103 protein-coding genes and 3 pseudogenes (2 of these 106 only partly in view) are annotated in these 113700 nt (G+C 71.6%); 51 read left to right on the forward strand and 55 right to left on the reverse strand.

Features of this window, described 5'->3' with window-relative positions; translation table 11 throughout:
- The 3 genes from IEZ04_RS03160 to IEZ04_RS03170 all read right to left on the reverse strand — a co-directional run.
- A protein-coding gene (locus tag IEZ04_RS03160; RefSeq protein ID WP_189215024.1) for an ATP-binding SpoIIE family protein phosphatase crosses the window boundary here: on the reverse strand, positions 1-1397 show its 5' portion. It extends 781 nt beyond the left edge of the window; the window shows 1397 of its 2178 coding nt (coding positions 1-1397); the start codon lies at positions 1395-1397; the stop codon falls past the left edge of the window.
- 348 nt (positions 1398-1745) lie between these two features.
- Positions 1746-2438: a cytidylyl-2-hydroxypropylphosphonate hydrolase gene (gene fomD / locus IEZ04_RS03165; RefSeq protein ID WP_189215025.1), complete on the reverse strand. Its 693-nt coding sequence runs from the start codon at positions 2436-2438 to the stop codon at positions 1746-1748.
- A gap of 112 nt (positions 2439-2550) precedes the next feature.
- Complete coding sequence (locus tag IEZ04_RS03170) at positions 2551-3957, reverse strand: class II fumarate hydratase (RefSeq protein ID WP_189215026.1); 1407 nt, start codon at positions 3955-3957, stop codon at positions 2551-2553.
- A gap of 107 nt (positions 3958-4064) precedes the next feature.
- Here IEZ04_RS03170 and IEZ04_RS03175 point away from each other — a divergent pair, with 107 nt between their 5' ends.
- The gene (locus IEZ04_RS03175) at positions 4065-4574 is read left to right on the forward strand and encodes a DUF1648 domain-containing protein (protein ID WP_189215027.1); all 510 of its coding nucleotides are present in this window, start codon (positions 4065-4067) and stop codon (positions 4572-4574) included.
- A gap of 17 nt (positions 4575-4591) precedes the next feature.
- Here the strand turns inward: IEZ04_RS03175 and IEZ04_RS03180 are convergent, their stop codons facing one another.
- Together IEZ04_RS03180 and IEZ04_RS03185 are read right to left on the reverse strand one after the other, a co-directional pair.
- Positions 4592-5125 carry a hypothetical protein gene (locus tag IEZ04_RS03180; RefSeq protein WP_189215028.1) on the reverse strand — a complete coding sequence of 178 codons (534 nt, stop codon included), beginning with the start codon at positions 5123-5125 and terminating at the stop codon, positions 4592-4594.
- A 22-nt stretch (positions 5126-5147) separates the two neighbouring features.
- On the reverse strand, positions 5148-5324 hold the full coding sequence (locus IEZ04_RS03185) for a hypothetical protein (RefSeq protein ID WP_189215029.1): 177 nt from the start codon (positions 5322-5324) through the stop codon (positions 5148-5150).
- 224 nt (positions 5325-5548) lie between these two features.
- On the opposite strand from IEZ04_RS03185, the gene IEZ04_RS03190 reads away from it, so the two are divergent.
- On the forward strand, positions 5549-5740 hold the full coding sequence (locus IEZ04_RS03190; RefSeq protein WP_189215030.1) for a hypothetical protein: 192 nt from the start codon (positions 5549-5551) through the stop codon (positions 5738-5740).
- 30 nt (positions 5741-5770) lie between these two features.
- On the opposite strand, the gene IEZ04_RS03195 is transcribed toward IEZ04_RS03190, so the two are convergent.
- Positions 5771-5965, reverse strand: coding sequence for a DUF397 domain-containing protein (locus tag IEZ04_RS03195; protein ID WP_189215031.1), 195 nt, complete (start codon positions 5963-5965; stop codon positions 5771-5773).
- A 13-nt stretch (positions 5966-5978) separates the two neighbouring features.
- On the reverse strand, positions 5979-6830 hold the full coding sequence (locus IEZ04_RS03200; RefSeq protein WP_189215032.1) for a helix-turn-helix domain-containing protein: 852 nt from the start codon (positions 6828-6830) through the stop codon (positions 5979-5981).
- Positions 6831-7058: 228 nt separating this feature from the next.
- Here IEZ04_RS03200 and IEZ04_RS03205 point away from each other — a divergent pair, with 228 nt between their 5' ends.
- Together IEZ04_RS03205 and IEZ04_RS03210 are read left to right on the forward strand one after the other, a co-directional pair.
- On the forward strand, positions 7059-7586 hold the full coding sequence (locus IEZ04_RS03205; protein ID WP_189215033.1) for an ATP-binding protein: 528 nt from the start codon (positions 7059-7061) through the stop codon (positions 7584-7586).
- Positions 7587-7793: 207 nt separating this feature from the next.
- The gene (locus IEZ04_RS03210; RefSeq protein ID WP_308429764.1) at positions 7794-8030 is read left to right on the forward strand and encodes a helix-turn-helix domain-containing protein; all 237 of its coding nucleotides are present in this window, start codon (positions 7794-7796) and stop codon (positions 8028-8030) included.
- Positions 8031-8158: 128 nt separating this feature from the next.
- On the opposite strand, the gene IEZ04_RS03215 is transcribed toward IEZ04_RS03210, so the two are convergent.
- Positions 8159-8869, reverse strand: a complete 711-nt coding sequence (locus IEZ04_RS03215; RefSeq protein WP_189215034.1) for an L-threonylcarbamoyladenylate synthase — start codon at positions 8867-8869, stop codon at positions 8159-8161.
- A complete protein-coding gene (locus IEZ04_RS03220; protein WP_229820806.1) occupies positions 8866-10092 on the reverse strand; it encodes a hydroxymethylglutaryl-CoA lyase-like TIM-barrel protein in 1227 nt (408 codons plus the stop codon). Before IEZ04_RS03220 ends, IEZ04_RS03215 begins: the two co-directional genes overlap by 4 nt.
- Positions 10093-10650: 558 nt before the next feature.
- Here IEZ04_RS03220 and IEZ04_RS03225 point away from each other — a divergent pair.
- Complete coding sequence (locus IEZ04_RS03225; protein WP_189215035.1) at positions 10651-10959, forward strand: recombinase family protein; 309 nt, start codon at positions 10651-10653, stop codon at positions 10957-10959.
- Here the strand turns inward: IEZ04_RS03225 and IEZ04_RS35920 are convergent.
- Both IEZ04_RS35920 and IEZ04_RS03230 read right to left on the reverse strand, forming a co-directional pair.
- Positions 10942-11037, reverse strand: a pseudogene (locus IEZ04_RS35920) (IS5/IS1182 family transposase); the annotation flags it as partial. The gene IEZ04_RS03225 and the pseudogene IEZ04_RS35920 sit on opposite strands and share 18 nt — an antisense overlap.
- Positions 11038-11076: 39 nt before the next feature.
- Complete coding sequence (locus IEZ04_RS03230) at positions 11077-11541, reverse strand: MarR family transcriptional regulator (protein WP_189215036.1); 465 nt, start codon at positions 11539-11541, stop codon at positions 11077-11079.
- Positions 11542-11810: 269 nt separating this feature from the next.
- On the opposite strand from IEZ04_RS03230, the gene IEZ04_RS03235 reads away from it, so the two are divergent.
- Both IEZ04_RS03235 and IEZ04_RS03240 read left to right on the forward strand, forming a co-directional pair.
- Positions 11811-12338: a DUF6584 family protein gene (locus IEZ04_RS03235; RefSeq protein ID WP_189215037.1), complete on the forward strand. Its 528-nt coding sequence runs from the start codon at positions 11811-11813 to the stop codon at positions 12336-12338.
- Between the two features lie 83 nt (positions 12339-12421).
- Positions 12422-13166: pseudogene (locus IEZ04_RS03240) on the forward strand (transposase).
- 175 nt (positions 13167-13341) lie between these two features.
- Here the strand turns inward: IEZ04_RS03240 and IEZ04_RS03245 are convergent.
- Positions 13342-15009 (reverse strand): fumarate hydratase, encoded by a 1668-nt coding sequence (locus tag IEZ04_RS03245; RefSeq protein ID WP_189215038.1) that lies wholly within the window; start codon positions 15007-15009, stop codon positions 13342-13344.
- A gap of 166 nt (positions 15010-15175) precedes the next feature.
- Here IEZ04_RS03245 and IEZ04_RS03250 point away from each other — a divergent pair, with 166 nt between their 5' ends.
- A complete protein-coding gene (locus IEZ04_RS03250) occupies positions 15176-15883 on the forward strand; it encodes a DUF1707 SHOCT-like domain-containing protein (RefSeq protein WP_189215039.1) in 708 nt (235 codons plus the stop codon).
- Positions 15884-16058: 175 nt separating this feature from the next.
- A complete protein-coding gene (locus tag IEZ04_RS03255) occupies positions 16059-16427 on the forward strand; it encodes a WhiB family transcriptional regulator (RefSeq protein ID WP_189215040.1) in 369 nt (122 codons plus the stop codon).
- Between the two features lie 167 nt (positions 16428-16594).
- On the opposite strand, the gene glpX is transcribed toward IEZ04_RS03255, so the two are convergent.
- Complete coding sequence (glpX, locus tag IEZ04_RS03260; protein WP_189215041.1) at positions 16595-17626, reverse strand: class II fructose-bisphosphatase; 1032 nt, start codon at positions 17624-17626, stop codon at positions 16595-16597.
- A 189-nt stretch (positions 17627-17815) separates the two neighbouring features.
- Here glpX and IEZ04_RS03265 point away from each other — a divergent pair, with 189 nt between their 5' ends.
- Positions 17816-18343, forward strand: a complete 528-nt coding sequence (locus tag IEZ04_RS03265; protein WP_229820807.1) for a DUF4245 domain-containing protein — start codon at positions 17816-17818, stop codon at positions 18341-18343.
- Between the two features lie 179 nt (positions 18344-18522).
- On the opposite strand, the gene IEZ04_RS03270 is transcribed toward IEZ04_RS03265, so the two are convergent.
- Together IEZ04_RS03270 and xseA are read right to left on the reverse strand one after the other, a co-directional pair.
- On the reverse strand, positions 18523-18807 hold the full coding sequence (locus IEZ04_RS03270) for an exodeoxyribonuclease VII small subunit (RefSeq protein WP_189215042.1): 285 nt from the start codon (positions 18805-18807) through the stop codon (positions 18523-18525).
- Between the two features lie 10 nt (positions 18808-18817).
- The gene (gene xseA / locus IEZ04_RS03275; RefSeq protein ID WP_189215043.1) at positions 18818-20026 is read right to left on the reverse strand and encodes an exodeoxyribonuclease VII large subunit; all 1209 of its coding nucleotides are present in this window, start codon (positions 20024-20026) and stop codon (positions 18818-18820) included.
- A gap of 101 nt (positions 20027-20127) precedes the next feature.
- Between xseA and IEZ04_RS03280 the strand changes: the two genes are divergently transcribed.
- Entirely contained in the window at positions 20128-21156 is a 1029-nt protein-coding gene (locus IEZ04_RS03280; RefSeq protein WP_189215044.1) for a 4-hydroxy-3-methylbut-2-enyl diphosphate reductase, read from the forward strand.
- Positions 21157-21411: 255 nt separating this feature from the next.
- Positions 21412-22155 carry a polyphosphate--glucose phosphotransferase gene (gene ppgK / locus IEZ04_RS03285; RefSeq protein ID WP_189215045.1) on the forward strand — a complete coding sequence of 248 codons (744 nt, stop codon included), beginning with the start codon at positions 21412-21414 and terminating at the stop codon, positions 22153-22155.
- 10 nt (positions 22156-22165) lie between these two features.
- On the opposite strand, the gene IEZ04_RS35750 is transcribed toward ppgK, so the two are convergent.
- A complete protein-coding gene (locus tag IEZ04_RS35750) occupies positions 22166-22591 on the reverse strand; it encodes a DUF6542 domain-containing protein (protein ID WP_308429766.1) in 426 nt (141 codons plus the stop codon).
- A gap of 524 nt (positions 22592-23115) precedes the next feature.
- Here IEZ04_RS35750 and ychF point away from each other — a divergent pair.
- A complete protein-coding gene (gene ychF, locus IEZ04_RS03295; RefSeq protein WP_189215046.1) occupies positions 23116-24204 on the forward strand; it encodes a redox-regulated ATPase YchF in 1089 nt (362 codons plus the stop codon).
- Between the two features lie 333 nt (positions 24205-24537).
- Here ychF and IEZ04_RS03300 read toward each other — a convergent pair whose 3' ends face one another.
- The 12 genes and pseudogenes from IEZ04_RS03300 to IEZ04_RS03355 all read right to left on the reverse strand — a co-directional run bounded on the left by IEZ04_RS03300 (position 24538) and on the right by IEZ04_RS03355 (position 40593).
- A complete protein-coding gene (locus IEZ04_RS03300) occupies positions 24538-24930 on the reverse strand; it encodes a PIN domain-containing protein (RefSeq protein WP_189215047.1) in 393 nt (130 codons plus the stop codon).
- Positions 24927-25193, reverse strand: a complete 267-nt coding sequence (locus IEZ04_RS03305) for a hypothetical protein (protein ID WP_189215048.1) — start codon at positions 25191-25193, stop codon at positions 24927-24929. Before IEZ04_RS03305 ends, IEZ04_RS03300 begins: the two co-directional genes overlap by 4 nt.
- A gap of 78 nt (positions 25194-25271) precedes the next feature.
- A complete protein-coding gene (locus IEZ04_RS03310; RefSeq protein ID WP_189215049.1) occupies positions 25272-26546 on the reverse strand; it encodes an SWIM zinc finger family protein in 1275 nt (424 codons plus the stop codon).
- 52 nt (positions 26547-26598) lie between these two features.
- Positions 26599-29538, reverse strand: coding sequence for an SCO1167/SCO6262 family helicase (locus IEZ04_RS03315; RefSeq protein ID WP_189215050.1), 2940 nt, complete (start codon positions 29536-29538; stop codon positions 26599-26601).
- 78 nt (positions 29539-29616) lie between these two features.
- Positions 29617-31869: a plasmid pRiA4b ORF-3 family protein gene (locus IEZ04_RS03320; protein WP_189215051.1), complete on the reverse strand. Its 2253-nt coding sequence runs from the start codon at positions 31867-31869 to the stop codon at positions 29617-29619.
- A 642-nt stretch (positions 31870-32511) separates the two neighbouring features.
- A complete protein-coding gene (locus IEZ04_RS03325) occupies positions 32512-33642 on the reverse strand; it encodes a hypothetical protein (RefSeq protein WP_189215052.1) in 1131 nt (376 codons plus the stop codon).
- 67 nt (positions 33643-33709) lie between these two features.
- Positions 33710-34024, reverse strand: coding sequence for a calcium-binding protein (locus IEZ04_RS03330; RefSeq protein ID WP_229820809.1), 315 nt, complete (start codon positions 34022-34024; stop codon positions 33710-33712).
- Positions 34025-34073: 49 nt separating this feature from the next.
- A pseudogene (locus IEZ04_RS03335) lies at positions 34074-34665 on the reverse strand (Uma2 family endonuclease).
- Positions 34666-35161: 496 nt separating this feature from the next.
- Positions 35162-35386, reverse strand: a complete 225-nt coding sequence (locus tag IEZ04_RS03340) for a hypothetical protein (protein ID WP_229820810.1) — start codon at positions 35384-35386, stop codon at positions 35162-35164.
- Between the two features lie 133 nt (positions 35387-35519).
- Positions 35520-35858: a hypothetical protein gene (locus IEZ04_RS03345; RefSeq protein WP_189215053.1), complete on the reverse strand. Its 339-nt coding sequence runs from the start codon at positions 35856-35858 to the stop codon at positions 35520-35522.
- An 87-nt stretch (positions 35859-35945) separates the two neighbouring features.
- Positions 35946-39317, reverse strand: coding sequence for an FxSxx-COOH system tetratricopeptide repeat protein (gene fxsT, locus IEZ04_RS03350; RefSeq protein WP_189215054.1), 3372 nt, complete (start codon positions 39315-39317; stop codon positions 35946-35948).
- Between the two features lie 4 nt (positions 39318-39321).
- The gene (locus IEZ04_RS03355) at positions 39322-40593 is read right to left on the reverse strand and encodes a TIR-like protein FxsC (RefSeq protein WP_189215055.1); all 1272 of its coding nucleotides are present in this window, start codon (positions 40591-40593) and stop codon (positions 39322-39324) included.
- 446 nt (positions 40594-41039) lie between these two features.
- Here IEZ04_RS03355 and IEZ04_RS03360 point away from each other — a divergent pair, with 446 nt between their 5' ends.
- Together IEZ04_RS03360 and IEZ04_RS03365 are read left to right on the forward strand one after the other, a co-directional pair.
- Complete coding sequence (locus tag IEZ04_RS03360; RefSeq protein WP_189215056.1) at positions 41040-41552, forward strand: RipA family octameric membrane protein; 513 nt, start codon at positions 41040-41042, stop codon at positions 41550-41552.
- A gap of 191 nt (positions 41553-41743) precedes the next feature.
- A complete protein-coding gene (locus IEZ04_RS03365) occupies positions 41744-42232 on the forward strand; it encodes a hypothetical protein (protein WP_189215390.1) in 489 nt (162 codons plus the stop codon).
- 231 nt (positions 42233-42463) lie between these two features.
- On the opposite strand, the gene IEZ04_RS03370 is transcribed toward IEZ04_RS03365, so the two are convergent.
- Together IEZ04_RS03370 and IEZ04_RS03375 are read right to left on the reverse strand one after the other, a co-directional pair.
- Positions 42464-43141: a DUF4232 domain-containing protein gene (locus IEZ04_RS03370; protein WP_189215057.1), complete on the reverse strand. Its 678-nt coding sequence runs from the start codon at positions 43139-43141 to the stop codon at positions 42464-42466.
- 95 nt (positions 43142-43236) lie between these two features.
- A complete protein-coding gene (locus tag IEZ04_RS03375) occupies positions 43237-44355 on the reverse strand; it encodes a pyridoxal-phosphate dependent enzyme (RefSeq protein WP_189215058.1) in 1119 nt (372 codons plus the stop codon).
- A 283-nt stretch (positions 44356-44638) separates the two neighbouring features.
- Between IEZ04_RS03375 and IEZ04_RS03380 the strand changes: the two genes are divergently transcribed.
- The 6 genes from IEZ04_RS03380 to IEZ04_RS03405 all read left to right on the forward strand — a co-directional run bounded on the left by IEZ04_RS03380 (position 44639) and on the right by IEZ04_RS03405 (position 51693).
- Positions 44639-45817, forward strand: coding sequence for a DUF4190 domain-containing protein (locus tag IEZ04_RS03380; protein WP_308429769.1), 1179 nt, complete (start codon positions 44639-44641; stop codon positions 45815-45817).
- Between the two features lie 146 nt (positions 45818-45963).
- A complete protein-coding gene (locus IEZ04_RS03385) occupies positions 45964-46716 on the forward strand; it encodes a GntR family transcriptional regulator (protein WP_189215060.1) in 753 nt (250 codons plus the stop codon).
- Between the two features lie 381 nt (positions 46717-47097).
- The gene (locus IEZ04_RS03390; RefSeq protein ID WP_189215061.1) at positions 47098-47292 is read left to right on the forward strand and encodes an SPOR domain-containing protein; all 195 of its coding nucleotides are present in this window, start codon (positions 47098-47100) and stop codon (positions 47290-47292) included.
- A 122-nt stretch (positions 47293-47414) separates the two neighbouring features.
- Complete coding sequence (locus IEZ04_RS03395; RefSeq protein WP_189215062.1) at positions 47415-47831, forward strand: (deoxy)nucleoside triphosphate pyrophosphohydrolase; 417 nt, start codon at positions 47415-47417, stop codon at positions 47829-47831.
- Between the two features lie 207 nt (positions 47832-48038).
- On the forward strand, positions 48039-48446 hold the full coding sequence (locus IEZ04_RS03400; RefSeq protein ID WP_189215063.1) for an ATP-binding protein: 408 nt from the start codon (positions 48039-48041) through the stop codon (positions 48444-48446).
- A 259-nt stretch (positions 48447-48705) separates the two neighbouring features.
- Positions 48706-51693 (forward strand): SpoIIE family protein phosphatase, encoded by a 2988-nt coding sequence (locus IEZ04_RS03405; RefSeq protein WP_346158590.1) that lies wholly within the window; start codon positions 48706-48708, stop codon positions 51691-51693.
- Here IEZ04_RS03405 and IEZ04_RS03410 read toward each other — a convergent pair.
- From IEZ04_RS03410 to IEZ04_RS03430, 5 genes are all read right to left on the reverse strand, one after another.
- Positions 51690-53288: a hypothetical protein gene (locus tag IEZ04_RS03410; protein ID WP_189215064.1), complete on the reverse strand. Its 1599-nt coding sequence runs from the start codon at positions 53286-53288 to the stop codon at positions 51690-51692. The genes IEZ04_RS03405 and IEZ04_RS03410 overlap by 4 nt on opposite strands.
- Positions 53289-53363: 75 nt before the next feature.
- Positions 53364-54143, reverse strand: coding sequence for a succinate dehydrogenase/fumarate reductase iron-sulfur subunit (locus tag IEZ04_RS03415; RefSeq protein WP_189215065.1), 780 nt, complete (start codon positions 54141-54143; stop codon positions 53364-53366).
- Positions 54140-56080, reverse strand: a complete 1941-nt coding sequence (locus IEZ04_RS03420) for a fumarate reductase/succinate dehydrogenase flavoprotein subunit (protein ID WP_189215066.1) — start codon at positions 56078-56080, stop codon at positions 54140-54142. Before IEZ04_RS03420 ends, IEZ04_RS03415 begins: the two co-directional genes overlap by 4 nt.
- Before the next feature lie 95 nt (positions 56081-56175).
- The gene (gene sdhC, locus IEZ04_RS03425) at positions 56176-57033 is read right to left on the reverse strand and encodes a succinate dehydrogenase subunit SdhC (protein ID WP_373296242.1); all 858 of its coding nucleotides are present in this window, start codon (positions 57031-57033) and stop codon (positions 56176-56178) included.
- 47 nt (positions 57034-57080) lie between these two features.
- The gene (locus IEZ04_RS03430; RefSeq protein WP_189215067.1) at positions 57081-57368 is read right to left on the reverse strand and encodes an Rv0250c family protein; all 288 of its coding nucleotides are present in this window, start codon (positions 57366-57368) and stop codon (positions 57081-57083) included.
- A gap of 384 nt (positions 57369-57752) precedes the next feature.
- Here IEZ04_RS03430 and IEZ04_RS03435 point away from each other — a divergent pair, with 384 nt between their 5' ends.
- From IEZ04_RS03435 to IEZ04_RS03465, 7 genes are all read left to right on the forward strand, one after another.
- Positions 57753-60011, forward strand: coding sequence for an ABC transporter family substrate-binding protein (locus tag IEZ04_RS03435; protein WP_189215068.1), 2259 nt, complete (start codon positions 57753-57755; stop codon positions 60009-60011).
- Positions 60012-60584: 573 nt separating this feature from the next.
- A complete protein-coding gene (typA, locus tag IEZ04_RS03440) occupies positions 60585-62501 on the forward strand; it encodes a translational GTPase TypA (protein ID WP_189215069.1) in 1917 nt (638 codons plus the stop codon).
- A gap of 715 nt (positions 62502-63216) precedes the next feature.
- A complete protein-coding gene (locus IEZ04_RS03445; protein ID WP_189215070.1) occupies positions 63217-64830 on the forward strand; it encodes a peptide ABC transporter substrate-binding protein in 1614 nt (537 codons plus the stop codon).
- 136 nt (positions 64831-64966) lie between these two features.
- Positions 64967-65896 carry an ABC transporter permease gene (locus IEZ04_RS03450; protein ID WP_189215071.1) on the forward strand — a complete coding sequence of 310 codons (930 nt, stop codon included), beginning with the start codon at positions 64967-64969 and terminating at the stop codon, positions 65894-65896.
- The gene (locus IEZ04_RS03455; RefSeq protein ID WP_189215072.1) at positions 65889-66839 is read left to right on the forward strand and encodes an ABC transporter permease; all 951 of its coding nucleotides are present in this window, start codon (positions 65889-65891) and stop codon (positions 66837-66839) included. Before IEZ04_RS03450 ends, IEZ04_RS03455 begins: the two co-directional genes overlap by 8 nt.
- A gap of 11 nt (positions 66840-66850) precedes the next feature.
- Complete coding sequence (locus tag IEZ04_RS03460) at positions 66851-67909, forward strand: ABC transporter ATP-binding protein (RefSeq protein ID WP_189215073.1); 1059 nt, start codon at positions 66851-66853, stop codon at positions 67907-67909.
- A complete protein-coding gene (locus IEZ04_RS03465; protein WP_189215074.1) occupies positions 67902-69059 on the forward strand; it encodes an ABC transporter ATP-binding protein in 1158 nt (385 codons plus the stop codon). Before IEZ04_RS03460 ends, IEZ04_RS03465 begins: the two co-directional genes overlap by 8 nt.
- Before the next feature lie 99 nt (positions 69060-69158).
- Here the strand turns inward: IEZ04_RS03465 and IEZ04_RS03470 are convergent, their stop codons facing one another.
- From IEZ04_RS03470 to IEZ04_RS03495, 6 genes are read right to left on the reverse strand one after another with little or no spacing between them, the layout of a single operon-like run.
- Complete coding sequence (locus IEZ04_RS03470) at positions 69159-70148, reverse strand: ABC transporter ATP-binding protein (RefSeq protein ID WP_189215075.1); 990 nt, start codon at positions 70146-70148, stop codon at positions 69159-69161.
- Positions 70145-70342 (reverse strand): hypothetical protein, encoded by a 198-nt coding sequence (locus tag IEZ04_RS03475; RefSeq protein ID WP_189215076.1) that lies wholly within the window; start codon positions 70340-70342, stop codon positions 70145-70147. Before IEZ04_RS03475 ends, IEZ04_RS03470 begins: the two co-directional genes overlap by 4 nt.
- Positions 70339-71346: an ABC transporter ATP-binding protein gene (locus IEZ04_RS03480; protein ID WP_189215077.1), complete on the reverse strand. Its 1008-nt coding sequence runs from the start codon at positions 71344-71346 to the stop codon at positions 70339-70341. The genes IEZ04_RS03475 and IEZ04_RS03480 overlap by 4 nt, the downstream gene beginning before the upstream one ends.
- Positions 71343-72260 (reverse strand): ABC transporter permease, encoded by a 918-nt coding sequence (locus IEZ04_RS03485; RefSeq protein ID WP_189215078.1) that lies wholly within the window; start codon positions 72258-72260, stop codon positions 71343-71345. The genes IEZ04_RS03480 and IEZ04_RS03485 overlap by 4 nt, the downstream gene beginning before the upstream one ends.
- Entirely contained in the window at positions 72257-73324 is a 1068-nt protein-coding gene (locus IEZ04_RS03490) for an ABC transporter permease (protein ID WP_189215079.1), read from the reverse strand. Before IEZ04_RS03490 ends, IEZ04_RS03485 begins: the two co-directional genes overlap by 4 nt.
- A 55-nt stretch (positions 73325-73379) precedes the next feature.
- Positions 73380-75236 (reverse strand): ABC transporter substrate-binding protein, encoded by a 1857-nt coding sequence (locus tag IEZ04_RS03495; protein WP_189215080.1) that lies wholly within the window; start codon positions 75234-75236, stop codon positions 73380-73382.
- 426 nt (positions 75237-75662) lie between these two features.
- Between IEZ04_RS03495 and IEZ04_RS03500 the strand changes: the two genes are divergently transcribed.
- Genes IEZ04_RS03500 through IEZ04_RS03520 form a run of 5 tightly spaced genes read left to right on the forward strand, consistent with a single transcriptional unit; the run spans position 75663 to position 81262 of the window.
- Positions 75663-77282 (forward strand): peptide ABC transporter substrate-binding protein, encoded by a 1620-nt coding sequence (locus tag IEZ04_RS03500; protein WP_189215081.1) that lies wholly within the window; start codon positions 75663-75665, stop codon positions 77280-77282.
- 6 nt (positions 77283-77288) lie between these two features.
- Positions 77289-78212 carry an ABC transporter permease gene (locus IEZ04_RS03505; protein ID WP_189215082.1) on the forward strand — a complete coding sequence of 308 codons (924 nt, stop codon included), beginning with the start codon at positions 77289-77291 and terminating at the stop codon, positions 78210-78212.
- Positions 78205-79233 (forward strand): ABC transporter permease, encoded by a 1029-nt coding sequence (locus IEZ04_RS03510; protein ID WP_189215083.1) that lies wholly within the window; start codon positions 78205-78207, stop codon positions 79231-79233. Before IEZ04_RS03505 ends, IEZ04_RS03510 begins: the two co-directional genes overlap by 8 nt.
- 9 nt (positions 79234-79242) lie before the next feature.
- Positions 79243-80229, forward strand: a complete 987-nt coding sequence (locus tag IEZ04_RS03515; protein WP_189215084.1) for an ABC transporter ATP-binding protein — start codon at positions 79243-79245, stop codon at positions 80227-80229.
- Positions 80222-81262 (forward strand): ABC transporter ATP-binding protein, encoded by a 1041-nt coding sequence (locus IEZ04_RS03520; RefSeq protein WP_189215085.1) that lies wholly within the window; start codon positions 80222-80224, stop codon positions 81260-81262. Before IEZ04_RS03515 ends, IEZ04_RS03520 begins: the two co-directional genes overlap by 8 nt.
- 100 nt (positions 81263-81362) lie before the next feature.
- Here the strand turns inward: IEZ04_RS03520 and IEZ04_RS03525 are convergent, their stop codons facing one another.
- The gene (locus IEZ04_RS03525; protein WP_189215086.1) at positions 81363-83528 is read right to left on the reverse strand and encodes a S9 family peptidase; all 2166 of its coding nucleotides are present in this window, start codon (positions 83526-83528) and stop codon (positions 81363-81365) included.
- A 176-nt stretch (positions 83529-83704) separates the two neighbouring features.
- Between IEZ04_RS03525 and IEZ04_RS03530 the strand changes: the two genes are divergently transcribed.
- From IEZ04_RS03530 to IEZ04_RS03545, 4 genes are all read left to right on the forward strand, one after another.
- Positions 83705-83899: a hypothetical protein gene (locus IEZ04_RS03530; RefSeq protein WP_189215087.1), complete on the forward strand. Its 195-nt coding sequence runs from the start codon at positions 83705-83707 to the stop codon at positions 83897-83899.
- A 131-nt stretch (positions 83900-84030) separates the two neighbouring features.
- Entirely contained in the window at positions 84031-85032 is a 1002-nt protein-coding gene (mshB, locus tag IEZ04_RS03535) for an N-acetyl-1-D-myo-inositol-2-amino-2-deoxy-alpha-D-glucopyranoside deacetylase (RefSeq protein WP_189215088.1), read from the forward strand.
- A gap of 64 nt (positions 85033-85096) precedes the next feature.
- Complete coding sequence (locus tag IEZ04_RS03540; protein WP_373296243.1) at positions 85097-85546, forward strand: DUF6113 family protein; 450 nt, start codon at positions 85097-85099, stop codon at positions 85544-85546.
- Positions 85547-85753: 207 nt separating this feature from the next.
- Complete coding sequence (locus IEZ04_RS03545; RefSeq protein WP_189215089.1) at positions 85754-87766, forward strand: hypothetical protein; 2013 nt, start codon at positions 85754-85756, stop codon at positions 87764-87766.
- Positions 87767-87931: 165 nt separating this feature from the next.
- Here the strand turns inward: IEZ04_RS03545 and IEZ04_RS03550 are convergent, their stop codons facing one another.
- Positions 87932-88834, reverse strand: coding sequence for a transglutaminase family protein (locus IEZ04_RS03550; RefSeq protein WP_189215090.1), 903 nt, complete (start codon positions 88832-88834; stop codon positions 87932-87934).
- Between the two features lie 17 nt (positions 88835-88851).
- Positions 88852-89958 carry a GNAT family N-acetyltransferase gene (locus IEZ04_RS03555; RefSeq protein WP_189215091.1) on the reverse strand — a complete coding sequence of 369 codons (1107 nt, stop codon included), beginning with the start codon at positions 89956-89958 and terminating at the stop codon, positions 88852-88854.
- A gap of 140 nt (positions 89959-90098) precedes the next feature.
- Here IEZ04_RS03555 and fdxA point away from each other — a divergent pair, with 140 nt between their 5' ends.
- Together fdxA and IEZ04_RS03565 are read left to right on the forward strand one after the other, a co-directional pair.
- Positions 90099-90425, forward strand: coding sequence for a ferredoxin (gene fdxA, locus IEZ04_RS03560; protein ID WP_030574877.1), 327 nt, complete (start codon positions 90099-90101; stop codon positions 90423-90425).
- Between the two features lie 172 nt (positions 90426-90597).
- Positions 90598-91689, forward strand: a complete 1092-nt coding sequence (locus IEZ04_RS03565) for a bifunctional succinyldiaminopimelate transaminase/glutamate-prephenate aminotransferase (protein WP_189215092.1) — start codon at positions 90598-90600, stop codon at positions 91687-91689.
- A 99-nt stretch (positions 91690-91788) separates the two neighbouring features.
- Here the strand turns inward: IEZ04_RS03565 and IEZ04_RS03570 are convergent, their stop codons facing one another.
- Positions 91789-92259 (reverse strand): ATP-binding protein, encoded by a 471-nt coding sequence (locus tag IEZ04_RS03570; protein ID WP_189215093.1) that lies wholly within the window; start codon positions 92257-92259, stop codon positions 91789-91791.
- 314 nt (positions 92260-92573) lie between these two features.
- Positions 92574-93563, reverse strand: a complete 990-nt coding sequence (locus IEZ04_RS03575; protein ID WP_189215094.1) for a heavy metal transporter — start codon at positions 93561-93563, stop codon at positions 92574-92576.
- 99 nt (positions 93564-93662) lie between these two features.
- Here IEZ04_RS03575 and dapE point away from each other — a divergent pair, with 99 nt between their 5' ends.
- The gene (gene dapE, locus IEZ04_RS03580; protein WP_189215095.1) at positions 93663-94742 is read left to right on the forward strand and encodes a succinyl-diaminopimelate desuccinylase; all 1080 of its coding nucleotides are present in this window, start codon (positions 93663-93665) and stop codon (positions 94740-94742) included.
- Positions 94743-94859: 117 nt separating this feature from the next.
- Positions 94860-95618, forward strand: a complete 759-nt coding sequence (locus tag IEZ04_RS03585) for an LOG family protein (protein WP_189215096.1) — start codon at positions 94860-94862, stop codon at positions 95616-95618.
- A gap of 122 nt (positions 95619-95740) precedes the next feature.
- Here the strand turns inward: IEZ04_RS03585 and folP are convergent, their stop codons facing one another.
- Positions 95741-96601 (reverse strand): dihydropteroate synthase, encoded by an 861-nt coding sequence (folP, locus tag IEZ04_RS03590; RefSeq protein ID WP_189215097.1) that lies wholly within the window; start codon positions 96599-96601, stop codon positions 95741-95743.
- Positions 96602-96782: 181 nt separating this feature from the next.
- Between folP and IEZ04_RS03595 the strand changes: the two genes are divergently transcribed.
- On the forward strand, positions 96783-97145 hold the full coding sequence (locus IEZ04_RS03595; protein ID WP_189215098.1) for a DivIVA domain-containing protein: 363 nt from the start codon (positions 96783-96785) through the stop codon (positions 97143-97145).
- Positions 97142-97720: a DNA-3-methyladenine glycosylase I gene (locus tag IEZ04_RS03600; RefSeq protein ID WP_308429771.1), complete on the forward strand. Its 579-nt coding sequence runs from the start codon at positions 97142-97144 to the stop codon at positions 97718-97720. The genes IEZ04_RS03595 and IEZ04_RS03600 overlap by 4 nt, the downstream gene beginning before the upstream one ends.
- A 32-nt stretch (positions 97721-97752) precedes the next feature.
- Here the strand turns inward: IEZ04_RS03600 and chcB are convergent, their stop codons facing one another.
- Positions 97753-98556: a 2-cyclohexenylcarbonyl CoA isomerase gene (chcB, locus tag IEZ04_RS03605; protein WP_189215099.1), complete on the reverse strand. Its 804-nt coding sequence runs from the start codon at positions 98554-98556 to the stop codon at positions 97753-97755.
- A 372-nt stretch (positions 98557-98928) separates the two neighbouring features.
- Between chcB and IEZ04_RS03610 the strand changes: the two genes are divergently transcribed.
- On the forward strand, positions 98929-99096 hold the full coding sequence (locus IEZ04_RS03610) for a DUF3117 domain-containing protein (RefSeq protein WP_003966491.1): 168 nt from the start codon (positions 98929-98931) through the stop codon (positions 99094-99096).
- Positions 99097-99216: 120 nt separating this feature from the next.
- Here the strand turns inward: IEZ04_RS03610 and IEZ04_RS03615 are convergent, their stop codons facing one another.
- The gene (locus IEZ04_RS03615; protein ID WP_189215395.1) at positions 99217-99912 is read right to left on the reverse strand and encodes an O-methyltransferase; all 696 of its coding nucleotides are present in this window, start codon (positions 99910-99912) and stop codon (positions 99217-99219) included.
- Between the two features lie 178 nt (positions 99913-100090).
- On the opposite strand from IEZ04_RS03615, the gene sigE reads away from it, so the two are divergent.
- The 5 genes from sigE (at position 100091) to IEZ04_RS03640 (ending at position 105694) form a co-directional block, all read left to right on the forward strand.
- Positions 100091-100789, forward strand: coding sequence for an RNA polymerase sigma factor SigE (sigE, locus tag IEZ04_RS03620; protein ID WP_189215100.1), 699 nt, complete (start codon positions 100091-100093; stop codon positions 100787-100789).
- Positions 100786-102096 (forward strand): anti-sigma factor family protein, encoded by a 1311-nt coding sequence (locus IEZ04_RS03625; RefSeq protein ID WP_189215101.1) that lies wholly within the window; start codon positions 100786-100788, stop codon positions 102094-102096. The genes sigE and IEZ04_RS03625 overlap by 4 nt, the downstream gene beginning before the upstream one ends.
- Positions 102097-102233: 137 nt before the next feature.
- A complete protein-coding gene (locus IEZ04_RS03630; RefSeq protein WP_189215102.1) occupies positions 102234-103970 on the forward strand; it encodes a trypsin-like peptidase domain-containing protein in 1737 nt (578 codons plus the stop codon).
- A 223-nt stretch (positions 103971-104193) separates the two neighbouring features.
- Positions 104194-104655 (forward strand): sec-independent translocase, encoded by a 462-nt coding sequence (locus IEZ04_RS03635; RefSeq protein WP_189215103.1) that lies wholly within the window; start codon positions 104194-104196, stop codon positions 104653-104655.
- A gap of 382 nt (positions 104656-105037) precedes the next feature.
- Positions 105038-105694 carry a hypothetical protein gene (locus IEZ04_RS03640; RefSeq protein ID WP_189215104.1) on the forward strand — a complete coding sequence of 219 codons (657 nt, stop codon included), beginning with the start codon at positions 105038-105040 and terminating at the stop codon, positions 105692-105694.
- Positions 105695-105769: 75 nt separating this feature from the next.
- On the opposite strand, the gene IEZ04_RS03645 is transcribed toward IEZ04_RS03640, so the two are convergent.
- The 3 genes from IEZ04_RS03645 to IEZ04_RS03655 form a co-directional block, all read right to left on the reverse strand.
- On the reverse strand, positions 105770-106903 hold the full coding sequence (locus IEZ04_RS03645) for an Mrp/NBP35 family ATP-binding protein (RefSeq protein WP_189215105.1): 1134 nt from the start codon (positions 106901-106903) through the stop codon (positions 105770-105772).
- A 43-nt stretch (positions 106904-106946) separates the two neighbouring features.
- Positions 106947-107561, reverse strand: a complete 615-nt coding sequence (locus IEZ04_RS03650; RefSeq protein WP_189215396.1) for a DUF1003 domain-containing protein — start codon at positions 107559-107561, stop codon at positions 106947-106949.
- A gap of 79 nt (positions 107562-107640) precedes the next feature.
- Positions 107641-108930: a magnesium transporter MgtE N-terminal domain-containing protein gene (locus IEZ04_RS03655; protein ID WP_189215106.1), complete on the reverse strand. Its 1290-nt coding sequence runs from the start codon at positions 108928-108930 to the stop codon at positions 107641-107643.
- A 219-nt stretch (positions 108931-109149) separates the two neighbouring features.
- On the opposite strand from IEZ04_RS03655, the gene IEZ04_RS03660 reads away from it, so the two are divergent.
- A complete protein-coding gene (locus tag IEZ04_RS03660) occupies positions 109150-109869 on the forward strand; it encodes a hypothetical protein (RefSeq protein WP_189215397.1) in 720 nt (239 codons plus the stop codon).
- Positions 109870-109902: 33 nt separating this feature from the next.
- On the opposite strand, the gene IEZ04_RS03665 is transcribed toward IEZ04_RS03660, so the two are convergent.
- Together IEZ04_RS03665 and IEZ04_RS03670 are read right to left on the reverse strand one after the other, a co-directional pair.
- A complete protein-coding gene (locus tag IEZ04_RS03665; RefSeq protein ID WP_189215107.1) occupies positions 109903-110424 on the reverse strand; it encodes a hypothetical protein in 522 nt (173 codons plus the stop codon).
- Between the two features lie 32 nt (positions 110425-110456).
- Positions 110457-111581 carry a magnesium and cobalt transport protein CorA gene (locus IEZ04_RS03670; RefSeq protein WP_189215108.1) on the reverse strand — a complete coding sequence of 375 codons (1125 nt, stop codon included), beginning with the start codon at positions 111579-111581 and terminating at the stop codon, positions 110457-110459.
- A gap of 634 nt (positions 111582-112215) precedes the next feature.
- On the opposite strand from IEZ04_RS03670, the gene IEZ04_RS03675 reads away from it, so the two are divergent.
- Positions 112216-112803, forward strand: coding sequence for a suppressor of fused domain protein (locus tag IEZ04_RS03675; protein WP_189215109.1), 588 nt, complete (start codon positions 112216-112218; stop codon positions 112801-112803).
- 39 nt (positions 112804-112842) lie between these two features.
- On the opposite strand, the gene IEZ04_RS03680 is transcribed toward IEZ04_RS03675, so the two are convergent.
- Positions 112843-113700, reverse strand: partial view of an MFS transporter gene (locus IEZ04_RS03680; protein WP_189215110.1) — the 3' portion only. 513 nt of this gene lie beyond the right edge of the window; 858 of the gene's 1371 nt are visible here — the last part of the coding sequence; its start codon lies off the right edge, out of view; the stop codon is at positions 112843-112845.

A 113700-nucleotide genomic window follows, 5' to 3' on the forward strand; every position in this document is an offset into this window, starting at 1 on the left:
GCCATGCGGTCGGTGCCGAGGCGCTGGGCCTGCTCGTCGAGGTGGTGCAGCACCTCCTGCGGCGGCAGGTCGAGCCCGGCGAGGGTCTGCGCGGTGGTGCGCAGCTGCCCCATGATCGCCGCCGAGGTCATGGAGTGCCCCATGACGTCGCCCACGACCAGCGCGACCCGGCTGCCCGGCAGCGGGATCGCGTCGTACCAGTCGCCGCCGACGCGGGCGGTCTCGGCGGCCGGGAGGTAGCGCGAGGCGAGCCGCACACCCGTGGGCCGCGGCAGGGTCTCGGGGAGCATCGTGCGCTGCAGCTCGTCCGCGATGTACGCCTCGCGGCCGTACAGCACCGCCTTGTCTATGCCGAGCGCGCTGTGCGTGGCGAGCTGGGCGGCCACCAGCAGGTCGTCCGTCTCGAACGCCGCGCGCTCCGGACGGCGCAGGAACAGCGCGGCGCCGATCACCCGGCGCCGCCCGCGCAGCGGCGCGAGGATCGCGCGCTGTCCGGACGGCACCGTCACGTCGGCCTCGTCGCCGAGGAGTTCCGGCAGCGCGGCGCGGGCCGCGGGCGCGTCCGCGAACACGGGCCGCACGCCCCGCAGCACCTCGTTGAGCGCACCGCCGGGCCGTACCTCGCACAGCTCCGCCGTGACCGACGACAGCTCGCCCGGCTCGGGCGGCAGCGTGGCCAGGAAGCCGGTCTCGACGTCACGGTCCTCGGGGATCCGGTCGGTACGGCGCAGCCGCAGCACCACCGGACCGGTGGGCCGCTCGTCGCCGACTGGCAGCGGCTCGCGCAGGAAGACCAGGATCGCGTCCGAGAACGTCGGCACGGTGGCCCGGCACAGACCCATGACGATCTCGTCCAGGTCGATGCCCCGGGCGATCCGCCGGGTCGCCGCCCCCACGAAGCGCAGCCGGTCGCCGTCCCGCCGCATCGTCATGGGAGCGCCCGGCACCGCGCCCTGCCCTTGGCGCGGCTCGGTCCCGGCGGGCACGCCGGAGTCGCCGGGCGGGCCGGGGATGCGTTCCTGCCCGGGGCCCGGCTGCTCGGGGATGCTCTCCGGCGCGGGGCGCGGCCGGTGCGTCTGGTCGGAGTCGGCGGCAGCGGGCTGCGCGTGCTCCAGGCCGCCGCTCGCCGAGATGCCGGACATGCCACGGCCGTCGGCGGCCGGACCGGGACCGGGCACGGCGTCCGCGCCCTGGAGGTCCGTGCCGCCGGACGCCGCGGTGCCGTCCGGCTCGCCCGGGGCCTCACCCATGCGTGGCTGAGCGGGTAATGCGGAGGAAGAGGGCACGGGGGGCGTTTCCGGGGTACGCAGGAGTGCCCCGCAGGGATCCGCGGGGCTCGCGCCCGGCAGGGGGCGCTCATGGGAGATGGGGTGCTCCGTCACGCGTGTCGAATCCATCCGTCCGGGGCTGCGCGCCGTGCGTGCAGTCGGTCCCGCAGCGAACCCGTAGTTGCGTCCCGCCGAGAACCGGATACCCGCAAGACGGGCCCGGGGAACGGAATCCCCGCACTTCCGGAGGCGGTCACGGTGCCGCGGACGGTCGTGGCGGGTCCGGTCGCGGACGGCGCGGACCGTCGGGCCGACGGTCTGTGGCCCGTACCGATGTAGCCCTCGTACCCCTTGATCACGTCCTGCCGCCCCTCGGTGACGTACGGTCAAGCCTTACGGTTGTCGCGGGAGTTACACCCCTGTGCGCCCTCGTGGAGGAAGATCCTACGATCGTGGTCCGGGCGCGCAACAAGGGTCTCATGAGGATGCATGCGCGGGCGTACGGTCCCAGTCGTCCGGCAGAGAGGGTACGCCCCACGTCGGATCGGGACGCCAGTGCTCCCAGCCGTCCGAGAACGGCGGGCCCCAGGCGTGGATCACCTCCACCGCGGCCTCGCCCGCCGCCCGTACCCGCTCGGCGAGCCGGGCGTCCATCAGGCCGTCCCGCTGGGCCTGGGCGAACTCGTCCTCGTCGTGCCAGCGCCAACTGCGGTCCGGCCGCACGGAGATGTCCAGGAAGTGATCCTCGGAGTCGACGCCGCCCGCCCAGCGGGTCAGCGGCTCCTCCAGGTTCACGTACCAGTTCTTGAACTGCCAGCCGGGCTCCCAGAACAACCAGACCGACCACGGCTGGCCCGGCCGCGCCAGTTTCAGCACGCCCGTGCCGAACCAGCGGTCGCGCGTCACGGTCCGCGGCTTGGTGTAACGGGACTCCAGCGGCTCCCCGTTCACCGGCGTCCCGTCGGCGAGCACCGGCTTGACGCATTCGGTGCCGGGCGCCATCCACACCGCGAGCACCTCCGCGTCGTCACGCACGACGGTGACGGGGCGCACGATGTGGAAACGGTCGCCTGCGTTCTCCCGGTACCGCCACAGGATCTGGCTGCCGGGGGCCCAGCGCACCGCCGCCCCGCCCGCGACCACCCGTTCCACCGCTTCGTCATGCGCCATGAACAGATATTAGGTGCCAGAGGCATACGACGGTGTGCCGGGAGCGGAGGTTCACGCCATGGCGGGACCGGGTTCCGGCCACGTCACCCGGGAGTCGATCCTGTTCACACGGTTACGGGTGGGTCATGCGCAGCACGTCCAGTGCTTCGTCGAGCTGCTCCTCCGTCAGGTCGCCGCGCTCGACGTACCCGCCCTCCAGGACGACCTCCCGGATGGTCTTCCGCTCGGAGAGGGACTTCTTGGCGACCTTCGCGGCCTCCTCGTAGCCGATGTACTTGTTGAGCGGCGTGACGACGGAGGGGGAGGACTCGGCGTACTCGCGGGCCCGTTCCCGGTCGGCGACGATCCCGTCGACGGTCCGGTCGGCGAGCAGCCGCGAGACGTTGGCGAGCAGCCGGATCGATTCGAGCACGTTCTTGGCGATGACGGGCAGCATGACGTTGAGCTCGAAGTTGCCGGCCGCGCCCGCGGCGGCCACGGTGGCGTCGTTGCCGGTCACCTGCGCCGCGACCATGAGAACGGCCTCGGGGATGACGGGGTTGACCTTCCCCGGCATGATCGACGACCCGGGCTGGAGGTCGGGGAGCCGGATCTCGGCGAGCCCGGTGCGCGGCCCGGACGACATCCACCGCAGGTCGTTGGCGATCTTCGTCAGTCCGACGGCGATGGTCCGCAGCTGCCCGCTGGTCTCGACGATCCCGTCCCGCGCGCCCTGCGCCTCGAAGTGGTCGCGGGCCTCGGTGAGCGGCAGCCCCGTGGTCCGCGCGACCTCGGCGATCACGGCGGCGGAGAAGCCGGGCGGGGTGTTGATGCCGGTACCGACGGCGGTCCCGCCGAGCGGCAGTTCGGCGAGCCGCGGCAGGGAGGCCTCGAGCCGCTCGATCCCGTACCGCACCTGGGCGGCGTACCCGCCGAACTCCTGGCCGAGCGTCACCGGCGTGGCATCCATGAGATGCGTCCGCCCGGCCTTCACGACGTCGGTGAACTCCTCGCTCTTCCGGGAGAGCGCGTCCGCGAGGTGCTGCAGTGCGGGGATCAGATCCCGGGTGACGGCGGCGGTGGCGGCGATGTGGATGGAGGACGGGAAGACGTCGTTGGACGACTGGGAGGCGTTGACGTGGTCGTTGGGGTGCACCTCCCGCCCGAGCCGTTCGGTGGCCAGGGTGGCGACGACCTCGTTGGTGTTCATGTTGGACGAGGTGCCGGACCCGGTCTGGAAGACGTCCACGGGAAAGTGCTCGTCCCACTTGCCGTCGGCGACCTCGGCCGCCGCCTCCCGGATGGCCGCGGCGACGTCCTCGTCCACCACCCCGAGCTCGGCGTTCACCTTGGCGGCGGCGGCCTTGATGCGGGCGAGGGCCTCGATGTGCGCGCGTTCGAGGCGCTGCCCGGAGACGGGGAAGTTCTCCACGGCCCGCTGCGTCTGGGCCCGCCACTTCGCGTGGGCCGGGACGCGGACCTCGCCCATGGAGTCGTGCTCGATGCGGTAGCCGTCGTTTCCGTCGTTCACGTCGCTCATACCTCATGAAGCGTAGTGACGCCTGGGGTTGTTCCCGGTGCACGGCGTGCCGGGCCCGGCCGTCCCCCTCTTTCCCTCCCCGCGTGCCTCATCGGATGATCGGTGCCATGGTGTTCTCCGCTCCCGTCCGGCTCTGGCTGCTGCCCAGCGCGGTCCTCCTCGCCGCCCTGACGGTCTGGGGCGCGCTCCGCTATCCCCACCTGCCGGACCGGATACCGGAGCACATCGGCCCCGCCGAGGTGGACGCCTGGACGGACCGGTCGATCGGCAGCGCGTTCCTGCTGGTCCTCCTGTACGCGGGGCTGACGGTGCTGATGGCCGGCTCCGCCGAGCTGGCCCTGCGGATGACACCGCGGGACGAACTGCCGGAGACGACCGGGCTGTCCTCGTCCCTGGTGAACAGACCCGCGACCCGCGCGTCGGCCCGCCGGACGGCACGGGCCCTGCTGCTGCTCAACGCGTGCATCGGTGTCTCCTTCGCGGTGGGCTGCGGAGTGCTGTGGCGGTCCACGCCCGACCCGGACGTACCCGCGTGGCTGCCGGTGGCGGCGCTCGTCCCGATCGTCGTCGGCGCCGTGCCGACGATCGTCGTGGCGATGCGGGACAGGAAGCGCTGAGGCGTCGGACGCGGGCCCTACGGCAGCGCCTCGCTCACCACCTCGACCACCGCCGTCCACAGGGACTGGCCGCCCGTGCCGAACGCCGCGGCCAGCGCGTAACCGACCGCCGCGTCGGCCGGCACGACCTCGGCGCCCTCCTCCCACTCGGCGATCACCCGCAGGTCGCCGTCCGACGAGAACTTCCCGAGCCGCTTCCCGTCGCGGGTCAGCCGGCTGGTCCCCACGGAGACGGGCACCAGCCGGTAGGCCGCACCCGCGTACGACACGTCGACCCGGTAGGAGCGCCGCGTGAGCCTGCCCCTGGCGGGAGTGATCTCCGCGTCGTCGCCGCCCACGGTCATGCGGAGGTGCCGGGGATCGCGGGTGCCGATGACGATCTGCTCGTCGACCTCGGCCTCGGGGGCGCGGGTGAGGACGACGCGGGGGATCGCGTCGCCGCCGGTCACGACGAGCGTGTCGCCGTGCTCGCCGCTCAACTCGACGGAGACGGCGCCGTGGCGGTCGTCGTCCGTGACGGTGGGGACGGGGGTGGGCGCGGTGTCGGTCATCAGGGTCCTTGATCGGAACGGTTTACGTGGCAGACGCAGCGCCGCGCTCCTTCGTTCCCGTGCCCCCGTCCGCCAGGTCGAGGACGAACCGGTACTTGACGTCGCCCGCGGCCAGCCGGTCGAGTGCCGTGTTGACCTCGGCGACGGGCAGCACCTCGACGGTGGCGGTGACGTCGTGGGCCGCGCAGAAGTCGAGCATCTCCCGGGTGTCGGCGATGCCGCCACTGCCCGCGCCCGCCAGCCGCTTGCGCCCGAAGATGAGCGTCTGCGGGTCGAACGGTGATCCCTACGCGCTCTACGTGTCGTTGGACCTGCCCGCTTCCGTCCCGGAGGGAGTCATCGACGAACTGCGATGGCACCTCGGCCTGGCGACAGACGTCGACATGCCGGAGGACACGGACGCGTTCCCCCTGTGGGACGGCCGTGGAGCAGGGGTGCGGACACCTGGAGTACAGATCCGGGGAACTCGTCGGGGACTCACTCACCGGCTGGTCACTGACCGTGCGTCAGGAGATCCACGCGGAGTTCCTGACCGAGACGGAGGAACTTGTCGCGTGGCTGGCACAGCACTCGGGCACCGAAGGGGTGGTCGGCCTGGCCTGCGCGTACAGATGAGGTACGCACGCGTGAGCGCGGTGACGTAGTTCAGCCGGTCGTCGGCTGGTGCCGGTCTCGTACGGCGCGTATCAGCATGCCGAGTCGATGACGGCTGGTGCGGAGGACGGTATCCGGTTCGTCGCTCTCGCGGAGGAGAATGCCCCCAGTGGGAGTCGCCGCGAGGTAGACGCACGAGGACGCCGTCTCGCTGTAGCTGGACTTCTGCCAGTTGTGTTCAGTCACGGTCGGTGTGTCCTCAGATGGTTCCGGCGATGGTGCGGATGAGTTCTCTCGATGCGGCGGGTGGAAGGGCAGCCCGTTCCATGCGGTCGAGGACGAGTCGATACGTCTCCAGTTTGGCCGCCGCGTCGACGAGTTCGCTGCCGTGAGTGGTGTCCAACTGTGCGGTGTCCAGCGCGGTCAAAGGACCGTGGGCGTAATCCAGACCGTGGCCCGCCGTGGGGAATGTGGTGCCGTCGAAAGGGATGACACGAACGGTGACGTGCGGCTGTGTGCTGATGTCGGCGATGTGGTCGAGCTGGGCCCGTGTCACTTCTCGTCCGCCGAACTGCATGCGGAGCGCTGCCTCATGAATGATCGCGGTGTAGGGAACCGGTCGGTCCCGGAAGAGCACCGCCTGGCGCTTCACGCGGTGTGAGACGCGGTACTCGATCTCGTGGGGATGCAGAGCCGGCACCACCTCGTGGAACAGCGCGCGAGCGTGTCCCGGGGTTTGCAGCAGTCCGGGAATGTTGATGACCTGGGCGACACGCAGGGCTGACGCATGGTGCTCCATCTCCGCCAGGTCGAGGAGCGGGGACGGCAAGGTGCCGCGGTATTCCTCCCACCAACCACGGGTGCGATCCGCCGCCATGTCGGCGAGTGCATCGATCAGATTTTGGTCGGTGCAGTCGTAGATGCGGGCGAGTGTGCGGACGCGTTCCGCGCTGACGTTGAAGCGATTGGCCTCGATGTTGCTGATCTGAGCTTGCGTCGTCCCCAGCGACCGAGCGGCCTGAGCGGCGGTCATGCCGGCTCGTTCCCTGAGTCGGCGCAGCTCGGTGCCGATCCGAAGTCGGCGAGCCGTGGGGGCACTTCTCGCGGCCATGAGTTCGCTCCGTTTCGTACGCCTGATGGGACGGTCACCCACACGAAGCAAATACCTGAAGGCTTTGCTGTTCGGTGCAAAAGGTTCAGCTCCCGCACTCTACGGTGTGACTCGAGCCGCTGAGCCGACCTGATCGATAAGCCGGAAGTGCACCGCACTCGCGTGCGGCACCGCCACCGCTCGACCCGGTCGGCCGACCCCCCCGAGTACCTACTGGAGGAGATCGCCGTGGTCACCGTAGCCGCACCGCAGTATGAGACGCCCGAGCTCTGGTCCTACGCCCTCCACCTCCCCCACGACCCCCGCGCCGCCCGCATCGCCCGCCGCACACTCCGCGCCGTACTCGCCGAGTACAACCTCCGTGAACTCATCGACTCGGCGGAGCTACTCGCCTCCGAGCTGGTCTCCAACGCGTACCGGCACTCCGAGGGGCCCTCCGGATTGCGGCTCCGGGCGCTCGGAGGCGGCCGGCTGCGGATGAGCGTGTGGGACACCAATCCGCAGATCCCGCCCCCGTTCGACCGAGGGGTGGAGCCGGAACCCTTTCGGCGGCCCGTTGCCGTGTCGCCGGACAGGGAGGGCGGGCGCGGCCTCTTCCTCGTGAGTCACTACGCGGACCACTGGGGCGGGCGCCCTCTCGGTGACGATCTCTTCGGCCAGAGCGGCAAGTTGCTGTGGTGCGAGCTCGGCAGCAGAGCGTCGGCGTGTGTGGCCGTAATGGAAAGTCACGGCTGGAGTTCCCGTCATGGAAACTGACGCGGGCGTCCCCGGCCCCCACCGCCCCCCGACCCCCGACGAGGCACGGGCCGCGCTGGCCGACATCGGACGCGTCCGGGCCTCGACCGCCCCGCGGTCGGTCAACCCCCAGCGCACAGGCGTGGCGCTCCGGCCCGACGTACCTTACGAAGAAGGCGGCCGTGCACATCGTCAGGGTGCGGCCGCACCGCGAGGGCGGGCAGGGTCATGACCACCCGGCCGACCGCGACCGACCCGACGGACGGCTTCGACGACCTCGTCCACGCACCCAACCGGCTGCGCATCTGCGCCCTGCTCGACACCGCGGGCGAGGCCGAGTTCGGGACGGTGCAGAAACAACTCGGCCTGTCGGCCTCCGTGCCGAGCAAGCACGCGGGCGCCCTCATCGCCGCGGGGTACGCCGAGCAGGGCAAAGCCGTACGCACCACCCGTCAGCGCGTCTGACTGCGGCTGACCCCGCGCGGGCGCGAGGCGTACCACGGCCACCTCGCCGCGCTGCGGGCGATCGTCGGGCAGACGCCGCACGACCGACCGCCCTCACCCGCTCCGGGCGACGGGTGAGGGCGGTCGGTTCAGGCGGAGGCCCGCGTGTGACGCGCCCGCAGCTGCCGCAGGTACTGCTCGGGATCGGCGTGGTGCTGGTCCTGGGCGCCGTGCCGGTGGAGCTCGAAGCGGCCGTCGGGATGCAGGCGGACGGTCGTCGTGGCCCGCCGCTCCGTTCCGGCCGTCGCCGCGTGCGGCTCCTCCGGTCCCTGTTCCGGCAGGGCCAGGACGGGCACCGTGGCGGGGAACATGGCCAGCGCCTCGGCCGTGGTGGCGGCGGGTGGACGGCCCGTACGGTTGGCGCTGCTGACGTACAGCACCGGGTGCTCGTCCAGCAGGGGCCGCAAGGGCTCCCACCGGGCGCCGAACAGCAGCATCCAGCCGTCCTTGACCGCCGGGGCCGCCCAGTCCGGCAGCTCGATGCCGGTGCGCACCGGTACGAGGACGGTGAGGCGTTCCTCCACCAGCAGCCAACGGGCCGTCGCCCTCCGGTCGGGGTCCAGGTCCCAGATGTCGTCCAGGGCGCGCAGCGTGTCGGGGTGGTGGGCGAACAGGGCGACCGGCTGGCCGGCGGGGCGCCCCTTGGCCTCGTTCACGGTCCGGGAGCGGGGGGACACGACGACGTGCGTGAGCGGTGCCGGGTTGGGCACCACCACCGCCGCCCCGTCCCGCAGCACCTGCGCGGCCTGTACGAGCGACGCCGGTGCACGGTCCGCGCGGCCTTCCGGGGCCCCGGTCACGCGCTGAGCCGGGGAGCGTGGGTGAGACCTTCCAGGTAGTCGGCGAAGGCCGCGTCGTCCACGACGGCCGTACCGGTGCGGAAGGCGCGGGCCTTGACCCAGGCCATGGCCGCACGGGTCTGGTCCCGGTCCAGGTCGTGGCCGAGACGGGTGGCGGCGGCCGTGATGACGCGGGCGCTGGCCAGCTGCGTCAGCAGGACCTTCGGCTCGATGCCCAGTACCTCGGTCGGGTCGTAGGGCTGGAAGAGCTGCGGGTGGACGAACGGCGTACCGGTGGAGATCGTGCCCACTCCCGTGCCGACGATCGGAGTCGTCACGCTCAGCGGGACCCCGGTCTCCTCGGCCACCATCCGCGCGATGCCGGGCAGTCGCGTCAGGTCGGGGGCGGTCCACCAGGGCGTCGCGCCCGCGCCCAGGAACTCCTCGGCGTGGCGGGCGAGGAGGAACAGCAACTGCTCGGTGGCGACCAGGCCGGCCCGCTCGGCGATGCCCAGCCACGAACTGGACACCATCCGCACCCCGGTGCCCAGCGCCTGCAGCGTGTTGGCCAGCCCGAGCCCGAGGTCGTTGTGGAGGTGGGTGCCGAGCACCACGTCGTCGCCGGTTCCGGCCCGCACCGCGGCGAACATGTCGCGGCACGCGTCGGGCAGTTGTGCGCCGACCGTGTCGGCGAGTATCACCAGGCCCGCACCGGCGTCCGTCATGGCCTGCGCGTGGTCGCTCATGAGGGAGGCGTCGGCGCGGGAGGCGTCCGCGAAGCAGATGTCCAGCGCGACCGTGTCGTCCAGGCCGCGGGCCAGCTCGATCAGGTCGATCGCGCCCCGGAGCGCCTCCTCGGCCGTCTTGTGGACCATCACCTGCGCCATCGCCTCGGACGCCGGGACCACCACCATCACCCGCGCGTTGCGGGTGCCCCGCACCGAGGTGACGGCCTGCTCCACGTCCCTGGCCGCGCCCCGGCACACCGCGGCCACGCTGACCGCTTCCCCGGCCTCGGCCGCGACCCGGCGTACGGCCTCGAACTCCTCGTCGCACACCGCGGGGAAGCCCGCGGCGAACACCACGTGCCGGGGCCCGTCCGCACCGAAGACACGGCCCGTCTCGTGGGCCAGCCGCACCCGGAACTCCGGAGTCATGAGCGTCTTGGCCTGGGCGCCGTCCCGCGCGGACTCTTCCCAGATGACCACCCGGCCGGCCTGCGCCGACTGCCGCACTACATCCACTTCGAGCCTCCTGGGCCGATTCCGATCTCTCACAAGAGTCGATCATGAACGCCGATGCACTGAGTGATGCTCCAGTTACGGGATTGTGAAAAGTTCGCACGGTGATGCGACTGTGAATCGCCTGACATGGCGCCAGATCGTGAGAACTCTGTAAATGACCAGTGGGAACGGGGCCTCGCTGAAGATCCCGACTTGATGGAGTCTTTACCTGCGAAGGGTGTGAACGGCCGGCCGTCGGCGAACCGCGAGCCGCCGCTTCCGTCGCCGACCGACGGGGAACGGCCCGGTGAGGGGCATCGTCACGCGACCCAGCCGGGCTGTTCCGGCCAGCGAACGGGCCGGGAACGAACAGATTCAGCCGGGGTCGGCGGGCCGCTCACGCCGAGAGCCCCCGGCCGTCGGCCGGGGGCTCTCCATCGGGATCGTTCGGAATCGTTACCGGGTCAGCCGAGGCCGGGCCCCCGGACGGGGATCGACGTGAACGTCGGCGCCGAAGCCGGGTCCTTGAAGAAGTCGCTCTACTTGTTCACTCGACGTCACCACCAGTAGCCCTCGCGCATGATCTCTGACCCGAGGGTGCTGGGGAACGTTCGCCTGTCCGTCGTGAGGCCGGGCCTCGGTCCCTGGTTCAACGAGCGGGCCGACGAGTGGGACGTGTTGGCTGTCTGGAAGCTGGACCGTCCCAGTAGAAAGGCGGGTCACTTCGCCGAGGTCTTCGAGTGGCTCCAGAAGCACGGCAAGGTGATCGTGTCCGTGACTGAGGGCATCGACATGTCCACACCCATGGGAAAGATGTCCGCGCAGATGATCGCCGCATTCGCCGAAGGCGAGTCGGACCTTTCGATTGATCCTGGCCGTGCCTACTGACGTGCTTGACTGGCGCGGGCTCAGTCCGGTGAAAGGGCATATCCAGGACGGCTGCGAAGCCGTGATCACACCAGCCACCCCGAGATCGTCTCAATGGCTCCAGGCCCACCGCACTGATCAGTCAGGAAGGTCGCCGTTGCCACCCAGGTTCGCAACCATGCGGCGCAGCACATTGATCGTGGTCACGTAGTCCGCACCGTCAATGCCTTCGTGCATCTGCTCGTGGACCCGCAGATTGCGCTCCCGGGCCCGGACGCGCCCAGCCTCGCCCGCCTCGGTCAGCGTCAGACCACCTGCACTCTCCGACATCCATCCGCGGGTCAGCAGGTCGTCGAAGACGTCGTCGAAGTCGATGCCCTGATCGTCATACGGTGCCAGCCGCTCGACCAGTGCCGCACGAGTCCACCTGCCGGGCTCCCCGGCCACATGGTTGAGCGTCCACCAATGGGGCTGCGCGAGGTCCTCTACCGCCAGCTCCGCACGAAGAGCCCCAACCACTCGTCGGTATGCCTCGCCACTCCACGCACCGATGGGCTGAGCAGCCAGCTCTTCCGGCGAGTACTCCTTGATCCCCACGCTCACGCGCCCCCTCCAGCTGATGCTCACCAGGACGCGCCGACCGTATGACCTCAAGCCCACTTAAGGTCAAGACGGGTTCGTGAAGTGTGCTTGCGGGACAGCCCTTAGCTTCCATCCTGGCCGGACAGAACGGTCAGGCGCTCAGTAAGGGCTGTCCCGTAACTGGCGGTGTCCCGTCTCGGTGAGGTTCAGCCGATGCCGTTGAGAGCGAGCGAGTGCGGACTAGCGAAACCAGGTCGACGTAGGTCAGCGCGGTACTCGATCATGCGTTCATGCCTCTGAGAGAGACCCTTGCCCGAGTCGATGCAGACCTGGCCGCCGGCCGGGTTCCCGTCGCGCGTCAGCGCCTGCGTGGTCTCATCTCGTCCTTCCCGCACGACCTGACGCTCCGCCGTCGTCTGGCCGAGGTGTACCGGCTCTACGGCGACACCGCCGAGGCTGGACGCTGGATGTACCTCGAAGAGGACCGGAACGCCATCGAGACCGCTGCCTTTGAGGCGCGGTACAGGTCTCCCGGGCGGCGGATGAAGGCCCTCGCCTGGCAGGGCCCGGAGGCGAAAGCCGCCACCGCTTTCGCGGAGGGGCAGCTGGTCGCGGTGCGGACCGCCTGCGCCGAGGAGTTGGGGCATCCCGTCGACTGGGACGACCCCGCCTCCTACCGGGACGACCTGGAAGGGGAGTACGAGGCGCCCTCCGAGCCGTGGACGATCGGGGGTGTGCTGGCGGGCGTCGGCTGCCTGGTGGCGGCCCTTGTGTTCCTCGCGATCTGGGTGAATGGACTTGTTGCCCTCTTCGACTGACTGAGCGCCGCTCGAAGTTCGGTCGGTGAGACCATGCAGAACTGCCGTGAAGCGGACCCGGTGACGAGCGAAATGATTTCGTGGTGTCCGGTGTGATCACGGCTTCGGAGCCGTCCTGGATAGCCCCGTTCACCGGCCTGAGCCCTCGCCTGTTCGGCAAGCTGGTGACCGTACTGCGGCACGAGGGTGCTGATGCGGTCCGCAAGGGGCCGGCCATGGAGCCTGCCGCTGGAGGACCGGGTCCTGCTGGTCGCCGCGTACTGGCGCCCCAACCTGACCCTTCGTCAGCTCGCGCCGCCGTTCGGGGTGGACCGGCGCTCGCCCTGCAGCAGCGCGAGCGGTTCCGCAAGGGCACCGTCCTGATCGTGGACGGCACCCTGGTGCCCACCAGCGACCACCAGGTCGCCGCACAGTCGAAGAACCACCGGTACTTCACCAACCACCAGGTCGTCATCGACGCCGACCCCCGCCTGGTCGTCGCCGTCGGCCGCGCACTGCCTGGCAATCGCAACGACTGCAAGGCATGGGAACTGTCCGGCGCCAAGGACGCCGTCGGCCGCGCCACAGTGATCGCCGACGGCGGCTACCGGGGCACCGGCCTGGTCATCCCGTGCACCGTCACGTACCCGGCCAGACCGAACTCCCGGCCTGGCGGCCTGGAAGGAAAACCGCGACCGCTCCCACCGCAAGGTCCGCGCCCGCGTCGAGCATGCCTTCGCCCGGATGAAGATCTGGAAGATCCTCCGCGACTGCCGCCTCAAGGGCGACGGCGTCCATCACGCCATGCTCGGCATCGCCCGTTCATACAGCCTCACTCTCGACGGGTGATCGGGAAACGACGCTGGTCAGCCAGCATGTCGTAGATCATTTACGGGACAACGCTCAGGCAGGAAACGAGCGGAGGAGGTCAGCGCGGGCGTTGGGCGGCAAGTGCCCCCGATGATGAGCCGCGACAGTAGGGGCCCCAGCCGTCGGCTGGGGCCCCTACCGTCTAGTTGCTGGGTCAGCCGAGGCCGGGCCCCCGGACGGGGATCGACGTGAACGTCGGCGCAGGCGCCGGGTCCTTGAAGAAGTCGTTCCCCTTGTCGTCCACGACGATGAACGCCGGGAAGTCCTCCACCTCGATCTTCCAGACCGCCTCCATGCCGAGCTCCTCGTACTCGACGACCTCGACCTTCTTGATGCAGTCCTGCGCGAGGCGCGCCGCCGGGCCGCCGATCGAGCCCAGGTAGAAGCCGCCGTGCGCGGCACACGCGTCCGTGACCTGCTGGCTGCGGTTGCCCTTCGCCAGCATCACCTTGGAGCCGCCCGCCGCCTGGAACTGCTCCACGTAACTGTCCATGCGGCCGGCCGTCGTCGGGCCGAAGGAACCGGACGCGTAGCCCTCGGGAGTCTTCGCCGGGCCCGCGTAGTACACCGGGTGGTCCTTCAGGTACTGCGGCATCTCCTCGCCCGCGTCGAGGCGTTCCTTGATCTTGGCGTGGGCGATGTCGCGGGCCACGACCAGCGGGCCGGACAGCGACAGGCGGGTCTTGACCGGGTACTTCGTCAGCTCGGCCAGGATGTCGTCCATCGGCTGGTTGAGGTCGACGCGCACCACGTCGCCCTCCTGCTCCAGCTGCTCGTCCGTCGTGTCCGGCAGGAACCGCGCCGGGTCCGTCTCCAGCTGCTCCAGGAAGACGCCCTCCGCCGTGATCTTGGCGACGGCCTGGCGGTCGGCGGAGCAGGAGACGGCGAGGGCGACCGGGCAGGACGCGCCGTGGCGGGGGAGGCGGATGACGCGGACGTCGTGGCAGAAGTACTTGCCGCCGAACTGCGCGCCGATGCCGATCTTCTGCGTCAGCTCGAAGACCTTCTGCTCCAGGTCCTTGTCGCGGAAGCCGTGGCCGAGCTCGGAGCCCTCGGCCGGGATCTCGTCCAGGTAGTGCGCGGAGGCGTACTTCGCGGTCTTGAGGGCGTACTCGGCGCTCGTGCCGCCGACGACGATCGCCAGGTGGTACGGCGGGCAGGCGGCCGTGCCCAGCGAGCGGATCTTCTCCTCCAGGAACTTCATCATGGAGGCCTCGTTCAGCACGGCCTTCGTCTCCTGGTAGAGGAAGGACTTGTTGGCGGAGCCGCCGCCCTTCGCCATGAACAGGAACTTGTACGCGCCGCCGTCCGTCGCGTACAGCTCTATCTGCGCCGGGAGGTTGGAGCCGGTGTTCTTCTCTTCCCACATGGTGAGCGGAGCCATCTGCGAGTAGCGCAGGTTGAGGTTCTGGTACGCGTCGTAGATGCCGCGGGAGAGGGCCTCCTCGTCGCCGCCCTCCGTGAGGACGTTCTGGCCGCGCTTGCCCATGACGATCGCCGTGCCGGTGTCCTGGCACATGGGGAGGACGCCCGCGGCGGCGATGTTGGCGTTCTTCAGGAGGTCCAGCGCCACGAACTTGTCGTTCGACGAGGCCTCCGGGTCGTCGATGATGCGGCGCAGCTGCGCGAGGTGGGCCGGGCGCAGGTAGTGCTGGATGTCGTGGACGGCCTCCTCGGCGAGCTTGCGCAGCGCCTCCGGCTCCACCTTGAGGAACGTGCGCCCGCCGGCCTCGAAGGTGGAGACACCCTCGGAGGTCACCAGCCGGTACGGGGTGGTGTCCTCTCCCATGGGGAGCAGATCGGTGTACGCGAATTCCGGCATCTCGCCTATTCCTCACTTCACAGACGGCGGCTGACCTCCGTTGGCAGCGCCCAATCAGCGTAGAACCTGTGCCGGAGGGTGAGCTTGTGAGGTAAGGCTCAGTTGCCGGCATCCGGCCGCGGTCCGCCTCTAGTCGCGATCTATCGCGAGTGGCTATGCTGCTCGGGTGGACCTACAGAAGAGCGCCGCCGCCCGGGATCCTCTGCCGCCGGACCGGTTGCGCGCCTCCGACGCCGACCGCGACCGGATCGCCGACCTCCTGCGCGACGCCCTCGCCGAGGGCCGCCTCACCCCGGACGAACACGCCGAGCGGGTCGAGGGCGTGCTGGGCGCCAAGACCGTGGGCGAGCTGGGCGTCTTCGTGCGGGACCTGCCGGCCGCCCACGCACATGCGTCCGGGGCGGCCGGGGTTGCCCCTGCGCCGGTGCCCGGCCGCCCGGCCCCGGGGTCCATACCCGTCGACGCGGACGATCACGTGGTGGCGGTCTTCGGCGGTGCGACGCGCAAGGGTCGCCGTCGGGCGGGCCGCCGCATCCACGCCTACGCGATCTTCGGTGCTGTCGAGATAGACCTGAGCGAGGCGCTCTTCGAGCACCGGCAGGTGATGATCAGGGCGATCTCGGTCTTCGGCAGCGTCGAGATCCGCGTCCCGGAGAACGTCTCGCTGCGCGGCAGCGGTGGTGGCGTCCTCGGCACCTTCGAGGTCGACACGGTGGATTCCGGCCAGATCGACGCGCCCGTGATCTATGTGGAAGGCATGGCCGTGCTGGGCAGTATCGAGGCGAAGCCGAAGCGCGGGAAGCTGGTCGCCGATCTGCTCGCCCAGGTGTCACGCAAGGTCGAGGACCGTTTGCGCAAACACTTGGATCGTTGACTTCTGCAAATTCAGGGTGGCTTCGAAGTGTGCTCCCGTGCTCCGGGACGGGTCGGAGACGGGCCGAAGAGCCCTGAAATTCCAGCGGTTCGGAACTCAGTGCATAGGCTTGCGCACAGCGGGTAGAGCTTGCTGCATCGACTCTCGCTCGCGAAGCCGTCGTCAGGAGTAGACCGTGCTGCAACCGCCGCATTCGTCCCTGCAGGTCCGTGTTCCGTCCCAGCGGGTACCAGTGCGAGACAGGGACCAGGACGCCCCGTGGCACTCGGAGGCCGTGTGCCGGCGGGACGAGGCCGGGCTGTTCTTCGCCCCTTCCAAGGAGCCCACCGCGGCCCGCCTCTCCCGCGAGGAGGCGGCCAAGCGGGTCTGTGCCCGCTGCCCGGTCATGGTCGAGTGCCGCGAGCACGCGCTGCTGCAGCCGGAGCCGTACGGGGTGTGGGGCGGCCTCACCGCCGCCGAGCGCCGTGTGGTGCTGGCCCGGCGCCGCCGGCGCGACCTGGAGCTCAAGAAGGCGGCGCGGGGGACGATAGTCGCCGCCGGCTAGCCGGCACGCGCACCGGGCGCGGTCGGTACGGGACGTACGGCCCGTACGGTGCGTGCGATGCTCGCGGTACACCTCGCGGTACACCTCGCGGTACACACGGTGCGTACGGGCAAGGGGCGCCCCCGTCCGACCGGGACGCCCCTTCCTCGTACGGGACCGGCTCGTACTTACTTCGCGCGCTCGAAGTCGATCGAGCTGTACGCGCGCAGCTTGCTCAGCCGGTGCACGGAGTCGATCCGGCGGACCGTACCGGACTTGGACCGCATGACGATCGAGTCGGTCGTGGCCGTCTCGGCGCGGTAGCGCACGCCGCGCAGCAGCTCGCCGTCGGTGATGCCGGTGGCTACGAAGAAGACGTTCTCACCGGAGACCAGGTCGTCCGTGGTGAGCACGCGGTCCAGGTCGTGGCCCGCGTCGAGCGCCCGCTGCCGCTCCTCGTCGTCCTTGGGCCACAGCTTGCCCTGGATGACGCCGCCCAGGCACTTCACGGCGCAGGCGGAGATGATGCCCTCAGGCGTGCCGCCGACGCCGAGCAGCAGGTCGACGCCGCTGTTCTCGCGCAGCGCCAGGATCGATCCCGCGACGTCGCCGTCGGAGATCAGCTTGATGCGCGCGCCGGTGTCCCGGACCTCCTTGATCAGGCCCTCGTGGCGCGGCCGGTCCAGGATGACGACCGTCACGTCCTCCGGGGTGGAGCGCTTGGCCTTGGCGACCCGGCGGATGTTCACCGCCACGGGCGCGTTGATGTCGACGAAGTCGGCGGCCTCCGGGCCGGTGACCAGCTTGTCCATGTAGAACACGGCGGACGGGTCGAACATGGTGCCGCGGTCGGCGGCGGCCAGCACGGCGATCGCGTTCGGCATGCCCTTGGCCGTCAGCGTCGTACCGTCGATCGGGTCGACGGCGATGTCGCACTCGGCGCCGGTGCCGTCGCCGACGCGCTCGCCGTTGAACAGCATCGGGGCCTCGTCCTTCTCGCCCTCGCCGATGACGACGACGCCGTTCATCGACACGGTGGAGACGAGGGTGCGCATGGCGCGCACGGCGGCACCGTCGGCGCCGTTCTTGTCCCCGCGGCCCACCCAGCGGCCCGCGGCCATCGCGGCGGCCTCGGTGACGCGGACCAGTTCCAGGGCGAGGTTGCGGTCGGGGGCCTCGGAGGGGACCTCGAGCTCGGACGGCAGATGATGCTCGGACATCGACAAACGCACCTTTCTGATACGACACAGATCTGCGCCCGCAGAGTGTCCTTCCCGCTGTGTGTCCTTGGCGGGGTGAGAACGCGATGAGCGGGATGAACGGGGTGTAATGCTCAAGGTGACTCTATCGTCACATCGACAAAACGAGCAGGGGACCCCACGGATGAGCAGACCGGCGCACCTGCGACGATGAGGGGCGTGGCAGGCATGAAAGGCAAGCAGACGGTCCGCGACATGGTCCTCTCCCTGGGACTCATCTGTCTCGCGGCAGGGGTGATCTACTTCTTCGTCCCGCACGAGGACAAGGAGCCCGACCTCCGGCGCGTCGACTACAGCGTCGAGCTCCAGACGGCCCGCCGTGCGGCGTCGTACCCGGTGGCCGCGCCCGAGGGCCTGCCCGAGAGCTGGAAGCCGACGTCGGTGCGGTTCCTGGCCGACCAGTCCGACGCCTGGCACCTCGGCTACCACGACCCCGACGGCCGGTACGTGTCGGTGCAGCAGTCCGCCGAGAAGCCGTCCGGGTTCATCGAGGACGCCACCCAGGGGGCCGAGGACACCGGGAAGACCGAGGAGATCGACGGCCGGACCTGGCACCGCTACGAGGGCGAGCGGTACGACGCCCTCGTGCTGCCGGGCGAGGGCTCGACGACCGTGGTGGCGGGGTCGGCCCCGTACGCACAGCTCATGAAGATGGCGGAGGCTCTGAGGACGGAGTGACCGGAGGGACCCGGGACTCGCGGGGCCGGCGTGCAGGGCGGGGCCTGATCCGCTCCGCACGCTCCGGGTCCGTCCGCCCCGGGTCCGTCCGCCCCAGGGCCCGTCCGCCCCAGGGTCCGTCCGCCCTGGGGTCCGTCCGCCCTGGGGTCCGTCCGCCCTGGGCCGCCCGTCCCGTCCGCTTACTCCTTACCCGAGTCCCTCTGGCCGTCCTGGGAGTCCTGGGCGTCCTCCGCGAGCGCCGCGTCCAGCCGCTCGCGCGCGCCGTCGAGCCAGCGGCGGCACACCTTGGCCAGCTCCTCGCCCCGCTCCCACAGGGCGAGGGACTCCTCCAGGCTCGTGCCGCCCGCCTCCAGCCGCCGTACGACCTCGATCAGCTCGTCGCGCGCCTGCTCGTAGCCGAGCGTCCCGCCCGCCTCGACGGCCCCGCCGGCCCCGGCGTCCTCGCTCACCTTGCTGCTGGTCATGCTTCCCACCCTAAATGTCCACTCGTACGGTCATCTCGCCCCCGGCCACCCGTGCCCGCAGCGGCTCGTCGGCCGTGACCTCCTCGGGCGCGCGCACGACCTCGCCGTCGGCCTTCTGCAGCACCGCGTAGCCCCGCTGGAGGGTCGCCGCGGGGGAGAGGGCCACCACGCGCGCGTGGGTGTGCGTCAGCTCCGACAGGGAACGGTCCAGGTGGTGGCCGAAACAGCGGCGGCCGCGGTCGAGCAGCGCGGCCACCTGGTCCGCGCGCTCGTCGACCATCCGGTGCGGATCCTCCATGGAGGGCCGGGCCAGCGCGTTCGCGAGTCCGCGCTCCTCGCGCTCCAGGTACGCCCCTACACAACGCCGCGCACGGTCGCGCAGCCAGCGCACCCGCTCGTACTCCTCGCCCACGTCCGGCACGACCTTCTTGGCGGCGTCGGTCGGGGTGGACGCGCGCAGGTCGGCCACGTAGTCGAGGAGCGGCGTGTCCGGCTCGTGCCCGATCGCCGACACCACCGGCGTACGGCAGGCGGCGACGGCCCGGACGAGCTGCTCGTCGGAGAACGGCAGCAGGTCCTCCACGCTGCCGCCGCCCCGCGCCACGATGATCACGTCCACGTCGTCCAGCGCGTCCAGCTCCTTCACGGCCTGGACGACCTGCGGGACCGCGTGCACCCCCTGCACCGGGACGTTGCGCACCTCGAAGCGGACGGCCGGCCAGCGGTGCCGGGCGTTCTCCAGCACGTCCCGCTCGGCGGCCGAGGCACGGCCGCAGACCAGCCCGACGCGCTGCGGCAGGAACGGCAGTGGCTTCTTGCGCTCGGCCGCGAACAGCCCCTCCGCGGTCAGCGACTTCTTCAGCTGCTCCAGCCGCGCGAGCAGCTCGCCCACCCCGACCGGCCGTATCTCCGCGGCCCGCAGGGAGAGCTGGCCCCGTGGCGCGTACCACTCCGGCTTCGCGTGCACCACGACGCGAGCGCCCTCGCTGACGACGTCGGCGATCGCGTCGAACACCTGCCGGTAGCAGGTGACGCTCACGGAGATGTCGTGCGACGGGTCGCGCAGCGTCATGAAGACGACGCCCGCGCCCGGGCGCCGCGACAGCTGGGTGATCTGCCCCTCGACCCACACGGCGCCGAGCCGGTCGATCCATCCCCCGATGAGCCGCGACACCTCGCCGACGGGCAGCGGGGCGTCCGCGGACGTAGTCAGTGCCATGCGCCCGAGGGTAATGGGCACCACCGACAGAGCCGCCGGCCCCGAGTCCCGGGATGCGCGGCCGGGACGTGATCCACGACCGGCCGGACACGGCCCGTACGATGGTTCGCATGACTGCTCAGCCTGGCCGCCGTGTCCTCCTCGCCGCCCCGCGCGGTTACTGCGCGGGCGTCGACCGTGCCGTGATCGCCGTCGAGAAGGCCCTGGAGCAGTACGGGGCCCCGGTCTACGTCCGCCACGAGATCGTCCACAACAAATACGTCGTGCAGACCCTGGAGAAGAAGGGCGCGATCTTCGTCGAACGGACGGAGGAGGTGCCCCCGGGCAACATCGTCATGTTCTCCGCGCACGGTGTCGCCCCGACCGTCCACGAGGAGGCGAAGCGGGGCCGCCTCGCGACCATCGACGCCACCTGCCCGCTGGTCACCAAGGTCCACAAGGAAGCGATCCGCTACGCCAAGGACGACTTCGACATCCTCCTGATCGGGCACGAGGGCCACGAGGAGGTCATCGGCACCTCCGGCGAGGCCCCGGACCACATCCAGCTCGTCGACGGCCCCGAGGACGTCGCCAAGGTCGAGGTCCGCGACCCGTCCAAGGTCGTCTGGCTCTCCCAGACCACGCTCTCCGTCGACGAGACCATGGAGACGGTCGACGCGCTGAAGGAGAAGTTCCCGCAGCTCGTCTCCCCGCCCAGCGACGACATCTGCTACGCCACGCAGAACCGCCAGCTCGCCGTGAAGCAGATGGGCGCCGAGGCGGACCTGGTGATCGTGGTGGGGTCGCGCAACTCCTCCAACTCCAAGCGGCTCGTCGAGGTCGCCAAGCTCGCGGGCGCGCGCGACGCGCACCTGGTCGACTTCGCCGACGAGATCGACGAGGCCTGGCTGGAGAGCGTGACGACGGTCGGTGTCACCTCGGGCGCCTCCGTGCCGGAGATCCTCGTGGAGCAGGTCCTGGAGTGGCTGTCGCAGCGCGGCTTCGAGGACGTCGAGATCGTCAAGGCCGCCGAGGAGTCGATCATCTTCTCGCTGCCCAAGGAGCTCCGCCGCGACCTGCGCGAGGAGGCGGCGACGCTGGTGGCGGAGCGCACGGGCACGGGGCAGGGACAGGACACGACCGGCGCGTGACGCGCGCTCCGGCGCGTGGACCGCGGGACGGACCCCACACGGACCGGGTGCGGACCGGGTGCGGGCCGGGCATGACGGCCGCGCTCGCGTCCGCGCCGGTGCGCGTGTGCCGGAGTGAGTGCGCGGAGTGCGCGGAGTGCGCCGGCGCGGGAAGAGCGGCCGGCCGGGCGGGTGGTGTCCGGTCCGGCACCTCACGAGCAGCGGCTGTGCCCCGCGCCGGACTTCGCCGTCCGCCGTACGACGTAACGTGGGTCCATGCAGATCTTCGGCGTTGACATCGGCGGGTCCGGGATCAAGGGCGCCCCCGTGGACCTGGAACGGGGCGACCTCGCGGACGAGCGCTACAAGGCACTGACCCCGCATCCGGCCGCTCCGGAGGCGGTGGCCGACACCGTGAAGGAGGTCGTCGACCACTTCGGCTGGACGGGCCCGGTCGGCGTCACCTTCCCCGGCGTCGTCGCCGGCGGCACCACGATCCGCACGGCGGCCAACGTCGACAAGAACTGGATCGGGATCGACGCGCGCACCCTGCTCGGCGAGCGCCTGGGCGGCCTGCCGGTGACGGTGCTGAACGATGCCGACGCGGCGGGCGTGGCCGAGATGCGGTTCGGCGCCGGCCGGAACCGGCGGGGCACGGTCATCATGCTCACCTTCGGCACCGGCATCGGCAGCGCGCTGTTCATGGACGGTGCCCTCGTGCCGAACACGGAGCTGGGCCACCTGGAGCTGAACGGCCACGACGCGGAGAAGCGCGCGTCCAGCCGGGCCAGGGAGGACGAGGACCTGTCCTGGGAGCGCTGGGCGCGCCGCGTCTCGAAGTACCTGGCGCACGTGGAGATGCTCTTCTCGCCGGAGCTGTTCGTCATCGGCGGGGGCGTGAGCCGCAAGGCCCACAAGTTCCTGCCGCTGCTGGAGGGCGTCGAGGCGGAGATCGTCCCGGCGGAGCTGCAGAACAACGCGGGCATCGTGGGGGCGGCGATGCGGGCGGCGATGGGCTAGCGGCCCGCGCTCACGCGGTGCGGTGCCGTGGCCGCGGCGACCGGACCGGTTGCCGGGCGACCGGCCTGCGACGCGCCGGCCGCACCCTGCGTACGGTCGCGATCGCACCCGCGAGGAGCGTGCCGCCGTACAGCCAGCCCGCCGCCATGGCGAGCGCGGTGAGCAGACCCACCAGACGCCCCGTGAGCCCGTCGCCCCCCGCCACGGGGAGCAGTCCGACGGCGAACGCGATCGGTACGAGGACGGGCGCGGTGAGCATGTCGCCCCGCCGCACCCACAGCGCGGTCAGCACGCTGACGGGCAGGAACAGCACGCCGTACGCCACCAGCGACGCATCGAGCAACAGTTGGTCCACTCCGCCCAGCGCGAGCATCGACACACCGCAGAAGAGCGCCCCGCCGAGCCCCGTCAGCCTCGGGTTCGGCAGCCGCGGCAACCGCCGCAGCCGCCGCAGGACGCGGCCCGCGGAGGCCGGTGACTTCGGCGGCGCCGGGGCAGGGGCAGCGCGCCGGCCCGGGAGAGCGGCGACGGCTCCTCGCCCGCGTCCGCCGGCCGTCCGGCCCGGCGGACGCGCGGACCGCCCTGGCGGGGGTCTGTCCCGGCCCGCCTGCGACGGGACAGGAGCGCCATGGCGGCCATGGCGCTGTCCGTGCCCACCATGTCCGTGCCCGCCGTGCCCGCCGTGTCCGTGTCCGTGTCCGGGCTGAAGACGCGTCCTGTGCTGCTCCATCGGGCCAACATAAATCGTTTAATGTGCCGATTCGCCCCTCTGACACGCCGGACGGCAGAGCTTGACCCGGTGTTCGACAGGCCCGCCGGAGCGACAGCCCGCACGCCGTAGACTGGTGGATCGGCCCGCGCGTCATCCCTGTCGGCAGTGTGCAACGGAAGACCTGAGAGACCGGGGCCGGGGAACCGAAACCCAGTCCTCCACCATCCTCACGTACGGGAAGTCGCAACGTGTCGCTCACGATCGGAATCGTCGGTCTGCCCAACGTCGGCAAGTCGACCCTGTTCAACGCCCTGACCAAGAACGACGTGCTGGCGGCCAACTACCCGTTCGCCACGATCGAGCCGAACGTGGGCGTCGTGGGCGTCCCGGACCCCCGCCTGGAGAAGCTGGCTGAGATCTTCAGCTCGCAGCGCGTCCTCCCGGCGACCGTCGACTTCGTGGACATCGCGGGCATCGTGCGCGGCGCGTCGGAGGGCGAGGGCCTGGGCAACAAGTTCCTCGCCAACATCCGCGAGTCCGATGCGATCTGCCAGGTCATCCGCGCCTTCAAGGACGAGAACGTCGTCCACGTCGACGGCAAGGTCTCGCCGAAGGACGACATCGAGACGATCAACACCGAGCTGATCCTCGCCGACCTCCAGACCATCGAGAAGGTTCTCCCGCGCCTCCAGAAGGAGTCGCGGATCAAGAAGGACGTGGCGCCGAAGGTCAAGGCGGTCGAGGAGGCCAAGGAGATCCTGGAGAAGGGCGACACGCTCTTCGCCCACGGCATCGTCCAGGGCAGCGAGCGCAACGAGCTCCTGCACGACCTGCACCTCCTCACCACCAAGCCCTTCCTCTACGTCTTCAACGTCGACGAGGACGAACTGACCGACGAGGACTTCAAGAACGAGCAGCGCGCCCTGGTCGCCCCCGCCGAGGCGATCTTCCTCAACGCCAAGCTGGAGGCGGACCTCGCCGAACTGGAGGCGGACGAGGCCCTCGAACTCCTCCAGTCCGTCGGCCAGGACGAACCCGGCCTCGCGACCCTCGCCCGCGTCGGCTTCGACACCCTCGGCCTGCAGACCTACCTGACGGCCGGCCCCAAGGAATCCCGCGCCTGGACCATCAAGAAGGGCGCCACCGCCCCCGAGGCCGCCGGCGTCATCCACACCGACTTCCAGAAGGGCTTCATCAAGGCGGAGGTCATCTCCTTCGCCGACCTGGTGGAGACCGGCTCGGTCGCGGAGGCACGCGCCAAGGGCAAGGCGCGCATGGAGGGCAAGGACTATGTGATGCAGGACGGGGACGTGGTGGAGTTCCGGTTCAACGTGTGACCGTTCCGGCTTCCTGGCCTCGGTAACGAAGCTGCAGGTCAGGAAGCTTGTCGAGGCGTATGACTGCCGCGTTCGCGGAGTTCCCCCACACCGTTCGTGAGCCGGCGCACCGCAGCCGTTCGCATGTGTTCGCAGGACCGAGGCCTGGCATGGTCACCGGAAGCGGTGGGTGACGGCTCGGTCGCGGTGACGGCTGCTGGGTTCCAGCTGGCTCGTTCGGCGTGTGGTCATGTGCCGTGGTGGTGCGTGATTCCTGCTCCCCGGTCGGCCGGACGAGAGGGCAGTCCGACCCGGGGGTGCGTCGGCAACGTCTGCCGGAGACCCGCTCGCGGGTCAGACGGTGCGGATGACGGGAGCGGGCTTGACGTCCTGGGTGTCGACGAGTGCGCGGATGTCGTCCGGGTCGGAGGTCCAGACAATGGCGCCGAGGCCGGCCGCCATGACGGCGACGGTGGCGTCGACGATGTCGGCGGTGCCGGCCTTGCCGCAGAGGATGCCGGCGGCCTTGGCGGTTTCGAGGCCCACGGGCACGACGTGGCATCCTGCGAGGAACTTGCCGAGCCTGACCTGGCGGCGTGCGTCCCGCCAGGCCTGGCTGACGACGACGGAGGGAACGTGGATGTCCCGGCCGTCGTCGAGAGCCAGACTGTGGCGAGCCCACATGCGCCGGTCACCGTTGTCGATGGCGATCAGTGCACCGGCGTCGTACAGGTAGGGGATGTTCACGCTGCCGAGACTCCCGGGCTGCTGAGGTATTCGGCGTCGGCGGCGGCCATGTCGGCGCGCGCGGCGGCGAGCTCCTCCGGGGTGAAGGCGCCGTGTTCGGCCTGCCACTCCCGTATCACCGCCCGGCCGGCCCGCAGCCGCAGCTCCCGCTCGGCCGCTCCGGCGACGAGCCGGGAGAGCGGGATGCCCTCCTCCTCGGCGGCACCGGCCAGGGCCTCGACCAGGGATTCATCGAGGGTGATGGTCACCTTCTTGCTTGCCATGCAAACACCATAGCGCGGTATGGCGGCGGTGTGAGGGTAGGCAGTCGACATGAGGGGCAGCGGAAGGCGGCCTTCCATTCAGTGCGCCACGGCGGCGGTCCGGGCGGCGAGGAGGGCCGCGGCCGGGTCGGCGGTGGCGGGAGCGCAGGGCCACCACTCGGCGGCGGTGCCGCGGCCTTCGCGGACATAGGGGTGCCATCGGTGGTCGGGGCCGAGGCGGATCTGGATGCCTTCGACGTCGACGGTGAGGCGGTTGCGCCAGACGCGCAGGGGCGGGGTGCCGGCGGTCCCGTCCGCGGTGTCGGGAGAGGTCAGGGCGGTGCGGGCCGCGGCCATGGCCGCGGGGTCGGGGGTGAGGGAGGCGCGGGCGGTGGCGACGCCGGCCGGTCCGCTGTGGCGGTGGGCGCGGACCAGGCGGGCGAAGTCCAGCGGGGGCAGGCCGGCGGCGCGCACGAGGTGGTGGAAGCGGGCCTCGCCGATGCCGGAGGCGGCGAGACGTACGGCGTCCTCGACGGGCGTGGAGACGAGTGAGGCGGTGTGCCCGGCGGCGAGGCGGCGGGCGCGCCGGGCGGTGTCCTGGGTGAGTGTGCCGAGGTCGTCCAGGGTGAAGGAGGCGTCGGGTGGGGGCGTACTGGTGAGCGGGGGAGGGACCGCTTCGGGAGCGGCGGCGCCGGGTGGGTTCTCGGCCGGTTCGGATGCGGGCGGTGCGAAGGTGCCGTCCCAGGAGGTGAACGCCGCGCGGGCGGGCACGCCCCGGCTGCCGGGCGCGCTGCCGACCGGTGACGCGGCGCCGGTGAGGGCTCGGCGGCGGGTACGCAGCGCGGTGAGAACCGCGTCCTTGGTGCGGCCGCGCAGGGTGAGCAGCCAGAAGGGATCGGAGTCGAGATGGGCGGCGGTGGCGTAGCACAGGGCGGCGGCGTGCTTGCAGGGGTGGCCCCAGTCGGGGCAGGAGCACTCCGGGTCCAGTTCGCCCGGTTCGGGCAGCAGGGGTACGCCTGCGGCGCGGGCGTCGTCGACGAGGTCGGCGGGCATCTCGCCGTCGAGGAGGGCGGCGGTACGGCCGGCCCGGGCGGCGATGGTGTCGAGGAGGGTCTCCCACTGTGCGTCGGTGAGGACGCGGAGGCGGACCGTCGAGTCGTAGGGCCGGGGAGCGCTGCCCTCGACCTTGGCGCGCAGTGCTCCGGGGGCGGCGGTGACCGGGCCGACCATGCCCTTGCGGGCGTAGGTGCGGCCTCGGGAGAGACGTCCGGCGTCGAGGGTGGAGCCCTCCAGGGCGTCCACCCAGGCCCGGCCCCACCAGGTGGCGGCGAAGGCGCGCGTGCCACTGCGGGGGGCCTTGCGGGCGGGGGTCATGCCGTGAGCTCCTCGGTCGTGCGGGTCGTGCGGGTCGTACAGGTCGTGCGGGTCATGCGTCGAACTCCTTCGACAGCGCGACGAGTTCGGCGAGGTCGGTGTCGGACAGCTCGGTCAGGGCGGCCTCGCCGGAGGCGATGACCTGGTCCGCCAGGGCGCGCTTGGCGCCGAGCAGACGGGCGACCTTGTCCTCGACGGTGCCCTGGGTGGTGAGCCGGTGGACCTGCACGGGGCGGTCCTGGCCGATGCGGTGGGCGCGGTCGGTGGCCTGGTCCTCGACGGCGGGGTTCCACCACCGGTCGTAGTGGACCACGTGGGTGGCGCGGGTGAGGTTGAGGCCGGTACCGGCGGCCTTCAGGGAGAGCAGGAAGACGGGGAACTCGCCCCGCTGGAAGGCGGCGACCATCTCCTCGCGCCGCGGCACGGGCGTGGCGCCGTGGAGATAGCGGGCGCGGACACCGCGGTCGGCGAAGTGCTGTTCCAGCAGCCGCCCCATCTGTGTGTACTGGGTGAAGACCAGGGCGCCCTCCTCTTCGGCGACCACCGTGTCGAGGAGTTCGTCGAGGAGTTCGAGCTTGCCGGAGCGGCCGGGCAGCGGGCCGCTCTCCCGCAGGTAGTGGGCGGGGTGGTTGCAGATCTGTTTGAGCGCGGTGATGAGTCTGAGGACCTGGCCACGGCGGGCGATGCCGTCGGCCTCCTCGATGGCGGCCATGGCCTCGCGGACCTGCGCCTCGTACAGCGCGGCCTGTTCGCCGGTGAGGGTGACGGGGTGGTCGGTCTCGGTCTTGGCCGGGAGCTCCGGAGCGACGCCCGGGTCCGACTTGCGGCGGCGCAGCAGGAACGGGCGCGTGAGGCGGGTGAGCCGTGCGGCGGCCCGGTGGGCCGCCTCGGCGGCTTCCTCCTCGTCGTCCGTGCCGAGGGCGGCGCGTTCGACGGGCTTGGCGAAGCGGTCGCGGAAGGCGGACAGCGGGCCGAGCAGGCCGGGGGTCGTCCAGTCGAGCAGCGCCCACAGCTCGGAGAGGTTGTTCTCCACCGGGGTGCCGGTGAGGGCGACGCGGGCGCGGGCGGGCAGGGCCCGCAGCTCGCGGGCGGTGGTGGCGTACGGGTTCTTGACGTGCTGGGCCTCGTCGGCGGCGACGAGCGACCACTTCACGGCGGCGAGGTGAGCCCGGTCGCGGCGCAGCACCCCGTAGGTGACCAGGACGAGTTCGTCGTCGGCGAGGTGGTCGAGGGTGCGTTCGCCACCGTGGTAGCGGCGCACCGGCACGGCGGGGGTGAAACGGGCGGCCTCACGCTGCCAGTTGCCGAGCAGGGAGGCCGGGCAGACCACCAGGGTGGGGCCCGCGGTGTCCACCTGCTCCTGGCGGTGCAGGTGGAGGGCGAGCAGGGTGACCGTCTTGCCCAGGCCCATGTCGTCGGCGAGGATCCCGCCGAGGGACAGGCGGGTCATGTCCGCCAGCCAGGCCAGGCCGCGCCGCTGGTAGCCGCGCAGGGTGGCGGTCAGGCCCTCCGGAACCCGGACGGGAGCGCGGTCCTCCGGATCGCGCAGCCGGGCGACCAGCTCGCCGAAAGCGCCGGCCGCGTCCACCGGGACGCGCTCGCCGTCCTCCTCCAGCTCGCCGGTCAGAACCGCCTGCAGCGCGTCGAGCGGGGCGAGTTCGCGGGTGCGCCGCCGCTTCAGCCGGGCCACGAGCCCCGGATCGGCGACGACCCACTGATCACGCAGTTTGACCAGGGGGCGGCGGGCCTCGGCGAGCTGGTCGAGTTCCGCGTCGGTGAGCTTCTCGCCGCCCAGGGCGACCTGCCAGGAGAAGTCGAGCAGGGTGTCACGGCCCAGCAGGGTGTCCACGGTCGCGCCCGGCGCGGTGGCCGCGCCGATCTCCGCCCGCGTCTGAAGGGCCCTGACCAGCTCCCGCGGCCAGTGCACGTGCACGCCTGCCGCGCGCAGCGCGTCGGTGGCGTCGCCCAGCAGGTCCATGGTCTCCTCGTCGTCCAGCCGCAGCGCACTGGGGGCGGCCTCGGCGAGCAGGCGGGTCAGCGGCTGCCAGGCGCGGGCCGCGCGGCGCAGTGCGAGCAGGGTCTCGGCCTCCGCGTGCGGACCGAGCAGACGCTGCGCTCGACCGGGGTCGGCCCACAGCTCGGTGGCGTCCAGGACCAGGGACGGGTCGGCGGCGGTGCGCAGTTGCAGCGCCGCCCGGACGTCACGGCGCCGTCCGGCCGGGAGTTCGACCCGCAGTTCCACGCTCACCCGCGCGGCGCGCTCGGCCTCGACCTCGGCGGCCCACGCGGCCAGCCGCGGGTGCAGCGCGGTCGCCCGGTCGGCGTACGGGTTGCCGGGCATGGCCCAGCCGGTGGCCGGAGTGCGCGGCAGGGTGTCGGCGAGCGCGTCGCAGAACTCCCCGACCAGGGCGACCGGGTCGGCGATGAACGGCGTCCGGTCGCCGGTCCGTGGCGCGGGCAGGTTGTGGGCGTACGGGGGCAGGGCGGCGGCCAGCGCGTCCAGGTCCCGCTTGCCGCGTGCGCCGGGTGGCCCGAAGCGCCATGTGGTGTACGTGTCGGAGGTCAGCGCCGGGTACAGGCGCCCCTCGCCGAGCAGCTGCAGAGCGCGGCGGGCGACGGCCGCCCATCCGGCGAGCGAGGGATGGACCCCGGAGGCGGGCGGGTCGAGGAGGAGGGCGAGGATGTCGCCGCAGCCGAGTGCCCAGCCCTCCACGGTACGGGTACGCACTCCGCCGCCGTGGGGCAGGACCAGTGGCAGTCGGACCCGCTCCACTCCCTTGGGAGCGGCGGCCTGGGCGGGCACGCGGCGTGCGTCGGCGGAGGGCCGGTAGAGCACCAGGCGGCCGAACCGGGCCGGCTGCCCCGGATCGGCCGGGACGAACACGGCCGCCAGGCCGCCGGCCGCGAGTCGCTCGCGTGCCCAGGCCGTGGCAGCGGGATCGGCCAGTGGTACGGCGCCGGCGGCGGTGGTCTCCCGTACGAGTCGGCTCATGTGTCGTCCCCCGTCTCGGACTCGGTCACGAGTCGGCTCATGCGGCGTTCCCCGCGTCGACCGTTGCCGTGGACCGGCTCACCTGGTGCCTCCCGCCTTGTACGCGGCCTTCCGCAGCCGCTTGGCCAGGGACTTGTCGACCGGCCTGACGGCGTCGGCGAGCGCGCCGAGTACCTCGCCGGAGTGCGGATGACCGGCGCGCCACAGGTCGTCGGCGCGCTCGGTGATCTGGTCGAGCGGGCGTACGCCTTCTCCGGCACCGGTCAGCAGCCGCTCGCGCAGCGCCTGTTCACCGAGGCGCGCGACCGGCAGCGCGCCGTCCACCAGCATCCACTCCAGGCCCCACGCCGCGCCGTCCTCGGCGGGCTCCCCGATCCGGCGCAGCATCGAGGCCGCGGCGTGCGAGCAACCGGTGACCCGGGAGACGGCGGCCTTGCGCAGCACCGCCTTCGCCCGTCCGGGTTCGTCCGCCGCCAGCACGGCGGCCAGCACCCGCGGGGCCTGGAGGCGCCGCAGCGCGTCGGCCGGCTCCGTGCCGTCGCAGGCGTCCACCACCTGCACCGCCGCGTCCGTGGCGGAGCGCCCGGCCAGCCAGCCCGCGACCTCCGCGGCCGCGTCCGCCTCGGACGGGTAGGAGGTGAGCGCGGCCAGCAGCTCGCGGGCGTCCGCCCGGGCGAGCGAGCCGATCACCGGCGCCGGGACGCCCGCCCGGACCAGCAGCACACGCAGGCCCGAGCGACCCAGTGGGGTGAGCCGGAGACGTTCGGCCGGCAGCAGTCCGCCTGGGCCGTCGGCCGGCGGGGCGGGAACACCGTCGTCCACCGGATCCTCGTCGCCCTCGAACTCGGCGGCGCCGAACAGCTCCAGCGTTTCGGCGGTGTAGTCGTACTGCTCGGTCAGAAGCAGCGACACCAGCTCCCGGGCCGGGCCCTCCGCCAGCCCTTCCAAGCCGTCCGCGAGGTGACCGGCGACGTCCAGCCACTTACCGTCCGGCAGCCCGTACGCGTGCAGCAGCATGAGGAAGACCAGCGGCGGGGCCTCGTCGACCAGCTCCCGCAGTGCGGCCAAGGGGTCGTCCAGTACGGGGACGGAGAGGGAGAACTCGACCGCCGCGCCCGCCACCGTCTCCTGCCAGGCGGCGAGCAGGGCCGTGTCGTCCTCCTTGTCGGGCAGCGCGTCGCCGGCGTACGCGCGCTTGCCGTCCACCTCCACGAACCCGCAGTTCAGCGCCCACTCCCAGGGCAGGTCCAGCAGCTCCATGCCGCCCGCGCTGCGTATCCTCGCCAGCCGGGCCGCCCGGTCCCGCGGGTCGCCCCAGTCGTCCGGGGCGATGCGCCACAGCTCGGCCTCCTCGATCGCCTGCCGGGCCGGCTCCGGCCGCAGAACACCCGTCGAGGTCAGCTCCCTCCCGTCCGCGCACCAGTGCCCCAGCCGCACCGCGGCCATGAAGACGGGGACGCCGCGTACCGCGTGGGCCAGCTCCGCGTCGCCGGGCAGCCGAACGGCGGGCAGCCTCAGGCCCGTGGCCTCGAACAGGCCGGACAGCGATTCCTCCCCGGCCGGCCCGTCGCCGGAGTCGCCGGTCGTCGGGTGGAGCTCGCCGCACTCGCAGCGGTACGTCCCCGGCGGCACCGGCCGCCCGCGCCTTCCGTCGCGTCCACCGCGCCCCGCGCCCGTCGTCCGCCGCAGCCGGGTTCCGGCGAGTGCCCGGCCGATCCCGGCGGGGTCGAAGGCGGCCGGGTCGAAGCCCTCCTCGTACAGGCAGGCCAGTACCGCGTCGTGCGGACCGGCGTACTCCTTCTCCTCCTCACCCCCACCGCCGTGCCGGACGACGGTGGGGCGCGGTCGCTCACCGGCCTCGTACCGGCCGAGCAGCTCGGCCAGCGCCCACACGCCGCCGAGGTCCTCGGCGGGCGGCATGGCCCGCCGCCCGCCCGTGCAGAGCGCGAGCCCGCCCTCGCCCGGCCCGGCGGGACGCACCGCCTCCACCGTGATCCGGTGCAGCCAGTCGTCGCCGAAGTCGTAGGTGTAGTCCATACGGGCGCCGGCGTGCGGCAGGACGTCCGCGAGAGCGGTCTCCTCCTCGTCGAGCGCCGGGACACCGACGCTTTCGCCGGGTGGGGCGTACCGCTCGCCCCGGCGGTCCTCGAAGACGTGCAGGTGTGCGTCGTGCCAGCCGAACGCCGACTGGATCACGTCGTGCAGCGAGCCCAGCGTGAGATCCGAGGGCACCACCAGACGGCGCCAGACCGGCGGTTCCACCCCCGCCAGCTGCACCTTGAGCTGGTGGACGGAAGAGTTGCGCTCGGCGGAGCCATGCTGGACGTTCATGGGCGGAGAGCTTCCCGATCGTCGGCGGCACACGCGCCGGGGAACATCGGAGCCCGCCGCGTACGCCAAGGGCTGACCCGCCCATTCTGGCAGCCGCGGGCCACCCGTCCGGGCGCCTGGCGGAAACCACTCGGCGCGCTCGCGCGTGCGCCACACCGTGAGGGCGAGTCCGCCGCGACGTCGGCACCGGACCGCGAACGGCATGCTGCGGCTGCTTCCTGGCGCCCATGCTGGATCCCCGCTGGTTCGGTGGGCCGCGAGCCGCGTTCGGGCGGGTGACGGTTCCGTGGCCGTCATCCCGGTTCAGCGTATAGATCATTCGAACGGAAGGCCCCGGCTTGCGCTTCTGCAGGTCAGGGGGCCTTTCCCGTTCGAAGGTGGTGGCGTTCCGCAGGTACGTCGAGTGCGGAGTGTCCGGGAGAGATGGTCCTGTCGTCGCACGTCGGTGCGGTGCGTGGCAATGGTGGGATCCGGCTTGGGTTTCCGGTCGCAGGGTCGGCGCTGGTCGGACCCGACGGTGTGTCGGTCGGCCGGAGGCAGGGGGCGGCGGGCAGTGGACAACATGAGATCTACACGTCCCGGTCCGTGCTGACGGGGGACGTCGAGTGGTGGTCGAGGGAGACTGGGGACAGGCCCTGGCCCTCACCGCAGGTCGTGGCGGTCGAGGCGTTGGATGAGCCCGGGGCGGTGTCGGTTGGCCTCGCGCAGGCGGGTCAGGCGCCGGCGGAAGTCGGTGTGCCGTCCGGTGGTGGCGCAGGCGTCACGCAGGTCGGCGAGGAGAGTGACGGCCTGATCGTGGGCGCTGGGCTTCCTGGTGGCGAGGTGTGCCTCGATCTGCTGCCAGACGGAGTCGGCGTCGTCCGCGAGGGCAGCCAGGTGCCGGGCACGGGCCGCGGCCCGGTCGGCTTCGGCGCGCTGTCGGCGGTCCGTGCGCAGGGCGTGCGCGGCGTCCAGGAGGTCGGCGGCCGAGCGGCGTCCGGGGGCCGTGGCGGGTGCGGCGGTGTTGCTCAGGCGGTGCAGCAGTTCAGCGCGCAACCCGGGTTCCGGGCCGAGGGCGAGCCGCAGCAGCAAGGCGTCCTTGTCCTTCTGGGGCAGTGCTGCGATCAGCGGGACGAGTTCCTTCTTCGTGTGCTTGGTCGGCTTCTCGGGTGCGGCGGGGCTGGACTGGGCCGCGACGGCCAGCAGGTCCTCGTCCACGCGCAGGAAATCGGCGAGCGCGCGCTGTGAGGCGGTCAGTTCGCCGAGCCCGGCCGGGACGGGCGGCTCTGGGCAGGCCTGGTACTCCTGCTCTTCGTCGTCCTCGAGTTCCCAGGCCGTGAGCGCGGAGAGCCAGGCGAGGTAGAGGGGGCGCAGGTCGCCGGTGGCGAGTTCGTCGCGTACGCCGATGAGGGCGGCCAGTGAGTCGTCGGCGCCCTCGATCCAGTCGCCTTCCTGGTCCTCGCTGGTCAGGTCGAGCAGGAGGTGGGTGCGGGTGGTCCAGGCGTCGACGTGGGGGTCGAGGAAGTAGGGCTGCACGGTGGGCAGACTCAGGGTTTGCTTGGGCAGGCGGAGCATCAGCCGGTGGGTGCCCCAGTTGGTGACGTAGAGGTGGGCGTCGAAGTAGCGCTCGGTCATGCGGCGCGGATCGCCCTTCAGGTCACCCCACTCGTAGGTGTTGATGAAGCTGGTGGCGGTGATCCGGGCCCGGGTGGAGATGGCTCGCAGCTGCGCCTGTTCCTCGTGGCTGAGCGGCCGGTCGAGTGCCTGGAACTCGTAGTACTGGTACTCGCTCACAGGGCGGACCCTATCGCCGCTGCGGTCGGTCACACGCATGATGCGGCGAACGGTGCGCTTCGGCAGCCTATGGGCCCCAGTGGCGGTAGGCATGGATCCACTTGGTGCCTTGGGGTGCCGGGACCGGCAACGAAAGGTCGAGGATGCCGATGGCCTGCCGGTGCCCGCCTCGCGCACAGATCGCCACGATCCCGCTGCCGGGCAGCAGGTCGACCTTCTCCACGGTGGCCTCGACACCGAGGATCACGGTCTTGAACGGGACGGCCAGATGCTCTGAGAGCATCGTGAACAGGCCCGTGAGCTGCTCCTCGCTGCCATAGGCGTCCACAGTGGCCTGCTCGACCAGCTCGTCGAGGTCTGCGTCACTCAGCTGCCCGCGCACAGGAACACGGTACTGGCCGGGTCTGTGGCTCAGGGCCTTCCTCGGTCGACTACTCCGCTGCTCCGCTACTCAGCGACGGGACGAGGCTGTGGAAGTCCAAGGTGACCGCGAACGGTACTGGGCGTCGCATGGTGCCGCGGAAGATGCCCACGGGTGCGTAGACAGAGGTCGGCCGGTCCAGTTCGTAGACGTGGACGACGGGCGATCCCTCCTCGTCCTCGACGCGCCAGTAGTGGGGGATGCCGGTTTCGGCGTACTTGCGGAGCTTCACTGCGGTCGCGGTGGGCGGTCTCGGGAAAGACGACCTCGACGTCGAGCTGCACCTGCTCCGGCGCGTACCAGGTGCGGTCCGGGTCGTAGGAGGCGGTCGTCACCAGGAGGTCCGGTTCCGGGCGGTTGCGTGCGTCGAGGCGGATGGTCATCTCTCGCTCGACTTCGAAGCCCTCCGGGGCCTGCGCCATCAGTGTGGTGGTCAGGCCGGTCACGACGCGGCCGTGCCACGACCTCTGCGGCGACATCATGAAGACGAGCGCTCCGTCGATCAGCTCGGTGTGGCGGGGCGCCTCGGGAAGGCGGTCCAGGTCCTCCGCGAACCATCCTTCCGGGCGCGGCGGCCGCATCCAGTCGGGCAGGGCGGTCATGGCACCACCGTGGCAACCTGGGCCGGTTCGAGCCGCGAGTTCCTTGACGAGCCGTCTCTCAGCGTGAAGCGGGCCACGTCCTGGTCACTGTGACGAGCCTCGCGTGCGTCGTGTCGATGTGCGGCCGGACGGCGAATTCGCCGTAACGCTGAGGAAGAGGAGGGGGAAACGACCTCGTGGGTGTTGCCCCGGGAACCGTTGACGTTGACGAAGGGCCTTCTGATGGTGGGGTTTCCCTGCTGGATCCGCGCTGGTCCGGGAGCGATGCGCAGAACGCCACTGGGCCGGAATGACCGCGCCCGTCCGCACGTGTTCGCGCCGCAGCACGGAGCGGCGTGGCACGGCCGCCGGAAGCGGTGAGGGATGTCCCGTCGTGGTGACGGTGGCCGGATCCGTGCGGGAGAGCCGGGCCCGGCGCTCAGACGGTGCCGATGACGGGAGCGGGCTTGGCGTCCTGGGCGTCGACGAGCGCGCGGATGTCGTCCGGGTCGGAGGTTCAGATGATGGCGCCGAGGTCGGCTGCCATGACAGCGACGGTGGCGTCGACGATGTCGGCGGTGCCGGCCTTGCCGCAGAGGATGCCGGCGGCCTTGCAGGTTTCGAGACCCACGGGCACGACGCGGCCTCCGGCGAGGAACTTGCCGAGTCCGACCCGGCGGCGGGAGTTCCGCCAGGCCTGGCTGTCCGTGCCGTCGTGTTTCCTGAGTCCGGCGAGGAGCACCCCGTCGACGTAAGAGTGAGCGCGCCTTACCACGAGTCAGTGGCCGAAGGGAGTTGCTCCGCATCGAGTCGATGTACATGAACGTGCAGCCCGTCGGCACTCCGTCATCCCAACGCCGCGCTGTAACTGGTGCTCACGCCACTATGGTCCCTCCTCCATAGTTGTGCTGGAGGATCTGACTCTTCCCGGACGTGTACGTCTCCCGCTCGGAGACGGGTTGGAAGGCACTGTCGCTGCCAACGCCAGCGATAATCGAACGCAGTACCCGTGCAGCGTCGGGGTCCTCTTCTATCAGGGCTTCCAGCCGACCCTGCCAGCGAATGGCGACCACTTCGCCAGTCGAAGCGCCTTCGGTGACGATCTGGCGGGACTCCTCGAGTGAGTTGATCACCTGCTTGACGCGTGCCCGGTCCCTGCGGCCGAGTAGTTCGGCAAGGCTGTCCCGTACGGCCTGCCAGGCTGTGGACGCCATCGCGGAGACCAGTACCCGGCCGGCAGCGGATGCGAGAGCTACTTCAACCGGGCCCATGACTGCCGGTCCCTTGAACGAGGTTCGACTTCACCGATCCGACTCCTTCGACATGTTGGCGATCTTCTGTGCGAGGGGATGTCCGGCGCCCAGCACCTTCTCCAGGTCGCCGAGAATCGCCCTGGCCATCTCCCGCGCGCCGTCGTGCCGGCCGGCCGACTCCCGGGCGCTGATGAGCGCGGCCGCGCAGCGCAGAGTGTCCGGATGCGTGTCCCCCATCGACGTGCGGCGTTGTGCCCAAGCCGCTTCGAGCAAGGGCAGCGCATCCTGCGACCGGCCCAGCTCGAGGTTGACTGCGGCCAGGTTCTCCATGGAGGCCAGTGTCGCGGGATGTTGCACTCCGAGTATCTGTTTGCGCAGTTGATAGACGGCCTTTTCGAGGTGGAGGGCCTCTTCGTGACGTCCGGATCCGTAGTAACAGGACGCAAGATTCCCCTCGGACAGGAGCGTGTCCGGGTGTTGCGATCCCAATGACTGCCGTCTGGTCGTCACGATCGATTCGTGCAGACGGATGGCGTCCTGCCATCTCTTCTGTGCCGCCAGCACCGCGGCCAGGTTGTTCAGCGAGGCAAGGGTGACCGGATGGTCCTCGCCCAGCAGTTGCTGCCGGGCCATCACGAGCCACTGCAACCCGTCCGCGGCTCGTTTCTCATCTCCCAGTTCCCAGTCGCAGAGTGCCGAGATATGGCGGGCGGCCAGACTGTCCTCGTGAAGATCTCCGAGCAGAGCATCGAAGCGTTTGGCCACCCGCTCCGTTAGATCCTTGGCCGTAAGCGGATTGCCTGTGGACAACTGGAACCAGCACAAACGCAGAAGCAGTTCCCTGAAACCGACATCCGTCGGCCACTTGACGCTCGTGGCGAGTGGCATCAGCGTCCGGTATTTCGGCCAGCATTCCGGCCGACTCGGATCACCGGGGTCGTTGGCCACCAGCATCCGCACCAGTTCCCCGGAAAAAGCCTGTTGTTCCTCGACACTCATGTCCGAACGCACCACCGCGGCCAGAACGGGGTGAGTCCTCAACAGACCGTTGCTGCTTTCAGCGAGGCCCTCCCGAGTCAATGCGTCCAGGGTCGCGTCGAGCTTTCCGTCATCGTCTGCGACGGTGCGAAGTGGGCGCGCGAAGGTTTCGGGGGCCGCGCGAACGAGCTTTATCGGGACCGGGTTCGGCGACACCAGTGAGAGGAGACTGAGCAGATGTCGGGCCGCCGGGTCGCGCTGCTGCAGCCGTTTCAGCTCCTGCGTCACCCGGAGCATGAGCGACTGGCCGGAATCGCCGGTCGAGCGCAGCAGGACCTGATCCATCTGGTGGTCGAGAAGGGCCAGGTAGTCGCTCACGCTGGCCCCCTGTCGGCTCAGGTGACCGGCCGCGACGTGGAGTGCGAGGGGCAGGTTGCCGAATCTCGAGGCGATCCTCGCGGCGTCCCTCGGCGTGACGTCCGGCAGAAGTCGTTGCAGCAGGGCGATCGCGTCCTGAGCCGGCAGCACCTGCACGGACAGCGAGTGCACGTTCGGAGGTACGGAGTGGCTCCGCGAAATTGTGATCACGTGACACGGGAAGGGCGGCTTGACGGGCGGGGTGTCGGTCTCGTCGACGCCGTCCACGATGATGAGCAGTCGCGGGCTGCCGGCGGGGTGGCGGTCCCCGGCGGAAGACGTGCCCGGCTCGTTCTCCACGGGCAGGAGAGACGTGACTCCTTCCACCTGTCGGTTGACTTCGACCATGTCGGTGGGACCGGTGTACCAGGCGATGTCGTAATTCCCCCGGTACCGGTAGGCGTACTCAAGAGCCAGCGCGGTCTTGCCGACCCCCGCCATGCCGCTCAGCGCGACAGTCACGTGCAGATCTCGGAATCGCCGCCAGAGGAGGAGGAGCTCACGGTCCCTTCCCACGAAGTCCTGTGCCCGCTTGGGCATTCTCCATACAGTGGGACGGGCATGGGGATACCTGACCAGGCGACGAGTTGTCTGTGCAGCGGGCGACGAGCTGTCCGCTCGGCTGCCCATGACCGCTTCCAGCGCATCGATGAGCCGCGTTCTGGCCTCATCCTCCTCCAGGCCCGCGAGATCGATCGCCACTTTGTCCGACAGCAGTGCGGAGGTGTCGAACTCGCATAGCTTGACGGGAATGATCCGCTTCAGAGCTTCCTCGGCCTCCACTATCCCTGCGAAGGACATCTCGTACTTCAGGCTTCGGTCGGCCTCAAGATAGTGCGGTGAGACGAGCACCAGAAGCCTGGCATTGCGCTGAAGTATCGACCGCCACACAAGGGCCCAGTTCGTTCCTGTAGCCGTATTCGTCTCCAGGAACACCCTCACGCCTGCAGCGGTCAGCTCTGCCGAGATCCACTCCGCCCAGTCACGGTCCTCGGAGGCGTAGCTGAGGTAGAAGTCGTATTCCGACTGTCGGTCGGGCCGGGACCGGTACTCCTGCCTGAGACGACGCCGAGTCGGTTCCTCCATGGCCACGCATCCTGTGACAGCGCCTTGTGTGAGATGTTCGGTAAGTCGTTCGCAGGCAGCGAGAACTGTGTCTTCCTGATGCGGCCGGTCTCCGATCGGGGCGAGCATCTCCTCGTACGCGTAGAAGCTCTTGTAGGGAACTTCGACATCTCCCCAATATGAGTCCGGCTCGGTCGAGGGATTGTGCCGGAGGGGTCTCTCGAAGCACCATCGTGCGTAGTCACGGCTTTCCTCGAGCCTGTCGGTCTCCCCGCTCTCGACGCGCATGGGCACGGGCAGGATACGGAGGGACGCTCCTTCCTGGCGCTGGCGCACCACGGACTCCGTCACCGACGCGCACCCGGAGATGCTCTGGTTGTTCATGGTGAAACACGCGACCAGCGTGTCCGGCATCTGGACGGTGCAGATGCCGGAGGTGTCGCTGAGCCCGGTCCTGCTGTCGATCAGAACGTAGTCGTAGGACTGGCGCATCCGGGCCTTCATCGATTCGATGAAGGCTCCCCCACCGAGCCGGTTGTAGAAGGCGTGCCAGTCGAAGCCATTGACCCGTGCGCCGAATGACTTGTTCTGCCTTCCGGCACCGAGGAGGTCGATGTTCCCCCGGCTGGGGAAATCCCACCGCAGGGACACAGCGTGACGTAACACGTCAGCATACGGTTCGTGCCAGTCCGGGGACTTGTCGCCCCGCGGGTCCAGTGTGGCAAAGGAGAAGTCCCAGAAGATGTCAAGGATTCCGGACGTGGCCTTCAGTTCCTTGTCGATGAGAAAAGGGTGGAAGTAGTGGTGCAGTCCGGGAGATTCCAGATCCCAGTCCACCGCGAGCACTGACCGGCCGTTGCTGGCGAGTATCCATGCCACGTTGGCCAAGGCCATCGTCCGGCCGGTGCCTCCTTTGTAGGAGTAGAAGGTGACGATCTCACCAGGTCCAGTGCCGTCCATGGGCCTACTCCGCTCCAGGTCCGTCGAGGTAGGGGCGTTGGACGAAGGCGTAGCCGGTGAGCCCCCGGGCCGGAGTGAACTCGCTGAAGACCAGCCTGGAGAGTTCGACGAGGACCTGCCGGACGCCGTCCTTGAAGGACGCTACGGTCTCCAGCGAGTGGCGGAAGGTGGGCATCTGGAATTTGGTGTGCCGGTTGAGGAGGGTCACCACCTCGGCGTGCAGGAGCTCGGCGTTGACTCTCGACTCGTCGTCCGCCACGCTCCGTGGGACCACCACGCCCACATTTACGGACAGTGTCCTGTCGTAGTCCCGAAGGGCTTTGCGACGACTTTCCATCTTTGTCGTCCAGGGATCCAGGATGATGATGGCGAGCTGATTTTCCGCCTCGGCGGTGTCGAGGAGTTCGAGTACTTCGTCATCGAATGGCCGGGGGTACGGGAGCAGGTTCATCTCACGTGCGACGTCGATCGCGTAGCCAACCACGGGATCCGGGGCATCCGGTTTGTACGGGGCCCAGTCGTCGGCTTGGTCGCCGTAGCACGAAGTGTCCTTCCGTACGGTCCCTATCTCCTTGCGAGTACTCGCTGCCACAGTCAGCGTGACATGTCTGGGGCCGGACGGCTCCGGATCGGAATCGTACGGAGCGGTGGGCTCGGGGGCACGCCTGTCGGTGTTCGGGGCGAGGAAGGCGTTGACCAGCGAGTCGATGTTTTCGGACACCTCATAGCGGGGGAGACGGCTGGCCTCGATCAGCTCCGTGACGCGCCTGCCGAGAGCGATTACGAATTCCGGGTAATCCACGTGGTACTTCTTTTTCAGTTGTACCATCTGGCGGAGCCCGCGCTCGGCGTACACTCTGCCCAATGCCGGGTCATGCGCCCATATGTCTGATGCCACTTTCGGGATCGCGGCGGCACCCTCCAGTCGGCATTTCTCCCACATGACGGGGATGATGAACTGGGGTGATTCCGAGCACGGCGTACTCTCGATGTGCATCCGTTGACGCTCGGCGAAGACCCACCACTCCTTGCCGCAGAAGTCGTTCGCGAAGTATCTGGGGGAAATCATGGCGAGGAAAACCTTGCAACTTCCCAAGGCGTCGGTCAATTCTTTGCGCCATTCTGTCGCCACGCGCATGCCCATGTACTGGTACCCGATGTCGTCGGCGGCCAATGTGGTGGTGTGTCGAATCTCATTGCACAGGTCCCCGAAGAAGTCCGTCACCAGATATGCATCGTTGTCCTCCCCGCAATAGCTGAGAAATATCTCGACCACGATGTCCCCCTGTCCCCACGCGTGCTTCCACGGTGATGAACACATGTCGCGCCTTCGTGATCTCATCGTCCCAGATCGCGGTCCGAGTGTCTCCCATTAGCCGACGACGGGGCGGCGCAATACGGCATTTTTGCTTCTGGCGACGTCGCTGACCGGCGCTGTGGGCTGCCGGAACCTCGTACGCACCCCTCTTCCCAGTCGCGCAGTTGTGCGGCTGTGTCAAGCATGACTAGCAAAGGCTCTCCCGTGAGTGGACGGGTGATGAGACGCCCGAAGCGTGGATGACCTTCCTGGCCGCCGGGGATCATGTGTTGAGGCGTCCGGCAGTGATCGGACGACGTCCGTCCCGTTGTGCCGACCGATGGCGGATCCGCGTCGGTACGTAACGGCGAAAGGACCGGATCGGTTCTTTCTCTTCCTTCCGGTCCGTTCGCCATGCTGATGGCATGAGCGAGACCGGGGAATCCTTGTGGAACACAGCCGTCGGGCCCTCCGACTACTCGGAGACGAATGATCGGTATCAGCAGGCGATACTTGAGCAGTACAAGCTTTGTGTGGAGATGGCCGACAGAGTCAGTTCTCGACGCGCTTTGACCAACACGTTCTTCCTCTCGTTCAACAGCGCGGTCGTGGCCGTGATCGCGGCGGTTTCGAGTCGGTCGTTGGCGGAGATGCCGCTCGTGCTGCTCCTGGCCGGATTGCTCATCCTGCTCGCCCAGTGCGCCGCGTGGTTCGTCATCGTGCGCTCCTACCGGCAACTCAACTCCGCGAAGTACACGGTGATCGGAGGGCTCGAGGACAGGCTGCCGGCGTACGCGTACTCACGTGCGGAGTGGAGGGCACTGGGTGAGGGGCGTGACTGGCGGAGGTACCTGCCCCTGACCCATGCCGAACAGTGGGTACCGATCATTTTCGCCGTGTCGTACATCGTGGGTTGCGGTGCCGTCGCGACCGCATGAGGCTGGCGTCGATGTTCGGTCGGCGAAGCCGTTCACGTCGGCACGACCACGACAGAGGGGCAACGACTCGGCGTGGCGTGCCTCGGACGGGATGTTGCCCGTGCGGCGTGGAGCGGACGTGGCCCGGCGTTGGGAGGGAGGTGTGCGGTAGAGTCCGCGGTCCGCTGTTGATCCGGGAGGGGTGCGCGACCGTGACGATCCTCGCGGTGACCGGGCACATGAACCTGACCGAGGACAGTATCCCTCTGGTGCGCGCGGCTCTGGACGAACTGCTCGAGCGCTATACGGGCGACGGCGAACTCGTTGGTGTCTCCTGTGTCGCCAAGGGGGCGGACTCCCTTTTCGCCGAGGCCGTCCTCGCCGCCGGCGGACGCCTGGTCGCCGTCATCCCCTGCCTCGAATACCGCGGGAACCATGTCGACGCCGACCACGTGACCATGTTCGAGCACCTCGTCGACGCCGCCGACGAAGTGCTCGTGCTCCCGTACGGGACGGCCGACAGACAGGCGTTCGAGGCAGCCAACGCCGTACTGCTGGAACGTGCCGACCGGCTCGTCGCAGTGTGGAACGGCGAAGCTCCGAGCGGCAAGGGCGGAGGAACCGCCGATGTGGTCTTCGCGGCTCGGGAGGCCGGCATCCCCGTCGACTTGGTGTGGCCGGAGGGAGCCGACCGCAGCTGAGCGGCTCGGCGGAACCGGGGACTCCCAGTGGGTCATCGAGTGCCAGTGAATGCGCAGCCGGACAGCCCCCGCCGTGAAACGGGAGAAGCCCCGTGCCCTCGCCCCGGCTCCCTACCGCTCGGCCCCAGATCCCGCAGTCGGCAAGACGTTCCTTCGTGCCGCTGCCGGTGGTGGCCGGCTGTGACGTGCTCCAAGGCCGCCGACGCCGCACTCGCTGCGGGCCCGGCCGGCTCACTTGCCGGTGCCGACCGGATCGACCCTGATGCCGTCGGAGGCGGAGCCGTCGGAGACGGGCACGTTGATGTCGACGGGCAGGGAATGGGAGTGGGTCTCGTCGGGCGGGGTGACCACGAGGGTGGTGTAGGTGACCCCGGAACCGCCGGAGGTGTTCGGCGGGTAGTACAGCTGGAAGTTGGTCTCCCCGCCGGGCTCGATGGTGACCAGCGGCGCGGCGCGGTCGCTGCGGGCAGCGCTGACGGTGCCGTCCTTGCCCTTGAGGTCGACGCCGGGGAAGCCCTGGAGGGCGCAGTCGGCGGAGCCGTTGTTCTTGAGGCTGACGACGATGACGCCCTCGCCCATCCCGTGCGTCTGGCGGAAGCCGAGCCGGGAGGTCTTGCAGGTGCCGGTCGCGGCGGGGGTGGCTGCATGTGCGCCGGAGGAGCCGGAGGAGCCGGAGGAGCCGGAGGAGGCCGAGGCGGCCGGGGCCTCGGACCTGGCGGAGCCGTCCGTGCTCGCGGTGGTTCCCGCGGTGCTCGCGCCCGTGTCCGCGCTCGCGCCGCTGTCCCCGGCGCCCTGGGAAGAGGCCGAGGCGTTCGCGCTCGCCGAGGTGCCGTCGCCGCTCTGGCAGGCGGTGAGGGAGAGGCCGGCCGTGAGGGCCAGGGCCAGGGCCGGGAGGTTGCGGATGCGCATGATGTCCCCTCCTTGTCGGGGAGTGAGCCCACCGGGGACGGGGACTCACGCAGCGGTCGAGACGTCCGACTCGGCGAGTGCCTAATGTGTGGCAGTTACAAACACCCGTCCGCCATGCCTGTCTTCATCCCTGCCCCGCACAACGGCACCACAGCCGTACGCTGCCCGAGCGTTTCCTCCCGTACGGCCGCCCACGCCACCGCCCCGGTGGTCTCCACGTACAGGCCGCGGGAGGCCAGGTCGCGCTGCGCGTGCCGGATCCGGTCGTCCGTGACCGTGAGGAAGGTGCCGCCGGACTCCCGCACCGCCCGCAGGATCTGCCGGGCCCTCGGCGGGCGGGGGATCGCGATGCCCTCGGCCAGGGTGGGGGCCGTCGCCGGCGGGGCCGCTCCGGGCAGGTCGTCCGCGCCCTCGGCCCAGGCGTGGGCGAGGGGTGCGACCGGGGCCGCCTGCACCGCGTACAGGGCGGGCCGCCGGTCGATCAGGCCGGCCGTGTGCAGTTCGGCCACCGCCAGCGCGGCGCCCAGCAGCAGCGTGCCGTTGCCCACGGGAAGGACGAGGATGTCGGGGAGGCGGCCGCCGAGGTCCTCCCACAGCTCGTGGACGTAGGTCTTCGTACCGTGCAGGAAGTACGGGTTGTGCACGTGGGACGCGTAGAAGACGCCCTCCGCGACGGCCGCCTCCCGGGCCGCCCGCGCCGCCGCCTCGCGGTCGCCGTCCACCACGTGCGGCCGCGCGCCGTGCGCCGCGATCTGCTCCAGCTTCTTCGGCGAGGTGCCGGAGGGGACGTACACCGTGCAGGGCAGCGCGGCCCGTGCGCAGTACGCGGCGACGGCCGTGCCCGCGTTGCCGCTGCTGTCGGCGATCACCTGCCGGGGCCGCAGCCGCAGCGCCAGCTCGGCCAGCATCACCGCGCCCCGGTCCTTGAACGACAGTGTCGGCGTCAGGAAGTCCAGTTTGGCCGAGACGCCGTCCGCCAGTTCCACGAGCGGGGTGCGGCCCTCGCCCAGGGAGACCGTGGGGGCCGGCAGCGGCAGGCACTCCGCGTACCGCCAGAGCGAGTTGACCCGTCCGGCGAGCGACTTCAGCGGGGCGGGCGTGGGGGCGAAGTCGAGGTCCAGCGGGCCCCGGCAGGCGGGGCACCACCCGGCGAGCGAGTCCGAGGGGACGCGTGTTCCGTCGACGGGGCAGAAACAGTCCGGCAGAGGCTTCATGGGCGCAGCGTAGTTGCGGATCCGGGCGTTTCGTGGCGGTGTGTCACGTTCCCCGCGACGGGTGTCCGCGCGTCGCCGGGCGGTCGTCCCGTGTGCGCCGCCCGCCCGCGTCCCGTCCCCGTTCGTCCCGCGCTTAACATTCGCCCAAGTCGTACATCAGTTCCCGTATCCGGCATCCCGTAACGCCGACGAACGAGAGGCAACGGCACCCGTGGCCATACCCCCGCCCCCAGGGCCCCGACAGCCCCAGGGCCCGTACCCGCCGCCCTTCCCGCAGGGCCCGGTGCCGCCGCCTTCCGGTCCCCTTCCGCCGCCTCCTCCGGGGGCGGCACAGCCGTACCCTCATCCGCCGCACCCCCACCAGCCCTGGCCGCCGGGCTACGGCGGTCCGCACGGCTCGCGCCCGCCCGTCAACGGCCTCGCCATCGCCGCGCTCGTGCTCGGCCTCCTGTGCTTCCTGCCGTTCGTCGGGCTGGTCCTCGGGATCGTCGCGCTCGCGCAGATCCGGAGGAGGGGCGAGCGCGGCAGAGGCATGGCGGTCAGCGGGATCGCGCTGTCCGCCGCCGGCACCCTCCTGCTGGTGGCGGCCTTGGCGACGGGCGGGGCCCGGTCCTTCTGGGAGGGGTTCGAGGAGGCGGCGCGCGCGGACGGCGGCACCTTCTCGGTCGACGTGGGCGAGTGCTTCGACGCGCCGGGCGGCTCCCTGGAGGGGTACACGTACGACGTCGACACGGTGCCGTGCGAGGGGAAGCACGACGGCGAGGTGTTCGCCGTCTTCGACCTGCCGGGCGGCGACTGGCCCGGCGACGACGAGGTCGGAGAGGCTGCCGCCGGCCAGTGCTACGTACTGGCGGACGCGTACATCATGGACTCCTGGGCCTGGCCGTCCGACGTGGACGTGTACTACTTCCAGCCCACGCGGCAGAGTTGGGGACTCGGCGACCGCGAGATCAGCTGTGTGTTCGGCAGCACGGACGCGGGGAAGAACCTGACGGGCTCGCTGCGCGCCGACGGGACGACGCTGGACGCGGACCAGCTGGCGTACCTGGAGGCGGACGCCGTGCTGTACGAGGCCCTGTTGCGCGAGCCCGCGGACCACCCCGTCGACGAGGCGCTGGAGGACTACAAGGACTGGGCGTCGGAGGTCGACGCGGCCATCGGCGAGCAGATCGGGATGTTGCGCGGGCACGACTGGCCCACGGACCTCGCCGGTCCGGTGGCCGGTCATGTGCAGGCCCTGGAGAGCGCCCGCGCTGAGTGGGCGAGGGCGGCGCTGGCGACCGACGCCGACACCTACTACGAGCACTACGACGCGGGCTTCTCGCTCTTCGAGGGCGCCAGGACGGTCACCGCGCGCGAGGCTCTGGGCCTCGCCGCGACACCGCCTGTGTACGCGGACGAGTCCTCCGAGGGCTACGGCGCGGGGGACGACGGAGCGGGCGGCCTCGGTACGGAGGTGTGACGGGGACGGCGGCGGGGAGAAAGCGCCTGGGTATGCCTCCGCCCGGCATATGTCATCACATCGAGTGATTGTCTGGCCTCTGCTTGCACGGCACAACCCATGGTTGCCACGCTGTTGCTGTCTGTACAAGTTGATGGGAGCGGCCCGTGACATTCGGTGAGCAGCCGGCGTACCTGCGCGTTGCGGGGGACCTCCGCAAGAAGATCGTCGACGGTTCACTCCCGCCCCACACCCGTCTTCCGTCGCAGGCCCGCATCAGGGAGGAGTACGGCGTCTCCGACACGGTCGCGCTGGAGGCGCGCAAGGTGCTCATGGCCGAGGGACTCGTCGAGGGCCGCTCCGGGTCCGGTACGTACGTGCGGGAGCGGCCCGAGCCCCGCCGGGTCGCCCGCTCCGGGTACCGGCCCTCCAGCGGTGCCACGCCCTTCCGCCAGGAGCAGGCCGACTCCTCCGCGCGCGGCACCTGGGAGTCGCACAGCGAGCAGACGGTGGCGAGCGCCGCCGTCGCGGAGCGGCTGGGCATCCGGTCCGGCGACCGCGTGATGTGCACCAAGTACCTGTTCCGGGACGCCGGCGAGGCGATGATGCTGTCCACGTCGTGGGAGCCGCTCGCCGTCACCGGCCGTACGCCGGTGATGCTGCCCGAGGAGGGGCCGCTCGGCGGCATGGGCGTCGTCGAGCGCATGGCGGCGATCGACGTGATCGTGGACAACGTCACCGAGGAGGTCGGCGCCCGCCCCGGCCTCGCGGAGGAACTGCTCGCGCTGGGCGGGGTGCCCGGACATGTCGTCCTGGTCGTCCGGCGCACGTACTACGCCTCGGGCCGCCCCGTGGAGACGGCGGACGTGGTGATTCCGGCGGACCGTTACCAGGTGGCCTATCACTTGCCGGTGAAGTAACCGGGGAGCGCGGCGGGCGGGGGCGTCCGGGCGGAGTCCCGTCGTCGGGATCCGGTGGTGCCGAGGTCGTCAAGTCGCCCTCTGGGCGCCGTAGTTGGAATCTGGCCGTTCTTGCGGAAGTACTTCGGAGCGTACGGCTTCCGCTCCGTCGCTGCTCCCCGCAGTTCGCCCGCCGCTTGCCGAAGCGCCCGGGGGGCGCAAAAGAGGCGGTCGGCGGCGCGTTCGGTCGGATGAGCCCTCCCCGTTCTGGCCGGTTGCGTACCTCTTCGTGAGAAGTCGTGTGCGCTGAGTGAAGGCTAGGCGTACGCTCAGGCATATGCGGATCGCGGTTTCGGTAGGTGGGGCACGGCGAGAGCCGGGACAGGGAAGTGGAGGGACGCGATGAACGACAGCACGACCACTCTTCCCTGGCTCGTCGTCAGGCAGGACGACAACGGCAATCGCTACCGCGTGGGCCGGTACGCGACTCGGGCCGAGGCGCAGAAGATCGCGGACAGTCTCGACACCAGTGGGCAGCCCAAACGGCTCTACTGGGTGGAGAACGTCGGGCAGAGCAGGCACAACGGCGGCGCCTGAGCGACCCCCTCCGGTGTGTGCGGCAGCCCCGTGGCCGGTGTGTGCGGCATCCCGCCGGACGTGCGTCCGGCTCCGTCCGGGTTCCGTGGGGGGACCCGTCCGGCTCACGTAGGCTCCCGCGCATGACCGAACCGATCGTGGTGGTGGGAGCCGCCCTGCTGAACGGCGGGCGTCTGCTCGCCGCGCGTCGCAGTGCACCGCCCGAGCTGGCCGGCCGCTGGGAGCTTCCCGGCGGCAAGGTCGAGCCCGGTGAGACCCCCGAGCAGGCCCTCGTCCGGGAACTGCGCGAGGAACTCGGTGTCGAGGCGCAGCCGGCCGAACGCGTGCCGGGTGAATGGCCCCTGAGATCCGACCTCGTCCTGCGGGTGTGGACCGCCCGTCTCCTGTCCGGTGAACCCAGACCGCTCGAGGACCACGACGAGCTGCGCTGGCTGACCCCTGACGAGGTGTGGGACGTCGAGTGGCTGGACCAGGACGTACCGGCCGTCATGGAGACGGTGCGGCTGGCATGGGGGAGGGAGGGCTCGCAGGCACGCTGAGGGGTGCCACGGAGTGGGCCCCGTCGTGTCGCGCCGTCCGTGCTTCCGTGCTCCCCCCGCCGACGGGAAGCATGGGACTTCCCGGTCGTGCTCCCTCTACGCCGTTCGTGCCACAGTGCGCTCGCGTGCGCGGTACTGGGCAACCGATATCGGGTATGTGGCAATTAACCCCGTTAAACCGGACACCCTCCGCTGCTGGCCTGGGAAGTGATCGGCGTGATCGACACCGAAGGCGACTGCGCCACCTGGTCGTTCCCGGCCGAGCCAGGCGCCGTACGCTCCGCCCGCAACGCCGTACGCGAGCGGCTGTGCGCCTGGGGGCTCGGATCGGTCGCCGACGTCGCCGCCCTGCTCGTGAGTGAGCTCGTGACCAATTCGCTGCGGCATGCGACAGGACCCATCGGTGTGCGACTCGTGCGCCCCGCCGGCCCCCTGGGCGTCCTTCTGGTCGAGGTCTCCGATCCGCTGCGCGACCCGCCCCGCGAGCGAACGGCGAGCCCCGACGACGAGAGCGGCCGCGGTCTGCTGCTCCTGGCCCGCTCCTCGCGGGCCTGGGGCACCCGTCCGGAGGAGGCCGGCAAGACCGTGTGGTTCGAGCTGGCCGTGCCCGGCTGAAGCACGTTGCGTGACGGGGAGGCTCCCCGGGGCGCACGGCGAGCGTCGGATTCAGGCCAGCGGAGTCACCGGAGGTCTTTGGTTGGAGGGGGCACCACCTGGTTAGAAGACTGGGAGTATGGCCCGGCGGGTCCAAAAACCATCGGGACCGTGCTGTGATCGTGAACACCGTGTCGTGCGGCCCCGTAGTGCTGGATACTGCGGGCAGCCGCCCCCGGTGACCGAAGCCGGACGCGGTGAGCTGGAGGGGACGGTTCGCGTGAGCGAGATACCAGCGAAGGCCACGGAGTCGGAGGACCCGTCGGACGGCGCGAGGGACGAGGCCGCGAGCGGTGCCGTCGCGGGCGGACCACGCGGCGGCACGCGTGGCAGAGGGGATCGCACGACGGCCCGCAGGTCTGATGACACGAGCCACGACGCGGACACGGCTCACCGCACGCCCCCGCGCCGGGCGAAGGGCGCACGCCGCGACGCGGCCGGCGGCGCCGCGGGCCACGACGCACCCCGCGGGGAGAGCCGCCGCGCCGCCGCCGCGGACGGTGAGGGCTCCGGTGCCGCGGGGCACGACGCCCCTGCCCGTACGGGCCACCGCGCCGCACCCGCGCCCCCGGACACCGCACCCGGCACGGACCACGCCCCCGGCCTCCCGGCCGCCCGCCCCGCGCCCCCGGGCCCCGCCGCCCCGGACCACGGCGCGGTCCGCGTCCCGTCCGGCGAGGTCCCCGGCGAGTTCGTCTGGCAGACCAGTCCGCCCGGCTCCATGTACGACTACGTCAAGGTCGCCTCCTTCTCGATCGGCCCCGACGGGCTCGTCGACCAGTGGAGCCTGCGCGCCGAGCAGCTCTTCGGCGTCCCCGCGGAGCGCGCCGTCGGCATGGACCCGATCGTGGCCTTCGTCGCGCCCGACCTGCACGACCGCGGTCAGCGCAAAATGGCCGAAATCCTCGACGGCCGTGAGTGGACAGGAGTCATTCCCTTCCGTACGCCCGGGCCGGACGGAGAGGAGGGGCTGGCCGAGGTCTATGTGATGCCCACCACTACGGACGACGGTGAACGGGCCGCCGTCTGCATCGTGGTGGACGTGCGGGCCCTCCGCCGGATCGAGACGGACCTCGCCGCCTCACAGGCGATTTTCGGCCAGTCCCCGTTCGGCTTCCTGCTCATCGACACCGATCTGCGGGTACGCCGTGCCAACGAACGTTTCGCCTCGCTGTTCGGCGGCGCTCCCCACGAGCACCGCGGGCGCAGCGTCCGCGACTACCTGACCTCGCCGGAGGCCGAGCGCGTCACCGCGACCCTGCGCCGGGTCCTGCGGACCGGCGAGTCGATCACGGACATGCACATCACGGGCTTCACGCCCGGTTCGGACGAGCGCCGGCACTGGTCCGTCAACCTCTACCGCGTGCACAGCGGCTCCGGCCGTCCCATCGGCGTCGCCTGGCTCGGCACCGACGTCACGGACCGCCGCACCGCCGCCCGCGAGGCCGCCGCCGCCCGGCGCAACCTCGCCCTGCTGAACGAGGCCGGCGCCCGGATAGGCAACTCCCTCGACCTGGAGACCACCGCCCGCGAACTCCTCGACGTCGTCGTCCCCGGCTTCTGCGACCTCGCCAGCGTCGACCTCTACCAGGGCCTCCTGGTGGGTGACGAGACCCCGCCCGGCCTCGCCGACGGCAGCGCCGAACTGCGCCGCGTCGCCTACGCGTCCGCCGTCTCCGACGCGCCGTTCGTCGGCGGCCCGACACCCGTCTCGCTCGGCGCGGTCCACCACTACCCCTTCAACTCCCCGTGCGCGGACGCCCTGCGCACCGCCCGCCCCCAGCACGTCCCCGCCGAGGACAGCCGCCTCGTCCAGTCCACGCTGGCCGTCCCGATGGTCGCCCACGACACGGTGGTCGGACTCGTCCAGTTCTCCCGTACGAAGGGCAGCGAGCCGTTCGGACAGCGGGACCGCGAACTCGCGATGGAACTGGCCGCGCGCGCGGCGGTCTGCATCGACAACGCCCGCCTGTACCGCCGCGAGCACCAGCGCGCGCTGATCCTGCAGCGGTCCCTGCTGCCACCGGGCGACCCCGTGGCGTCCGGCCTGGACATCGCCTGCCGCTACCTGCCCGGCAACGCGGCCACCGAGGTCGGCGGCGACTGGTTCGACGTCATCGAACTCCCCGGGCACCGCACGGCGCTGGTCGTCGGCGACGTGATGGGCCGCGGACTGCGCGCCGCGGTCGCCATGGGCGAACTCCGCACCGCCGTCCGTACCCTGGCCCTGCTCGACCTCGAACCCGCCGAGGTGCTCTCGGCGCTGGACGAGATCGCGCGCGGCCTCGGCAGGCCCGGTGGTGGCGCGTCCGAGGCGTTCGGCTCGCAGGGAGGCGTCCGGCAGGCCTCCCGCACGGCCCGCCGGCCCCGGGACGCGGACCTCTCCGAGGTGTACCTCGCCACCTGCGTGTACGCGGTGTACGACTCGGTGACCCGCCGCTGCACCTTCGCCAACGCCGGCCATCTGCCGCCCGTGCTGGTCGAGCCCGGTGAGCAGGCGCTGATGCTGGACGTCCCGCCGGGCATGCCGCTCGGCGTCGGCGGGGAGCCCTTCGAGGAGGTGGAGGTCGAACTGCCCGAGGGCGCCCTGCTCGCGCTCTACACGGACGGGCTCGTCGAATCGCGGGACCACCCGCTGGACGAGGGGCTCCAGGCGTTCGTCGGGGCGCTCACCGATCCGTCCCGCCCCCTGGAGGACGTCTGCGACGGGGTCCTCAGCACCCTCGACACCCATCACGGCGAGGACGACATCGCGCTGCTGATGGCGCGCGTCCAGGGGCTGCCGACCGAGTCGGTGGGGGACTGGACGCTGCCCCGCGAGCCCCGCAGCGTGGGCCGCGCCCGTGAGTACGCCCGCGCACAGCTGCTGTCATGGGACCTGGAACCCCTGGTGGACACCACGGAGTTGCTGGTCAGCGAGCTGGTCACCAACGCCCTGCGGTACGGCGAGGGCGACATCCGGCTGCGGCTGCTGCTGGACCGGACGCTGGTGTGCGAGGTGTGGGACGCGGGGCTCGTGCAGCCGCGCCGCCGCCGTGCCCGGGACACCGACGAGGGCGGCCGCGGGCTGCAACTGGTCCAGCTGCTCTCCGCGGCCTGGGGTTCCCGGCGGACGCCGCGCGGCAAGACGGTGTGGTTCGAACTGCCGCTGCCCGACGGCGACACGAGCCTCACGGACCCGGCGGAAGCGCTGCTGAGCCTGTTCTAGAGCCGGTCCGCCACCGTTCTCCGCCTCCGGGTCGCGGGCCCGCCGTAGCAGGCGGGCCCCCGGAGACCGTCCGTGCTCCCGGGCCCGCCGGCGAGGAGGACGCCGCCCAGCAGGGCGGCGCCGAGGCCGTCCCCGAGCGGCCCGTCGTCCGGGGCCTCGTACGACCGTACGTCCTGTTCGGCCGACTCCCGGGCCTGCCCCGCGAGGAGACCGGCGCGCCGTGCCTCGGCGAGCGGGGAGCCGCCGCGCCCGGACCCGGGCGGCGGGGCGCCGTCCCGGGCCCGTACGAGATGCCGTTCCGCCTCCGCGAGCCGGGTCCGCGCCTCGCTGCCGACCGCGCCGCGCCGCGTGGTGACGAGGTCCCGCGCCGCCGCCACCGCGCTGTCCGCCACCAGCAGGGCCGCGGCCCGCAGCGCGGCACCGTCCGGCTCGTGGGGCAGCCCGTCCGCGCCGACGCCGGGTACCGCCCCGACGAGGCGGCGCAGGGCGTCCAGCGGGTCGTACGGCTCGTCGGCCGCCGTCTCCCGGCGCACGTCCGCGACGACCCCGTCGGCCGTACGGTGCGCGGCCGCGTCGTCCAGCGTTCCCGGCAACAGCGCCACCGCCGCCGCCAGTTCGTCCGCCAGCCGGTCCACCGCGGTCACGAGGGCGTCCGCCTGGTGCACGGCGCCCTCCGCGGCCCGCAGCCGCGGCGCGGCCGTCGCGAGGTCGCCCCGGCCGAGGGCCTGCCGGGTCCGGTTGAGCTGGGAGGTGGCGAACACCAACCGCTCCCTGGCCTGGCCGACGTGGTCCGCGACGGGCCGGCTCGCGCCGGGCGCGTACCGCTCGCCGAGGCCGATGAGCGCCCCTCCGGCCCGTCTGACGCGGTCGGTCAGCTCCTGGAAGCGGTCCTCCGCGTACTCCAGCGCACCGACCGGATCGCGCTCCAGCGCACGGAGCTGGTCGAACGCGGGCGCCTGCGCGTCGAGCCGGCGCCCTGCCCCCGCGCACCGTTCGACGATCTCCGTGAGGGCCCGCCGACCGTCCTCGGCGGACAGCCGGTCGGCGGCGTCGTCGAGCAGTTGCCGCAGCCGGAACGCCGCCGCCAGCTCACCCCGCGCGCTCTCCAGCGCCCGGGCGAAGGGCCGCGCCGCCCCGTCGCCGTGGCACCCCGCCACGAAGGCGAGCTCCTCGGCGCTCGTCCGCACGCTGTCGTCGGTCTCGACGAGCAGCCGCCGCCCCCGCCGCTCCAGCTCGGCCGACGGCACGTCCGGCTCGACGGCGGCCGCCGGTGTCGTACGCGACATGGTGCGCCGTCTCCGCCGTACCCGCGCGTACACGGCGGCCGCCCCCGCGGTCCCCGCCGCGGCCACCGGCAGCACCAGGTCCGCGGTCACCGGCCCGTCCCCGGCCTCCTCACCGGGACCGGCAGGGGAGGCCACGGCGGACGCCCCCGGCCCCGCGCGCACCTGCTCCGTCCCGCCCGGGTCCGCGCCGAGCGGCAGCACCATGCACAGCCACCCCAGCGCCGCGGCCCCGCCGAACACGGCGAGCGCCGCCCGCGCCCGCAGGTGCCGGGAAGCGCCGCCCACCCGTCTGCGACCCAGGGACGACATCACATTCCGGAGCATAGGAACGCGGCAGCGGGCCCGCGACCGGAGTGCGCCGTTGCGGGGGCGCCGCCGGGGCGCTCAGCCGGCCGAGGAGCGCCTTCGGATCTTCGAGCCCAGCCACACCAGCGGGTCGTACTTGCGGTCCACGGCCCGTTCCTTCAGCGGGATCAGCGCGTTGTCCGTGATCTTGATGCCCTCCGGGCAGACCTCGGTGCAGCACTTGGTGATGTTGCAGTAGCCGAGCCCGTGCTCGTCCTGCGCCGTGCGCTTGCGGTCCAGGCCCGTGTCGGCCGCCGCGTCCAGCGGGTGCATGTCCAGCTCCGCCACCCGCATCAGGAAGCGCGGGCCCGCGAACGCCGGTTTGTTCTCCTCGTGGTCGCGGACGACATGGCAGGTGTCCTGGCACAGGAAGCACTCGATGCACTTGCGGAACTCCTGCGGGCGGTCCACGTCCTCCTGCTGCATGCGGTACTCGCCGGGGAGCAGGTCCCTGGGCGGGACGAAGGAGGGGATCTGGCGCGCCTTGGCGTAGTTGAAGCTCACGTCCGTCACCAGGTCCCGGACCACGGGGAACGCCCGCAGCGGGGTGATCGTGACCGTCTCGTCGCGGCCGAACACCGACATACGGGTCATGCACATCAGGCGGGGCCGGCCGTTGATCTCCGCCGAGCAGGAGCCGCACTTGCCCGCCTTGCAGTTCCAGCGGACGGCCAGGTCGGGCGCCTGGGTGGCCTGGAGGCGGTGGACGATGTCCAGGACCACCTCGCCCTCGTTGACCTCGACCCGGAAGTCCTGGAGGTCACCGCCCCCGGTGTCGCCCCGCCACACCCTGAAGCGTGCCTGATAGCTGGTGCTCACTCGTACAGCTCCTCTTCGGCGAGGTACTTGACCAGCTCCTCCTTCTCGAAGAGGGCGAGCAGGTCGGGGCGGATGGGTTCGGTGTCCTCACGGGTGAGGGCGATCTGGCCGCGCACCGGGTCGGTGGCCGCGAGCCCGTCCGTGGGGTCGGTGAGGGAGCAGAGCAGATTGACGCGGCGCCACGCGCGCTCCATCGTCGGGTGGTCCTCCCGGGTGTGGCCGCCGCGCGACTCGGTGCGCTCCAGTGCGGCGCGCGCCACGCATTCGCTGACCAGCAGCATGTTCCGCAGGTCCAGCGCGAGGTGCCAGCCCGGGTTGAACTGGCGGTGCCCCTCCACCCCGGCCCGGCGCGCCCGCACCCTGAGGTCCGCGAGCTTCTTCAGGGCCTCGCGCATCTCGCCCTCGCGGCGGATGATGCCGACCAGGTCGTTCATGGTCTGCTGGAGCTCCTGGTGCAGGGTGTACGGGTTCTCCGGCGGGCGTCCGGGCTCCGCGCCCGCGATGTGGCCCTCCGCGGAGAACGGGCGCAGGGCCTCCGCGGCCGCCGCGTCGATCTGGCCCGAGTCCACCGTGGGACGCTCGCCGAGCTCAGCCGCGTACGCCGCCGCGTGCAGCCCGGCGCGCCGCCCGAAGACCAGCAGGTCGGAGAGCGAGTTGCCGCCCAGCCGGTTGGAGCCGTGCATGCCGCCCGCGACCTCACCGGCCGCGAACAGGCCGGGCACCCCGCGCGCCGCCGCCGTGTCGGAGTCGACGGCGACGCCGCCCATCACGTAGTGGCAGGTCGGCCCGACCTCCATCGCCTCCGCCGTGATGTCGACGTCGGCGAGCTCCTTGAACTGGTGGTACATGGACGGCAGCCGGCGCTTGATCACCTCGGCGGGCATGCGCGTCGACACGTCCAGGAAGACCCCGCCGTGCGGGGAGCCGCGGCCCGCCTTCACCTCGGCGTTGATGGCGCGGGCGACCTCGTCGCGGGGGAGCAGCTCGGGCGGGCGCCGGTTGTTGTCCGGGTCGTCGTACCAGCGGTCGCCCTCGTCCTCCGACTCGGCGTACTTCTCCTTGAAGACGTCGGGGATGTAGTCGAACATGAACCGCTTGCCCTCGGAGTTGCGCAGCACCCCGCCGTCCCCGCGCACCGACTCGGTGACGAGGATGCCCTTCACCGACGGCGGCCAGACCATGCCCGTCGGGTGGAACTGCACGAACTCCATGTTCAGCAGCGGCGCCCCGGCGAGCAGCGCCAGCGCGTGCCCGTCGCCCGTGTACTCCCACGAGTTCGACGTCACCTTGAACGACTTGCCGATCCCGCCGGTGGCGACCACCACGGCCGGGGCCTCCAGCACGAAGAAACGGCCGCTCTCGCGCTCGTAGGCGAACACGCCCGACACCCGGCCGCCGTCCTTGAGGACCCGGGTGACCGTGCACTCCTGGAACACCTTCAGCCGGGACTCGTAGTCTCCGGTCTCCCGGTGGTCCTCCTGCTGGAGGGAGACGATCTTCTGCTGGAGGGTGCGGATCAGCTCCAGGCCGGTGCGGTCGCCGACGTGCGCGAGGCGCGGGTACTCGTGCCCGCCGAAGTTGCGCTGCGAGATCCGCCCGTCCTTCGTGCGGTCGAACAGGGCGCCCCACGTCTCCAGCTCCCACACCCGGTCGGGGGCCTCCTGGGCGTGCAGCTCGGCCATGCGCCACTGGTTGAGGAACTTGCCGCCGCGCAGGGTGTCCCGGAAGTGGACCTGCCAGTCGTCGCCGCTGTTGACGTTGCCCATGGCGGCCGCGATGCCGCCCTCCGCCATCACCGTGTGAGCCTTGCCGAACAGCGACTTGCAGATCACGGCCGTACGGGCGCCGCGTTCGCGGGCCTCGACCGCGGCGCGCAGACCGGCACCGCCGGCCCCCACCACGACGACGTCCCATTCCTGACGGTCGACCACGGACATCAGAAGGCCCACTCATTTCTTTCGGTCGATTTCAGTTGAAGCGCGCTGATTCGGCTGAAGCGCTGATTCGGTCGCAGCGCGTCAGGAGAAACGCGTCAGAAGAAGCGCGGATCGGCGAAGACACCGGAGGCGACGAGATAGACGTAGAAGTCGGCGAGAGCGACGCTCACCAGCGACGTCCACGCCAGCAGCATGTGCCGGGCGTTCAGCCGCCCGACGAACTGCCACATCCGGTAGCGCACGGGGTGCTTGGAGAAGTGCTTGAGCTTTCCGCCGACGATGTGCCGGCAGGAGTGGCAGGAAAGCGTGTACGCCCAGATCAGCACGATGTTCACGAGGAAGACCAGGGTGCCGAGGCCCATGTGGCCCCAGGCGTAGGTCTCGTCGCGGAAGGCCAGCACGGTGTCGTAGGTCAGGATGCCGGCGACGAGGATCGCCGCGTAGAAGAAGTACCGGTGCAGGTTCTGCAGGATCAGCGGGAAGCGGGTCTCGCCGGTGTACTTCTTGTGCGGCTCGGCCACCGCGCAGGCCGGCGGGGACGCCCAGAAGCCCCGGTAGTAGGCCTTGCGGTAGTAGTAGCAGGTCAGGCGGAAGCCGAGCGGGAAGACCAGGATGATGAGGGCGGGGGAGAGGCCCCACCAGCCGCCCAGGACCTCCCAGTTGGGGCCCGCCCGCATGGGCGCGCAGTTCTCCGCCAGGCAGGGGGAGTAGAACGGCGAGACGTACGGGGCGGCGTAGTAGTACTCGTTCGCGAAGGCCCGCCAGGTCGAGTACACGACGAAGGCCAGCAGGCCCGCGGCGGTGGCGGCGGGCGCCAGCCACCAGCGGTCGGTGCGCAGATGGGGGGCGGCGATCGCGGCGCGCGAACCGGTGCGCACACCGCCGCGGTTCGCGGTGTGGTGGGTGTCGCCGCTCGTGTCGCTGTTCGTCTGAGGTTCCGTACCAGTGGCCAACTCATGACTCCGGTCGGGGGCGGGCGGGGGTGCGAGGGGCGTGGGGCTCAGGGTGCGCGGCGGTCGCGGCCGCCGAGGCCCTCGTCGTCGGAGTCCGTCCACAGGGAGCTGTCGTACGGCGTGTCGGGGACGGGGACGAGTTCGGGACGCAGCGGTGGGGACAGCGTGGGAGCGGCCTCGCGCAGCAGGGCGAGGCTCTCGCGCAGATGATCGGCGTCGGTGCGCACGCGGCGCATCTCCAGTCCACCGCCGAACTGCTGTTCCAGGCGGCGGACCGTCCGGAACAGATCGTCCAGGCAGCGCTGGACCGACGTCAGGTCGTCGTGAACGGACATGGCTGGTCCTCACTTCCGCGGGCGCGGGGTCCCAAGGCGGCACCGTTCATGCGCCTGCGAGTGTCGCGCGTCACACGACTCCCTGTGAAGGCGTGTGCACGGATTGGTGGCTCACGGGCCGCCGAATGCGCCGGTACGGCTGAATCCGACAGGCGGGCGGGGCGGGGCGCGGGCGCGAGGGCCGGGGGCGGGCACCGGCGCGTTGCGCCGCACGGGTGGTGTCGGGGCGGCCGCCCGCCGTGCCTCCCACGACGGAAGAATTCTTTCCCCTTCAGTGGGCCCCGTCCGTGTCGGTCCGCCGTCGGTCTGATCAGCAGATGATCGGACACTGCGCGGGACCGGTGGCGCGGCGGAGCGATGGCCCGGAGGAACGAGGAGCTGCGGATGTCCCACGACCACCGTGTCGGGTCGCGCGCGGTGACGCGCTCGGCGGCGTTCCTCGCCGCCGGGCTGCTCACCGTGCCCCTGCTGACCGCGTGCGGGGAGAAGGACGCGGCCGGCCGGCCCCTCGCCGGGCAGGACACCGCCCCCGCGTCCCGGGGCCGGATCGCCGACGGAGGCACCCTGCGGTGGGCCGTCGACGCGGTGCCGGAGACGTTCAACACCTTCCAGGCGGACACCGACGCCACCACGTCCCGGGTCGCCCAGGCCGTCCTGCCGTCCCTGTACCGGCTGGACGCGAACGGGCGGCCGGAGCGGAACGCGGACTACCTGGAGTCCGCGAAGGTCGTCGACCGCGAGCCCAAGCAGGTGGTGGTCTACAGGCTCCACCAGCAGGCGGTCTGGAGCGACGGCCGGGAGATCGGCGCCGCCGACTTCGCCGCCCAGTGGCGCGCCCTGTCCGGCAGGGACTCCGCGTACTGGACGGCCCGCAACGCCGGGTACGACCGGATCCAGAAGGTCGAACGCGGCGCCAGCGACCTGGAGGTGCGGGTCACCTTCGGCAGGCCGTACGCCGACTGGAAGTCGCTGTTCTCACCGCTGTACCCGAAGCAGGTGACCGGGACGCCGGACTCCTTCAACGACGGGGCGCGGCGGAAGCTGAAGGTCACCGCCGGGCCCTTCGCGCTCCAGGGCGTGGACCGCGAGAGCGGTGAGGTCACCCTCGTCCGCAGCCCGCGCTGGTGGGGCCGGACCGCCAAGCTGCAACGGCTCGTGCTGCGCGCCGTGCCCCGGGACGAGCGGCTGAAGGCGCTGCTCAAGCGCGAGGTCGACCTGGCGGAGGTGGACCCGGACCAGGCCCGGCGGATCTCCCTGGCCGGCCGGAGCGGCGGTCAGGCACTGACCCGGGGTCCCGGGGCGGGCCTGACCCCGGCCGCGGCGCTGCGCTCCTGGGCCGTCGCGCACGGGTCCGACGAGGCGGCCGCCGACGAGGAGACGGACGCCCGCCACCGGCTGCGGGCGGCCCGCGCCCGGTACGCCGCGCAGCAGTCCGCCCTGCGCGGCTACACGGTCCGCAAGTCACTGGAGCCCGCCTCCACCCAGCTCGCGCTCAACGGCTCAGAGGGCCCTCTCGCCGACGAGCGGGTGCGCCGCGCCGTGGCCCGCGCGCTGCACCGGGAGGAGCTGGCGGGCCTGGTGCTGACGCCGCTCGGGCTGCCCGCCGAGCCCGTCGGCAGCCACCTCGCCCTCTCCGGCCAGGCGGCGTACGCCGACGGCAGCGGCGCGCTCGGCGACGAGGACACCGAGGAGGCCGAGGCGCTGCTCGCGGACGCCGGGTGGGTGCGGGGCGGCGCGGTGAAGGCGGGGAAGACGGGGAAGACGGGGAAGACGGGGGCCGGGGGCGCCCGAAAGGCGCGCCCCGGACGGACCGCCGACGACGCGGAGGGCCCCGAGGACTCCGAGGACTCCGAGGGTTCCGAGGACGACGACGGGACGTACATCGTCGGCGAGGACGACAAGCCGGGCGTCGGGGAGGCCGGTGCACCGCGGACGGGCCGGCGGCCGGACGACGACGTGGCGCGGCGCCTCGTCCGCAACGACCGGCAGTCGGCGCGGGAGCGGGCGCAGCAGGGCGGTGCCCCGGGCGCGTACGCCCCGAAGGGCACGGCGGCGCCGGCGGGCGCCCCGGACGGTCCGGTCGTCAAGGACGGCAAGGAGCTCGTCCTGCGGTTCGTGCTGCCGTCCGGACCCGGCTCCGGGACCCTGCGGGTGGTCGGCGAGAGGATCTCGCGCATGCTGGCCCGGGTCGGCATCCGTACCCGGACCACCAAGGTGCCGGACGACAGCTACTTCACGGACCACGTCGCGAACGGCCAGTACGACCTGGCGCTGTACTCCTGGCCCGCCACCGCGTACCCGGCCACCGACGCCCGCCCCGTCTACGCCAAGCCGGTGCCGGCGGCCGACGGTTCCCTGAGCATCGAGCAGAACTTCACCCGGCTCGGCACCGACCAGGTCGACCAGCTCTTCGACCAGGCCGCCGCGACGCTCGACGAGGACGAGGCGGTCTCCCTGATCCGCAAGGCCGACGCCCGCATCTGGGCCATGGCCGGCTCGATCCCCCTGTACCAGCGCCCACAGCTCATGGCGGCCCGCACCGACCTCGCCAACGCGGGCGCCTTCGGGCTCCGCACACCGGTCTACGAGGACATGGGCTTCCTGAAGAAGCCCCCGGCCCCGGCCCCTCCACGCCGACCGTGACCGGACGGCTCCGGCCCCGCGGCCCGGCTCCGGCCCCGCGGCCCGGCTCCGGCCCCGCGGCCCGAAGTCCGCGCCCCGCAGACCCAGGCCGCGAGAACCTCCTGGTTCCGTGGCCCGGTACGTCCCCGCCCGGCGTACGGCCCCGCCGCCGGGGCGGTACGCCGGGCGCCACCCCCGCGGCCCCGGTGCCGCGCCGTCGCGCAGCGGCTCGCGGACCGTGGCCGTACGGACTCCCCGGCCCCGGCCCGACGCGCGGGCTCGCCGACGGCCGGTCCAGCTGACCTGCGGCCCTGCGACGCCATGCCGACCGCTCACCACCGCGCGGCCCGGCTCCGCCCGGTGGGACCCGCGGACCGAGCCGGGGCCGCAGGCACGGACCCGGCCCCCGGCGCCGTGCCGCAGCCCCGTGACACCCGGTGACCGTGAGGTCCGCCACCGTACGACCGCCCCGCGAGCCCCCGCCCCGGTGGCCACGTACCATGGGGTGAGGCCGTGGCGTGTCCAGCCCGGCAGGGCCCGCGGGACGCAGACGTCCGCGAGGCATACCTCACACTCCGGGAGATACGCCGCACCATGGCTGTGACCTCAACGCGTCACGACATCCGCAATGTCGCCATCGTCGCCCACGTCGACCACGGCAAGACCACGATCGTCGACGGCATGCTCAAGCAGGCCGGTGCCTTCGCCGCGCACCAGCTCGACTCGGTCGACGACCGCATGATGGACTCGAACGACCTGGAGCGTGAGAAGGGCATCACGATCCTCGCCAAGAACACCGCGGTGAAGTACCACCCGAAGGACGGCGGGGAGCCCATCACGATCAACATCATCGACACCCCCGGCCACGCCGACTTCGGTGGCGAGGTCGAGCGCGGTCTGTCGATGGTCGACGGCGTCGTGCTGCTGGTCGACGCCTCCGAGGGCCCGCTGCCGCAGACCCGCTTCGTGCTGCGCAAGGCGCTGCAGCAGCGCCTGCCCGTCATCCTGTGCATCAACAAGACGGACCGCCCGGACTCCCGGATCGACGAGGTCGTCAACGAGACGTACGACCTCTTCCTCGACCTGGACGCCGACGAGGACCAGATCGAGTTCCCGATCGTCTACGCCTGCGGCCGTGACGGCGTCGCGTCCCTCACCAAGCCGGCGGACGGCACCGTCCCCGCCGACTCCGACAGCCTGGAGCCGTTCTTCTCCACGATCCTGGAGCACATCCCGGCTCCGACGTACGAGGAGGACGCCCCGCTCCAGGCCCACGTCACCAACCTGGACGCCGACAACTTCCTCGGCCGCATCGCGCTGCTCCGCGTGCAGCAGGGCGAGCTGAAGAAGGGCCAGACGGTCGCGTGGATGAAGCGCGACGGGTCCGTCACCAACGTCCGCATCAGCGAGCTGCTGATGACCGAGGCGCTGACCCGCAAGCCCGCCGAGAAGGCCGGCCCGGGTGACATCTGCGCCGTCGCCGGCATCCCCGACATCATGATCGGTGAGACCCTGGCCGACCCGGAGAACCCGGTCGCGCTGCCGCTGATCACGGTCGACGAGCCCGCGATCTCCATGGTCATCGGCACCAACACCTCCCCGCTGGTCGGCCGCGGCGGCACCGGCAAGGGCGCCGACGCCAAGGCGGCCGTCAAGGACCGCAAGGTCACCGCCCGTCAGGTCAAGGACCGCCTCGACCGCGAGCTCATCGGCAACGTCTCGCTGCGTGTGCTGGACACCGAGCGCCCCGACGCCTGGGAGGTCCAGGGCCGCGGTGAGCTCGCGCTCGCCATCCTGGTCGAGCAGATGCGCCGCGAGGGCTTCGAGCTGACCATCGGCAAGCCGCAGGTGGTCACCCGGGAGATCGACGGCAAGCTGCACGAGCCGGTCGAGCGCATGACGATCGACGTGCCCGAGGAGCACATGGGCGCCGTCACGCAGCTCATGGGCGTCCGCAAGGGCCGGATGGACAACATGTCCAACCACGGCTCCGGCTGGGTCCGCATGGAGTTCGTGGTGCCGTCCCGCGGCCTCATCGGCTTCCGTACGGAGTTCCTGACCAGCACGCGCGGCACGGGCATCGCCCACTCCATCCACGAGGGCCACGAGCCCTGGTTCGGCACGCTCCAGACCCGTAACAACGGCTCCCTGGTGGCCGACCGCTCCGGTTCCGTCACCGCTTTCGCGATGACCAACCTCCAGGAGCGCGGCGTGCTGTTCGTCGAGCCGGGCACCGAGGTGTACGAGGGCATGATCGTCGGCGAGAACTCCCGCTCCGACGACATGGACGTCAACATCACCAAGGAGAAGAAGCTGACGAACATGCGGTCCTCCACCGCTGACGTCACCGAGTCCATCGTGCCGCCCCGCAAGCTGTCGCTGGAGCAGTCCCTGGAGTTCTGCCGCGACGACGAGTGCGTCGAGGTGACCCCGGAGGCCGTGCGCATCCGCAAGGTCAACCTGGACGCCCGCGAGCGCGCCCGCGCCGCGAGCCGCGCCAAGCACGGCTGACACAGCGCCTGCCGACGGGAACGGCACCGGGCACGCCGCCACAGCGGCGTGCCCGGTGCCGTTCCTGCCTCGGGCCGCGGAACGGGGCACAGGGCGAGAAGAAGGCCGAAAGGGTGAGGGTAGGGAAAACCCTTCACTTGGCGGGGGCGGGACGCCGGGGGTGTCCGCCCGCACTAGCCTGCTGCGGACACGGCGCGCCCTACGGGCCGTGCGGCCCGCTCCGTACGTCCCGTGCATCCGCCGTGCCGACGCGGGCGCCGGGGCGCCCTGCCGTCGCCGGGACGGCCCCGCCGTCGCGGTCATCCGCTCGGGGTCCGGCCCGGGTGAGCGGCCGAAGCCGGTCGAAACGCACTCTGCACGTCGACCATGGTTCTCACAAACCTATTTTGCTCGCCATGTGTCCGCTATTCGGACAACTACCCCCGATAGATGTGTAACAAGTCCGTTTCGCAGGGATCTTTCACCGAACTGTTTGTCCGGATTTTGAGCAATGTAGGTGGCGGCTGTGATCGAACCGAGACCTCAGAAATGTGGTTCGGCCAAGGTGCATGGCAGATAGTTAGGCGCGTAGAGCTCGGGTCAATGGGTCACGCGCAGTGGGAAGCGCCGACTCACGAGCACACTCGGGGCACGGAAAACGAACGCCGTCAGATGTGTCGGTGAACACTCCGGCTGCCCCTCTTGCAGTGATCAGTGGACTCATGAGGAGGAACCCATGCGCGGTGCCAAGAGCGCCAAGTGGGTCGCGGGCGCGATAGTCGTCGCCCTGGCCGCCACCGCCTGCGGAGGCGGCAGCGAGGACGGCGGCAACAAGACCGCCGGGCAGCCGGACGGCTACGTCTCCATCGACGTCGGCGAGCCGCAGAAGCCGCTGGTCCCGGCAGACACCAACGAGTCCCTCGGCGCCTACGTCATCAAGGCGCTCTTCACGGGCCCGGTCTCGTACGACGCCGAGGGCAACCTCGAGATGGCGAACGCGGAGTCCGTGGAGACCGAGGACTCCAAGACGTGGACCATCAAGCTCAAGCAGGGCTGGAAGTTCCACGACGGCACCCCGGTCACCGCGAAGACCTACGTCGACGCGTGGAACTGGTACGCGAACATCAAGAACAACCAGCAGAACAGCTTCTGGTTCGCGGACATCGCCGGCTACGAGGACGTGCACCCGGAGTCGGGCGACCCCAAGGGCGACACCATGTCCGGTCTGAAGGTCGTCGACGAGACCACCTTCACCGTCGAGCTCACCAACCCGGTCCCGTACTGGGAGTACAAGCTCGGCTACTCCACCTTCGCCCCGCTGCCGGAGGCGTTCTACAAGGACCCGAAGGGCTTCGGTCAGAAGCCGGTCGGCAACGGCCCGTACAAGTTCGAGAAGTGGGACCACAAGAAGCTCATCCAGGTCGCCGCCTGGGACGAGTACCAGGGTGACAACAAGGCCAAGAACAAGGGCATCCTCTTCAAGAACTACACCACCGTCGAGGCGGCCTACCAGGACCTGCTCTCCGGCAACCTGGACATGATCCGCCAGGTCGGCCCGAAGGACCTGCCCAAGTACAAGCAGGACCTCGGCGACCGCGCGGTCGACGCGCCGTACGCGGCCATCCAGGGCATCACCCCGGTCTTCTACAGCAAGCAGTGGAAGGACATCGACCCCAAGGTCCTGCAGGGCCTGTCGATGGCCATCGACCGCGAGACGATCACCAAGACGGTCCTCAACGGCACCCGTACCCCGGCGAAGAGCTTCACCCCGCCGCAGGTCAACGGCAACCAGGACCTGGACACGGACGTCTTCACGTACAACCCGGAGAAGGCCAAGCAGCTCATCAAGGAGGGCGGCGGCGTCCCGGACAACAAGATCTTCATCCAGTTCAACGCCGACGGCGGCCACAAGGAGTGGGTGACCGCGGTCTGCGAGTCGATCCGCAACGCCACCGGCGTGGACTGCGTCGGCGACGCCAAGCCGGACTTCCAGACGGACCTCGAGGCGCGCGACAACGACCAGGTGAAGTCGTTCTACCGGGGCGGCTGGGTCGCCGACTACCCGCTGAACGTGAACTTCCTGCGTGAGCTGTACTGGTCGAAGGCCGAGGCGAACAACGGCCGCTTCTCCGACGAGGAGATCGACAAGCTGTTCCAGCAGGGTGACAACGCGGCCACCCTGGAGGAGTCCATCAAGGCGTACCAGGAGGCCGAGAAGGTCGTCCTGGAGAAGATGCCCTCCATCCCGCTGTGGTACTACCGCATCAACGGCGGCCACTCGGAGAACGTCGACAACGTGAACGTCGACTTCCACGGCGACTTCGTCCTCGACGAGGTCACCGTCAAGTAACCAGGGCTTCGGGCCATTCGACCGCCTACCCGCCGGCGCGGAGACCCGCGCCGGCGGGGGCACGTCCGGGACAGCCGTTCGCCGCATCAGGGGGAGGCTGTCCCGGGGCAGTATTCCCCCACGCACGGAGGCAAACATGGGGCGTTATGTCGCACGGCGACTGCTCCAAATGATCCCGGTCTTCCTCGGGTCAACTCTCCTGATCTTCAGCATGATGTACGCCCTCCCCGGTGATCCGGTCCGGGCGCTCTACGGAGAGCAGGCCATCGACCAGGCGCAGATCGCCGAGATCAAGCGCTCGCTCGGTCTCGACAAGCCATTCCTGCTCCAGTACTGGGACTACCTCACGGGTCTGTTCCAGGGAGACTTCGGCACCCAGATCGCCAGTCAGCAGCCCGTGGCCGACGTGATCGCGGACGCCTTCCCGATCACCGCCCGGCTGACCATCTTCGCCTTCCTCTTCACCGTGGTCGTCGGCATCACCCTCGGCGTCGTCGCCGGTCTGCGCCCCGACACCCTCGTGGACAAGTCGCTGCTCGCGCTGACGCTGCTGCTGATCTCCGTGCCCTCCTTCGTGCTGGGTTACGCCTTCCAGTACTTCTTCGCCTTCCAGCTGGGCTGGGTCGACCCCAACGTGAACGACCCGGAGAACTACGGCCAGCTGCTGCTGCCCGCGATCGTCCTCGGCTCGCTCTCCCTCGCGTACGTCGCCCGCCTCACGCGCACGTCCATCGCGGAGAACCTGCGCGCCGACTACGTTCGCACGGCGGTCGCCAAGGGCCTGCCGCGCCGCCGCATCGTCGGCGTCCACCTGATGCGCAACTCCCTGATCCCCGTCGTCACCTTCCTCGGCTCCGACCTCGGCGCCCTGATGGGCGGCGCCGTCGTCACCGAGGGCATCTTCAACGTCCGCGGCGTCGGTTACACGGTGTACGAGGCACTGAGCCGCCGCGAGGGCTCGACCGTGGTGGGCGTCGTGACGCTCATCGTGATCATCTACCTCGTCTGCAGTCTGCTCGTCGACCTGCTCTACGCGGTCCTGGACCCGAGGATCCGGTATGCCTGAGGCTCTTGACACCTCCGCCAAGAAACTGCCCGCGGGGGAGCCGGCCACCGTGCCGGTGCCCGTGGACGCCAAGGCGGAGAAGACGCGCAGCCTCTGGTCGGACGCCTGGCACGACCTGCGCCGCAGCCCGATGTTCGTCATCTCGGCGGTGCTGATCGTGCTGCTGCTCGTGATGGCGGCCTTCCCCGGCCTCTTCACGGGGGCCTCGCCGCGCGACGCCGACCTGAGCAACCACTACCTCGGCGCGCCGAACTGGTCGCACTTCTTCCAGGCGGACTGGCTCGGCTACGACGGCCAGGGCCGCTCCATCTGGGCCCGCATGGTCCACGGAGCCCGCGCCTCGATCATCGTCAGCGTCGGCGTGACCGCGCTGGTCACCATCCTCGGCACCCTGGTCGGTGTGCTCGCGGGCTACTTCGGCGGCTGGCTGGACGCGATCCTGTTCCGCCTCACCGACGTGTTCTCCGGCATCCCGTTCATGCTGGGCGCCATGGTGGTCCTCACCACCTTCGCCGAGCGGACCGTCTGGGTCGTCGTCCTGGCGCTCGCCTTCCTCGGCTGGACCACGATCGCCCGTGTCGCCCGCGGCTCGGTGATCACCATCAAGCAGGCGGACTACGTCACGGCGGCCAAGGCGCTCGGCGCCTCGACCAGCCGCATCCTGTTCCGGCACATCCTGCCGAACGCCATCGCCCCGGTGATCGTCGTCGCGACCATCGCGCTCGGCGGCTACATCGCGGCCGAGGCCACGCTGTCCTACCTCGGAATCGGTCTGGCCGAGCCGACCGTATCCTGGGGAATCGACGTCTCCGCCGGAAAGGACCAGCTGCGCAACGCGCCGCACGTCCTGATGATGCCCTCGGTCATGGTCTCCATCACGGTGCTGGCGTTCCTCATGTTCGGCGAAGCGGTGCGCAACGCCCTCGACCCGAAGATGCGCTAGGAGGGCGTACCTTGACCATCATCGACAACACCTCGGCCGTCCCGGCGCCCCGGGCGGACGACGGCAACTCCGCCCCGCTGCTGGAAGTCCGCGACCTGCACGTCGAGTTCCACACCCGCGACGGCGTCGCCCGGGCCGTCAACGGCGTGAACTACACCGTCGACGCCGGTGAGACGCTGGCCGTCCTCGGCGAGTCCGGCTCGGGCAAGTCCGTGACCGCCCAGGCGATCATGGGCATCCTCGACATGCCGCCCGGCAGGATCCCGCAGGGCGAGATCCTCTTCCGCGGCCAGGACATGCTCAAGATGTCCGCCGAGGACCGGCGGAAGATCCGCGGCTCGAAGATCGCCATGATCTTCCAGGACGCGCTCTCCTCGCTCAACCCGGTGCTCACCGTCGGCTACCAGCTCGGCGAGATGTTCCGCGTGCACGAGGGCCTCTCCAAGAAGGAGGCCAAGGCCAAGGCCATCGAGCTGATGGACCAGGTCAAGATCCCGGCCGCCGCCGCGCGGGTCAACGACTACCCGCACCAGTTCTCCGGCGGTATGCGCCAGCGCATCATGATCGCCATGGCGCTCGCCCTGGAGCCGGACCTGATCATCGCCGACGAGCCGACCACGGCCCTCGACGTGACGGTGCAGGCCCAGGTGATGGACCTGCTCGCGGAGCTCCAGCGCGAGTACCACATGGGCCTGATCCTCATCACGCACGACCTCGGCGTGGTCGCCGACGTCGCGGACAAGATCGCCGTGATGTACGCGGGCCGGATCGTGGAGACCGCCCCCGTGCACGAGCTGTACAAGCGGCCCGCGCACCCCTACACGCGGGGCCTGCTGGACTCCATCCCGCGCCTGGACCAGAAGGGCCAGGAGCTCTACGCGATCCAGGGCCTGCCGCCCAACCTGCTGAAGATCCCGACGGGCTGCGCCTTCAACCCGCGCTGCCCCAAGGCGCAGGACATCTGCCGCACGGACACGCCGCCGCTGTACGACGTCACGGAGCGGGACGGCGGCGCACTGCCCGGCCGCAGGAGCGCGTGCCACTTCTGGAAGGAGCAGATCCATGGCTGAGCTCGGCAAGAAGGACGACGCCGTGGAGCGGGCCGACGCCACCCCGAACACCACCGAGGTCGACGTCGTCGACGCGGCCGGCGAGGACGCGGCCGTCGCGGCGATCGAGAAACCGGTAAGGCGCGGCGAGCCGATCCTCCAGGTGCGCAACCTGGTCAAGCACTTCCCGCTGACCCAGGGCATCCTGTTCAAGAAGCAGGTCGGCGCGGTCAAGGCCGTCGACGGCGTCTCCTTCGACCTGTACCAGGGCGAGACGCTCGGCATCGTGGGCGAGTCCGGCTGCGGCAAGTCCACCGTCGCCAAGCTGCTGATGACGCTGGAGCGGGCCACCGCGGGCGAGGTCTTCTACAAGGGCCAGGACATCACCAAGCTGTCCGGGCGCGCGCTGAAGGCGGTCCGCCGGAACATCCAGATGGTCTTCCAGGACCCGTACACCTCGCTCAACCCCCGTATGACGGTGGGCGACATCATCGGCGAGCCCTTCGACATCCACCCCGAGGTGGCGCCCAAGGGCGACCGCCGCCGCCGGGTGCAGGAGCTGCTCGACGTCGTCGGCCTCAACCCGGAGTACATCAACCGCTACCCGCACCAGTTCTCCGGCGGTCAGCGCCAGCGCATCGGCATCGCCCGCGGCCTCGCGCTCAACCCGGAGATCATCATCTGCGACGAGCCGGTGTCCGCGCTCGACGTGTCGGTGCAGGCGCAGGTCGTCAACCTGATGGAGAAGCTGCAGGACGAGTTCAACCTGTCCTACGTCTTCATCGCGCACGACCTGTCGATCGTCCGGCACATCTCCGACCGCGTCGGCGTGATGTACCTGGGCAAGATCGCCGAGATCGGCACCGACTCGGAGATCTACGACCACCCCACGCATCCGTACACGCAGGCGCTGCTCTCCGCGGTGCCGGTGCCCGACCCGGAGGCCCGCGAGGGGCGCGAGCGGATCATCCTGACCGGTGACGTGCCCTCCCCGGCCAACCCGCCGTCCGGCTGCCGCTTCCGCACCCGCTGCTGGAAGGCGCAGGACAAGTGCGCCGAGGAGGTGCCGCTGCTGGCGGTCCCCGAGCGCTTCAAGGGCCAGGACACCCAGGCGGCCCACGAGTCGGCGTGCCACTTCGCCGAGGAGAAGGACGTCGTCCACGCGGCCTGACGTCCACGCTGCCCGCTGTCCACGCGGTGGACGCCACGGTTCCCGGCACCTGTTCAGGTCAGGTGCCGGGAACCGGCGTATGCGGAGCCGTACGGGCTCTCAGGTGGCCACCCGGGCCCGCGCCCAGTGACAGGCCACCTGCGCCTCCCCGCCGCCGTCCAGCACTTCCAGGTCCTCCGTGCGGCACCGCTCGGCGACGCCCGCCCGTTCCGCCTCGCCGCCGGCCAGGACCTGGCAGCGGGCCCGGAAACGGCAGCCGGAGGGGATGCGGGACGGGTCCGGGGGCTCGCCGGCCAGCACGACGGGGTCGCCCGGCGCGTCCGGGAGGACCGACAGCAGGGCCTGGGTGTACGGGTGCCGGGGCGCCGTCAGGACCTGCTCGACGCCGCCGGTCTCCACGATCCGGCCCAGGTACATCACCGCGACCCGGTCGGCGATGTTCCACGCGAGGCCCAGGTCGTGGGTGACCACGAGGGCGGCCAGGCCGAGCTCGTCGCGCAGCCGCAGCAGCAGGGCCAGGATCTCGCCGCGCACGGAGGCGTCCAGCGAGGCCACCGGCTCGTCGGCGACGAGGAGCTCGGGCTCCAGGACGAGCGCGCCCGCGATCACCACGCGCTGGCGCTGCCCGCCGGACAGCTCGTGCGGGTAGCGCAGGAAGAACCGCTCGGGCGGCCTGAGCCCCGCCCGGGCCAGGGCGTCCGTGACCGCCGCCCGCTCGTCCCCGGCGTACCCGTGGATGCGCAGCCCCTCGGCCACCGCGTCGTACACGGTGTGCCGCGGGTTCAGCGACCCGCTCGGGTCCTGGAGGACCAGCTGGGCGCGTCTGCGGTACGCCTTCAGGGCCCGGGAGGAGTACTCCAGCGGCTTTCCGGCGAAGCGGACGGCGCCGGCGGCCGGTGGCACCAGCCCGAGCAGCGCGCGGGCCAGCGTCGTCTTGCCGCAGCCCGACTCACCGACCAGCGCCACGATCTCCCCGGGCCGGACGTCCAGCTCGACCCCGTCCACGGCCCGCACCGGCGCCCCGCCGTGCCGCCCGGGGAAGGTGACGTGCAGCCCCTGCGCGCTGAGCAGGGGCGGTGGTGTGGTCATACGGCACTCCTCGCGTCCTCGCTGTGCCCGGCGGGCACGTGCGCGCACGCGACCCGTCGTCCGGATGCCGCGTCCCGCAGCCGGACGTGTCGCGTGTCGTGGCCGTCGCCGGTCCGTGCGGCGGCGTCGTCGTTCCGTCGTTCGGGGGCGGGGTGCGACTGCCGTGCGCCGAGCAGGGGCGGTGGTGGGGTCATGGGGTGCTCCTCGCGTCCTTCGTGTCCCCGCTCGCCGGCGTGGCCGCACCGGGTTCCTCCGGCACGTGCACGCACGCCGCCCGGTGTCCCGGTGCCGCCTCCCGCAGCCCGATGGCCACCGTGTCGCAGCCGTCCACGGACACCGGGCAGCGCGGATGGAAGGCGCAGCCGGAGGGGACCGCGGCCGGGTCGGGAGGGTCGCCGGGGAGGCCGCGCGGGGCGAAGCGGGAGGCCGAGTCACCGATGCGCGGGAACGCGGCGGACAGGGCCGCCGCGTAGGGGTGCCGGGCGTTCTCGTGGACCTCTCGGGCGGGGCCCTCCTCGACCACCCGGCCCGCGTACATCACCGCGAGCCGGTCGCAGAGGTCGGCGAGGACCGACAGGTCGTGGCTGATCATCATCAGGCCGACGTCCTGCTCGGCGACCAGCTGCTCGATCAGGCGCAGGATCTGGGCCTGGATCATCACGTCCAGGGCCGTGGTCGGCTCGTCGGCGACGATCAGCCGCGGGTCGCAGGCGAGCGCCATGGCGATCATGACGCGCTGGCGCTGCCCGCCGGACAGCTCGTGCGGGTACGCCGACGCGCGCGCCGCCGGGAGGCCCACGTGCTCCAGCAGTTCGCCGGTGCGTCTGCGCGCCCCGGCGGCGGTCTCCCCGCGGTGCAGCAGGATCGGTTCGGCGATCTGGTCGCCGATCCGGTGCACGGGGTTCAGGGAGTGCATCGCGCCCTGGAAGACGATGGAGGCGCCGGCCCAGCGCACCGCCCGCAGCCGCCCCCACCGCATCGTGAGGACGTCCTCCCCGTCCAGCAGGATCCTCCCGGTGACCTTCGTGCCGGCCGGCAGCAGCCGCAGCAGCGCGAGCGCCAGCGTCGACTTGCCGCAGCCCGACTCGCCCGCGACGCCGAGCTTCTGCCCGGCGTCGAGGCGCAGGTCCACGCCCCGTACCGCGGCCGCCCCGCCCGGGTAGGTCACCGTCAGGTCCGTCACGTCCAGCAGGGTCACCGGGCCACCCCCAGCCTGGGGTTGAGGACGGACTCCACCGCGCGTCCGCACAGGGTGAACGCCAGGGCGACCCCGGCGATGGCGATGCCCGGCGGCACCAGGTACCACCAGTCCCCGGCGCTCACCGCACCCGCCTCCCGCGCGTCCTGGAGCATGCCGCCCCACGACACCACCGTCGGGTCGCCGACGCCGAGGAAGGCCAGCGTGGCCTCGGTGAGGATCGAGGCGGAGACCATCAGGGTGGTCTGCGCCAGCACGAGGGGCATCACGTTGGGCAGCACGTGCCGGGTCATGATGTGGCCGTGACCGCCGCCGAGCGCCTTGGCGCGCTCGATGTACGGCCGCGACTCCACCGCGAGTGTCTGCGCCCGCACCAGCCGGGCCGTGGTCGGCCACGAGGTGACGCCGATCGCCAGGATCACCGTGCCCAGCGAGCGGGGCATGACGGCGGCGAGCGCGACGGCGAGCACCAGCGCCGGCATCACCAGGAACCAGTCCGTGACCCGCATGATCACCGTCGCGTACGCGCCCTTGAAGTGCCCGGCGGTGATGCCGACCAGCGCGCCGATCACCACGGACAGCGCCGCCGCCAGCAGCCCCACGAGCAGCGAGACCCGCGAACCCCACACCAGCAGCCCCAGCAGGTCGCGCCCGAACCGGTCGGTGCCGAGCGGGAACTCCGCGGTCGGCCCCTCCAGCGGCCGGCCCGGCGCGTCGGTCACCCCGGCCACGTCGGAGCCGACGGTGAGGGGCGCGGTCAGGGCGACCAGCGCGAACAGGGCGAGCCCGGCCAGGCCCACCAGGCCGGCGCGGTGGGCGCGGTACTGCCGCCAGAACCGCGACGCGGCCCGGCGGCGGCGCTGCCGGACGAGCGCCCGTACGGACGGCGGAGCGGCTCCGGTCGTGTCGGTCATCGGCCCACCCGCGGGTCGAGCAGCGGATAGACCAGATCGGCCAGCGTGTTCATCACGATCACCGCCGAGGCGAAGAAGAGGAACAGCCCCTGCACCAGGGGCAGGTCGGGCACGCTCAGGGCCTGGTAGAACAGGCCGCCGAGCCCCGGCCAGGAGAAGACGGTCTCGACGAGGATCACGCCCGCCACCGTCCGGCCGAGGTTGACGAAGATCAGCGTCATGGTCGGCAGCATGGCGTTCGGGACGGCGTGCCGACGCCGCACCAGGTCGTCGCGGAGCCCCTTGGCGCGCGCGGTCGTCAGATAGTCGCTGCCCGTCTCGTCCAGCAGCGCCGAGCGGGTGACCAGCAGCGTCTGCCCGTACTCCACCGCCACCAGCGTGATCACCGGCAGCACGAGGTGGTGGGCGACGTCGAGGAGGTGCGCGAGCCCCTCCTCGCCGCCCGACTCCATGCCGCCGGTCGGGAAGAGCCCGGGGACGGGTCCCATGCCGACGGAGAACACGATGATGAGCAGCAGGCCGAGCCAGAACGACGGGACGGAGTAGAGGGTCAGCGCCAGACCGGTGTTCAGCCGGTCCCCGAGCCGGCCGGCGCGCCAGGCGGAGCGGGTGCCGAGGACGATGCCGAGCGCCGTGTAGAGCACGAACGCGGTGCCGGTGAGCAGCAGGGTGTTCGGCAGCGCCTCGCCGATCTTCTCGGTGACCGGCGCCCGGAACTGGTAGGAGGTGCCGAGGTCCCCGGTGAGCGCCTTGCCGCAGTAGTCCGTGAACTGCTGCCACAGCGGCAGGTCGAGCCCGAACTCCCGCCGGTAGGCGGCCAGCTGCTCGGCCGACACCGGGCGGCCGCCGGTCATGGTCTTCACCGGGTCGCCGGGGATCAGCCGGAACAGGAAGAAGCCGGTGACGAGGACGGCGAGCAGGGAGACGGCGGCGCCGCCCAGTTTCCCGGCGCCGTAGCGCAGGTAAGCGGCCCAGGTGCGGGCCCGGGGGCCGCGGGGCGAGGGGGCGGCGGTGGCCGCCCCGTCGGCCCCGCCGGCCGGCGCGGTCGCGGTGTCAGCGGTCATGGGCGGCCGCCCGTCGCCGCTGCGGGAGTCGGTTCACGGGGAGTCGGTTCACGGTTCACTCGCGGTCCTCCGCGGTGGCACGGCGGCGCATGGCCAGGAACCCGCCGACGCCCGCGAGGACCACGACACCCGCGACGATGCCGATGACGACGCCGGTGGAGCCGGTGCCTCCGGAGGAGCCGGCCGAGGCCGCGGGCTCGGCCGACCACCAGCTCCAGTAGCCGTCCTGGCCGTAGATGTTGCCCGCCTGCTCGGGCATGGTCGTGATCGACGCGATCTGGTCGGTGCGGTAGGCCTCCACGGCGTTCGGGTAGGCCATGACGTTCATGTACCCCAGGTCGTACAGCCGCGACACCGCCTGCTTGACAAGGTCGGCGCGCTTGGCCGGGTCGTACTCGGCGAGCTGGCGGGCGTACAGGTCGTCGTACTTCTTGTCGCAGATGAAGTTGTCGGTCGCGCCGGTGTCCCGGGGCGTGGCGGGCAGGGCCGCGCAGGTGTGGATCGACAGCACGAAGTCCGGGTCGGGGTTGACGGACCAGCCGTCGAAGGCAAGGTCGTACTCGCCCGCGAGCCAGGGGTCGCTCACGTTGTCCAGGCATTCGAGGTCCATGCCGATGCCGAGTTCGCCCCACCACTCCTTCAGGTACTGGCCGACCGCCTTGTCGTTGGGGTCGGTGGCGTGGCACAGCACGCGGTAGGTGAGCGGCTCGCCGTCCTCGCCGACCCGTCTGCCGTCGCCGTTCCTCCGGTAGCCCGCCTCGTCGAGGAGCCGGTTCGCCTCGGCCGGGTCGTGGGCGAGCTCCTGGTCCGGGGAGGGTTCCCAGTAGTACGTGGAGAAGCGCGGCGGGATGTAGCCCTCGCCCTCGACCGCGTGGCCCCGGAAGACCCGGTCGACGAGCGTCTTCCGGTCGACCGCCAGGAACAGGGCGTGCCGCACCCGCTGGTCGCGCAGGGACGCGTGCCCGTCACCGAACTCCTCGCCGTTGCGCGCGCGGGCGCCCGGGTTGACGGCGAGGGCGAGGAAGCGGCGCCCGGGGGCGTCGTTGACCTTGATGTTCTCCTGGTTGCCGAGCGCCTCGGCCTGGGCGGGCGTCAGGTTGCCGACGAAGGAGACCTCGCCCTTCTGCAGGGCGGCGACCGCCGCGTCACCGTCCTTGTAGTACTTGAAGACCAGCTCGTCGAACTCGGGGGCGCCGCGCCAGAAGTTCTTGTTCGCCTCCAGCCGTACGTAGCTGTCGGGCTTGTAGTCGGTGAGGACGAACGGGCCGCTGCCGACGACGGGGAAGTCCTTGTCGTTGTTGAACTCCGAGTAGTCGCCGACCTTCTCCCAGACGTGCCTGGGCAGGATCGGCACGTCCAGTGCGGTCATCGTGGCCTGCGGCTTCTTCAGCCGGATGACGAGCTCGGTGGGGCTCGGGGCGGTGACCTTCTCGAAGTTGGTGACGAAGCTGCCGTTCGCGGTGGCGGCGTCCGGGTCCGTCATCATCGTGTTGAACGTCCAGGCCGCGTCCTCGGCGGTGACCTTCCGCCCGTCGGACCAGGCGGCGTCGGAGCGGATCGTGTAGGTCCAGGTGAGCTTGTCGGCGGACGGCGCCCACTCGGTGGCCAGGCCCGGTATCGCGCGGGCGTCCTTGACGTCGTAGTCGGTCAGGTACTCGTACGTCAGCCGGTGGATGCTCGTGCTGACCAGGCGTGTCGCCAGGAAGGGGCTGAGCGAGTCGACGCTCTGCGCGACCGCGACGGTGAGGACTCTCTTTCCGTCGTCGTCCGCCGCCCGGGCCTCGCCGGCCGCCGGGGCGAGGGGAGCCGTGAGGCCGGCCGCCAGGGCGAGGGCGGCGGCGAGCCGAGCCGTCCGGGGTCGTGGAGCTGGGAGGCGGAGGCGTCCTCTGCCGTGCTGGTCTCGGGTGCTCATAGGTCGACACCTCACGTCATCGCTCGCGCAGTCGGGGCTGGTCGCGGTGCTGGGCCGGGTTGTACCGAAAGTGACGTCACCTGGGCTGATGAGTGTGTACCAGCGCCGCTCGGCGCACGTCAACGGCGCACCGTGTCCCATCTGGCCTGCAAAAACAACGGAGTTGAGAGCTTGATCCGGTCAATGGTCCAGACCGGTGAAGCGTTCCTGGTGGGTGACTGGCGGTCCGGCGGGGGCGCGCCGGAGGGGACATGCCTCCGTACGGGTGACACGGCCCCCGGAGAGCGGACGGAGCGCCCCGGACGGAGGACGGTAGACCCCGTACGGGTGAGGCGAATGTGTGCTTTGTCCATTAGCGATGGAGAGTGACCGGTGAGGACCAGTGCCCCGGCGCCGGCGCACTCCGCACCTACGAGGAGGCACTCCATGCGTGGACGCACGCACGCCCCATGGGCCGTCTGTGCGGCGGCGACGGTGCTCGTGACGGCGGGCTGCGGCAGCGGCGGGGGCGGTGAGAGCGGCGCGGTGCTCAGCTCCTCCTGGGGGGACCCGCAGAACCCGCTGGAGCCGGCCAACACCAACGAGGTGCAGGGCGGCAAGGTCCTCTCCATGGTCTTCCGGCAGCTCAAGCAGTACGACCCGAAGACGGGCAAGGCCGAGGACATGCTCGCCGAGCGGATCGAGACCTCGGACTCGCGGAACTTCCGCGTCACCGTCAAGAAGGGCTGGACCTTCAGCAACGGCGAGGAGGTCACCGCCCGGTCCTTCGTGGACGCCTGGAACTACGGCGCGAGCCTCAGGAACAACCAGAAGAACGCGTACTTCTTCGAGTACATCGAGGGCTACGACAAGGCCCATCCCGACGAGGGCAGGCAGAGCGCCGACACCCTCTCCGGGCTGAAGGTGGTCGACGACCACACCTTCACGGTCCGGCTGAAACAGAAGTTCTCGTCCTTCCCGGACACCCTCGGCTACGCCGCCTTCGCCCCGCTGCCCCGCGCCTTCTTCGACGACCACGACGCCTGGCTGGCCAAGCCGGTCGGCAACGGCCCGTACGTCGTCCAGTCCTACACCAGGGGCGCGCAGCTCACCCTGCGCAAGTGGGACCAGTACCCGGGACCCGACAAGGCCCGCAACGACGGCGTCGACCTGCGCGTCTACACCGACAGCAACACCGCCTACACCGACCTGCTGGCCCGCAACCTCGACCTGGTCGACGACGTCCCCGCCACCCAGCTGAAGAACGTCGACACCGACCTCGAGGGCCGGTACATCAACACCCCGGCCGGCATCATCCAGACGCTCGCCTTCCCCTACTACGACAAGGGCTGGGGCAAGGCGGGCGTGGACAAGGTCCGTACGGGGCTGTCACGGGCCATCGACCGTGAGCAGATCACCGAGACGATCTTCCGCGGCACCCGCACCCCCGCCACCGACTGGACCTCGCCCGTCCTCGGCGCGGACGGCGGCTTCCAGGACGGCCTGTGCGGCGACGCCTGCGTGTACGACCCGGCGGCCGCGAGGAAGCTGGTCGAGGAGGGCGGCGGACTGCCCGGCGGCCAGGTGAGGATCACGTACAACGCGGACACCGGCTCCCACCGGGAGTGGGTCGACGCCGTCTGCAACTCCATCAACAACGCCCTGAAGAACGACAAGGCCTGCGTCGGCAACCCCGTCGGCACCTTCGCCGACTTCCGCAACCGGATCAGCGGGCAGAAGCTGTCCGGGCCGTTCCGGGCCGGCTGGCAGATGGACTACCCGCTCATCCAGAACTTCCTGCAGCCGCTGTACTACACCGACGCCTCCTCCAACGACGGCAAGTGGTCGAACGCCGAGTTCGACCGCTTCGTCGACGAGGCCAACGCCGAGACCGACACCGCCGCGGCGATCAAAAAGTTCCAGCAGGCCGAAGGGGTCGTCCGGGACGAGATGGCCGCCATCCCGCTCTGGTACCAGAACGGCAGCGCGGGCTACTCCGAGCGGCTGTCGAACGTCGCGCTCAACCCCTTCAGCGTCCCCGTCTACGACCAGATCGAAGTGAGCTGAAGCCCCATGGGCCGTTACGTCGTCCGGCGCCTGCTCCAGATGATCCCCGTCTTCGTCGGCGCCACCCTGCTCATCTTCCTGATGGTCAACGTGATGGGCGACCCCGTCGCGGGCCTCTGCGGCGAGCGGGCGTGCGACCCCGCCACCGCGGCCCGGCTGCGGCACGACTTCGGCCTCGACCAGCCGGTGTGGCAGCAGTACCTGACCTACATGGGCAACGTCTTCACCGGTGACTTCGGGACCGCGTTCAACGGCCAGAAGGTCACCGAGCTGATGGGCAGCGCCTTCCCGGTGACCATCCGGCTGACGATCGTGGCGATCGTCTTCGAGATCGTCATCGGCATCGTCCTCGGCGTCGTCACCGGGCTGCGCCGCGGCCGGCCCGTCGACACCGGCGTCCTGCTGGTCACCCTGGTCGTCATCTCGGTCCCGACCTTCGTCACCGGTCTGCTGCTCCAGCTGCTGCTCGGCGTGGAGTGGGAGTGGATCAGGCCGTCCGTGTCCTGGTCGGCCCCCTTCGACGAGCTGATCGTGCCCGGTCTCGTGCTGGCCTCCGTCTCCCTCGCCTACGTCACCCGGCTCACCCGTACGTCGATCGCCGAGAACACCCGCGCCGACTACGTGCGCACCGCCGTCGCCAAGGGCCTGCCCCGCCGCCGGGTGATCACCCGGCACCTGCTGCGCAACTCCCTGATCCCCGTGGTCACCTTCATCGGCACGGACATCGGGGCGCTGATGGGCGGGGCCATCGTCACCGAGCGGATCTTCAACATCCACGGCGTCGGCTACCAGCTCTACCAGGGCATCCTCCGCCAGAACACCCAGACCGTCGTCGGCTTCGTGACCGTCCTCGTGCTGGTCTTCCTGGTCGCCAACCTGCTGGTCGACCTGCTGTACGCCGTACTCGACCCGAGGATCCGCTATGCCTGAGCCGCCGCAGCCGGAACAGCCCCAGCCGGACCGCCCGCACATCTCGGCCGGGGACCGTGCCGCCGAGGACGGGGCCGTCGCCGCGACCGGCATGGGCGGCGCCATGGACCTGGCCGCCACGGAGGCCGAGTCGCTGGAGCCGGCGCAGCCGGGAGGGGCTCCCGGCGCACCGGAACGGACCCGCTCCCTGTGGTCGGACGCCTGGCGCGACCTGCGCCGCAACCCGGTCTTCCTGGTCTCCGCGCTCGTCATCCTGTTCCTGGTCGTCATCGCGATCTGGCCGTCGGCGATCGCCTCCGGCAACCCCCTGCACTGCGACCTCGCCAAGGCCCAGGACGGCGCCGAGTCCGGTCATCCGTTCGGGTACAACGGGCAGGGCTGCGACGTGTACACGCGCACCGTCCACGGGGCACGGACCTCCGTGACCGTCGGCGTCCTGGCCACCGCCGGGGTCACGCTGCTGGGCAGCGTCCTGGGCGGGCTCGCCGGGTTCTTCGGCGGGACCTGGGACGGCATCCTGTCCCGGATCACCGACGTCTTCTTCGCCATCCCGGTCGTGCTCGGCGGCCTGGTGCTGCTCTCCGTCATCACCAGCAACTCCATCTGGCCCGTCATCGGGTTCATCGTGCTGCTCGGCTGGCCGCAGCTCTCCCGGATCGCCCGCGGCTCGGTCATCACCGCCAAGCAGTACGACTACGTCCAGGCCGCCCGCGCCCTCGGCGCCTCCCCTTCCCGCATCCTGCTGCGGCACATCGCGCCCAACGCCGTCGCGCCCGTCATCGTCGTGGCCACCATCGCGCTCGGCACGTACATCGCGCTGGAGGCGACCCTGTCGTACCTCGGCGTCGGTCTGAAACCGCCCAGCGTCTCCTGGGGGATCGACATCTCCGCCGCCTCCCCCTACGTCCGCAACGCCCCGCACGCGCTGCTGTGGCCCTCCGGCGCGCTCGCGGTCACCGTCCTCGCGTTCATCATGCTCGGCGACGCGGTGCGCGACGCCCTCGACCCGAAGCTGAGGTGAGCCGCCGCCATGCCGCCCGAAGTACTGCTCGAAGTGCGTGACCTGCACGTGGAGTTCCGCACCCGGGACGGCGTCGCCCACGCCGTCAACGGTGTCGACTACGCGGTCGGCCGGGGCCAGACCCTCGCGGTGCTCGGTGAGTCCGGCTCGGGGAAGTCGGTGACCGCGCAGGCGGTCATGGGCATCCTCGACATCCCGCCCGGGCGGATCACCCGGGGCCGGATCCTCTTCCGCGGCCAGGACCTGCTGAAGCTGAAGGAGAGCGAGCGGCGCAGGATCAGGGGCGCCGAGATGGCGATGATCTTCCAGGACGCGCTGTCCGCGCTCAATCCCGTGCTGACCGTCGGCGACCAGCTCGGCGAGATGTTCGTCGTCCACCGGGGGGCCTCCCGCAAGGACGCGCGGGCCAGGGCGGTCGAGCTGATGGACCGGGTCCGCATCCCGGCCGCCGCCCAGCGCGTACGGGACTACCCGCACCAGTTCTCCGGCGGCATGCGCCAGCGCATCATGATCGCGATGGCGCTGGCCCTGGAACCCGCACTGATCATCGCCGACGAGCCGACCACAGCCCTCGACGTCACCGTGCAGGCCCAGGTGATGGACCTGCTCGCGGAGCTGCAGCGCGAGCTCACCATGGGCCTCGTCCTCATCACCCATGACCTGGGGGTCGTCGCGGACGTCGCCGACCGGATCGCGGTGATGTACGCGGGCCGCATCGTCGAGACCGCGCCCGTGCACGACGTCTACAAGGCCCCCGCGCACCCGTACACGCGCGGCCTCCTGGAATCCATCCCCCGCCTCGACCGCAAGGGACGGGAGCTCTACGCCATCAAGGGCCTGCCGCCGAGCCTGACGGACATCCCGCGGGGCTGCGCCTTCCACCCGCGCTGCCCGATGGCCAGGGACGTGTGCCGGACCGACGTGCCGCCGCTGTACGAGGTCCCCGGCGACCGGAGGAGCGCGTGCCACTTCTGGAGGGAGTGCCTGGATGGCTGAGCCGGTGCTGGAGGTGAACGGTCTGGTCAAGCACTATCCGCTCACCCAGGGAGTCCTGTTCAGAAAGCAGACCGGCGCGGTCAGGGCCGTCGACGGCGTCGACCTCGTGCTCGGCCGGGGCGAGACCCTCGGCATCGTCGGCGAGTCCGGCTGCGGCAAGTCCACGGTCGCCCGGCTGCTGGTCAGCCTGGAGCGGCCGACCGCCGGGGAGATCCGGTACCGGGGCGAGGACATCACGAGACTCTCGGGCCGGGCGCTGAAAGCGGTGCGGCGCAACATCCAGATGGTGTTCCAGGACCCGTACACCTCCCTCAACCCCCGGATGACCGTGGGTGACATCGTCGGGGAGCCCTACGAGATCCACCCCGAGGCCGCGCCCAAGGGCGACCGGCGCCGGAAGGTGCGGGAGCTGCTGGAGGTGGTCGGCCTCAACCCCGAGCACGTCAACCGCTATCCGCACCAGTTCTCCGGCGGCCAGCGGCAGCGCATCGGCATCGCGCGCGGGCTCGCGCTGCGGCCCGAGATCATCGTCGCCGACGAACCGGTCTCCGCGCTCGACGTCTCCGTGCAGGCCCAGGTGGTCAACCTGATGGAGCGGCTGCAGGGCGAGTTCGGACTCGCGTACGTCTTCATCGCGCACGACCTGTCGGTGGTGCGGCACATCTCCGACCGGGTCGGCGTGATGTACCTCGGGCGGATCGTGGAGACCGGCACCGACACGGAGATCTACGACCATCCGACGCACCCCTACACCCAGGCGCTGCTGTCCGCGGTGCCCGTGCCGGACCCCGAGGCCCGCGCGCACCGCGAGCGGATCATCCTCTACGGCGACGTGCCCTCCCCGACGGACATCCCCTCCGGCTGCCGGTTCCGCACCCGCTGCTGGAAGGCGCGGGAGCGGTGCGCGCTGGAGGTGCCGGCGTTGGCCGTGCCCGAGGCGTTCCGTGCCGTCGGCGGGCCCGCCGCGCACGACTCGGCCTGCCACTTCGCGGAGGAGAAGCACGTCGTGGCGGACGGCAACAGGCCGGGGTGACATGGCGCACCCCGGCCTGTTTACGGCACCCGCACGGCCGTACGCTGTTCAGCTTGCCGCGTCCGTATATCGGTGACGCGACGGTGAAGTTGCCTCCGTGTTAACGAAGTTGGATGGCGTTTGTACCACTGTGTTCCGGCACGCCAGGGAGGTCCAGGGCGCGCCGCAGGAAGTCCAGCTGGAGCAGCAGCAGGTTCTCCGCGACGGTCTCCTGCGGGGTCATGTGGGTGACGCCGGACAGCGGGAGCACCTCGTGCGGGCGGCCCGCGGCGAGCAGGGCCGAGGACAGCCGCAGCGAGTGGGCCACCACGACGTTGTCGTCCGCCAGGCCGTGGATCACCATCATCGGGCGGGCCGGCTCGGCGGCCCCCACCAGACCCGTGTCGTCGATCAGCGAGTTCCGGGAGTACACCTCCGGCCGCTCGCCCGGGTGCCCGAGGTAGCGCTCCTGGTAGTGGGTGTCGTACAGACGCAGGTCGGTGACGGGCGCGCCGACGACTCCGGCGTGGAAGACGTCCGGGCGGCGCAGCACCGCGAGCGCCGCGAGATAGCCGCCGAAGGACCAGCCGCGGATCGCGACCCGGCCGAGGTCGAGCGGGAAGTCGGCGGCCAGCGCCTGCAGGGCGTCCACCTGGTCCTGGAGCACGACCTCCGCGAGGTCGTCCTTGACCGCCTTCTCCCAGGCGGGGGAGCGGCCCGGCGTCCCGCGTCCGTCCGCGACGACCACCGCGAAGCCCTGGTCCGCGAACCACTGCGAGGTGAGGTGCGGATTGTGCGCGGCGAGCACCCGCTGTCCGTGCGGTCCGCCGTAGGGGTCCATGAGCACGGGGAGGGGGGTGTCGCCGTCGTGGTCCGTGGGCAACAAGACGGCGCACGGTACGCGGCGTGCGCCCCCCTGGGTGAGCCTCACGCGCGGGGACAGACCGGGATCTTCGGCGTACGAGGCGACCGTCGCCACTTCCTTCTTGCCGTCCCGCAGGACCCGCACCCGGGTGCCAGGACGGTCCGGGACCGCCGAGGACAGCACCGTCACACCGCCCGCGCGTACCGCCGAGTGCACGCCGGGCTCCTGCGTCAGGCGCTCCACGCCCAGTTCGTTCACGCGGTACACGTGCACCTCGCCGATCTCCGGGTCGGCCGCAGCCTCCCCTGCCGACGCGGAGATCAGCACGTCGTCGTCCGTCACGTCCAGCACGGCACGCACGTGGAGCGCGGCGCCCGTCAGCGGCCGCTCGCCCACCGCGAGCACCCGCGCGCCGCCCTCGTCGGCGATGCGCACGAGCTGCCCGGAAGGCGTCCAGACCGGTACACCGGGGAAAAGTTCAAGCCAATATGGATCTTCATCGGCGTGCACCATCCGGGTCGCCCCCGACTGCGGGTCCACCGCCAGGTACAGCTGGCTCCGCTGGTCCCGCGCCTGCACCAGGATCAGCGGCGCACCCGCCGCTGACCAGTGCACACGTGCCAGATAGGGGTAGCGCGCCCGGTCCCACACCACCTCCGTGCGCTGCCCGTCGAGCCCCACGGCGAACAGCCGGACGTCCGCGTTCTCGGTCCCGGCGGCCGGGTACGCCACACGGCTCGGCTCCCGGTCCGGATGCGCCGGATCGGAGATCCACCAGCGCCTCACCGGCGTGTCGTCCACGCGCGCCACCAGCAGCCGGTCGGCCTCCGGGGACCACCAGAAGCCGCGCGGGCGGTCCATCTCCTCCGCCGCGACGAACTCCGCCAGCCCGTACGTCACCCCCTCCGACTCGGGCTCCAGCAGCGCCCGGTCGCCCTCGCCGTCCGTGCCGACGACGCGCAGGGCGCCCCCGGCGACGTACGCGACGAACCGTCCGTCGGGGGAGGGGCGTGGGTCGATCACCGGTCCGGGCACGGCCAGCCGACGGGTCGTCCCGGCCCGCAGCCCGGCCACGAAAAGCCGCCCTGACAACGCGAAAGAGGCCAGTTCGACGGCTGTGTCGGTGGCGTAGCCGACGATGCCGGCACCGCCCTCGCGGCTGCGCTCGCGACGTGCCCGCTCGGCGGCGGAGAGCTCCTCCGCGGCGCCGTTCAGCAGGGCCGGCGGGTCGGCCGCGACCCGCTCCCCGCCGTCCGCGGGATCGAGCACCCACAGCTTGCCCGCCCGGTCGGTGCCGGAGGCCGACCGCAGGAACACGACACGGGAACCGTCGGGGGAGACGGTGAACGAACGCGGCGCGCCGAGGGTGAATCGCTGGGTGCGCGCGTGCCGGCGGGGGAAGGAATCGGGCTCGGTCGTCATGCCCCGACCATATTGGCCATGCGCCCCCTTGTGCGGCCGTGCGCCGATCGATGCGCGCGTACGGATAGTTATGATCACTACCGCTGCGTGGGTATGAACCTGCTGGCTTCAGTACGGAATTGCGCGTTCCCTAGCTCGACTCCCCGTGTCCCCGGGAATTTTGGAGGTGAGCCGCCGTGGCACTCTCGATTTCGGCGGTGGTGCTGCTGGCGATCATCGTCTTCATCCTGATCAAGAAATCAGGGTTGAAGGCCATACACGCGGTCATCTGCGTACTGCTCGGTTTCTATCTCGCCGCCTCCTCGATCGCCCCGACGATCAGCGAACTCACGAGCAACATCGCGGGCATGATCGGCAGTATCAAGTTCTGATCCGTCCCTGACCGGTCCCCGATCCGTCCGATCCCGGTGCGCCCCCGGTCCGCACCGCTTTCCCGGTCCGTGCCCTTCGAAACGCCCGTGCCCGGCTTGGGCGCGGGCGACGGCCTCGTAGGGTTGGCCGCATGAGCGATCTGCCCTCCCCCGGCACGCCTCCGGGAGCACCCCCGTCCCGCCTCGCTCGGCGGCTGCTCCTGGTGCACGCCCACCCGGACGACGAGTCGATCAACAACGGCGCGACCATGGCCAGGTACGCGGCCGAGGGCGCCCACGTGACGCTGGTGACCTGCACCCTCGGCGAGGAGGGCGAGGTCATCCCGCCCGGCCTCGCCCACCTCGCGCCCGACCGTGACGGCACGCTGGGGCCGTACCGCGCGGGCGAGCTGACCGGGGCCATGAAGGAGCTGGGCGTCACCGACCACCGGTTCCTCGGCGGACAGGGGCGCTACCGCGACTCCGGGATGATGGGCACCGAGCAGAACGCCCGTCCGGGCGCCTTCTGGGCCGCCGACGTCGACGAGGCCGCGTCCCACCTCGTCGCGGTGATCCGCGAGGTCCGCCCCCAGGTCCTCGTCACCTACGACCCGGACGGCGGCTACGGCCACCCGGACCACATCCAGGCGCACCGCGTCGCCATGCGCGCCGTCGACCTGGCCGCCGACCCGGGCTTCGCCGCGGAGACGGGCGCGCCCTGGCGGATCGCCAAGGTGTACTGGAACCGGGTGCCGCGCTCGGTGGCCGTGGCGGGCTTCGCCCGGCTGCGCGAGGAGCTGGCCGAGCCCGGCCGGCTGCCCTTCACCCGTGCCGCCGCCGTCACCGACGTCCCCGGCGTCGTCGACGACGAGGTCGTCACCACCGCGATCGACGGCACCGCCCACGCCGCCGCCAAGGCCGCCGCCATGCGGGCGCACGCCACCCAGATCGCGGTCGCGGAACCGTACTTCGCGCTCTCCAACGACCTCGCGCAGCCCCTGTTCACCACCGAGTACTACGAACTGGTGCGCGGCAGGCGCCCGGAAGGCGGCCGGGAGACCGATCTGTTCGAGGGCGTCGACGCAGCTCAGGACGAGGGCGGCGGAGCACCGGGGAAAATGGCGGACGAGGCCCGGAACGGAGCGGCCCTCTGATGCGTACGAGACGGTATGACGGACACACGACGCGAACGGTCCGTGGAGGAAAGGCGGGCGCCCTGTGAAGCCGACGGGCGGGCAGGCGGCGGGCGGACCGGCGGCGGGCAGGCAGGACGGCGTGCTCGTGCAGCCCTGGACGCTGCCCTCGGCCGGCCGGGCCGCCGCATACGTGGGGCTCCTCGTGCTGGGCGCCGTGGCCGGCGTGACCGGCGGACTGGTGCAGGCCGCCTGGTTCCCGGGCGGGCTGCTGCTCGCGCTGCTGGGCGCGGCCGGGCTCTTCCTGGGCGGGGCACGGGCGACGGGCAGCCGCGCGGGGGCCGTCGCGCCCGCGGCCGGCTGGCTGACCGCCGTCGTCCTGCTCACCACCAGCCGCCCGGAGGGCGACTTCCTCTTCGGTGCTGGAGTGGGTTCCTACCTCTTCCTGCTGGGCGGTATGGCGGCCGCTGTGATGTGTGCCACGCTCGGCGGGGGGCGGCGACCGGAGGGCCCCGGTGCCCGACTTGGGAAGTGACGTACCACTTCGCCACGGACGGGCCACGGGCCATCGGTGCGGGTACCGTGCGGGTTTCGCCAACGGCCCCGGTACCAGCGCCAGAAGCGGCCAGTATCGTGGTGCGCGCCGCCGAGCCTCCCCCGCGCTCTCGATCGCGTTCGAGGAGGGGGGACCGCCAGCTCTTCAGGTCGCCACAGGTGGCGGAGCCAATCGGGAGAACCTGCCTTGAGTCGTGAAACTGACACTTCGTCGTCCTCCGGGTCCAACGGGCGCGGCAACGCCGCGTACCCGTCGGGGACGCCGCCGTACGGAACCTCCACGGCTCCCGGCGGCGCAGCCGACACGGGCCGTCCGGCGGCGGACACGCGGCCGGACGAGCGCAAGACCGAGACCACGCTGACGACACGCGTGCGCATCAACATCCCCGGATCGCGTCCCATACCGCCGGTCGTCGTCCGCAAGCCGGTCGCGGAGCACGAGGAGAACGCGGCCGAGACGGACGGGACGGGCACCGACCCGGAGACCACCGGGACGGCGACCATGCCCGCGGTGGCCGAGACCGCCCCGGACGCGCCGGCCGCGCCCGCGGGGGACAAGGCCAACGACTGGTTCGCGCCGCGCAGGCCCTCCGCCGCCAAGGGCGCCCAGGGCGGCTCCGGCGCGCAGGGTGCCGCGGGTGCGCCGGGCGGTGCCGCGCCGCGCCCGGGCGGTGCCGGTCAGCGCGGAGCCGACGGAACGAATCCCCTCGGTGTCTCGGGCGGCGTCCGGCCCGGTGGCCCCGCCGGCCCCGGCGGCGCGCGGCCCGGCGGCGCGAACGGCTCCGGGCTCCCCGGTGCCACCGGCGCCGGACCCGTGGCGCCCGGTCACGGCGGCGGCACCGGCTCCTTCGACGTCTCGGCCGCGCTGGCGGCCGCCGCGTCGGACGGCGGCGCGGCGGGCCACGACGACCGGCCGTACCCCGTGGAGGACGGCGCGGACGGCGCCCGTCGGGAGGGCGGCCCCTTCGGCGGTCCCGGCAACGGCTTCGCCACGCCCGGCAGCGACCACCCCGGGCCCGGCAGCGACTACCCGACCCCCGCCGGCCTCAGCGACGACACCGCCGTCCTCACGCCGCAGCGCCCGCTGTCCGAGCGCGGAGGCCCCGGCGACGCCCACGGCGGCCTCCCGGTGGTCCCCCCCGGCGCCCAGGACGACCGGCTGGGTCCGCCCGTCCCGCACGACGGGGCGGCGCCCCGCACGCCGGCGGAGCAGCCGAAGCCGGCCCCGGCCGCCTCCGCGAAGCCGGCCAAGAAGAAGGGCCGCAGCAAGCTGGTGCTGCTGGCCGGCGGCCTGGTGTTCGTCGCGGCCGGCGTGTACGGCGCGGGGCTCCTGCTGAACCACTCCGACGTGCCCAAGGGAACCACCGTGCTCGGCGTGGACATCGGCGGGGGCACCCGGGACGAGGCCGTCAAGAAGCTCGACGACGTCCTCGGCGACCGCACCGGCAAGGAGCTGAAGCTGACGGTCGACGGCAGGACGGTGGCGCTGCGGCCGGACCAGGCCGGTCTCCTGCTCGACAGCGACGCCACGGTCGAGGCGGCCGCGGGCGCGGACTACAACCCGGTGTCCGTGATCGGTTCGCTCTTCGGCCGGCAGCGCGTCGTCGACCCCGTCATTCCGGTCGACGAGGAGAAGCTGCAGGCCGCCCTGGAGAGCGCCGCGGGCAGCTCCGGAGCGGCGGGCGAGGGCACGATCAGGTTCGAGTCCGGCAAGGCCGTCGCCGTGTACGGCAAGGCGGGCCAGGGCATCGACCTCGCCGCGTCCGCCGAGGCCGTCGAGGACGCGTACCGCACCCAGGTCGAGACCGGCACGGCCGGCACCGTGCGGGTTCCCACGACCACCCGGGAGCCGTCGGTGCCCGACGCCGAGGTCGACCGCATGATGAAGGAGTTCGCGGAGCCCGCGATGTCCGGCCTGGTCACGGTCGAGGCGGGCGGGGCGTCCATCGCGTTCAGCCCCGAGAACTCCCTGTGGAAGTTCCTCGGCGTCAAGGCCCAGGACGGCAAGCTCGTCGAGTACTACGACAAGAACGCCCTGAAGGAGCTGTACGGCACCGCCTTCGACGGCGTCCTGATCACCCGCGGCACCGGCGAGCAGACCCCGGTGACCCCGGAGGACGTCATCGGCGCCCTCCGCCCCGCCCTCCTGGGCAAGACGCCGGCGGAACGCACAGCAGTGATCGAGACGAACCCGAGCTGACGGCTCCCCGCGCCCCGGCAAGGGGCGCGGGGCTGTGCCGATATGCGGCTCCGCCGCGTGGGCGCGACCAGCCCGACGAACCAGCAGCCGTGCACGCACACAATTCCCCACGGCGCTGAGGCGCACGGGGCGAAGCCCCGAAGCGGGCCATGCTCGACAGCGAAGCTAGTTGAGCATGGCCCGGGCATTGCGCGCCTGCCCCCGCACCCGCTCGGCCGCCCCCGCGTCCACCGGCGCGACCACGTCCGCGTACGCCTCGAGTTCCGCCGCGCCCCGCAGGAAGTCCCCGCACCGCACCAGCAACTGGGCGTGCTCGTAGCGCAGCCGGGCCGGGTGCGAGGGCAGCAGCAGCGACAGCTCCACCGCCCACAGCGACACGTCGGGCCGCTCGGGCCGTGCCGCCGCCCACGCCCGGACGTTGTTGAGGACGCGCTGGACGACCTCCAGCGGGGCCGCGGGGCTGAGCATCGACGCGTCGAGCGGTGCCCCCGTGGCCCCCGCGACCAGCAGCTCCGCGTCCCCACCGGTCAGCAGTCGGCCCCCGGCGAAGGGGTCGGCCAGCACCTGCTCCTCGAAGAAGGCACTGAGCGAGGCTCCTTGGGGGGCGGTGGTCGGGCGACGGGTGGGCACGCCGAACCCCACCACGAAGTGCCCCGGCAGCGCCACCCCGTACACCGGCGCACCCGCCCGGCGCGCGACCTCCATCCACACCACCGACAGCAGGATGGGCAGCCCGCGCCGTCTCCGCAGCACCTCGTGCAGCAGCGAGGACTCCAGCCGCCGGTAGTCGCCGGGCGAACCGTGGAACCCGCAGCGCCCGCCGAGGAGGTCGGCCAGCGCCTGCGCCCAGGCGCGCGGCCCGCCGGCGCCGTACGGCAGTTGTCCGGCCAGCCGGTCCAGTTCGATCTGCGCCGCGTCGATCCCGGCCTCGGCGAGCGTCCCGTCGGCCGCGGCCCCCACCAGCAGGCACAGCGTCGCGAGGTCGGGCCGCTCCGAGCGTGCCTCCTCGGCGAACCGCCGCCGCACCTCGGCGGCCCGCCCGTGCTCCGGTGGCTGGGGCGCACGCATAGCAGCCTCGTGCCCGGTCACGGCGATCGGTACGTCTCGGCGGAGGGCGCGTCCGGGCCGCGGTAGTGGTGGTACAGGTGGTGCACGCCGAAGCCCAGGCCCGCGTACAGGGCCCGCGCCCCGGCGTTGTCCGCCTCCACCTGCAGCCAGGCCGCCGAGGCCCCCTCGTCGAGGGCCTGCCGGGCGAGGGCCGCCATCACCGCGGAGGCCAGTCCCCGCCGGCGGCGCGCCGGATCGACCTCGACCGCCGCGAACCCGGCCCAGCGGCCGTCGACCACGCAGCGCCCGATCGCGGCCGGGGGCTCACCCGCCGCGCCGGGCACGGCCGCGAACCACACCGAGGGCCCGCTCGCGAGCACCTTCAGCGCGACCTCGCTCGCGCCCTTGCGCTGGTAGCGGCTCAGCCAGCTCTCGTCCACCGCCCGCGACAGCACGACCCCGCCGGGACGCTCCCGGTCGGCGACGGGCGCCAGGGCCCCGGTCCACAGCTCGGCGGTGACCTCCCGCGTCCAGCCCCGCCGCTCCAGCTCCGCGCACAGCGGCTCCTGCGTGCCCTCGCCGCCGGTGGCGAGCTGCGCGTACGCGGGCAGCCCGCGCTCCGCGTACCAGGCCTGCACGCGGGCCAGCGCCTCGTCCAGCGGCCGCCCCGGATCACCCACCGGCAGCACGGAGTTCGCGCGCCGCGTGAAGCCCTGCCGTCGCCCGACCACCGCCCCCCACGGACGCGCCACCGCGGCTCGCCCGGGGGTACCCCCGTCGCGCGGCACCACCTCGACCGCGGCCCGCAGCTCCCAGTCGCCCAGCAGCTCCCGTTCCACCGGCTGCCAGCCGCGCGCGGCCACCCGCGCCAGCTCGGTGTACGAGGCGGCGGGACCCCGTCTGCGAGCCGGTGCCGCGGGCACCACCTTGCCCGCGACCAGGGACGACTCCGCGATCCGCACGCGCTCGCCGGTGCGCCGTGTGATCACCAGCACACCACCGTCCCATGATGTGAGAAGGCCCACCGTGTCGGTGAATTTCCCGCCTTCGGCACCGGCCTCGTCGATCCGCCGGACCGAGACGCGTTTGCCCACGTCAGCGGCGTTGATACGGACCTCGAGTCGCCCGCCGACAGAGAATTCCACAGGTCGGTTCACCCCTCCTGTTCGGATCGTGCCCAGGAACGGAGATACTAGGTGCGGGCATCGACGACGCCGCGCTCCCGCGCGCCAGGCGGCGGAGCCTGAGGAGGCCCGCCAGCGCCCATCTGAGGAGGAACGACAGCGTGACCTACGTCATCGCAGAGCCTTGTGTCGACGTCAAGGACAAGGCGTGCATCGAGGAGTGCCCGGTCGACTGCATTTATGAGGGCCAGCGGTCCCTCTACATCCACCCGGACGAATGCGTCGACTGTGGTGCCTGTGAGCCGGTCTGCCCGGTCGAGGCGATCTTCTACGAGGACGACACTCCGGAGGAGTGGAAGGACTACTACAAGGCGAACGTCGAGTTCTTCGACGAGCTGGGCTCGCCCGGCGGCGCCAGCAAGCTGGGTCTGATCGAGCGCGACCACCCGTTCGTCGCGGGCCTGCCCCCGATGAACCAGGGTCACTGAGCGCCCCGCCGAAGCAGGACCGCTGAAGCGGTCCGCACCCGCGCCGCCTCGGTCCCGTACGGCCCGATCGCCCTGATCGCCGTGCGGGACCGAGGCGTTCGCCGTACCGACAGTACGTACTCCCGGTCACCGCACCCGAGGAACGCGCGTACGAGAAAGTGAGCCAGTAACCGTGTCCGCAGTCAGCGACAGGCTTCCCACCTTCCCCTGGGACAAGCTGGAGCCCTACAAGGCGACCGCCGCCGCCCACCCGGGCGGCATCGTCGACCTGTCCGTCGGCACCCCGGTCGACCCGGTCCCCGAGCTGGTCCAGAAAGCCCTGGTGGCCGCCGCCGACTCGCCGGGCTATCCGACCGTCTGGGGCACCCCGGAGCTGCGCGACGCGATCACGGGCTGGCTCACCCGGCGGCTCGGCGCCCGCGACGTGACGCACCGGCACGTGCTGCCCGTCGTCGGCTCCAAGGAACTGGTGGCCTGGCTCCCCACCCAGCTGGGCCTCGGCCCGGGCGACCGGGTCGCCTTCCCGCGCCTGGCCTACCCGACGTACGAGGTGGGCGCCCGTCTCGCGCGCGCGGAGTACGTGGCGTACGACGACCCGACGGAGCTGGACCCCGAGGGCCTGAAGCTGCTCTGGCTGAACTCGCCGTCGAACCCGACCGGCCGCGTCCTGTCCAAGGAGGAGCTCACCCGGATCGTCGCCTGGGCGCGCGAGCACGGCGTCCTCGTCGTCTCCGACGAGTGCTACCTGGAGCTGGGCTGGGAGGCCGACCCCGTCTCCGTCCTGCACCCGGACGTGTGCGGCGGCTCGTACCAGGGGATCGTCGCGCTGCACTCCCTGTCCAAGCGGTCTAACCTGGCGGGCTACCGCGCGGCCTTCGCCGCCGGTGACCCGGAGGTGCTCGGCCCGCTGCTGCAGATCCGCAAGCACGGCGGCATGATGACGTCCGCGCCGACCCAGGCGGCCGTGGTCGCGGCCCTCGGCGACGACGCGCACGTGCGCGAGCAGCGGGAGCGGTACGCGGCCCGCCGCGCCGCCCTGCGCGAGGCCCTGCTCGGCCACGGCTTCCGCATCGAGCACAGCGAGGCGAGCCTCTACCTGTGGGCGACCCGCGACGAGTCCTGCTGGGACACGGTGGCGCACCTGGCGGAGCGCGGCATCCTCGTCGCGCCCGGCGACTTCTACGGCCCGGCGGGCGAGCGGCACGTCCGCGTGGCGTTCACGGCGACGGACGAGCGGGTGGCGGCGGCGGTCGAGCGGCTCTGAGGAACCGCCCCGCGCACAGCGGAAGGGGCCCGGGGGACGAATGTTCCCCGGGCCCCTTCCGCTGTCGTCGTACCGTGCCGCGCCGTGCGGCGGCGGTCGTCAGCCGAGCGGCAGGGCGTTCAGCGGCAGCCCCTTGGTGGGCAGGCCGTTGGTGTTGACGGCGTCGGTGGGCAGACCCTTGCCGACCGTCTCGGTCGCACCGCCGAGCAGGTTGCCGGCGGGACCCGTCGCGTGGCCGGTCGGTCCCTGGGCGACCGCTCCCTGGGCGACCGGTGCGGCCGTCCTGACGGCCCTGTCGCCGGTCCGGCCGACGGTCCGGACGGCGGCCGGAGCCGCCTTCTTCACGGTCGCGCCGCCGGTCTTGCCCGCGAGGCCGAGGGTGTCCTGCGCCGTGCCGCCGACGCCGTCGGTGACGTTCGCCCCGTCCAGGGCGGTCAGGCCGCCGACGTTCGGGGCGGCGGGGAGTGCCGGCGCCGCACTCGCGGAGCCGGCCGCACCGACCACCGTGGCCGCTCCCGCTGCGGTGAACAGCGCGGCACGGGCGATCCGGCGGGTCAGGGGGAGGGACATGATGCTCCTTCGACGGGAGGAAACTGTGGAAGGTCCGGCCGGTTCCGGAGGGATCGATCGTTCCCGGCACGGACGCAGTGACTACCGCTCGAGACCCGCGAAGGTTGCGGTGATCCTATGTAAAGAGTTGGCAATGCATCACATCATCGGTCCGGGAGGAAAAGGGGCAAACGCCCCTCGTGGTGTGTGCCTGCCGAACCCTTGCGGCCCTTCCCTCCCAAGGGTTCCCGAGGCTCCCGGAGCCGCCCGGGGGCACGCGCGCACGGTGTCGACCGGACGCGACGGAGGCCCCCCGTACGGGTGAGCGCCGCCGCCTACTGTCCAGTGACGATTCGGACCGCTCCGGCGGACCGCTCGCCGCTGCCCCCGTCCGCCTCGCGCCACGCGCCGGTCCCGTCGTCGGCGGCCCACACGCGGCCCGCGTAGGAGACGCGCTCGATGTGCAGCCGCGAGGAGTTGGCCACCGCCCAGTGGGCCAGCTCCCAGCCGCGCCGGCCGACGGCGGCCTCGGAGGCGGCCCCGACCGCCCGCACCGGGATCGTGACGGTGCCGTCGTCCGACGGGGAGGCCGGGGAAGGAGGCTTCGAGGGCTTCGAGGGCTTCGAGGGCTTCGAGGGCTTCGAGGGCTTCGAGGCGACGGCGCCGGCGGGCTGGAGCACGTCGTGGCCGAAGTCCCGCGCGAGCGCGGCCCGGACCGCGTCCGGGCCGCCGTCGTGGGTCGCGTCGGGAAGCGCCCGGCAGGTCAGCGTGGCCGCCGCGCGTCCGGTGAGGGCGGCGGCGAGCAGCGCGGCGTCCGGCTCGTGCTTGGCGTACGCGTCCGGGAAGCCGCTGCGCTGCACGCGCTGCGCGGCCACGGTCAGCGGCAGCCCGGAGTAGCCGGGCACCTCGGAGAGGTGCGTGTAGAACTCGCCCGCCGCGTACGCCGGATCCATGATCTGTTCCTCGGTGCCCCAGCCCTGCGACGGGCGCTGCTGGAACAGGCCCAGCGAATCGCGGTCCCCGTGGTCGAGGTTGCGCAGGCCCGACTCCTGCAGCGCGGTCGCCAGCGCGATGGTCACCGCCCGCTCGGGCAGGCCGCGCGAGGTGCCCACGGCCGAGATCGTGGCCGCGTTGACGGCCTGCTCGGGGGTCAACTCGTAGGACGCGCCGTCGCCCCTCCCGGACACCACCACGCAGCGCGGCACGCCCGGCCCGCCGGTGACGTACTGCACCGCGAGGTACCCCGCGAGCGCGAGCAGCAGGCAGAGGGAGGCGCCGCGGCGGAGGAGGCGGCCACGGCGACGCGCGGGAGAGGGCTCTGGCACGGCGTACAAAGTACTGGAGCGGGGCGCCGGTGCCGTGCGAGCCTGTGGACAACCCGGTGGGGTGAGAGGGCCGGACGGGCGGGACGTTAGGGTCGTGGCATGGCCGACACCCCGCTTGACCTCACGCTGGACGCCGCGCGGCTGACCGCGCGGCTCGTCGACTTCCCCTCCGAGAGCGGCACCGAGGAGCCCCTCGCGGACGCGATCGAGGCGGCGCTGCGCGCACTGCCCCACCTGACGGTCGACCGGTTCGGCAACAACGTCGTCGCCCGCACGGACCTGGGCCGTGCCGAGCGCGTGATCCTCGCCGGCCACATCGACACCGTCCCCATCGCGGACAACGTGCCCTCGCGCCTCGACGACGAAGGCGTGCTGTGGGGCTGCGGCACCTGCGACATGAAGGCGGGCGTGGCGGTGCAGCTCCGCATCGCCGCCACCGTTCCCGCGCCCAACCGCGACCTCACCTTCGTCTTCTACGACAACGAGGAGGTCGCGGCCGAGCTGAACGGCCTGAAGCACGTCGCCGAGGCCCACCCGGAGTGGCTGGAGGGCGACTTCGCGGTCCTCCTCGAACCCTCCGACGGCCAGGTCGAGGGCGGCTGCCAGGGCACGCTCAGGGTCCTGCTGAAGACCGGCGGCGAACGCGCCCACTCGGCCCGGAGCTGGATGGGCTCCAACGCGATCCACGCGGCGGCCCCCATCCTGGCGCGCCTGGCGTCGTACGAGCCGCGCCGGCCGGTGATCGACGGTCTGGAGTACCGGGAGGGCCTGAACGCGGTGGGCATCTCGGGCGGTGTGGCCGGCAACGTCATCCCGGACGAGTGTGTGGTGACGGTCAACTTCCGCTACGCGCCGGACCGCAGCGAGGACGAGGCGCTGGCGCACGTGCGGGAGGTCTTCGACGGGTGCGGGGTGGAGGAGTTCGTGGTCGACGACCACAGCGGCGCCGCGATGCCCGGTCTGTCCCACCCGGCCGCCGCCGCCTTCGTCGAGGCCGTCGGCGGCACCCCGCAGCCCAAGTACGGCTGGACGGACGTCTCCCGCTTCAGTGCGCTCGGCGTTCCCGCCGTCAACTACGGACCGGGCAATCCGCACCTGGCACACAAGCGGGACGAGCGGGTAGAGGTGTCGAAGATCCTCGCGGGTGAGGAGCGGCTGCGGGCGTGGCTGACGTCCTGACGGCAGGGCGCCGGCTGTGCCGTACAGCGGTGATCTGCGGACATGCGCACGTCCCCCCTCCGTAACCCGCGCCGATCTACGCTGAGGTGGAAAGAGAGCACGGCGGAGGGAGCGGACATGGCGACCGGCAACCCGGAGGGGAAGCAGCAGCCACCGGAGGAGCAGCGGCTGGGCCCGGTACTGCGCAGGCGCGGCCAGGTCCAGTCGAGCACGGCCGACCAGCGCCTGCTGGACACGGGAGGCCCCTCGGACTGGGTGCACACGGACCCGTGGCGGGTGCTGCGCATCCAGTCGGAGTTCGTCGAGGGCTTCGGCACGCTCGCCGATCTCCCGCCCGCGATCAGCGTGTTCGGCTCCGCGCGGACCCCGCGCACCTCACCCGAGTACGAGGCGGGGGTCGCCCTCGGGCGGGGTCTGGTCGAGGCCGGTTTCGCCGTGATCACCGGCGGCGGCCCGGGCGCCATGGAGGCCGCCAACAAGGGTGCCTACGAGGCGGCGGGCGTCTCGGTCGGCCTCGGCATCGAGCTGCCCTTCGAGCAGGGCCTCAACAGGTACGTCGACATCGGGCTCAACTTCCGTTACTTCTTCGTGCGGAAGATGATGTTCGTCAAGTACGCGCAGGGCTTCGTGGTGCTGCCGGGCGGCCTCGGCACGCTGGACGAGCTCTTCGAGGCCCTCACCCTCGTGCAGACCCAGAAGGTCACCCGCTTCCCGATCGTCCTCTTCGGCACGGAGTACTGGGGCGGCCTGGTCGACTGGCTGAAGAACACCCTGGTGGCCCAGGGCAAGGCGGCCGAGAAGGACCTGCTCCTGTTCCACCTGACGGACGACGTGGACGAGGCGGTGGCGTTGGTGTCGAAGGAGGCGGGGCGGTAGCCCCGAGGGCCGGGCGCGCTGGTCTCAGCCCGTCCGGCGTTTGAGGACGACGAGGCCGTTCAGGCCGACAGCGGGGGTCTGGGGGCGGCAGCCCCCAGGGGCGTGACGGGACGAACTCCCCGTCACGCCAGCCCCCGCCGCGCCACCGCCGGAGGCCGATGCCCCGCGATGGACGCCACCATGTCCAGCACCTGCCGCGTCTCCGCGACCTCGTGCACCCGGTACACCTGCGCCCCCAGCCACGCCGACACCGCGGTCGTCGCGAGCGTGCCGAGCACCCGCTCCTTCACCGGCCGGTCCAGCGTCTCCCCGACGAAGTCCTTGTTGGACAGCGACACCAGCACCGGCCACCCGGTGGCGGTCATCTCGTCCAGCCGCCGCGTCGCCTCCAGGCTGTGCCGCGTGTTCTTCCCGAAGTCGTGTCCGGGGTCGATGAGCACCGACTCGCGCGGCACCCCCAGGGCCACCGCGCGCTCGGCGAGCCCCACGGTCACCCGCAGGATGTCCGCCATGACGTCGTCGTACGTCACCCGGTGCGGCCGGGTCCGCGGCTCGGCGCCGCCCGCGTGCGTGCACACCAGGCCCACGCCGTACCGCGCCGCGACCTCCGCCAGCTTCGGGTCCACGCCGCCCCACGCGTCGTTCAGCAGGTCCGCGCCCGCCTCGCAGACCGCCTCGCCGACGTCGTGCCGCCAGGTGTCGACGCTGATCACCACGTCGGGGAAGCGCCGCCGCACCTCCGCCACGAAACCGACGGTCCGCCGCGCCTCCTCCTCGGCCGTCACCTCGTCGCCCGGCCCGGCCTTCACCCCGCCGATGTCGATGATGGCGGCGCCCTCCGCCACCGCCTGCTCCACACGCGCGAGCGCGGGTTCGTCACCGAAGGTGGCTCCCCGGTCGTAGAAGGAGTCCGGCGTCCGGTTCACGATCGCCATGACCACCGGCTCGTGCGCGCCGAATTCCCGCCTGCCCAGCCTGAGCATCCGCTGTGACCTCTCCCAGTACGTCCCGCTGCTTAGCCGCCTGCGACCTTAACCGCCGGACTCGCATGGCACGATCGGACCCTGACACATCCGGCTTCGGCCCGGCCGGTCGCGACACGGCCGGCCGGGCACTTCAGCGCCGGCGCACAGCGCGCCGGCCACGAGCGTGGGGACCCCAGCGATGTTGATGTTCTTGTTCCTGGTCGTCGCGCTCGCCGTGGTGGTCGCCGCGGTGACCCTCGCCGTGGTGGGCGGCGGCGAGAGCGGCGTGCTGCCCGAGGCCGCGCCCGAGCGCTTCCGGGACGCCCTGCCGCCCGACCGCCCGGTGGGCCACGCGGACGTGGAAGCGCTCCGCTTCCCGCTCGCCGTGCGTGGCTACCGCATGGCGGACGTGGACGACGCGCTGAGCCGGCTCGGCGCCGAACTCGCCGAGCGGGACGCCCGGATCGCCGACCTGGAGGCCGCCCTGGCCGGCGCCCGCGCGACGGCGCCCGCCGCCCCGGCCGCCCCGGTGCGCGAGCCGGAGCAGGGGGACGGCCGGTGAGCGCCGCCCTCGCGGGCCCGGACGGCGGACTGCGCTGCCCCTGGGCGCTGGCGACCGAGGACTACGTGACCTACCACGACGAGGAGTGGGGCCGCCCGGTCCACGGCGACGACGCGCTGTTCGAGCGCCTGTCGCTGGAGGCCTTCCAGTCCGGCCTGTCCTGGCTGACGATCCTGCGCCGCCGGCCCGGCTTCCGCGCGGCCTTCGACGGCTTCCGGATCGCCTCGGTCGCGGCCTTCACCGAGGACGACCGCGCCCGGCTGCTCGCCGACCCGGGGATCATCCGCAACCGCGCCAAGGTCGACGCGACGCTCGCCAACGCGCGCGTGCTGGCGGAGTGGTCCCCCGGCGAGCTGGACGAGCTCATCTGGTCCCACGCCCCCGACCCCGCCTCGCGCCCCGCGCCGAGATCCCTCACCGAGGTCCCGGCCGTCACGGACGAGTCGACCGCGCTCTCCAAGGCCCTCAAGAAGCGCGGCCTGCGCTTCGTGGGCCCGACGACGGCGTACGCCCTGATGCAGGCGTGCGGCCTGGTCGACGACCACCTGGCGGACTGCGTCGCCCGGCGGAGCTGACGCGCGGGGCGGTGACCGCCGCGGGCGGGCGGTCACCGCCCCAGGTACTTCGGCCTCTCCTTGGCGACGAACGCCCGCACCGCGATCGCGTGGTCCTCGGAGGACCCCGCCCGCACCTGGAGCTCCTCCTCCTTGTCCAGCGTCTCGTCCAGCGAGTGGGACAGCCCGTACGCGAGGGACTCCTTCAGCGCCGCGTACGCCACGGTCGGCCCCTCGGCCAGCGTGCGGGCGACCTTGACGGCCTCCTCGGCGAGGTCCGCCGCCGGTACGACCCGGTTCGCGATGCCCAGCTCGTACGCGTCCTGCGCGCCGATGGTCCGCGGGAAGAGCAGCAGGTCGGCCGCGCGGGAGGGGCCCACCACCCGCGGCAGGGCCCACGAGATCCCCGAGTCCGCGCTCAGCGCCACCCCGGCGAACGAGGTGTTGAAGGACGCCGTCTCCGCGACCACCCGGAAGTCGGCGGCCAGCGCGAATCCGAAGCCGGCCCCGGCCGCGACCCCGTTCACGCCCGCCACCACGGGCTTCGGCATCCCCGCCAGCGCGCGCACGATCGGGTTGTAGTGCTCGCGCACGGTGCTCATGGTCCGCCCCGAGCCGTCCTCCCGGTCGGCGGCCAGCAGCCCGATGTGCTCCTTGAGGTCCTGGCCCACGCAGAACGCCCGGTCCCCGGCGGCCGTCAGCAGCACGGCGCGCACGGCGTCGTCCGCGGCGGCGGAGCGGACGGCCTCCCGCAGGGCGACCTTGGTCTCGACGTTCAGCGCGTTCATCGCCTCGGGACGGTTCAGCGTGATCGTCGCGAGCCCGTCGTTCACCTCGTGAAGCACGGTGTCGGCCATGGCTGGTCCCCTCCGTCGTCACGGCTCCGGCGTACCGGTCGGTACGTCCGCGTCACAGCACAGCATGGCGGAGATCACCGGCGGCGGCGCGGCCCGGATGTGTGACCTGCGTCAAAGAATCTCGCTGCGCGGAAGAGAGGGGGAGCTGTTTGTGGTGGCGCAGTATGGCAGCCACATCGCCGAATTGGGTGGTTTTGCTCGCGTGCGTTGCCCAAGCGATGCCGACCGATGTTGGTCATCGGGTCCTGCGATGCGGGATAATGGCTTGGAAGCAATGTGTTCGATGCCGGTGTCGCCTGCCCCATTCGGGTGCGCGCATGCCCTTCTGGGGCGTCGGCTGACGATGAGCTGGTTTCAGGAAGGGGAACGAGCATGGCGGCCATGAAGCCGCGGACGGGCGATGGCCCGCTCGAGGTGACCAAGGAGGGGCGGGGCATCGTCATGCGCGTTCCGCTCGAAGGCGGCGGTCGGCTCGTCGTCGAGCTGACCCCTGACGAGGCCGATGCGCTCGGCGACGCCCTCAAGAAGGTCGTCGGCTGACGGGCGGACGCGACCATACTCTTTCAGCTGCCCCGGCACCGACACGCGGTGCCGGGGCGGCTGTTTTCCCGGCTTCGCGTTCTTTTCACAGGGGATCGGGAGCCGAGTCACAGGAGAATCTCAGCGCTTCACCGCACACAGCAGTCCATCGCCCACCGGGAGCAGCGTGGGCAGCAGGTCCTCGCTCTCGCGGACCGTGCGCAGCAGCTCCCGTATCCGTATGACCTCCGTCGGCTGCGGGCCCGAGTCCACGGTGCGGCCGTTGGCGAAGACGCCCTCGAAGACGACCATGCCTCCCGTGCGCAGCAGGCGCAACGATTCAGCGAGGTACTCCAGCGACTCCAGGCGGTCGCCGTCACAGAAGACCAGGTCGTAGCCGGCGTCCGCGAGCCGGGGCAGGACCTCCAGGGCCCGGCCGGGGATGAAGCGAGCCCGGTTGCTGGCGAAACCGGCGGCGCGGAAGGCCTGCCGGGCGAACTGCTGGTGCTCCGGCTCCGGGTCCACGGTGGTGAGCACCCCGTCGGGCCGCATGCCGTGCAGCAGATGGATGCCGGAGACGCCGCACCCCGTGCCGATCTCCGCCACGGCCTTCGCGTCCACGGAGGCGGCCAGCAACTGCAGCGCGGCGCCCGTACCGGGCGTCACCGAGCGCAGCCCTGCCTCACGGGCCCGGTCACGAGCCCAGTGCAGCGCCTCGTCCTCGGCGACATAGGCGTCGGCGAACGCCCAGCTCGTCTGCCGGTTGCCGGTAATGACCCCTCCCTGTCCCGTGCTTGCCTGGGCGTGACTGTATCCGTTGGCGCCGGGAACCCGCAGATGGGACCGGTCGTTTGCAGGGGGTGTGGATGGCAGGCGGGGGAAGTGGATGACAGAGTCAAGTTCTCGTAAAACCGCTTATCCGGAACTAACGGGCGAGGTGGCTATGGTAGGGGCTCCACTGGACACCACCAGAGCCGACAGGGGAGGTGCGGCCGCGCCTGTGGATCGGGGAGGAGTGCTTCGGCGCTTTCTCGGATCGGCGGGAAGGCCGAAATCCGTGAACGACACCGCTGACCACCACCACGCCGCCGACGTCGCGCAGACCGCGACCTTCACCGAAGCGGACGCGCAGGCGTGGACTCCGCCCACCTGGGAGGAGATCGTCAGCACCCACAGCGGCCGGGTCTACCGGCTGGCCTACCGTCTGACGGGCAACCAGCACGACGCCGAGGACCTGACCCAGGAAGTGTTCGTCCGGGTCTTCCGCTCCCTGTCGACGTACACGCCGGGCACCTTCGAGGGCTGGCTGCACCGCATCACCACGAACCTCTTCCTGGACATGGTGCGCCGCAAGCAGCGCATCCGCTTCGACGCGCTCGGCGAGGACGCGGCCGAGCGTCTGCCCAGCCGTGAGCCGTCGCCGCAGCAGGTCTTCAACGACGCGCACTTCGACGCCGACGTCCAGCAGGCCCTCGACACCCTCGCGCCCGAGTTCCGCGCCGCCGTGGTGCTGTGCGACATCGAGGGGCTGTCGTACGAGGAGATCGCTGCGACCCTCGGAGTGAAGCTCGGCACGGTCCGTTCCCGGATCCACCGCGGCCGCTCCCAGCTGCGCAAGGCGCTCGCACACCGTTCACCGGAGGCCCGCGCCGAGCGCCGTGGCTTCGTGGTGACCGGCCTGCCCGCGCTGGGAGGAGGAGGCGCGACCGCGTGAGTGCATCACGGCCGAATCCCGGCGAGCGGCGCGTCGCCGACCAGCACCTCGGTGAACGGCTCTCCGCCCTGGTGGACGGAGAGCTCGGTCACGAGGCACGTGAGCGTGTCCTCGCCCATCTCGCCACCTGTCCCAAGTGCAAGGCGGAGGCGGACGCGCAGCGCCGGCTGAAGAACGTCTTCGCGGCAGCGGCCCCGCCGTCCCCTTCCGAGAGCTTCCTGGCCCGGCTCCAGGGCCTGCCCGGGCTGCCCGGGGGAGACGACGCCGACAGCGGCGGTCCGCCGCTGGGCGGCGGAGGCTTCGGCGGGGGAAGACTGCCGGGCTCGGCCGGCAGGCCGGGGTTCCCCCGTGGCACCGGGGTCTTCGGGACGAAGGACGAGCCCTTCGGCTATGCGACGGCGGGACCGCACGCGGGTGCGCTCCCGCCGTCGGAGGAACGCGGACTCTTCGGTGGCCGCGGCCCGTCGGGCGGGTCCGGGCTCTTCGGTGACCGCGGCGCCCGCCGGACCAGAAGCTCCGACGGCGGCGGCGGGCTCGTCGGTGGTGCGGGGGCCGTCGACGGTCCCGAGTCCGGCGAGGGTACGGGGCTCGCGCGCGGCGGCGAGTCCGCCGCGGTCCGTGAACGGACCGGGGACCGCCTCGGCCTCGGCCTCACCGGTGAACGCGGCTTCCGCATCCACCGTGTCGGCCGTCCCGCGGCCGAACGGCCGGCCTCGCGCGGGCTGCGGTTCGCGTTCGTGGCGGCCGGAGCCGTGTCCCTGGCGGCGATCGCGCTCGGCGGGGTCACCACCACCGGGGGACCGGCGGACACGTCGGAGGCCCGGGACGGATCGGGCTCCGGGAACAACGTGACGCCGATGCGCACAGCCGGTGCGGGCGCCGTCACCGGCCCCGAGTCCCAGCGTCGCCGGGGAACTCCCGGGCCCCTGCTCGGCCAGGGCCAGCAGGTGCTGGGCGGGGCCCCGGTGGCGTCCACCGGTGTCTCGGCGCCCCTGCTGCCCGGGATCCCCGCCCCGGCGGTCCGGGACCCGAAGGCCGTGCGTCCGTCGAGCGCGTCCGGCACGGCCGGTTCCGCCGTGTCGTCCTCGCTCATACGTCCGCACGCGGCGCCCCTGTCGCCCCCGCTCGTCGAGCCGGCCTGGCAGGCGGTGTCCGGGCTCAGGCCCCCCGGCGCCCCCGCCGCTGCCGGACCCTGGGCCTCCGAGGTCTCCATGCCCGCGCCCATGGCCGCCGAGCCCATGGCTCCGGGCCTGTCCGCCACGCCCCTCACCACGTCCTCCACGTTCATCTCTCCCACGCTCCCCTGACCGGCCTCTGCGCCGCGGCCCGTGAACCTGGTTGAATCCAGGGTGGGCCGCGTCCGCAGGGGCATCCCCGGACGCGGAAGCGACTATCTGCGGTGACCGCCGGCGAGTCCTGCCCGCGGACCAGGTGTGGGGAGAGCATGACTGAGGGGAAGCCCACGAACGCGAAATGGTGGAGTCGCCCCCGACCGCAGGGCGCGGGGGCCGCCCCGGGCGGCCGCGGCGACGACAGCGGCGACTACGAGTTGCGGCGCCCCGAGGAGGCCCCCGGCCCCGGCGGTACGGCCGACGACGCGACGGGAGTCACGCCCGGGCCGGCCGGGCGGGCGGCCCGGGCGGGCGCCGCCGCGGACCCGTCGGCCGGGCGGCCGAAGCCACTGCACGACCCCGACCCCTACAGCACACCTCCGTACGGCGAACCGGGCCCCTGGGCGCCCGCGCCTCCGGTGCAGCACCCGGCGACACCGCCGACGGCATCCCCGGCGGCGACTCCGGCGCACGGCACGGCCGTACCGGCGATGGCACCACCCCGCACCCCGTCCCCCCCTCCGGCGCCCGCGTCCCCGGCGCCCGCCCCCCCGGCGTCCGCGCCCACGGTCGCCGCGCCCGCCGTGACCATGCCCGCCCCGGCCTCCGCGCCCCCCGCCCCGGCCGCCACCGGAACGGCGTCCCCGCCGCGGGATCCCTGGCGGAACTACGACCCCTGGGCGACCGCCCCGGCCCCCCTCCAGCAGAACGGCGCCGCGGTCCTCGGCACCGACCAGCACCGCAGGCGGGCCAGGAAGGGTCTGGTCCTCGGCGCCGTACTGCTCGCGCTGGTGTCGGGCGGGGTCGGCGGCGCCGTCGGTGCCTACCTGGAGCGGAACGGCGGCCTCGGCGAGGTGGAGCTGTCCCAGGCCGCGGAGGGCGCCAAGGGGCGCGCGCCCGACAGCGTCGCGGGCATCGCCGCCAGTGCGCTGCCCAGCGTGGTGACCCTGCACGTGAGCGGCTCGGAGGCGCAGGGCACCGGCACCGGCTTCGTCCTGGACGAGCGCGGACACATCCTCACCAACAACCACGTCGTTGAACCCGCGGGCGACGACGGCCGGATAACGGTGACCTTCAGCGGCGGCGAGACCGCGAAGGCGGAGGTCGTCGGCGGGGACGGCGGGTACGACCTCGCCGTGGTCAAGGTCACCGGCGTGAGCGGTCTCAAGCCGCTCCCGCTCGGCAACTCCGACGACGTCCAGGTCGGCGACCCCGTCGTCGCCATCGGCGCCCCCTTCGACCTCGCCAACACCGTGACGGCCGGCATCATCAGCGCGAAGGAGCGCCCCATCACCGCGGGCGGCGAGAAGGGCGACGGCAGCGACGTCAGCTACGTCGACGCGCTGCAGACCGACGCCCCGATCAACCCGGGCAACTCCGGCGGCCCCCTCGTCGACGCGAGCGCCCGCGTCATCGGCATCAACAGCGCCATCCGGTCCGGCGGCGACGGTACCGACGTGGAGGGACAGGCAGGGTCGATAGGGCTCGGCTTCGCCATCCCCATCAACCAGGGCAAGCGTGTCGCCGAGGAACTGATCAACACGGGCCGGGCGACCCACCCGGTCATCGGCGTCACGCTCGACATGGACTATGCCGGTGACGGCGCCCGGGTCGGCACGGAGGGTGCCGACGGCGGGCCGTCGGTCAGCGCGGGCGGCCCGGCCGACGAGGCCGGCGTCAAGGCGGGCGACGTCATCACCGAGGTCGACGGCCAGCGGGTCGACTCCGGCGAGGAGCTCATCGTCAAGATCCGCGCCCACCGCCCCGGCGACCGGCTCGAACTCACGCTCCGGCGCGACGGGAGGGAGCGGAAGGTCACCCTGACGCTCGGCTCCTCCAGCGGCGGCTGAGACCGCGGTCACCGTTCGAGACGTATGACGGGAACCTCACAGAAAACGCGTCCGCCCCGGGCCGTGACCGTGAACTTCAGGAAAAACCGGCCGTATGCACGGATCCGGGAGCCCCGTGACGGTACCGGTCGGCCGGGAAGGGCGGGTACCGTGGATCCGGCCCGGACCTGGAAGACCTGCCGAGGGCCGCTGTACGGGCCGAGGACATCGCAAGGAGCTTCAGGTGTTCAATGACATAGGACCGCTCGAGCTGGTGACGCTCGTCGTCCTCGCCGTGCTCATCTTCGGCCCCGAGAAGCTCCCGAAGGTCATACAGGACGTCACGCGGACCATCCGCAAGATCCGGGACTTCTCCGAGAGCGCCAAGCAGGACATCCGTCAGGAGCTGGGGCCGGAGTTCAAGGACTTCGAGTTCGAGGACCTCAACCCCAAGACGTATCTCCGCAAGCAGCTGGAGAACGACGAACTGGGTCTCAAGGAGATCCGCAACGGCTTCGACCTGAAGAAGGAGATGGCCGAGGTCAGCGACGCGGTGCACGGCCGTGAGTCCGAGGCGTCGGCGGCGGCCTCGGTGGCCCCGGCGTCCCCGTCCCTCGTGAAGGGCGGCGGCCCCGTCGACATGACCAAGAAGCGGCAGAACCTCGACCCCTCCGAGCGCCCGCCCTTCGACGCGGACGCCACCTGAGCCGCGCGGGCGTCCCACGTTCCGTGCGCCCCGGCGCACTACGTCCTTCCCGGGCGCACGCCCTCTGAGCCGTGCGTTCCTCCCTCGCACGCCCCTTGGCGCCGCCTGCGGGCGTGACCCGTTCGGCACGCAGGCAGGAGCGGCGGCGAACGGGAATGCGCCGTACGTCCTTTCGGTACGTGACGCGAGTCATACTCGCGGAAGCCGCCGCACGGCGCGAACACGCCCTCGTACGCGCCCTGTGCGCCGGGCGTGTTACCTGGGGCTCGAAGCGCTGTGGCTATGCTGCCCAGTTGTTGTGCGGACCATGAGAGTGGGAGCGCGGACGCCCGAGGGGGGCGGGCCGCTCCGGTCCGACGAGAGCGAGGAGGCGTCCGGGCAGATGGAGACGACAGATCGGGTGGGCGCGCAGGCGTCGGCCGCGGAGGGCGGGCCACAGGCCCCCTCCGCCCGGCGTACGGTCGACGGCTACCTGCTGGCGCCCTTCCCGTGGTACGGCCTCGACGAGGCCTTCACGGGGCCGCGCCGGCTGCTGCCGGTCGGCATGGGAGCCGACGGGACCGTGGAACACGGTTCGATCGGGCACGGTGACGAGCCCTCGGTCCACAACGAGCCCACCGACGGCTCGGAGCGCTTCGCCGTCGTGGTCACCGTCGCCGCGAACCCCGTGCGGCGCAGCCCGGACGGCACCGGCGTCCTGGAGGCCACCACGGTCTCCTCGGCGGCCTGGCTCGCCGGCGTGGGACTGCTGCAGTGCACCTGGCCCGGCCAGATGGACCACTCCCTGCGCGACGACTGGCTGGAGCAGCAGACCGAGACGGCCTGGGTGCTCGCGGACGACCTCGACGGCTCCGCGTGGTCCACGCTCTCCCTCCCCGTGGACGGCGAGCCCACGACCTTCCACTACCGCGAGTCCGAGTTCGGCTGGGTGCTCGCGGGTTCCACCGGGGAAGGCGTCCATCTGGGCGCGTACGGCAGAGGCATGAGCGCGTACGGGCTGGGCTTCTCGATGATCAAGGACATCGGGGCGTACGCCTAGCCGGTGCGTCGTGTACGGCGTCGGGCGCGCCCCCGGTCAGGGGGCGCGCCCGACGCCGTACACGAGCCCGGGCGCTCAGAACTTGTTGCGCGGGGTGATCCCCAGGGACATGCCCGACAGGCCCCGCTGACGGCCGCCCAGCTTGTTCGCGATGGCGCGCAGGGCCGAGCCGGCCGGGGAGTCGGGGTCCGTCAGGACGACGGGCTTGCCCTCGTCGCCGCCCTCGCGCAGCCGGACGTCGATCGGGATGGCGCCCAGCACCGGGACCTCCGCGCCGGTGGTCCGCGTCAGGCCCTCGGCGACCGTCTTGCCGCCGCCGGTGCCGAAGACGTCGACCATCTCGTCGCAGTGCGGGCACGGCAGGCCGGACATGTTCTCGACCACGCCGACGATCTTCTGGTGGGTCTGCACGGCGATGGAGCCGGCGCGCTCGGCGACCTCGGCCGCCGCCTGCTGCGGCGTCGTGACGACCAGGATCTCGGCGTTCGGCACGAGCTGCGCCACCGAGATGGCGATGTCACCGGTGCCCGGCGGCAGGTCGAGGAGCAGGACGTCCAGGTCGCCCCAGTACACGTCCGCGAGGAACTGCTGGAGCGCGCGGTGCAGCATCGGGCCGCGCCAGACGACCGGCGCGTTGCCCGGGGTGAACATGCCGATCGAGATGACCTTCACGCCGTTGGCCGAAGGCGGCATGATCATGTTCTCGACCTGGGTGGGACGCCCGTCGGCGCCCAGCATGCGGGGCACGGAGTGACCGTAGATGTCCGCGTCCACGACACCGACCTTCAGACCGTCCGCCGCCATCGCCGCCGCCAGGTTCACGGTCACCGAGGACTTGCCGACGCCGCCCTTGCCGGAGGCCACGGCGTACACCCGGGTCAGCGAGCCCGGCTTGGCGAACGGGACCTCGCGCTCGGCCTGGCCGCCGCGCAGCGCGGACGCCAGCTCACGGCGCTGCTCGTCGCTCATCACGTCCAGCTCGACGGCGACGCGCGTCACGCCCTCGACCCGGGAGACCGCGTCGGTCACGCGCTGCGTGATCGTGTCGCGCATGGGGCAGCCGGAGACCGTCAGGTACACCCCGACCGCGACGGCGCCGTCCGCGCCGATCTCCACCGATTTGACCATCCCGAGCTCGGTGATGGGCCGGTTGATCTCGGGGTCGTTCACCGTCGCCAGTGCCTCGCGCACCGCGTCTTCCGTAGCCATGGGAACGATGGTACGGCGCCCCGCGCTCAGCCAGGGAGTCCCGTCACCGGTCGTCCATGTCACGCGCGCGCGGAGGGCCGTCGGGGAATACGGCGCCCGGGTCGCCGGGGACGCCCCCGAGGCCGCCGGTGTGACCGGCCCGGTGCCCGTCGGCGCGTTCGTCGCGCAGCCGCTCCTCCAGCTCCTTGACGAGGTCCTGCAGTTCGGAGCGGATCCAGTCGCGGGTCGCCACCTCGCCGAGGCCCATCCGCAGCGCGGCGACCTCCCGGGTCAGGTACTCGGTGTCGGCCATCGACCGCTCGTTCTGCTTGCGGTCCTGCTCCAGGTTGACCCGGTCGCGGTCGTCCTGCCGGTTCTGCGCGAGCAGGATCAGCGGGGCCGCGTACGAGGCCTGCAGCGACAGCATCAGCGTCAGGAAGATGAACGGGTACTCGTCGAACCGCAGGTCGGCGGGGGCGACGATGTTCCACACCACCCAGACGATGATGAGGACGGTCATCCAGACGATGAACCGCCCGGTGCCCAGGAAGCGCGCGATCCGCTCGGAGAGCTGCCCGAAGGCCTCCGGGTCCCACTCCGGCAACAGCCTGCGGCGGGGGGCGCGCGGCTGGTCCAGGCGGGTCCGGGAGCGCGAGGTGGCCGTGGCGCCGGCGGGCATGTGCTCCCGGGTGCCCGACGCGCCGCGCTCCCGCGTCCCGGCGAGGGAGCGCTCGCGTGTCTCGGTCCGTACGTCCCGGTCAGGCGCCATCGGCCGTCACCCCCTCGTCCAGGTGGAACTCCGTCTCCCGCCAGTCCTCGGGCAGCATGTGGTCGAGCACGTCGTCCACGGTGACCACGCCGAGGAGGGACCCGCTCTCGTCCACGACGGGCGCCGCGACCATGTCGTACGCGGCGAAGAACCCGGCGACGACCGGCAGTGCCGCCTCCGGGTCCAGCGGCTGCAGGTCGTCGTCGAGGATCGAGCCGACCAGGGTGTACGGCGGGTCGCGCAGCAGCCGCTGGAAGTGCACGGTGCCCAGGTACTTGCCGGTCGGGGTCTCGTCCGGCGGCCGGCACACGTACACCTGTGCGGCGAGGGCGGGGGAGAGGTCGGGGTTGCGGACGCGGGCGAGCGCGTCGGCGACGGTCGCGTCGGGCCGCAGCACGACCGGTTCGGTCGTCATCATGCCGCCCGCCGTGCGCTCCTCGTACGCCATCAGCCGGCGCATGTCGGCCGCGTCACCGGGCTGCATCAGGCTGAGCAGCCGCTCCTTGTCCTCCTCGGGGAGTTCGGAGAGCAGGTCGGCCGCGTCGTCGGGGTCCATGGCCTCCAGGACGTCCGCGGCCCGTTCCTCCTTCAGCTTGCCGAGGATCTCGATCTGGTCGTCCTCCGGCAGCTCCTCGAGCACGTCGGCGAGGCGGTCGTCGTCCAGGGCGGCGGCGACCTCGGCGCGGCGCTTGGCGGACAGGTGGTGCAGCACGTTCGCGAGGTCGGCCGGGCGGAGCTGCTCGAAGGTGGCGAGCAGGTTCTCGGCGCCCTGCCCGTGCTCCTCCAGCGAAAACCCGGTGACCGCCGACCACTCGACGGTCAGCGTCTCGCCCCGGTTGCGCCGGAAGGCGGACGCCCGGCCCTTCCTTCCCTTCCGTACGAACACCCGGTCGATCTCCCACTCCCTGCGGGCGGGAAGCTGCTGGATCGCGATGTCGAGGACCGTCACCTCCTCGCCGGTCTCCGCGAGGGTCACCCGCCGGTCGAGCAGTTCGCCGAGGACGAGCCGTTCGGTGGGCCGCTGCTCGAACCGCCGCACGTTGAGGACGCCCGTGGTGACGACCTGTCCGGACTCGATGCCGGTCACCCGCGTCATCGGCAGGAAGATCAGGCGCCGCGTGGCCAGCTCCACGACGAGCCCCAGCAGCCGGGGCGGTTTGCGGCCCACGCGGAGTATCGCGACGAGGTCGCGGACCCGGCCGACCTGGTCGCCGTTCGGGTCGAAGACGGCGATGCCGGCCAGGTGGGAGACGAAGATCCGGGGCGCCCCTGCCGCCATTGCGTCGCGCCTTCCTTCCGTGGAACTCTCCATTGGAACGGGTCTGCCGAAGCGGGCTTCAGGCTAGCCCGTCCCACTCGGATACGCCCTGGTGAGCGGAGCCGGCGGACTGCCTCCGAGGGGTGTCACGGACCCCGGTACGCTGCGGTACGCCGTTGAGTACCCCGTACGGGAGGTGTCCCACCTGTGACTGTGCTTCGCCGCACCCGAAGGGCCGCGATGGTGAGCGCGGTGTGTGCGCTGATGGCGACCGGGACCGGGCTGACGGGCTGCAGCAAGGAGGATCCCGACGCGGGTACGAACGGGGTCGGGAAGCTGTCCGCGACGCAGATCCAGTCCAGGACCCAGGCGGCGGCGCGGGCGGCGGGCACCGTCCACCTGTCGGGCACGGTGGTCAGCAACGGCCGCACGTACAAGCTGGACATGCAGCTGGCGGAGGACGGCGGCACCGGCTCGGTGACCTCAGAGGACTCCACCTTCCGGCTGCTGCGGGTCGGCGAGCAGCTCTTCCTCAAGGCCGACAAGGAGTTCTGGACCCACGAGGACGGCGACGAGGGTGACGGAGCGGCCGACGCTAAGGCCGCGGACAAGCTGGACGGGATGTTCGTGAAGGTGCCGGCGGACGACCCGGTGTACCAGCGGTTCAGCGGGTTCACCGACAAGGACGTCCTGCTGGACGGGCTGCTCACGCTGCACGGGAAGCTGACCAAGGGCGAGCGCCACGAGCGGTCCGGGGTCCGCACGATCCGCGTCACCGGCGACGCGGGCTCCGGCGGCACGCTCGACGTCTCGCTGGAGGGCACTCCGTACCCCCTGCTGCTCGTCCGGGCCGGTGACGCGGGAACGATCCGGCTGTCCGACTGGGGCGAGGAGGTCCCGCTGGAGGAGCCGGAGGAGGACGAAGTCGTGGACTACGGGCAGCAGTTGCCGTCGTCGTGACGCGTGCCGGCCGGTCGTCGTGACGTCCGCCGGTCAGCGGCGCCCGCGCTTCTTCTTGCGCAGCAGGCGGGGCAGCGCGGCCGGGACCGGCCGGCGTGTCGTGGCCGGCGTGGGCAGGGGCGGCGCGGCCAGGGACGAGCCGGGCAGCGGCCGGGTGGGGCCGGCCGGCTCCAGGCGGAGCACCCGGCACTCGCGCGACCAGCGCTCGGTCACGGCCTCGCCGTCGCGGGCGTTCAGCCGCTTGCCCTTCAGCTCGGCGACCGCGGCGCCCCACTCGGGGGAGCCCGGCACCAGCTCCACCACCGTGGCCTCCCAGGTGACCAGGCGGCCGCCCTTGTCCTTGCTGCGGACGGTCACCAGCGCGTCGCCGCCGTCGGCCAGACCGGACAGCGGCTGCTCGCCGGGGCCGTCACCGACCACGCACGCCGCCCCCTCGTGCCAGATGTGCCACAGGGGACGCGCGGGGGCGCCGGGAGCCTGGACCCAGACGAGTCCGGACTTCTTCGTGGCCTCCTCGACGAGGGCCCGCTCGAGCAGCGTGTCGGTCGCGGTCATGGGGCCAGCCTAACGAGCGCCGCTCCGGCCGCTCAGAGCCATCCGTTGCGCTTCAGCGTGCGGTGGATGCCGAGGCAGGTCGCCACGATGAGGAGGAGCACCGCGGGATACCCGTACTGCCAGTCCAGCTCCGGCATGTGCTTGAAGTTCATGCCGTACACGCCGCACACCGCCGTCGGCACGGCGATGATCGCCGCCCATGAGGTGATCTTCCGCATGTCCTCGTTCTGCGCGACGGACGCCTGCGCCAGGTTCGCCTGGAGGATCGAGTTGAGCAGTTCGTCGAAGGCGACGACCTGCTCCTGGACCCGCGTCAGGTGGTCGGCGACGTCCCGGAAGTAGTTCTGGATGTCCGGGTCGATCAGCCGCATCGGGCGCTCGCTGAGCAGCTGCAGCGGCCGCACCAGCGGTGACACCGCGCGCTTGAACTCCAGCACCTCGCGCTTGAGCTGGTAGATGCGGCCCGCGTCGGTGCCGCGCGGCGTGCCCTTGCGGCCCGGTGAGAAGACCTGCGTCTCCACGTCGTCGATGTCGTCCTGCATGGCGTCCGCGACCGACATGTACCCGTCCACGACGTGGTCCGCGACGGCGTGGAGCACGGCCGACGGCCCCTTGGCGAGGAGTTCGGGGTCGTCCTGCAGCCGGTGCCGCAGCGCCCGCAGCGAACCCTGTCCGCCGTGCCGCACGGTGATGAAGAAGTCCCGGCCGGTGAAGCACATGACCTCGCCGGACTCGACGACCTCGCTGGTGGCCGTCAGTTCGTCGTGCTCGACGTAGTGGATGGTCTTGAAGACCGTGAAGAGGGTGTCGTCGTACCGCTCCAGCTTGGGCCGCTGGTGGGCGTGGACCGCGTCCTCCACGGCCAGCGGGTGCAACCCGAACTCGGCGGCGATTCCCGCGAACTCGGACTCCGACGGCTCGTGCAGACCGATCCACACGAAGCCGCCGTCCCGGCGCACCTGACGGATCGCCGCACCGGGCGCCAGGTCGCGGTCGACGGTGACCCGGGTGCCGTCCCGGTAGACGGCGCAGTCCACGACGGCCGAGTTGGTCCCGGCGGTCAGCATGGTCTTGTGCGCGTCGTACGCGTCGGTCCGCTTGCGCGGTGACGTGCGGGAGGGACGGACCGCGGCACGCAGGTCACGGATCATCGACATGGCAGGCTCCTTCGCGACGAAAGGCCACCGGCGGCTGGAACTGCCCGGAATGGGGACGTCCTGGCGAGGATCTCCCGGCCGTATCGGCAGGGAATGTTTGGCCCGTCCACAAAGCGGGGAGCACCGCACCGTCGCGGCAGCGGCTTCGCTTGACACAGATCACGACAGATCGCGACGGACCGGACGGATCGCACGTGAGAGGGGCACGACCGGCCGGATCAGTCAGGTGGAACGAAGTGCTCTTCCGTGGTGCACCGGCGACGTGAGGCGTGCCGCGGGTGCGGGAGGCGACGGCCGCCGGGACGACGGCCACGGCCGGAGCAACGGAACTCGGTTACGGGAGCTACGGAACCCGGAAGCCGGAAGAGCAGGTGGTACTGCACGGTCGACTTCGATCCATGACGACCCCACCTCCTCCGGCCGGTCCCCCGTGAGGGACGTTGCGCTCCCCGGGGCCCGAAGAGCCACCGCGGGGAAGTCCGTTAGCGGCGGGGCATGCGGACGACTGCTCCGAGGTCACGAGGACCTCGCGGCGGCCACCGGTGTGTTGCCCCGACCGGCGGTCAAGAGTATCAGCCGACCGAAGTGTCAAGGTCTCGCTTTGCCTGTTGCTGACGAGTTCTATGCTCGCCACATGGTTGATGTTCTTCCTTTGGTGGAAGCGCGTTTGCGCAGCGCGCTGGGCGAGCCGGACGCGCGCGCCGCGGTCACCTTCCTCGGCACCGACCGCATCGAGGTGCTGCGCTTCACCGAGGACGACCTCGTCCGCTACGCAACGCTCGGCATGTCGGCACAGCCGATGGCCGACCCCACCGCGGTGCTCGCCGACCCGGTGAAGGGGCCGCGTGCCGAGCTGCTCCTGTCGGTACGGCGCGGCACCGGCGCCGACACCGACAAGGTGCTCCGCCCGCTGGCCGTGCTCGCCGCGTCACCGCAGGTCGAGGGCGTGGTGGTGGCTCCGGGCGCCTCCCTCGACGTGGGGGAGCCGCTCTGGCCAGGCGCCCCGTTCACCTCGGTCCTGGTGGCCGAGCCGGGCGGCCTGGTGGAGGACCTGGAGCTGGACGCGCCCGCCGATCCCGTACGGTTCCTGCCCCTGCTGCCCATGACGCCGAACGAGGCGGCCTGGAAGCGGGTGCACGGGGCCCAGGCGCTCCAGGAGCGCTGGCTGACGCACGGCACGGACCTGCGCGATCCGGGCCGTGCGTCGGTGTCGCTGGCCTGAGCCCGCGGCCGCCGGAGCCTGACGGGGCCTGACGGAGGCTCACTCGGCGAAGGCGGCGACTCCGTCCTCGGCGGCCTGCCGGGGCTCGAGTTCGTGAGCGATGGGGGTCCCCCCTGCTCGAGCGGAGCCGTGAGCTCGGGGGAGGGTGAGCGCGCGGCGCCGTACGAGGACCACGCCCGCGCCGATCACCGCCGTCACCGCCGCGACCACGAACGGGACGTGGATGTCCGTCCACTCCTCGATCTTCGGCGCGAAGAACGGGGCGGCCGCGGCCGCGAACCAGCGGACGAAGTTGTAGCCGGCGCTCGCCACCGGGCGCGGAGCGTCCGAGACGCCGAGCGCCAGTTCGGTGTAGACCGTGTTGTTCACGCCGATGAACGCGCCCGACAGGATCGTGCACACGATCGCCGTGGTGTGCTCGCCGTAGCCGAGGACGAGCACGTCCACGGCGAGCAGTACCAGCGAGCCGCCGAGCACCTTCAGGGAGCCGAACCGCGCCTGCATGCGCGGTGCCACGATCACCGAGAAGACCGCGAGCAGCACGCCCCACGCGAAGAACACCGCCCCCGACTTGTAGGGCGTCATGTCCAGCACGAACGGGGTGAAGGCCAGCACGGTGAAGAACGTGTAGTTGTAGAAGAACGCCGAGGCGGCGGCGGAGGCGAGCCCGCCGTGGCCGAGCGCCTTGATCGGGGCGAGCAGCGACGTCTTCCGCGCCGGCTTCGGCTGCTCCTCGAGGAACGCCGTGATGCCCAGGAAGCCGACCGCCATCAGGACCGCGGTGCCGAAGAAGGGGTAGCGCCAGCTCGCGTCACCGAGCAGCGCGCCCAGCAGCGGCCCGCACGCCATGCCGAGGCCGAGGGCCGACTCGTACAGCAGGATCGCCGCCGCGCTTTC

This window comes from Streptomyces ruber (assembly GCF_014648075.1).
GTDB classification, from domain to species: domain Bacteria; phylum Actinomycetota; class Actinomycetes; order Streptomycetales; family Streptomycetaceae; genus Streptomyces; species Streptomyces ruber.

Coding starts and splice junctions, on each gene's coding strand:
- fomD (WP_189215025.1), bottom strand. CDS start 2,438: ATGGCGCATGACGAAGCGGTGGAACGGGTGGTCGCGGGCGGGGCGGCG.
- IEZ04_RS03170 (WP_189215026.1), bottom strand. CDS start 3,957: ATGAGCGACGTGAACGACGGAAACGACGGCTACCGCATCGAGCACGAC.
- IEZ04_RS03175 (WP_189215027.1), top strand. CDS start 4,065: ATGGTGTTCTCCGCTCCCGTCCGGCTCTGGCTGCTGCCCAGCGCGGTC.
- IEZ04_RS03180 (WP_189215028.1), bottom strand. CDS start 5,125: ATGACCGACACCGCGCCCACCCCCGTCCCCACCGTCACGGACGACGAC.
- IEZ04_RS03185 (WP_189215029.1), bottom strand. CDS start 5,324: ATGCTCGACTTCTGCGCGGCCCACGACGTCACCGCCACCGTCGAGGTG.
- IEZ04_RS03200 (WP_189215032.1), bottom strand. CDS start 6,830: ATGGCCGCGAGAAGTGCCCCCACGGCTCGCCGACTTCGGATCGGCACC.
- IEZ04_RS03210 (WP_308429764.1), top strand. CDS start 7,794: ATGACCACCCGGCCGACCGCGACCGACCCGACGGACGGCTTCGACGAC.
- IEZ04_RS03225 (WP_189215035.1), top strand. CDS start 10,651: ATGATCTCTGACCCGAGGGTGCTGGGGAACGTTCGCCTGTCCGTCGTG.
- IEZ04_RS03235 (WP_189215037.1), top strand. CDS start 11,811: ATGCCTCTGAGAGAGACCCTTGCCCGAGTCGATGCAGACCTGGCCGCC.
- IEZ04_RS03245 (WP_189215038.1), bottom strand. CDS start 15,009: ATGCCGGAATTCGCGTACACCGATCTGCTCCCCATGGGAGAGGACACC.
- glpX (WP_189215041.1), bottom strand. CDS start 17,626: ATGTCCGAGCATCATCTGCCGTCCGAGCTCGAGGTCCCCTCCGAGGCC.
- IEZ04_RS03265 (WP_229820807.1), top strand. CDS start 17,816: ATGAGGGGCGTGGCAGGCATGAAAGGCAAGCAGACGGTCCGCGACATG.
- IEZ04_RS03270 (WP_189215042.1), bottom strand. CDS start 18,807: ATGACCAGCAGCAAGGTGAGCGAGGACGCCGGGGCCGGCGGGGCCGTC.
- xseA (WP_189215043.1), bottom strand. CDS start 20,026: ATGGCACTGACTACGTCCGCGGACGCCCCGCTGCCCGTCGGCGAGGTG.
- IEZ04_RS03280 (WP_189215044.1), top strand. CDS start 20,128: ATGGTTCGCATGACTGCTCAGCCTGGCCGCCGTGTCCTCCTCGCCGCC.
- ppgK (WP_189215045.1), top strand. CDS start 21,412: ATGCAGATCTTCGGCGTTGACATCGGCGGGTCCGGGATCAAGGGCGCC.
- IEZ04_RS03305 (WP_189215048.1), bottom strand. CDS start 25,193: ATGGCAAGCAAGAAGGTGACCATCACCCTCGATGAATCCCTGGTCGAG.
- IEZ04_RS03310 (WP_189215049.1), bottom strand. CDS start 26,546: ATGACCCCCGCCCGCAAGGCCCCCCGCAGTGGCACGCGCGCCTTCGCC.
- IEZ04_RS03315 (WP_189215050.1), bottom strand. CDS start 29,538: ATGAGCCGACTCGTACGGGAGACCACCGCCGCCGGCGCCGTACCACTG.
- IEZ04_RS03320 (WP_189215051.1), bottom strand. CDS start 31,869: ATGAACGTCCAGCATGGCTCCGCCGAGCGCAACTCTTCCGTCCACCAG.
- IEZ04_RS03345 (WP_189215053.1), bottom strand. CDS start 35,858: ATGGCGTCCACAGCCTGGCAGGCCGTACGGGACAGCCTTGCCGAACTA.
- fxsT (WP_189215054.1), bottom strand. CDS start 39,317: ATGGACGGCACTGGACCTGGTGAGATCGTCACCTTCTACTCCTACAAA.
- IEZ04_RS03360 (WP_189215056.1), top strand. CDS start 41,040: ATGAGCGAGACCGGGGAATCCTTGTGGAACACAGCCGTCGGGCCCTCC.
- IEZ04_RS03370 (WP_189215057.1), bottom strand. CDS start 43,141: ATGCGCATCCGCAACCTCCCGGCCCTGGCCCTGGCCCTCACGGCCGGC.
- IEZ04_RS03375 (WP_189215058.1), bottom strand. CDS start 44,355: ATGAAGCCTCTGCCGGACTGTTTCTGCCCCGTCGACGGAACACGCGTC.
- IEZ04_RS03390 (WP_189215061.1), top strand. CDS start 47,098: ATGAACGACAGCACGACCACTCTTCCCTGGCTCGTCGTCAGGCAGGAC.
- IEZ04_RS03395 (WP_189215062.1), top strand. CDS start 47,415: ATGACCGAACCGATCGTGGTGGTGGGAGCCGCCCTGCTGAACGGCGGG.
- IEZ04_RS03410 (WP_189215064.1), bottom strand. CDS start 53,288: ATGTCGTCCCTGGGTCGCAGACGGGTGGGCGGCGCTTCCCGGCACCTG.
- IEZ04_RS03420 (WP_189215066.1), bottom strand. CDS start 56,080: ATGTCCGTGGTCGACCGTCAGGAATGGGACGTCGTCGTGGTGGGGGCC.
- IEZ04_RS03430 (WP_189215067.1), bottom strand. CDS start 57,368: ATGTCCGTTCACGACGACCTGACGTCGGTCCAGCGCTGCCTGGACGAT.
- IEZ04_RS03435 (WP_189215068.1), top strand. CDS start 57,753: ATGTCCCACGACCACCGTGTCGGGTCGCGCGCGGTGACGCGCTCGGCG.
- typA (WP_189215069.1), top strand. CDS start 60,585: ATGGCTGTGACCTCAACGCGTCACGACATCCGCAATGTCGCCATCGTC.
- IEZ04_RS03445 (WP_189215070.1), top strand. CDS start 63,217: ATGCGCGGTGCCAAGAGCGCCAAGTGGGTCGCGGGCGCGATAGTCGTC.
- IEZ04_RS03450 (WP_189215071.1), top strand. CDS start 64,967: ATGGGGCGTTATGTCGCACGGCGACTGCTCCAAATGATCCCGGTCTTC.
- IEZ04_RS03455 (WP_189215072.1), top strand. CDS start 65,889: ATGCCTGAGGCTCTTGACACCTCCGCCAAGAAACTGCCCGCGGGGGAG.
- IEZ04_RS03465 (WP_189215074.1), top strand. CDS start 67,902: ATGGCTGAGCTCGGCAAGAAGGACGACGCCGTGGAGCGGGCCGACGCC.
- IEZ04_RS03470 (WP_189215075.1), bottom strand. CDS start 70,148: ATGACCACACCACCGCCCCTGCTCAGCGCGCAGGGGCTGCACGTCACC.
- IEZ04_RS03475 (WP_189215076.1), bottom strand. CDS start 70,342: ATGACCCCACCACCGCCCCTGCTCGGCGCACGGCAGTCGCACCCCGCC.
- IEZ04_RS03485 (WP_189215078.1), bottom strand. CDS start 72,260: ATGACCGACACGACCGGAGCCGCTCCGCCGTCCGTACGGGCGCTCGTC.
- IEZ04_RS03490 (WP_189215079.1), bottom strand. CDS start 73,324: ATGACCGCTGACACCGCGACCGCGCCGGCCGGCGGGGCCGACGGGGCG.
- IEZ04_RS03495 (WP_189215080.1), bottom strand. CDS start 75,236: ATGAGCACCCGAGACCAGCACGGCAGAGGACGCCTCCGCCTCCCAGCT.
- IEZ04_RS03500 (WP_189215081.1), top strand. CDS start 75,663: ATGCGTGGACGCACGCACGCCCCATGGGCCGTCTGTGCGGCGGCGACG.
- IEZ04_RS03505 (WP_189215082.1), top strand. CDS start 77,289: ATGGGCCGTTACGTCGTCCGGCGCCTGCTCCAGATGATCCCCGTCTTC.
- IEZ04_RS03510 (WP_189215083.1), top strand. CDS start 78,205: ATGCCTGAGCCGCCGCAGCCGGAACAGCCCCAGCCGGACCGCCCGCAC.
- IEZ04_RS03515 (WP_189215084.1), top strand. CDS start 79,243: ATGCCGCCCGAAGTACTGCTCGAAGTGCGTGACCTGCACGTGGAGTTC.
- IEZ04_RS03520 (WP_189215085.1), top strand. CDS start 80,222: ATGGCTGAGCCGGTGCTGGAGGTGAACGGTCTGGTCAAGCACTATCCG.
- IEZ04_RS03525 (WP_189215086.1), bottom strand. CDS start 83,528: ATGACGACCGAGCCCGATTCCTTCCCCCGCCGGCACGCGCGCACCCAG.
- mshB (WP_189215088.1), top strand. CDS start 84,031: ATGAGCGATCTGCCCTCCCCCGGCACGCCTCCGGGAGCACCCCCGTCC.
- IEZ04_RS03550 (WP_189215090.1), bottom strand. CDS start 88,834: ATGCGTGCGCCCCAGCCACCGGAGCACGGGCGGGCCGCCGAGGTGCGG.
- IEZ04_RS03570 (WP_189215093.1), bottom strand. CDS start 92,259: ATGTCCCTCCCCCTGACCCGCCGGATCGCCCGTGCCGCGCTGTTCACC.
- dapE (WP_189215095.1), top strand. CDS start 93,663: ATGGCCGACACCCCGCTTGACCTCACGCTGGACGCCGCGCGGCTGACC.
- IEZ04_RS03585 (WP_189215096.1), top strand. CDS start 94,860: ATGGCGACCGGCAACCCGGAGGGGAAGCAGCAGCCACCGGAGGAGCAG.
- folP (WP_189215097.1), bottom strand. CDS start 96,601: ATGCTCAGGCTGGGCAGGCGGGAATTCGGCGCGCACGAGCCGGTGGTC.
- IEZ04_RS03595 (WP_189215098.1), top strand. CDS start 96,783: ATGTTGATGTTCTTGTTCCTGGTCGTCGCGCTCGCCGTGGTGGTCGCC.
- chcB (WP_189215099.1), bottom strand. CDS start 98,556: ATGGCCGACACCGTGCTTCACGAGGTGAACGACGGGCTCGCGACGATC.
- IEZ04_RS03610 (WP_003966491.1), top strand. CDS start 98,929: ATGGCGGCCATGAAGCCGCGGACGGGCGATGGCCCGCTCGAGGTGACC.
- IEZ04_RS03630 (WP_189215102.1), top strand. CDS start 102,234: ATGACTGAGGGGAAGCCCACGAACGCGAAATGGTGGAGTCGCCCCCGA.
- IEZ04_RS03640 (WP_189215104.1), top strand. CDS start 105,038: ATGGAGACGACAGATCGGGTGGGCGCGCAGGCGTCGGCCGCGGAGGGC.
- IEZ04_RS03645 (WP_189215105.1), bottom strand. CDS start 106,903: ATGGCTACGGAAGACGCGGTGCGCGAGGCACTGGCGACGGTGAACGAC.
- IEZ04_RS03650 (WP_189215396.1), bottom strand. CDS start 107,561: ATGCCCGCCGGCGCCACGGCCACCTCGCGCTCCCGGACCCGCCTGGAC.
- IEZ04_RS03655 (WP_189215106.1), bottom strand. CDS start 108,930: ATGGCGGCAGGGGCGCCCCGGATCTTCGTCTCCCACCTGGCCGGCATC.
- IEZ04_RS03660 (WP_189215397.1), top strand. CDS start 109,150: ATGGTGAGCGCGGTGTGTGCGCTGATGGCGACCGGGACCGGGCTGACG.
- IEZ04_RS03665 (WP_189215107.1), bottom strand. CDS start 110,424: ATGACCGCGACCGACACGCTGCTCGAGCGGGCCCTCGTCGAGGAGGCC.
- IEZ04_RS03670 (WP_189215108.1), bottom strand. CDS start 111,581: ATGTCGATGATCCGTGACCTGCGTGCCGCGGTCCGTCCCTCCCGCACG.
- IEZ04_RS03675 (WP_189215109.1), top strand. CDS start 112,216: ATGGTTGATGTTCTTCCTTTGGTGGAAGCGCGTTTGCGCAGCGCGCTG.